99 protein-coding genes and 2 pseudogenes (1 of these 101 running past the window's edge) are annotated in these 115,343 nt (G+C 68.2%); 63 read left to right on the top strand and 38 right to left on the bottom strand.

Going from position 1 to position 115,343, the window contains the following annotated elements; genetic code table 11:
- From AB0M45_RS23760 to AB0M45_RS23745, 4 genes are all read right to left on the bottom strand, one after another.
- Positions 1 to 7,376 carry the 5' portion of an amino acid adenylation domain-containing protein gene (locus AB0M45_RS23760; RefSeq protein WP_364333079.1) on the bottom strand. The gene continues 5,923 nt to the left of window position 1, outside the view, so 7,376 of the gene's 13,299 nt are visible here — the first part of the coding sequence; it begins with the start codon at positions 7,374 to 7,376; its stop codon lies beyond the left edge, outside the window.
- A gap of 198 nt (positions 7,377 to 7,574) precedes the next feature.
- Positions 7,575 to 8,030, bottom strand: a complete 456-nt coding sequence (locus AB0M45_RS23755) for an AMP-binding protein (RefSeq protein WP_364333076.1) — start codon at positions 8,028 to 8,030, stop codon at positions 7,575 to 7,577.
- Positions 8,031 to 8,171: 141 nt separating this feature from the next.
- Entirely contained in the window at positions 8,172 to 9,263 is a 1,092-nt protein-coding gene (locus tag AB0M45_RS23750; protein WP_364333073.1) for an ABC transporter substrate-binding protein, read from the bottom strand.
- Positions 9,264 to 9,332: 69 nt separating this feature from the next.
- Positions 9,333 to 10,043 (bottom strand): VOC family protein, encoded by a 711-nt coding sequence (locus tag AB0M45_RS23745; RefSeq protein ID WP_364333070.1) that lies wholly within the window; start codon positions 10,041 to 10,043, stop codon positions 9,333 to 9,335.
- 186 nt (positions 10,044 to 10,229) lie between these two features.
- Here AB0M45_RS23745 and ctaD point away from each other — a divergent pair, with 186 nt between their 5' ends.
- The 9 genes from ctaD to AB0M45_RS23700 all read left to right on the top strand — a co-directional run bounded on the left by ctaD (position 10,230) and on the right by AB0M45_RS23700 (position 20,173).
- Positions 10,230 to 11,969 carry a cytochrome c oxidase subunit I gene (gene ctaD, locus AB0M45_RS23740; protein ID WP_364333067.1) on the top strand — a complete coding sequence of 580 codons (1,740 nt, stop codon included), beginning with the start codon at positions 10,230 to 10,232 and terminating at the stop codon, positions 11,967 to 11,969.
- A gap of 192 nt (positions 11,970 to 12,161) precedes the next feature.
- Entirely contained in the window at positions 12,162 to 13,424 is a 1,263-nt protein-coding gene (gene serB / locus AB0M45_RS23735) for a phosphoserine phosphatase SerB (protein ID WP_364333064.1), read from the top strand.
- Positions 13,425 to 13,701: 277 nt separating this feature from the next.
- Positions 13,702 to 14,127, top strand: a complete 426-nt coding sequence (locus AB0M45_RS23730) for a protease inhibitor I42 family protein (RefSeq protein ID WP_364333061.1) — start codon at positions 13,702 to 13,704, stop codon at positions 14,125 to 14,127.
- Positions 14,127 to 15,005, top strand: a complete 879-nt coding sequence (locus AB0M45_RS23725; RefSeq protein ID WP_364333058.1) for an aminoacyl-tRNA hydrolase — start codon at positions 14,127 to 14,129, stop codon at positions 15,003 to 15,005. The genes AB0M45_RS23730 and AB0M45_RS23725 overlap by 1 nt, the downstream gene beginning before the upstream one ends.
- A 204-nt stretch (positions 15,006 to 15,209) precedes the next feature.
- The gene (locus AB0M45_RS23720) at positions 15,210 to 16,043 is read left to right on the top strand and encodes an ABC transporter ATP-binding protein (protein WP_364333055.1); all 834 of its coding nucleotides are present in this window, start codon (positions 15,210 to 15,212) and stop codon (positions 16,041 to 16,043) included.
- A 113-nt stretch (positions 16,044 to 16,156) separates the two neighbouring features.
- Complete coding sequence (locus AB0M45_RS23715; RefSeq protein ID WP_364333101.1) at positions 16,157 to 16,927, top strand: NUDIX hydrolase; 771 nt, start codon at positions 16,157 to 16,159, stop codon at positions 16,925 to 16,927.
- Positions 16,928 to 16,961: 34 nt separating this feature from the next.
- Positions 16,962 to 17,738, top strand: a complete 777-nt coding sequence (locus AB0M45_RS23710; RefSeq protein WP_364333053.1) for an enoyl-CoA hydratase-related protein — start codon at positions 16,962 to 16,964, stop codon at positions 17,736 to 17,738.
- A gap of 37 nt (positions 17,739 to 17,775) precedes the next feature.
- Positions 17,776 to 18,753 (top strand): methyltransferase domain-containing protein, encoded by a 978-nt coding sequence (locus AB0M45_RS23705; protein ID WP_364333050.1) that lies wholly within the window; start codon positions 17,776 to 17,778, stop codon positions 18,751 to 18,753.
- 220 nt (positions 18,754 to 18,973) lie between these two features.
- Positions 18,974 to 20,173, top strand: coding sequence for a class I SAM-dependent methyltransferase (locus AB0M45_RS23700; RefSeq protein WP_364333047.1), 1,200 nt, complete (start codon positions 18,974 to 18,976; stop codon positions 20,171 to 20,173).
- Positions 20,174 to 20,254: 81 nt separating this feature from the next.
- Here the strand turns inward: AB0M45_RS23700 and AB0M45_RS23695 are convergent, their stop codons facing one another.
- Positions 20,255 to 21,592: a PQQ-binding-like beta-propeller repeat protein gene (locus AB0M45_RS23695; protein WP_364333044.1), complete on the bottom strand. Its 1,338-nt coding sequence runs from the start codon at positions 21,590 to 21,592 to the stop codon at positions 20,255 to 20,257.
- 253 nt (positions 21,593 to 21,845) lie between these two features.
- Here AB0M45_RS23695 and AB0M45_RS23690 point away from each other — a divergent pair, with 253 nt between their 5' ends.
- Together AB0M45_RS23690 and AB0M45_RS23685 are read left to right on the top strand one after the other, a co-directional pair.
- Positions 21,846 to 22,595, top strand: coding sequence for an acyltransferase (locus AB0M45_RS23690; RefSeq protein ID WP_364333041.1), 750 nt, complete (start codon positions 21,846 to 21,848; stop codon positions 22,593 to 22,595).
- A 53-nt stretch (positions 22,596 to 22,648) separates the two neighbouring features.
- Positions 22,649 to 23,194, top strand: coding sequence for a DUF1697 domain-containing protein (locus AB0M45_RS23685; RefSeq protein WP_364333038.1), 546 nt, complete (start codon positions 22,649 to 22,651; stop codon positions 23,192 to 23,194).
- A 6-nt stretch (positions 23,195 to 23,200) separates the two neighbouring features.
- On the opposite strand, the gene AB0M45_RS23680 is transcribed toward AB0M45_RS23685, so the two are convergent.
- Genes AB0M45_RS23680 through AB0M45_RS23670 form a run of 3 tightly spaced genes read right to left on the bottom strand, consistent with a single transcriptional unit; the run spans position 23,201 to position 26,933 of the window.
- On the bottom strand, positions 23,201 to 24,454 hold the full coding sequence (locus AB0M45_RS23680) for a glycosyltransferase family 4 protein (protein WP_364333035.1): 1,254 nt from the start codon (positions 24,452 to 24,454) through the stop codon (positions 23,201 to 23,203).
- Positions 24,451 to 26,118, bottom strand: a complete 1,668-nt coding sequence (locus tag AB0M45_RS23675) for a glycoside hydrolase family 57 protein (RefSeq protein ID WP_364333032.1) — start codon at positions 26,116 to 26,118, stop codon at positions 24,451 to 24,453. Before AB0M45_RS23675 ends, AB0M45_RS23680 begins: the two co-directional genes overlap by 4 nt.
- Positions 26,115 to 26,933 (bottom strand): class I SAM-dependent methyltransferase, encoded by an 819-nt coding sequence (locus tag AB0M45_RS23670; RefSeq protein ID WP_364333029.1) that lies wholly within the window; start codon positions 26,931 to 26,933, stop codon positions 26,115 to 26,117. The genes AB0M45_RS23675 and AB0M45_RS23670 overlap by 4 nt, the downstream gene beginning before the upstream one ends.
- 262 nt (positions 26,934 to 27,195) lie before the next feature.
- Between AB0M45_RS23670 and AB0M45_RS23665 the strand changes: the two genes are divergently transcribed.
- The 5 genes and pseudogenes from AB0M45_RS23665 to AB0M45_RS23645 all read left to right on the top strand — a co-directional run bounded on the left by AB0M45_RS23665 (position 27,196) and on the right by AB0M45_RS23645 (position 31,452).
- Entirely contained in the window at positions 27,196 to 27,981 is a 786-nt protein-coding gene (locus tag AB0M45_RS23665; RefSeq protein ID WP_364333026.1) for an electron transfer flavoprotein subunit beta/FixA family protein, read from the top strand.
- Positions 27,982 to 28,089: 108 nt separating this feature from the next.
- Entirely contained in the window at positions 28,090 to 29,046 is a 957-nt protein-coding gene (locus tag AB0M45_RS23660) for an electron transfer flavoprotein subunit alpha/FixB family protein (protein ID WP_364333023.1), read from the top strand.
- Positions 29,047 to 29,256: 210 nt separating this feature from the next.
- Positions 29,257 to 29,511 (top strand): annotated as a pseudogene (locus AB0M45_RS23655) (IPT/TIG domain-containing protein); the annotation flags it as partial.
- Between the two features lie 63 nt (positions 29,512 to 29,574).
- Positions 29,575 to 30,210: a hypothetical protein gene (locus tag AB0M45_RS23650; protein WP_364333107.1), complete on the top strand. Its 636-nt coding sequence runs from the start codon at positions 29,575 to 29,577 to the stop codon at positions 30,208 to 30,210.
- 186 nt (positions 30,211 to 30,396) lie between these two features.
- On the top strand, positions 30,397 to 31,452 hold the full coding sequence (locus AB0M45_RS23645) for a cobalamin-independent methionine synthase II family protein (RefSeq protein WP_364333020.1): 1,056 nt from the start codon (positions 30,397 to 30,399) through the stop codon (positions 31,450 to 31,452).
- A 12-nt stretch (positions 31,453 to 31,464) separates the two neighbouring features.
- Here AB0M45_RS23645 and AB0M45_RS23640 read toward each other — a convergent pair whose 3' ends face one another.
- On the bottom strand, positions 31,465 to 32,322 hold the full coding sequence (locus AB0M45_RS23640; protein WP_364333017.1) for a LysR family transcriptional regulator: 858 nt from the start codon (positions 32,320 to 32,322) through the stop codon (positions 31,465 to 31,467).
- 111 nt (positions 32,323 to 32,433) lie between these two features.
- Here AB0M45_RS23640 and AB0M45_RS23635 point away from each other — a divergent pair, with 111 nt between their 5' ends.
- From AB0M45_RS23635 to AB0M45_RS23625, 3 genes are all read left to right on the top strand, one after another.
- Complete coding sequence (locus AB0M45_RS23635; protein WP_364333014.1) at positions 32,434 to 33,729, top strand: NAD(P)/FAD-dependent oxidoreductase; 1,296 nt, start codon at positions 32,434 to 32,436, stop codon at positions 33,727 to 33,729.
- Between the two features lie 410 nt (positions 33,730 to 34,139).
- Complete coding sequence (locus AB0M45_RS23630) at positions 34,140 to 34,967, top strand: GNAT family N-acyltransferase (protein WP_364333012.1); 828 nt, start codon at positions 34,140 to 34,142, stop codon at positions 34,965 to 34,967.
- Positions 34,964 to 35,998, top strand: coding sequence for a lysophospholipid acyltransferase family protein (locus tag AB0M45_RS23625; RefSeq protein ID WP_364333009.1), 1,035 nt, complete (start codon positions 34,964 to 34,966; stop codon positions 35,996 to 35,998). The genes AB0M45_RS23630 and AB0M45_RS23625 overlap by 4 nt, the downstream gene beginning before the upstream one ends.
- Before the next feature lie 59 nt (positions 35,999 to 36,057).
- Here AB0M45_RS23625 and AB0M45_RS23620 read toward each other — a convergent pair whose 3' ends face one another.
- Complete coding sequence (locus AB0M45_RS23620; RefSeq protein ID WP_364333006.1) at positions 36,058 to 36,423, bottom strand: hypothetical protein; 366 nt, start codon at positions 36,421 to 36,423, stop codon at positions 36,058 to 36,060.
- 497 nt (positions 36,424 to 36,920) lie between these two features.
- On the opposite strand from AB0M45_RS23620, the gene AB0M45_RS23615 reads away from it, so the two are divergent.
- From AB0M45_RS23615 to AB0M45_RS23590, 6 genes are all read left to right on the top strand, one after another.
- Positions 36,921 to 38,147, top strand: a complete 1,227-nt coding sequence (locus AB0M45_RS23615; RefSeq protein WP_364333003.1) for a cysteine desulfurase family protein — start codon at positions 36,921 to 36,923, stop codon at positions 38,145 to 38,147.
- Entirely contained in the window at positions 38,147 to 39,262 is a 1,116-nt protein-coding gene (gene mnmA, locus AB0M45_RS23610) for a tRNA 2-thiouridine(34) synthase MnmA (RefSeq protein WP_364333000.1), read from the top strand. Before AB0M45_RS23615 ends, mnmA begins: the two co-directional genes overlap by 1 nt.
- A 193-nt stretch (positions 39,263 to 39,455) precedes the next feature.
- Entirely contained in the window at positions 39,456 to 40,490 is a 1,035-nt protein-coding gene (locus AB0M45_RS23605) for a methionine synthase (RefSeq protein WP_364332997.1), read from the top strand.
- A gap of 182 nt (positions 40,491 to 40,672) precedes the next feature.
- Positions 40,673 to 42,739: an NAD-dependent DNA ligase LigA gene (gene ligA / locus AB0M45_RS23600; RefSeq protein WP_364333098.1), complete on the top strand. Its 2,067-nt coding sequence runs from the start codon at positions 40,673 to 40,675 to the stop codon at positions 42,737 to 42,739.
- A 70-nt stretch (positions 42,740 to 42,809) separates the two neighbouring features.
- Positions 42,810 to 43,505, top strand: coding sequence for an SDR family NAD(P)-dependent oxidoreductase (locus AB0M45_RS23595; protein WP_364332994.1), 696 nt, complete (start codon positions 42,810 to 42,812; stop codon positions 43,503 to 43,505).
- Complete coding sequence (locus AB0M45_RS23590; protein WP_364332991.1) at positions 43,502 to 44,536, top strand: S-adenosylmethionine:tRNA ribosyltransferase-isomerase; 1,035 nt, start codon at positions 43,502 to 43,504, stop codon at positions 44,534 to 44,536. Before AB0M45_RS23595 ends, AB0M45_RS23590 begins: the two co-directional genes overlap by 4 nt.
- A gap of 1 nt (position 44,537) precedes the next feature.
- Here the strand turns inward: AB0M45_RS23590 and AB0M45_RS23585 are convergent, their stop codons facing one another.
- Together AB0M45_RS23585 and AB0M45_RS23580 are read right to left on the bottom strand one after the other, a co-directional pair.
- The gene (locus AB0M45_RS23585) at positions 44,538 to 44,849 is read right to left on the bottom strand and encodes a hypothetical protein (RefSeq protein WP_364332988.1); all 312 of its coding nucleotides are present in this window, start codon (positions 44,847 to 44,849) and stop codon (positions 44,538 to 44,540) included.
- A gap of 149 nt (positions 44,850 to 44,998) precedes the next feature.
- Positions 44,999 to 45,547: a Uma2 family endonuclease gene (locus AB0M45_RS23580; RefSeq protein WP_364332986.1), complete on the bottom strand. Its 549-nt coding sequence runs from the start codon at positions 45,545 to 45,547 to the stop codon at positions 44,999 to 45,001.
- Positions 45,548 to 45,770: 223 nt separating this feature from the next.
- Between AB0M45_RS23580 and AB0M45_RS23575 the strand changes: the two genes are divergently transcribed.
- The 3 genes from AB0M45_RS23575 (at position 45,771) to AB0M45_RS23565 (ending at position 47,993) form a co-directional block, all read left to right on the top strand.
- On the top strand, positions 45,771 to 47,015 hold the full coding sequence (locus AB0M45_RS23575) for an ATP-binding protein (protein WP_364332983.1): 1,245 nt from the start codon (positions 45,771 to 45,773) through the stop codon (positions 47,013 to 47,015).
- 20 nt (positions 47,016 to 47,035) lie between these two features.
- Positions 47,036 to 47,359, top strand: a complete 324-nt coding sequence (locus AB0M45_RS23570; RefSeq protein WP_364332980.1) for a hypothetical protein — start codon at positions 47,036 to 47,038, stop codon at positions 47,357 to 47,359.
- Positions 47,360 to 47,477: 118 nt separating this feature from the next.
- Positions 47,478 to 47,993 (top strand): GNAT family N-acetyltransferase, encoded by a 516-nt coding sequence (locus AB0M45_RS23565; protein WP_364332977.1) that lies wholly within the window; start codon positions 47,478 to 47,480, stop codon positions 47,991 to 47,993.
- A gap of 83 nt (positions 47,994 to 48,076) precedes the next feature.
- Here the strand turns inward: AB0M45_RS23565 and AB0M45_RS23560 are convergent, their stop codons facing one another.
- A complete protein-coding gene (locus tag AB0M45_RS23560) occupies positions 48,077 to 48,727 on the bottom strand; it encodes an amino acid-binding protein (protein ID WP_364332974.1) in 651 nt (216 codons plus the stop codon).
- A 411-nt stretch (positions 48,728 to 49,138) separates the two neighbouring features.
- Here AB0M45_RS23560 and gatC point away from each other — a divergent pair, with 411 nt between their 5' ends.
- Both gatC and gatA read left to right on the top strand, forming a co-directional pair.
- Complete coding sequence (gene gatC / locus AB0M45_RS23555) at positions 49,139 to 49,438, top strand: Asp-tRNA(Asn)/Glu-tRNA(Gln) amidotransferase subunit GatC (RefSeq protein ID WP_364332971.1); 300 nt, start codon at positions 49,139 to 49,141, stop codon at positions 49,436 to 49,438.
- Positions 49,435 to 50,961: an Asp-tRNA(Asn)/Glu-tRNA(Gln) amidotransferase subunit GatA gene (gene gatA / locus AB0M45_RS23550; RefSeq protein WP_364332968.1), complete on the top strand. Its 1,527-nt coding sequence runs from the start codon at positions 49,435 to 49,437 to the stop codon at positions 50,959 to 50,961. The genes gatC and gatA overlap by 4 nt, the downstream gene beginning before the upstream one ends.
- Before the next feature lie 85 nt (positions 50,962 to 51,046).
- Here gatA and AB0M45_RS23545 read toward each other — a convergent pair whose 3' ends face one another.
- Entirely contained in the window at positions 51,047 to 51,988 is a 942-nt protein-coding gene (locus AB0M45_RS23545; RefSeq protein ID WP_364332965.1) for an SDR family NAD(P)-dependent oxidoreductase, read from the bottom strand.
- Positions 51,989 to 52,097: 109 nt separating this feature from the next.
- Here AB0M45_RS23545 and AB0M45_RS23540 point away from each other — a divergent pair, with 109 nt between their 5' ends.
- Positions 52,098 to 52,685 (top strand): TetR/AcrR family transcriptional regulator, encoded by a 588-nt coding sequence (locus tag AB0M45_RS23540; protein WP_364332962.1) that lies wholly within the window; start codon positions 52,098 to 52,100, stop codon positions 52,683 to 52,685.
- Positions 52,686 to 52,761: 76 nt separating this feature from the next.
- Here the strand turns inward: AB0M45_RS23540 and AB0M45_RS23535 are convergent, their stop codons facing one another.
- The 3 genes from AB0M45_RS23535 to AB0M45_RS23525 are packed head-to-tail and all read right to left on the bottom strand — an operon-like array spanning position 52,762 to position 55,324.
- Positions 52,762 to 53,208 carry an SRPBCC domain-containing protein gene (locus tag AB0M45_RS23535; RefSeq protein ID WP_364332959.1) on the bottom strand — a complete coding sequence of 149 codons (447 nt, stop codon included), beginning with the start codon at positions 53,206 to 53,208 and terminating at the stop codon, positions 52,762 to 52,764.
- A gap of 59 nt (positions 53,209 to 53,267) precedes the next feature.
- Complete coding sequence (locus tag AB0M45_RS23530) at positions 53,268 to 54,647, bottom strand: alpha/beta-hydrolase family protein (RefSeq protein WP_364332956.1); 1,380 nt, start codon at positions 54,645 to 54,647, stop codon at positions 53,268 to 53,270.
- A complete protein-coding gene (locus tag AB0M45_RS23525) occupies positions 54,644 to 55,324 on the bottom strand; it encodes a hypothetical protein (protein WP_364332953.1) in 681 nt (226 codons plus the stop codon). The genes AB0M45_RS23530 and AB0M45_RS23525 overlap by 4 nt, the downstream gene beginning before the upstream one ends.
- A 348-nt stretch (positions 55,325 to 55,672) precedes the next feature.
- On the opposite strand from AB0M45_RS23525, the gene AB0M45_RS23520 reads away from it, so the two are divergent.
- Positions 55,673 to 56,893, top strand: a complete 1,221-nt coding sequence (locus tag AB0M45_RS23520; protein ID WP_364332950.1) for a histidine kinase — start codon at positions 55,673 to 55,675, stop codon at positions 56,891 to 56,893.
- 189 nt (positions 56,894 to 57,082) lie between these two features.
- Positions 57,083 to 57,748, top strand: coding sequence for a response regulator transcription factor (locus tag AB0M45_RS23515; protein WP_364332947.1), 666 nt, complete (start codon positions 57,083 to 57,085; stop codon positions 57,746 to 57,748).
- 7 nt (positions 57,749 to 57,755) lie between these two features.
- Here the strand turns inward: AB0M45_RS23515 and AB0M45_RS23510 are convergent, their stop codons facing one another.
- Complete coding sequence (locus AB0M45_RS23510; protein ID WP_364332945.1) at positions 57,756 to 58,649, bottom strand: hypothetical protein; 894 nt, start codon at positions 58,647 to 58,649, stop codon at positions 57,756 to 57,758.
- Between the two features lie 266 nt (positions 58,650 to 58,915).
- Here AB0M45_RS23510 and AB0M45_RS23505 point away from each other — a divergent pair, with 266 nt between their 5' ends.
- Positions 58,916 to 60,766: a protein kinase gene (locus AB0M45_RS23505; protein WP_364332943.1), complete on the top strand. Its 1,851-nt coding sequence runs from the start codon at positions 58,916 to 58,918 to the stop codon at positions 60,764 to 60,766.
- 9 nt (positions 60,767 to 60,775) lie between these two features.
- On the opposite strand, the gene AB0M45_RS23500 is transcribed toward AB0M45_RS23505, so the two are convergent.
- The 3 genes from AB0M45_RS23500 to AB0M45_RS23490 form a co-directional block, all read right to left on the bottom strand.
- Positions 60,776 to 63,268: an FtsX-like permease family protein gene (locus AB0M45_RS23500; protein ID WP_364332940.1), complete on the bottom strand. Its 2,493-nt coding sequence runs from the start codon at positions 63,266 to 63,268 to the stop codon at positions 60,776 to 60,778.
- Positions 63,269 to 63,416: 148 nt separating this feature from the next.
- Positions 63,417 to 64,124, bottom strand: coding sequence for an ABC transporter ATP-binding protein (locus AB0M45_RS23495; RefSeq protein ID WP_364332937.1), 708 nt, complete (start codon positions 64,122 to 64,124; stop codon positions 63,417 to 63,419).
- Positions 64,125 to 64,176: 52 nt separating this feature from the next.
- Positions 64,177 to 64,485, bottom strand: a complete 309-nt coding sequence (locus AB0M45_RS23490; protein ID WP_364332934.1) for a hypothetical protein — start codon at positions 64,483 to 64,485, stop codon at positions 64,177 to 64,179.
- Between the two features lie 159 nt (positions 64,486 to 64,644).
- On the opposite strand from AB0M45_RS23490, the gene AB0M45_RS23485 reads away from it, so the two are divergent.
- The 3 genes and pseudogenes from AB0M45_RS23485 to AB0M45_RS23475 all read left to right on the top strand — a co-directional run.
- Positions 64,645 to 65,958, top strand: coding sequence for a histidine kinase (locus AB0M45_RS23485; protein ID WP_364332931.1), 1,314 nt, complete (start codon positions 64,645 to 64,647; stop codon positions 65,956 to 65,958).
- 196 nt (positions 65,959 to 66,154) lie between these two features.
- Positions 66,155 to 66,808 (top strand): response regulator transcription factor, encoded by a 654-nt coding sequence (locus AB0M45_RS23480; RefSeq protein ID WP_364333095.1) that lies wholly within the window; start codon positions 66,155 to 66,157, stop codon positions 66,806 to 66,808.
- Positions 66,809 to 66,878: 70 nt separating this feature from the next.
- A pseudogene (locus AB0M45_RS23475) lies at positions 66,879 to 67,706 on the top strand (serine/threonine-protein kinase); the annotation flags it as partial.
- Between the two features lie 1,746 nt (positions 67,707 to 69,452).
- Here the strand turns inward: AB0M45_RS23475 and AB0M45_RS23470 are convergent.
- Both AB0M45_RS23470 and AB0M45_RS23465 read right to left on the bottom strand, forming a co-directional pair.
- The gene (locus tag AB0M45_RS23470) at positions 69,453 to 70,199 is read right to left on the bottom strand and encodes a TIGR03943 family protein (protein ID WP_364332928.1); all 747 of its coding nucleotides are present in this window, start codon (positions 70,197 to 70,199) and stop codon (positions 69,453 to 69,455) included.
- A complete protein-coding gene (locus AB0M45_RS23465; protein WP_364332926.1) occupies positions 70,196 to 71,197 on the bottom strand; it encodes a permease in 1,002 nt (333 codons plus the stop codon). The genes AB0M45_RS23470 and AB0M45_RS23465 overlap by 4 nt, the downstream gene beginning before the upstream one ends.
- Positions 71,198 to 71,395: 198 nt before the next feature.
- Between AB0M45_RS23465 and AB0M45_RS23460 the strand changes: the two genes are divergently transcribed.
- From AB0M45_RS23460 to AB0M45_RS23420, 9 genes are all read left to right on the top strand, one after another.
- On the top strand, positions 71,396 to 71,902 hold the full coding sequence (locus tag AB0M45_RS23460; RefSeq protein WP_364332923.1) for a MarR family transcriptional regulator: 507 nt from the start codon (positions 71,396 to 71,398) through the stop codon (positions 71,900 to 71,902).
- Positions 71,903 to 72,172: 270 nt separating this feature from the next.
- The gene (locus AB0M45_RS23455) at positions 72,173 to 73,210 is read left to right on the top strand and encodes a LacI family DNA-binding transcriptional regulator (RefSeq protein ID WP_364332920.1); all 1,038 of its coding nucleotides are present in this window, start codon (positions 72,173 to 72,175) and stop codon (positions 73,208 to 73,210) included.
- A gap of 366 nt (positions 73,211 to 73,576) precedes the next feature.
- Complete coding sequence (locus AB0M45_RS23450) at positions 73,577 to 74,743, top strand: acyl-CoA dehydrogenase family protein (RefSeq protein WP_364332917.1); 1,167 nt, start codon at positions 73,577 to 73,579, stop codon at positions 74,741 to 74,743.
- A gap of 105 nt (positions 74,744 to 74,848) precedes the next feature.
- The gene (locus AB0M45_RS23445) at positions 74,849 to 75,346 is read left to right on the top strand and encodes a flavin reductase family protein (RefSeq protein WP_364332914.1); all 498 of its coding nucleotides are present in this window, start codon (positions 74,849 to 74,851) and stop codon (positions 75,344 to 75,346) included.
- A 114-nt stretch (positions 75,347 to 75,460) separates the two neighbouring features.
- Positions 75,461 to 76,882, top strand: a complete 1,422-nt coding sequence (locus AB0M45_RS23440) for an MFS transporter (RefSeq protein ID WP_364332911.1) — start codon at positions 75,461 to 75,463, stop codon at positions 76,880 to 76,882.
- 43 nt (positions 76,883 to 76,925) lie between these two features.
- Positions 76,926 to 77,927 (top strand): VOC family protein, encoded by a 1,002-nt coding sequence (locus AB0M45_RS23435; protein ID WP_364332908.1) that lies wholly within the window; start codon positions 76,926 to 76,928, stop codon positions 77,925 to 77,927.
- Between the two features lie 27 nt (positions 77,928 to 77,954).
- Entirely contained in the window at positions 77,955 to 78,494 is a 540-nt protein-coding gene (locus tag AB0M45_RS23430) for a carboxymuconolactone decarboxylase family protein (RefSeq protein ID WP_364332905.1), read from the top strand.
- A 96-nt stretch (positions 78,495 to 78,590) separates the two neighbouring features.
- Positions 78,591 to 79,697 carry an alcohol dehydrogenase catalytic domain-containing protein gene (locus AB0M45_RS23425; protein WP_364332902.1) on the top strand — a complete coding sequence of 369 codons (1,107 nt, stop codon included), beginning with the start codon at positions 78,591 to 78,593 and terminating at the stop codon, positions 79,695 to 79,697.
- Positions 79,698 to 79,768: 71 nt separating this feature from the next.
- On the top strand, positions 79,769 to 80,944 hold the full coding sequence (locus tag AB0M45_RS23420; protein ID WP_364332899.1) for an acyl-CoA dehydrogenase family protein: 1,176 nt from the start codon (positions 79,769 to 79,771) through the stop codon (positions 80,942 to 80,944).
- A 187-nt stretch (positions 80,945 to 81,131) separates the two neighbouring features.
- Here the strand turns inward: AB0M45_RS23420 and AB0M45_RS23415 are convergent, their stop codons facing one another.
- The gene (locus AB0M45_RS23415) at positions 81,132 to 82,109 is read right to left on the bottom strand and encodes a GlxA family transcriptional regulator (protein WP_364332896.1); all 978 of its coding nucleotides are present in this window, start codon (positions 82,107 to 82,109) and stop codon (positions 81,132 to 81,134) included.
- A gap of 45 nt (positions 82,110 to 82,154) precedes the next feature.
- On the opposite strand from AB0M45_RS23415, the gene AB0M45_RS23410 reads away from it, so the two are divergent.
- Positions 82,155 to 82,856, top strand: coding sequence for an HD domain-containing protein (locus AB0M45_RS23410; RefSeq protein WP_364332893.1), 702 nt, complete (start codon positions 82,155 to 82,157; stop codon positions 82,854 to 82,856).
- A 362-nt stretch (positions 82,857 to 83,218) separates the two neighbouring features.
- On the opposite strand, the gene AB0M45_RS23405 is transcribed toward AB0M45_RS23410, so the two are convergent.
- The 4 genes from AB0M45_RS23405 to AB0M45_RS23390 form a co-directional block, all read right to left on the bottom strand.
- Positions 83,219 to 83,911: a hypothetical protein gene (locus AB0M45_RS23405; protein ID WP_364332890.1), complete on the bottom strand. Its 693-nt coding sequence runs from the start codon at positions 83,909 to 83,911 to the stop codon at positions 83,219 to 83,221.
- Between the two features lie 204 nt (positions 83,912 to 84,115).
- Positions 84,116 to 85,396, bottom strand: a complete 1,281-nt coding sequence (locus AB0M45_RS23400) for an MFS transporter (RefSeq protein WP_364332887.1) — start codon at positions 85,394 to 85,396, stop codon at positions 84,116 to 84,118.
- A gap of 1,021 nt (positions 85,397 to 86,417) precedes the next feature.
- A complete protein-coding gene (locus AB0M45_RS23395) occupies positions 86,418 to 87,500 on the bottom strand; it encodes a 3,4-dihydroxy-2-butanone-4-phosphate synthase (RefSeq protein WP_364332883.1) in 1,083 nt (360 codons plus the stop codon).
- A gap of 52 nt (positions 87,501 to 87,552) precedes the next feature.
- Positions 87,553 to 87,870 carry a cupin domain-containing protein gene (locus tag AB0M45_RS23390; RefSeq protein ID WP_364332880.1) on the bottom strand — a complete coding sequence of 106 codons (318 nt, stop codon included), beginning with the start codon at positions 87,868 to 87,870 and terminating at the stop codon, positions 87,553 to 87,555.
- Positions 87,871 to 88,229: 359 nt separating this feature from the next.
- Here AB0M45_RS23390 and AB0M45_RS23385 point away from each other — a divergent pair, with 359 nt between their 5' ends.
- Genes AB0M45_RS23385 through AB0M45_RS23355 form a run of 7 tightly spaced genes read left to right on the top strand, consistent with a single transcriptional unit; the run spans position 88,230 to position 95,613 of the window.
- On the top strand, positions 88,230 to 89,336 hold the full coding sequence (locus AB0M45_RS23385) for a fumarylacetoacetate hydrolase family protein (protein ID WP_364332877.1): 1,107 nt from the start codon (positions 88,230 to 88,232) through the stop codon (positions 89,334 to 89,336).
- Entirely contained in the window at positions 89,333 to 90,328 is a 996-nt protein-coding gene (locus AB0M45_RS23380; RefSeq protein WP_364332874.1) for a C-terminal binding protein, read from the top strand. Before AB0M45_RS23385 ends, AB0M45_RS23380 begins: the two co-directional genes overlap by 4 nt.
- Complete coding sequence (gene eno / locus AB0M45_RS23375) at positions 90,325 to 91,635, top strand: phosphopyruvate hydratase (RefSeq protein WP_364332871.1); 1,311 nt, start codon at positions 90,325 to 90,327, stop codon at positions 91,633 to 91,635. The genes AB0M45_RS23380 and eno overlap by 4 nt, the downstream gene beginning before the upstream one ends.
- A complete protein-coding gene (locus tag AB0M45_RS23370; RefSeq protein ID WP_364332868.1) occupies positions 91,632 to 92,660 on the top strand; it encodes an aminoglycoside phosphotransferase family protein in 1,029 nt (342 codons plus the stop codon). The genes eno and AB0M45_RS23370 overlap by 4 nt, the downstream gene beginning before the upstream one ends.
- A complete protein-coding gene (locus AB0M45_RS23365; protein WP_364332865.1) occupies positions 92,657 to 93,601 on the top strand; it encodes a fumarylacetoacetate hydrolase family protein in 945 nt (314 codons plus the stop codon). Before AB0M45_RS23370 ends, AB0M45_RS23365 begins: the two co-directional genes overlap by 4 nt.
- Positions 93,585 to 94,487 (top strand): 3-hydroxybutyryl-CoA dehydrogenase, encoded by a 903-nt coding sequence (locus AB0M45_RS23360; protein ID WP_364332862.1) that lies wholly within the window; start codon positions 93,585 to 93,587, stop codon positions 94,485 to 94,487. The genes AB0M45_RS23365 and AB0M45_RS23360 overlap by 17 nt, the downstream gene beginning before the upstream one ends.
- A 4-nt stretch (positions 94,488 to 94,491) precedes the next feature.
- Complete coding sequence (locus AB0M45_RS23355; protein ID WP_364332859.1) at positions 94,492 to 95,613, top strand: CoA transferase; 1,122 nt, start codon at positions 94,492 to 94,494, stop codon at positions 95,611 to 95,613.
- Positions 95,614 to 95,933: 320 nt separating this feature from the next.
- Here AB0M45_RS23355 and AB0M45_RS23350 read toward each other — a convergent pair whose 3' ends face one another.
- From AB0M45_RS23350 to AB0M45_RS23330, 5 genes are all read right to left on the bottom strand, one after another.
- Positions 95,934 to 96,116 carry a hypothetical protein gene (locus AB0M45_RS23350; protein WP_364332856.1) on the bottom strand — a complete coding sequence of 61 codons (183 nt, stop codon included), beginning with the start codon at positions 96,114 to 96,116 and terminating at the stop codon, positions 95,934 to 95,936.
- Between the two features lie 70 nt (positions 96,117 to 96,186).
- Complete coding sequence (locus tag AB0M45_RS23345) at positions 96,187 to 96,555, bottom strand: hypothetical protein (RefSeq protein ID WP_364332853.1); 369 nt, start codon at positions 96,553 to 96,555, stop codon at positions 96,187 to 96,189.
- Between the two features lie 177 nt (positions 96,556 to 96,732).
- Positions 96,733 to 97,224 (bottom strand): MarR family transcriptional regulator, encoded by a 492-nt coding sequence (locus AB0M45_RS23340; protein ID WP_364332850.1) that lies wholly within the window; start codon positions 97,222 to 97,224, stop codon positions 96,733 to 96,735.
- Between the two features lie 45 nt (positions 97,225 to 97,269).
- Positions 97,270 to 97,419 carry a hypothetical protein gene (locus AB0M45_RS23335; protein WP_364332847.1) on the bottom strand — a complete coding sequence of 50 codons (150 nt, stop codon included), beginning with the start codon at positions 97,417 to 97,419 and terminating at the stop codon, positions 97,270 to 97,272.
- A 56-nt stretch (positions 97,420 to 97,475) separates the two neighbouring features.
- Positions 97,476 to 98,093, bottom strand: a complete 618-nt coding sequence (locus AB0M45_RS23330) for a TetR/AcrR family transcriptional regulator (RefSeq protein ID WP_364332844.1) — start codon at positions 98,091 to 98,093, stop codon at positions 97,476 to 97,478.
- A gap of 74 nt (positions 98,094 to 98,167) precedes the next feature.
- On the opposite strand from AB0M45_RS23330, the gene AB0M45_RS23325 reads away from it, so the two are divergent.
- The 5 genes from AB0M45_RS23325 to gatB all read left to right on the top strand — a co-directional run bounded on the left by AB0M45_RS23325 (position 98,168) and on the right by gatB (position 105,192).
- Complete coding sequence (locus AB0M45_RS23325; protein WP_364332841.1) at positions 98,168 to 99,433, top strand: alpha/beta hydrolase; 1,266 nt, start codon at positions 98,168 to 98,170, stop codon at positions 99,431 to 99,433.
- A gap of 727 nt (positions 99,434 to 100,160) precedes the next feature.
- Complete coding sequence (locus AB0M45_RS23320) at positions 100,161 to 101,051, top strand: hypothetical protein (protein WP_364332838.1); 891 nt, start codon at positions 100,161 to 100,163, stop codon at positions 101,049 to 101,051.
- 92 nt (positions 101,052 to 101,143) lie between these two features.
- Complete coding sequence (locus AB0M45_RS23315) at positions 101,144 to 102,178, top strand: ATP-dependent 6-phosphofructokinase (RefSeq protein ID WP_364332835.1); 1,035 nt, start codon at positions 101,144 to 101,146, stop codon at positions 102,176 to 102,178.
- Positions 102,179 to 102,252: 74 nt separating this feature from the next.
- On the top strand, positions 102,253 to 103,629 hold the full coding sequence (locus tag AB0M45_RS23310) for an alpha/beta fold hydrolase (protein ID WP_364332832.1): 1,377 nt from the start codon (positions 102,253 to 102,255) through the stop codon (positions 103,627 to 103,629).
- 57 nt (positions 103,630 to 103,686) lie between these two features.
- Positions 103,687 to 105,192 carry an Asp-tRNA(Asn)/Glu-tRNA(Gln) amidotransferase subunit GatB gene (gene gatB, locus AB0M45_RS23305; RefSeq protein WP_364332829.1) on the top strand — a complete coding sequence of 502 codons (1,506 nt, stop codon included), beginning with the start codon at positions 103,687 to 103,689 and terminating at the stop codon, positions 105,190 to 105,192.
- A gap of 87 nt (positions 105,193 to 105,279) precedes the next feature.
- On the opposite strand, the gene AB0M45_RS23300 is transcribed toward gatB, so the two are convergent.
- Complete coding sequence (locus AB0M45_RS23300) at positions 105,280 to 106,386, bottom strand: PQQ-dependent sugar dehydrogenase (protein WP_364332826.1); 1,107 nt, start codon at positions 106,384 to 106,386, stop codon at positions 105,280 to 105,282.
- Positions 106,387 to 106,505: 119 nt separating this feature from the next.
- Here AB0M45_RS23300 and AB0M45_RS23295 point away from each other — a divergent pair, with 119 nt between their 5' ends.
- Complete coding sequence (locus AB0M45_RS23295; RefSeq protein WP_364332823.1) at positions 106,506 to 107,375, top strand: DoxX family protein; 870 nt, start codon at positions 106,506 to 106,508, stop codon at positions 107,373 to 107,375.
- 205 nt (positions 107,376 to 107,580) lie between these two features.
- On the opposite strand, the gene AB0M45_RS23290 is transcribed toward AB0M45_RS23295, so the two are convergent.
- From AB0M45_RS23290 to AB0M45_RS23280, 3 genes are all read right to left on the bottom strand, one after another.
- Positions 107,581 to 107,853, bottom strand: a complete 273-nt coding sequence (locus AB0M45_RS23290) for a hypothetical protein (RefSeq protein ID WP_364332820.1) — start codon at positions 107,851 to 107,853, stop codon at positions 107,581 to 107,583.
- 75 nt (positions 107,854 to 107,928) lie between these two features.
- Positions 107,929 to 109,770, bottom strand: coding sequence for a dihydroxy-acid dehydratase (gene ilvD, locus AB0M45_RS23285; protein ID WP_364332817.1), 1,842 nt, complete (start codon positions 109,768 to 109,770; stop codon positions 107,929 to 107,931).
- A 262-nt stretch (positions 109,771 to 110,032) separates the two neighbouring features.
- Entirely contained in the window at positions 110,033 to 110,611 is a 579-nt protein-coding gene (locus AB0M45_RS23280; protein WP_364332814.1) for a PH domain-containing protein, read from the bottom strand.
- 341 nt (positions 110,612 to 110,952) lie between these two features.
- Between AB0M45_RS23280 and AB0M45_RS23275 the strand changes: the two genes are divergently transcribed.
- The 3 genes from AB0M45_RS23275 (at position 110,953) to ilvC (ending at position 114,619) form a co-directional block, all read left to right on the top strand.
- Positions 110,953 to 112,875 (top strand): acetolactate synthase large subunit, encoded by a 1,923-nt coding sequence (locus AB0M45_RS23275; RefSeq protein WP_364332811.1) that lies wholly within the window; start codon positions 110,953 to 110,955, stop codon positions 112,873 to 112,875.
- Positions 112,876 to 112,882: 7 nt separating this feature from the next.
- Entirely contained in the window at positions 112,883 to 113,386 is a 504-nt protein-coding gene (gene ilvN / locus AB0M45_RS23270; RefSeq protein ID WP_039799659.1) for an acetolactate synthase small subunit, read from the top strand.
- A 231-nt stretch (positions 113,387 to 113,617) separates the two neighbouring features.
- Positions 113,618 to 114,619 carry a ketol-acid reductoisomerase gene (gene ilvC / locus AB0M45_RS23265; RefSeq protein ID WP_364333092.1) on the top strand — a complete coding sequence of 334 codons (1,002 nt, stop codon included), beginning with the start codon at positions 113,618 to 113,620 and terminating at the stop codon, positions 114,617 to 114,619.
- A 117-nt stretch (positions 114,620 to 114,736) separates the two neighbouring features.
- Here the strand turns inward: ilvC and AB0M45_RS23260 are convergent, their stop codons facing one another.
- On the bottom strand, positions 114,737 to 115,012 hold the full coding sequence (locus tag AB0M45_RS23260) for a hypothetical protein (RefSeq protein ID WP_364332807.1): 276 nt from the start codon (positions 115,010 to 115,012) through the stop codon (positions 114,737 to 114,739).
- Positions 115,013 to 115,343 lie beyond the last annotated feature (331 nt).

Here is a 115,343-nt window from a genome sequence, read left to right as displayed (position 1 = left end):
ACGATCAGGTACCCGGGCACCATGTACCCCGGTAGCTCGGCGGCCACTTGGGCGCGCAGCCGCTCGACGTCCAGCAGGACGCCCTCGGCGGGCAGCACGTACGACACCAGGACCGTGGTCCCGGCCGGGCCGGTGCGCCCGATGGTGACCGCGTACTCGACCTCCTCGTCCCGGGAGAGCACCGCGTCGATCTCGCCCAGCTCGATCCGCAAGCCACGGATCTTGACCTGGAAGTCGCTGCGGCCCAGATATTCCAGCTCGTAGCCGCCGTCCGGCCCGGTCACCCAGCGCACCATGTCGCCCGTGCGGTACATCCGCCCGCCGGATTCGCCGAACGGATCGGCGACGAAACGGCTCGCCGTCATCTCGAACCGGTTGAAGTAGCCGCGCGCGAGCGCTGGACCGGCCAGATAGAGCTCGCCGGGCACGCCCACCGGCACCGGCCGCAGCCAGGAGTCCAGCACCATGGTGGCGGCGCCGCGGATCGGTCCGCCGATCGTGATGGGCTCGCCGGGGACGAGTTCGCCGGGGCCCGTCGCCCAAATGCTGAACTCGGTGGGGCCGTACAGGTTCACCATGCGCCTGCCGGGTGCCCACCGCTCGATCAGCTCCGGCGTCGCCGCCTCGCCCGCGACCGCGAGCACGCGCAGCTGGTCCAGATCGGTGGGTTCCATGGTGGCCAGCGCGGACGGCGTGATCACCGCGTGGGTGACCCGCTGGGTGCGCAGCAGGTCTTCGAGTTCCGCGCCGCCGTAGACGTCCGGCGGCGACACCACCAGCCTGCCGCCGGCGCCGTGCGCGATCAGCAGCTCGAACACCGAGGCGTCGAAGCTGGGCGAGGCCACCTGCAGCGCGCTGGCGGTGTGGTCGAGATCGAGCGTCTCTCGTTGCGCAGCAACCAGATTCGCGATACCGCGGTGGCTGAGCAGCACCGCTTTCGGCTTGCCGGTGGAGCCGGAGGTGTAGATCAGGTACGCCGTCTGGTCGAGGTCGATGGGTCCGCCGCGCTCGTTGTCGGTGATCGGCGCGTCGGAGATGGTCATCACCCGGCGCATGGTGTTGAGATCGTCGAGCAGCAGCCAGTCGATGGTGCCGGGCAGCGTCTCGCCGGTCGCGGTGACGGTCACGCCGATCGGCGCCTTGGAGTCGGTGAGCATGTGCTCGATGCGCTCCACGGGGTAGTTCGGGTCCAGCGGAGCGAACGCCGCGCCGGTCTTGGCCAGCGCCCACACCGCGACCACCGATTCCAGCGACCGGGTGAGCGCGAGCACGACGAACACCTCGCGTCCGACTCCGCGGCGCAGCAGCACCCTGGCGTAACGGTTCGACCACGCGTCGAGTTCGCCATAGGAGATGGTGAGATTGCCCGCGGTGACCGCGATCGCATCGGGATTGATCCGCGCGCCCGCGGTCAACAGCTCGGGCAACGTGGCCGACCACGCCGATTCCGGGCCGCGCACCGGGAGCAGCGCGGCGCGTTCGGCGTCGTCGCAGTACTGCAGCTGGGACACCAGCGCGCGTGGGTTGTCGGCGAGCTGGGTGAGCAACCGGACGAACCGATCCAGCAGCGGCCGGGCCGACTCGGGCGGAAGCTGGCCGGTCAGGTATTTCAGCGTGATCCGCAGCGTGTCCTGCCCGTCGGCGCCGCGCAGCGGAATCACCATGAGGTTCAACGGATACGGCGTCGCGTCGGTGCCCTCCACGTCCAGCACGCGCATGCCCGCGATGTCCAGCGCCTGCGACAGCGCCTCGCGGTCGATCGGGTAGGACTCGAACACGGTCAGGGTGTCGAACAATTCGGCCAGGCCGACCGCTTGGTGGATGGCGGCCAAGCCGACGTGCTGATGGTCCAGCAGCCGCGCCTGTTCGGACTGCACGCGGGCGAGCAGGTCGGCCACCTTCTCTGCCGGATCCAGCCGCACCCGCACCGGCAGTGTGTTGATGAACAGGCCGACCATCTCCTCGACCCCGGACAGCTCCGGCGGCCGGCCCGAGACCGTGCCGCCGAACACCACGTCGGTGCGGCCGGTGAGCATGGCCAGCAGCATCGCCCACGCGGCCTGCACCAGGGTGTTCACCGTGGCGCCCGCTTCCCGGCCCGCGGTCTCGAGCTGAGCGACGGTGGCGCGGGACAGGTCGACCGAGAGCATGCCGGTTTCGGTCGATTCGATTCCGGCCAGGGTCGGCACCGCGCGGGTCGGGGTGTCCACGCCCGCCAGCGAATCCGTCCATGCCGCAAGCGATTCCGCGTCGTCCCTGGTCCGCAGCCAGGTCAGGAACTCGCGATAGGAGTGCGCGGGCGGCAATGTCGAGGCGTCGCCGTCGGTGACGTAGAGGGTGAGCAGCTCGCGCACCAGCAGTGGCGTCGACCAGCCGTCCAGCACCAAGTGGTGGTTGGTGAGCAGGAAGCGGTAGGTGTCGGGTGCGATCCGCAGGAGCGTGCAGCGCAGCAGTGGTGGACGGGTGAGCTCGAACCGGGTGCGCGCGTCCACCGCGATCAGCCGATCGACCTCGCGGGCGCGCTCGCCGGAGTCGGCGATGCCGGTGAGATCCGCCTCGTGCCATTCGATCTCGGCGTCGGCCAGGACCAGCTGGCGCGGGCCGTCCTCGGTCTCGGCGAACGCGACGCGCAGGTTCTCGTGCCGGGTTACCAAAGCCTGTGCGGCACGTCGCAATCGGGCCGAATCCACGGTGCCGGACAGGGTGAGCAGCGACTGCACGGTGTAGCCGTCGGCGGTGTCGGAGTCGTACAGCGCGTGGAAGAGCAAGCCGTACTGCAACGGCGAGAGCGGCCACACGTCGATGAGGTTCGGGTAGTCGCGTTCCCAGGTATCGATCTGCGCCTGGGTGACGGCGACCAGATCGAAGTCGGAGGGGGTGCGTCCGCCCGCCCCGGCGGATTCGGCGTGCTCGGCGAGGGCGCCGAGGGCCTGTGTCCACAGTGCGGCGAGTTCCGCGAGGTCGGCTTTCTCGAACAGCCGCGAGGCATAGGCCCAGGTCACTTCGAGGCCGGAATCGGTGTGGACGGCGTTGATGTCCACCGCCGCGGCCAGCGGGGCGCGATCGTCCTGGGTCGCGGCGAAGCGGCGCGGCAGCCAGGGCTCCGCCTCGCCGCCGGTGGTCGCGCGGCCGAGGTAGTTGAAGCTGATCTGCGGTGTGGGCGCGTCCGCGAGCGCCGCCGCCGTCTCGGGGACCAAGTAGCGCAGCATGCCGAACCCGATGCCCTTGTCCGGCAGGATACGCAGCTGTTCCTTGGTGGCCTTGATCGCGGCACCCGCCGCGGCTGCGCCCGCGTACGCGTCCGCTAGATCGATGCCGGCCAGGTCGACAGCGACAGGGTAGATGCTGGTGAACCAGCCCACCGTCCGCGCGATGTCGGCGCCGGGCAGGATGGACTCGGTGCGGCCGTGGCCTTCCAGGGTGAACAGCGCCGAGGTGCGTCCGCGCCAGCGGGCCACCGCCAGCGCGAGCGCGGTGAGCAGGACATCGTCGGCGCCGCAGTGGAATCGGTCGGGTGCGGTGGTGAGCACGGTCCGCGCGATCCCCGGCGGCACCACCGTGGTCAGGTGCGCCACGGTGGCCACCACATCGAGTTCGGGGTGCATCGGCATCGAGCCGAGTTCCGGATCGGGCGTGGCCAGAATGCGTTGCCACAGCGGCAGTTCCGCGGCCCGAGTGGCGGCGTGCTCGTGCTGCCCGTGCGCCCAGCGCCGGAACGAGGTCCCGACCGGCGCGAGTTCGCCGCCCACTGTCGCGGTGGCCAGATCCGGCAGCAGGATGCGCCAGGAGACGCCGTCGGTAACCAGATGGTGCAGCACCAGCCACAGCAGCGGCGCGGCGTCCGCACGTTCGATCCACACGAAGCGCGCGAGGACGCCGGACTCCGGGTCGAGCCGGTCGGCGGCGCGCTGCAACTCGCGTTCACAGGTCGCCTCGAGATCCGTGTCCGCGGTCACGACCTCGAGCAGTCCGTCGGCGTCGATCGAGCCGGGTTCGGCGACCACCCAGCTCCAGCCGTCGCCGGTGCGCCGCAGCGTCGAGCGCAGCAGGTCGTGCCGATCGAGCAGTGCTTGCACCGCGGCGACCAGCGGCGCGCGTTCGATTCCGGCCGGCAGTTCGATCAGCACGGCCTGGGCGAACCGTCGCCAGGTGTCGCCGTGCTCCAGCATCGCGTGCACGATCGGCGTGAGCTCCACGTCGCCGACGCCGCCGCCGGGCAGTTCGCGCACCTCCACGGTCGGTACGTCGGTGGCGACGGCGGCCAGTGCCGCGACGGTCTTGCGCTCGAAGACATCCCGCGCGCTGAACCCGATCCCGGCCGCCTTGGCGCGCGACACCAGCTGGATCGAGACGATGCTGTCGCCCCCGAGCGCGAAGAAGCTCTCGTCGACGCCTACCGCGTCCAGGCCGAGCACCTCCGCGAACAGCGCGGCGAGCGCCTTCTCGCGCGGTGTGGACGGCGGCCTGCTCGTGACCGTGCGTGCGCCGAAGTCGGGCGCGGGCAGCGCCTTGCGGTCCACCTTGCCGAGCGGGGTCAGCGGGAGGCGGTCGAGCACCATGACCACGGCGGGCACCATGTAGGCCGGAAGTGATTCTCCAGCAGCGGCTTTCAGGGCCTCGGGATGGGCCTCGGCGCCGGGCTTCGGCAGCACGTAGGACACGAGTGCGGTGGCGCCCGCCCCGGTTTCGACGCCGAGGGTGAGTGCGAAGTCGACGTCGGGATGCCGCTGCAGGGCGGCGTCGATCTCACCCAGTTCGACCCGGAAACCGCGCACCTTCACCTGGAAGTCGCTGCGGCCCTGGTACTCCAGTTCGATCCGGCCGTCGTGCTCGACCCAGCGCACCAGGTCGCCGGTGCGGTACATCCGCTCGCCCGTCGCGTAGGGGTTGGCGACGAAGCGGTCGGCGGTGAGTCCGTTGCGCCGGTGGTAGCCGCGCGCGACACCGGGACCGGCGAGGTAGAGCTCACCGGTGGTACCTGGGGGCAGCGGCCGCAGCCACGGGTCCAGCACCACGGCCGACACGTCGCGGGCGAGACCGCCGATGGTGACCGGCGCATCGGGAGTCAGCGGGGCGCTGAGCGTCACGGTCACCGTGGTCTCGGTGGGGCCGTAGCCATTCAACAGGGTGCGGCCGGACCACTTCGCGACGAGCTCGGGCGGGCAGGCGTCGCCGCCGACGATCACGGTACGCAGTTCGGGCAGGGTCGCCGGGTCCAGCGATCCCACGACGGCCGGGGTGACATTGAGGTGGCTGACGCGGTGCCCGCGCAGCACCTGGGCGAGTTCCTCACCCGCGTACGCCGACGGCGGCACCACGGCCAGGGTCGCGCCCGCGGCGAGCGTGACCAGGATTTCCTCCACCGAGATGTCGAAGCTGGGTGACACGGCATGGGCGACAACGGACTCCGCGTCGATGCCGAATCCCGCGCCGGAACTCGCGACCAGATTCGCCAACCCGCGATGCGTCACGAGCACGCCCTTGGGTAGCCCGGTGGAGCCGGAGGTGTAGATGACGTACGCGACCTGGTCCGGGTGCGTTGCCGCGGATCGCTCGGCCTCGATGAGCGCGGCGCTGTCCTGCTCGGCCACGGCGCGCTCGGTGCTCTCGTCATCGAGAATCAGCCAGGACACCCGGTCCGGCAACGACTTTCGCGCCGCCGCGACCGTGATCCCCGCGACGACCCCGCTGTCGCCGGCCATGTGCTCGATCCGGTCGGCCGGGTAAGTCGGGTCGATCGGCACGAACGCCGCGCCGGTCTTGGCCACCGCGATCGTCGCCAGCACCGACCGGATCGAACGCGGAATCGAGATCGCGACGGTGCGTTCCGGTCCGGCGCCCGCGGCGATCAGCACCCGGGCCAGGCGGTTGGTGTAGTCGTCGACCTCGCGGTAGGTCAGCGCGGTCGCGCCTTCGACCAGCGCCGTCGCCTGTGGATCGCGGGTAGCGCCCGAGGTGAGGATCGCGGGCAGCGTACGTGGTGCGACGCCCGCGCCGCCGCGGGCGGGGGCGTACCGGGCGAGTTCGTCGTCCGACAGCACCGAGATGGTCGTCAGCGGCGCATCCGGCCCGGCAGCGAGGAAGCGGTGCAGGAACGACAGGAATCGGCGGTGCTGTGCGGCCAGTTCGGTGTCGCTGTAGAGGTTGCCGTTGGCCTGGAAGTCGATGTGCGTGCTCTCGCCGCCGACGCCCGGATACAGGTTGACGAACAGGTCGTCGATCAACCCGGAGGTCAGCACGTGCAGCCGCCCGGTGACCCGGCCGAGCTGGATCCTGGTGTCGACCATCATCAGGTTCACCGAAGGACCGAAGGACCCGGCCTCGTCCATCGGCCAGCCCAGATCGCGGAAGATGTCCTCCTGGCGGTAGCGCTGCCGGCGCAGCGCACCGGTCAGCTCGCCTTGGGCGGCGCGGATCACATCGCCGACGGTCGTGGCCGGCTCCAGCCGCAGCCGCAGCGGGACGACGTTGGCGATCATGCCGCCGGAACGCCGCAGCGTCGCCGTGGTGCGCGCCGACACCGGAAGGCTCAGCACGACCTCCGCCGAGCCGGTCATCGCGGACAGGTACGCGCCGAAGGCCGCCACCACGGTGGGTGCGACGCCGGAGGACACCTGCTCGGCGACGGCGTCCAGCATCCGCGCGGTGTCGGCGGGCAGGTCGCCCTCGACTCGGATCGGGTGTCCGTCCACCCCCGCGGTGCGGCCCGCCAGGTTCACCGGGTCGGCCATGCCGTCCAGATGGGCGAGCCAGTGTTCCCGGTCGGCGAGGAACCGCTCCGAACTGCGGTAGGCCAGATCCGCCTCGACGATCTTGCGCAGATCCTCCGCTTTCGCGGGCGGCTGTTCGCGACCCTCGACGGCGGCGTTGTAGAGCTCCCCGGTGCGCTGCACCACGGTCAGCGCACCCATGCCGTCCAGCACGATGTGGTGGATCCGCGAATACCAGAACCAGCGCTCCGCGCCGACGCGCAGCATGGCGATGCGCACCAGCCGGTCGCGGGTCAGCTCCAGCGGGGCCTCGTACTCGGCCCGCATCCAGGCGTGGGCGGCGGCTTCCGGGTCGGGTTCCGTGCGGAAGTCGATGGTTTCCAGGCTGTCGTCGAGCGTGGTGTCGACGAATTGGAACGGATGCCCCTCCACCTCGACAAGGCGCAGGTACCCGGTGCCGAACTCGCGCCCGGCCTGACGCGCCGAACGCGCGAGCAGGTCGACGTCTATCGGTCCGTTCAGTTCGACGTACTGGGCGATGGATATCGGAGTGTCACCGGCGACATGCTGGGCGAACCAGATGCCGCGCTGTGCCGCCGACAGGGCGAATGCTCCGTCGGGAAGCACTGTGTCCGTATCTTTCGCCGAAAGGGAAGGCTGTTGCATGACGTGTCCTACGTTCTGACCGCGGTCGGGCTACCCAGGAATGACCGCCAGTAGCCACCGCGGTACCGGTAGTACCTGCCGCCGCACAGATCGCGGCAACTCAATTCTGAACCGGTGCGGTCGGCGCTGCGGGGGTATTGCGCACACTGCGCGACCCGAACATCACTGTTCGGGTCGCGGGGGGAGGGGTGGGCCCGGTCAGGCGGCTGCCGGAAGAAGATCCAGGTCGGCCGGGGTGAGCGGGGCGTCGGAACCGGCGAGGTAGCGCTGCAGGGTGGAGCGCTCGTCCAGCACCAGCCAGGCGATCCCGTCACTCGACTCGGGCCGCTGGTCCTTGGTGGTGATCCCGACCGTGGTGCCGAGGGCGAAGGAGCCGTCGCCGGTGACCGGGACCGTGACCGCTCCGATCTTGGTGGCGGCCCGCTCGGCCACGGTGGACTCGATCGGGTGGTCGATCGCCACCGCGACGCGGGCGCCCGGGCCGGCGCCGAGCTCGAGCAGCAGGCGAGCCATGCGGTTGGACCAGCGGTCCAGTTCAGCGTAGGTGAGGTCGCAATCGGCGGTGGACACCACGACCGCGCCTGGATCGACCTCGGCGACGGGCTGGGCCAGCGGCAGGACGTACAGGTTGTCGGAAGCGGTCATGGTGTGCATGTCGTGTCCTCGAGTGTCGAATGAGAGGTGTTTCGCGCACTTCTCAATCTCGTCCTCGAGCGGGCTTTCCGACACCAACCCCAGCGTTGGTCCGCGCACTCCCAGGGTGGGCAAAACCTCACCCAGGGTGGGGCGCGGAGCTCAGTCGTTCACGTAGCCGTTGAGCGTGGCGCGCAGATCGGTGAGCAGCGCGCGGGCGGCGGTGAGGCCGTCGCCGTGCCAGACGGTGTCCTCGACGGCGAACACCCGGCGATCGGTGGCGGCGCTGAGTTCCTTCCATTCGTCGGTTCGCATGACGGCTTCGCCGTGCTTCTTCCCCTCGGCGCCGGCGAGGATCACGTAGATCACGTCGCCCTCCACCTTGGTGGCGAACTCATCCTCGCCCACCTCGAACGAGGCGCCCCGCTGGGCGGCGGGACGCTGCACACCCACGTCGCCGAGGACTCGACCCGCGAAACTGTCGCCGCCCTGCACCTGGTCGGCGTCGGCGGTGAAGCGGAGGACCGACGCCTGGGTTTGCGCCGCCGCCAAGGCGGTACCGGTGTCGCTTGCCTCGGTGCGATAGTTCTGCAGCGCTGTCTCCCCGGCCTCGTGACGTCCCAAACCCGCTGCGAAGGCGGCGAATTCGGCCTGCCAGCCGGCGTTCGCGCTGACCAGCACGGTCGGGGCGATGGCCTGCAGCGCGGCGAAACCGGCCGCGCCGGTGGGGATTTCGCCGAGAATCAGATCGGGACGCAGATCGGCGATCCGGGCCGGATCCGGCTGCGCGGCGGTTCCGACACCGGGAATCTTCAGCACGCCGGTGCCGAGATAGGCGGGCTGCGGGCTCGGCCCCTCGATGGTCACCGTGCCCACCACCCGCTCCCAGAGACCGAGCGCGCAGACCGCGTCCAGCGCGGAGGTGGTCAGCACGACGATGCGCTGCGGGTCGGCGGGCACCACCGAGACGCCCGCGGCATGCGTGACGCTGCGAGTGGTCCCGCTCGCCGGGTCGGGCGCACTCGGCAGCGCGCACGCCCGGGTGGTGTCGCGCTCCAGCCCGACCACCCCGGCGCCCGCGATATTCGTGGTGGTGCGCACGATCGAGACGTCGTCGTCACTCTTCCCGCCACACCCCGCCGCGAGAACGGTCGCGCACAACGCGGCGACGGCGACCACCCGGCGGCCCGCCGAAGCGGCGTGTGCGGAAGAGGCTGTGCGGTTTCGGATGCGAACGAAGGCGCTCAGCGGCATGCCGGTGAGGGTACAGCGTTTGTTTTGCAGCGCCTGCGGCGCTGCGTGTTCGCGGCCCCCTTGGCGAGTTCAGGCTTTCTCGCCGCCGATGCTGAATCGGGCGCCTGTGGCGTCCACGACCGAGGCCATTCGGCCGTAGGGCGTGTCCTCGGCGGGTGACAGCACCGAGCCGCCCAGTGCGACGACCCGTTCGACGGTCTCGTCCACGTTGTCGGCACCGAAGTAGACGGTCCAGCCCGCGGGTGCGCCTTCGGGCAGGAAGGCCGAGGCGTCCATGACGCCGCCGAGCATCGGGCTCTGCGCGTGGATCGTGGTGTAGCGGAACTCCGGGACGTCGGAGATGGTGAAGACGTCCGACCAGCCGAAGACCTCCCGGTAGAAGGCCAGCGAGGCGTCGTAGGCGCGGGTGTGCAGCTCGAACCAGGACGGCGCGCCCGCGTGCTCGCGCCACTGCCCGCCGGACACCAGGCCCATCGTCTCGAACCCGGGGAACGTCCCGGCCTGCCAGATGCCGACCCCCGCACCGCCGACGTCGCCGAGCACGGCCATCGTGCCCAGCTCGCCGACCCGCATCACGGGCACGATCAGCGACGCTCCCGCGGCGACAGCCGCGTCCGCGGTCGCTTGCGCGTCGGGGCTGGCCAGATACACCGTCCACTGCTCGGGGCTGTCGGTGTCGCCCGGCATCCTGCCCATCGCGCCCGCTACCGCGCGGCCGTCCTTGCGGAAGGTGATGTAACCGCCGAACTCCCGTCTGTCACCGGTAGAGACGACCGCCACCCGGAGTTCTCATCGGTACGCGAGCGCACCGGGGAAATACGACAGAGAGTAGGACCCGTTCGGCTTGCCGGATAGGCACCGTTTACCATTCGATGAGCGCAAGCGAACTGTCGTCTGTCCCGCATCGGGGTGGATGCGATCAGCGGAGCCTGCGGAGCGACCTAAAGGCACCTTTCAGGAGGATCAGTGACTGCCGTAGAGCCCCAGCCAGTCCCTCAGTTGGAAGCGACTCGGCCTTATCCGGCTCGGACCGGGCCGAAGGGCTCGTTCATCTACAAGATGGTCACCACCACGGACCCCAAGGTCCTCGGTGTCATGTACCTGACCACGTCGATGGCCTTCTTCCTCATCGGTGGCCTGATGGCCCTGCTGATGCGCGGCGAGCTGGCGCGGCCCGGCCTGCAGTTCCTCTCGCCCGAGCAGTTCAACCAGCTGTTCACCATGCACGGCACGATCATGCTGCTGTTCTACGCGACCGCGATCGTGTTCGGCTTCGCCAACATCATCCTGCCGCTGCAGATCGGCGCGCCCGACGTCGCCTTCCCCCGACTGAACGCCTTCAGCTACTGGCTGTACGCGTTCGGCGCCAGCATGGCGACCGCGGGCTTCATCACCCCGGGCGGCGCCGCGGACTTCGGCTGGACGGCGTACGTGCCGCTGACCGACATCCTGCACTCGCCCGGCGTCGGCACCGACCTGTGGATCCTGGGTCTGGCGGTCTCCGGTCTGGGCACCATCCTCGGTGGCGTGAACATGCTGACCACCGTCGTCTGCCTGCGCGCGCCCGGCATGACCATGTTCCGGATGCCGATCTTCACCTGGAACATCGCCGTCACCAGCGTCCTCGTGTTGCTGGCCTTCCCGCTGCTGACCGCCGCGCTGTTCGGCCTGGCCTACGACCGGCACCTGGGCGGCCACATCTATGACCCCGCGACCGGCGGCATCCTGCTCTACCAGCACCTGTTCTGGTTCTTCGGCCACCCCGAGGTGTACATCATCGCGCTGCCGTTCTTCGGCATCGTCTCGGAGATCTTCCCGGTCTTCTCGCGCAAGCCGATCTTCGGTTACACCACGCTGGTCTACGCGACCCTGGGTATCGCGGCGCTGTCCATCGCGGTCTGGGCGCACCACATGTACGCCACCGGCGCGGTGCTGCTGCCGTACTTCTCGTTCATGACCTTCCTCATCGCGGTCCCGACCGGCGTGAAGTTCTTCAACTGGATCGGCACCATGTGGCGCGGTCAGCTGACCTTCGAATCGCCGATGCTGTTCTCCATCGGCTTCATCGTCACCTTCCTCTTCGGTGGCCTGTCCGGTGTCATCCTGGCCAGCCCGCCGCTGGACTTCCACGTCACCGACTCCTACTTCGTCGTGGCGCACTTCCACTACGTGCTGTTCGGCACCATCGTGTTCGCCACCTACGCGGGCATCTACTTCTGGTTCCCCAAGATGACCGGACGCATGCTCGACGAGCGCCTGGCCAAGTGGCACTTCTGGACCACCTTCATCGGCTTCCACACCACCTTCCTGGTGCAGCACTGGGTGGGCGCGGAGGGCATGCCGCGCCGCTACGCCGACTACCTGCCCAGCGACGGCTTCACCACGCTGAACACGATCTCCACGATCGGTGCCTTCGTGCTCGGCGCCTCGATGCTGCCGTTCCTGTGGAACGTCTTCAAGAGCTACCGCTATGGCGAGGTGGTCACCGTGGACGACCCGTGGGGCTACGGAAACTCGCTGGAGTGGGCCACCACTTGCCCGCCGCCGCGGCACAACTTCTACGAGCTGCCGCGCATCCGCTCCGAACGGCCCGCGTTCGAGCTGCACTACCCGCACATGATCGAGCGGATGCGCGCCGAGGCGCACGTCGGCTGGGGCTCGGGCAAGCACGCCGTCGAGGTCCACGAAACGGTCGGGGCGAAGTAGGCGGCTGCTTCGCCTGCGCTCGGCCCGGCGCGGGCTGTGGACGGACTTCGTCCGGCTGCGCCTTTTATGTCGCTGGCCGGGTTCGTCCGGCCACGCCGTAGGATTCAGCGCGACGGGTGTGCACCTGCTGGTGACCAGCGGGTGCACACTCATTTGTGCAGACCGACACGCACCGTGGCGTTTGCGACAACGATGTCCAGCACAGCGACGGCAAACACCGAACTTGGAGCTCATCAGTTGGCCGACACCACCGTCCTCGTCACCGTCACCGGGCCCGACCGCCCCGGTGTGACGTCCGTGCTGCTCGCGGCGATGTCGCGGCACCAGGTGAGCCTGCTGGACGTGGAGCAGGTCGTGATCCGGGGCAGGCTGACCCTTGGCGTCCTGGTCACCTGTCCGAACGACCCCGAGGCGTTGCAGGACGAACTCGAAGAGGCCATGAACACCGTCGGCATGCACGTCGACGTGGAAGTGGACGCGGCGATCGGCAGACAGCCGATGTCCACACACGCGGTGGTGATCCTCGGCAGCCCGGTCACGGCGCGCGCGTTCAGCGCGGTCTCGCGGCAACTGGCCGCTCTGGGCGCCAACATCGACACCATCCGCGGCATCGCCGACTACCCGGTGACCGGCATGGAGCTCATGGTCACCGCGATCGACTCCGGCCCCGATACGGATTCGCGGCTGCGCACCGCGCTCGCCGAGGTCGCGGTCACCGAGGAGGTCGACGTCGCGGTGGAGCGCGCCGGGCTGGCGCGCCGCGGCAAGCGCCTGATCGTGTTCGACGTCGACTCGACCCTGATCCAGGGCGAGGTCATCGAGATGCTCGCCGCCCACGCCGGTGTCGAGGACGAGGTCCGCAAGGTGACCGAGGCCGCCATGCGCGGGGAGATCGACTTCGCCGAATCGCTGCGGCAGCGGGTCGCGACGCTGGCCGGTCTCGACGAGTCGGTGATCGAGGCCGTGGCCGAGAAGATCGCGCTGACCCCCGGCGCGCGCACCACCATTCGCACGCTGCGCCGCATCGGCTTCCGCTGCGGCGTGGTTTCCGGCGGCTTCCGGCAGGTGATCGAACCGCTGGCGCACGAGTTGGAATTGGACTTCGTGCAGGCGAACACGCTGGAAGTGGTGGAAGGCAAGCTGACCGGCCGGGTCGTCGGTGAGATCGTGGACCGGGCGGCCAAGGCCACCGCACTGCGCAAGTTCGCGGCCGAGGCCGGGGTGCCGATGGAACAGACTGTCGCGGTCGGTGACGGCGCCAACGACATCGACATGCTCAACGCCGCCGGGCTCGGCATCGCGTTCAACGCCAAGCCCGCGCTGCGCGAGGTCGCCGACGCCGCGCTCTCGCATCCCTACCTGGACGCGGTGCTGTTCATTCTCGGGGTCACCCGCCACGAGGTGGAGGCCGCGGATGCCAGGGACGGCCTGCTGCGCCGCGTCCCACTGGGCTGAGCGTTCGCACCTGGTCCGCCGGGTAGCCGGGCGGTGAGCATGGCGCTCGGCTCGTCGTTCCCGCCCCGCCGACGGAAGGACCGCGCGGTTCCGGGACGCCGTGCTGGGTGTCGCGGGCCACTGGCTCGCCGACACGGCTTCGCCCATTCGGAACTCGCCCAAGTCGCGGCGCACCGGCTCGCCACCTATGTGCCCCGGATAGCCCACCGCTCGCCGATGTCTTTGAGCGCCGCTCGGTAGGCTCGCTGCGGTTGATCATTCGGCGATCGGAGGACGGGTGCGGAAGTCCCTGCTGGTGCTGCTTCTCGGGTTGGCGGTGGCGGGGTGCGGCGGCAACGACGTGTCCGGCGAGACCACTTCCGAGTCCGCGAATCCCGTTGTGCGCGCTGGCGCTGCCGACAACGGGCAGGAGCGGCGGTTGCGCGTCGGACAGCGGCTCATGGTCGCCCTGCCGTCCAACCCGTCGACCGGATATTCCTGGAGCATCGCGGAAGTGGACGCGGCCGTGGCGAAGCAGGACGGCGAGGCGGATTTCGAACCCGATCCGGCCGTGCCCGTCGCGCCGGGCGCGGGCGGCACCTCGGTGTGGAGCTTCGTGGGCGCGGCTGCCGGTGTGACGGCGCTGCGGATGGAGTACACACGGCCGTGGGAACACGGCTTGACACCAGCCGAAACGTTTTCGCTGACGATCAAGGTGGAGTGATGACGGGCATCCCGGAATGCGGCGCCGAGGTCCGCGGTGGCGAGACCGGCACGGCGGCAACCGCATCGGACATCGCGGGATTTCGCGTGCGGCATGCCGAGCTGGCGGGCGGGTACGGCGGCACCGGCGATCCGGACGACCCGGCCATGGTGCAGGCCATGCAGATGGTTCTGCACCTGCCCAAGACCGATCCGCCGCCGCGCAGCGCGCTGCTCGCCGCGGCGGCCGCGGCGGCAGTGGCACTGTGCTTGGACGAGCGGGTCGGTCCGGGCGGCGAGTGGGAAGCGCGATATCTGGCCTGGAAGCGCTCGCGCATTCGCAAGCTGGCCCGGCGCGCCCGCGGCGCCCAGTGGCGCGCGACCTGCGCGGTGGACGGCGTCACCGTCGAGATCGACGGCGCGCAAGCGCGCGCACTGGTCCCCGGCCCGGTGGGGGAGGTCGATCCGGTGATCAAACGCCTGCAGATCGGCGGAACCGATCTCGACCACGACGACCCCGGCCCGCCCGCCCCGGAGCTGCCGGTGCTGTGGGTGAACGCCGCACTCGGGATGACCCTGGGCAAAGCGGCGGCGCAGGTGGGGCACGCGAGCATGCTGCTGGCCGGTGCGCTGCCGGTCGAGCACGCGTTGCGCTGGGCGGAAATCGGCTTCCACTGCGCGGTGCGCGAAGCCGATCCCCAGCGCTGGGCGACCCTGTCCGCCCAGGTGGTCGAGGGCACCGCGGTCGCCGTGCGGGACGCGGGATTCACCGAAGTGGCACCGGGTTCTATGACGGTGATTGCGGTGCCCCGCCCACTCCTGGTGAGCGGGGGGGACGCCCTCGCCGCGGCGACGCGGTTTCGGGCGGGTGGCTCCGGGCGGCGCGGTGGGAGTGCCTGATGTGGTGTTCACGGAGGTTTGCGCCGGGTTCGATGACGGTAAGCGCGGTGCCCCCGGTCCTGGTGACCGCGCCGCGGCGGCACCTGGGTCCTCGGCGCGGTCTCGGACTTCCGGCGCGGCGGCGACAGCTGGGGAGGTGTCGATCAGACCAACTGGACCGTTTTCCCTCCCCGCGTTGGCGAGTGCCCCCGCTGGTGGGCCAAGATGGAGCGCGTGCCGCAACCGGATCCCGATCTGCTCATCGATTTCACCGACGTGACCGTCCGCCGTTCGGGGCATACCCTCGTCGGCCCGGTCACCTGGCAGGTCGAGCTCGACGAACGCTGGGTGGTCCTCGGCCCCAACGGCGCGGGCAAGACCTCGCTGCTGCGGATGGCCGCGGCCGAGGTACACCCCACCGCGGGCATCGCCCATCTACTCGGGGAACGGATCGGCAAGGTCGACGTCAGCGAGCTGCGTCCGCGTATCGGCCTGTCGTCGGCCGCGGTGGCCAGCCGGGTCCCGGTCGACGAGAAGGTCAGCGACCTGGTCGTGTCCGCCGGATACGCGGTGCTCGGCCGCTGGCGGGAGCGCTACGACGACATGGACACCGACCGCGCCATCGACATGCTGGAAAGCCTGGGCGCCGAACATCTCTCCGACCGCACCTACGGGACGCTGTCGGAGGGCGAGCGCAAGCGAGTGCTCATCGCTCGCGCGCTGATGACCGATCCCGAGCTGCTGCTGCTCGACGAGCCCGCCGCGGGCCTGGACCTGGGCGGCCGGGAGGAACTGGTGGAACGGCTCGGCGATCTCGCCGCCGACCCGGACGCGCCCGCGATCGTGCTGGTCACCCACCACGTGGAGGAGATCCCGCCCGGCTTCACCCACGGCCTGCTGCTCAACGAGGGCGAGGTGGTCGCGCAGGGCCTGCTGTCGGATGTGCTCACCGCGGAGAACCTCAGCGACGCCTTCCGGCAATCGATCGCGCTGGACCGGGTGGACGGCCGCTACTTCGCGCGGCGCGCTCGCCGCGCGGGCAAGCACCGCACCCGCTGACGCGGACGTCGTGACGGCGCTCACCAAGCGCGCGTTAGGGTGCAGGGGTGAGTGAGACAGCAGCGCAGGCCGACTCGCAGCAGCCCCCGTCACCCAAGGACGCGTCGACGGTGATGCTGGTGCGTGACGGCGCCGATGGACCTGAGATCTTCCTGCAGCGCCGGGTCGGCGCCATGGCGTTCGCCGCGGGCATGACCGTGTTCCCCGGCGGCGGTGTCGACCCATCCGACGGCACCGCGGACATCGCCTGGGCCGGTCCCGAGCCCGCCTGGTGGGCCGAGCGATTCGCGACCACCAAGGCCAGGGCGAAGGCGCTGGTCTGCGCGGCCGTGCGGGAGACGTTCGAGGAATGCGGCGTGCTGCTGGCCGGCCCCGCCGCCGACAGCGTGGTCTGCGACACGACCGGATACCGGGACGCCCGCGGCAGGCTGGAGCGCAGAGAGCTGTCGCTGGCGACGTTCCTCGCCGAAGAGAAGCTGGTGCTGCGCGCGGATCTGCTGCGGCCGTGGGCGAATTGGATCACCCCGGTGATCGAGCCGCGCCGCTACGACACCCGGTTCTTCGTCGCGGTGCTGCCGGAAGGCCAGCTGGCCGACGGCGCCACGTCCGAGGCGGCGGAGGTGCAGTGGAGCACTCCGGCCGAGGCGCTGGCCCGCTGGCGGTCGGGCACCGACGTGCTGTTGCCGCCGACCTGGTCGCAACTGGTCGCGCTCGGCGAATTCGGTTCCACCGCCGAGATCCTGGCCGCGCGTCGCGCGATCGACCCGATCCTGCCGGTGCTGGCCGACGTGGACGGCAAGCACATGCTGTCCTTCCCGGACAACGAGCGCTACTTCGCCGATCTCCCGGACGCCGGACGCCTCAAGGGCTCCGTGCGGCCGTGAGGATTCCCGGGGCTACCCGGTAGCGTGGCCTCCCATGGCCGAATTCGTGACCCTGGATCTGCCCGAGAGCGCCGCCGAGCGGCGCGTGGCCGTACTCCGGATCGCTCGCCCGCCGATGAACCTGTTGAACGTGCAACTGGCGCGGGAGCTGGCCGAGGCGGCGGACGCCGTGGCCGCGGATCCGGGCGTGGCCGCGGTGGTCGTGTATGGCGACGAGCGGGTGTTCTCGGCGGGCGACGACGTGGCCGAGCTGTCCGGGCTCGGGGTGGATCAGGCCGGTGCCATGGCGGCCGATATGCAGCGCGCCCTCGGCTGCCTGGCCAGAATCCCGCAGCCCACCGTGGCGGCGATCAGTGGTTACTGCCTCGGCGGCGGGCTGGAACTGGCACTCGGCGCCGACCGCCGCGTCATCGGTGACAACGTCAAGCTGGGTCTGCCGCAGATCAAGGCGGGCTTGATCCCGCTCGCGGGCATCCGGCGGCTGTCCCTGCTGATCGGACCGGGTCCGGCCAAGGACCTGGTCTACACCGGTCGTTTCGTCGAGCCGGACGAGGCGAAGGCGCTCGGCCTGGTCGACGAGGTGGTCGCGCCGGACGATGTCTACACCGCCGCGATGCGCTGGGCGCGGCAGTTCGAGGACGGCCCCGCCCGCGCGCTGGCCGCCGCGAAAGCGGTCTTCGAAGCCGGTCCGCACGGCCTCGATCGGGCACGCACCGAATGGTCCGCGCTGTTCACGACGGAAGATCGCCTGATCGGAACAGGTTCTTATCTGGCCAACGGTCCAGGGTCAGCCGAATTCGTGGGCCGATAGCAGGCGTCAACTGGGGATTTGGGTAGGCTTGCCGACCATGACGGTACGTCCCGACGACCCCGCGCCGAACCCGCACGCCACCGAGGCGGAGGTCGAAGCAGCGCTCGAGGATACGAAGCTGGCCCAGGTGCTCTACCACGATTGGGAAGCCGAGACCTATGACGACAAATGGTCCATCTCGTATGACGAGCGCTGTATCGAATACGCCCGCGGGCGCTTCGACGCCGCGGTCGGTCCCGCCCCGCTGCCCTACGACAAGGCGCTGGAACTGGGCTGCGGCACCGGCTTTTTCCTGCTGAACCTGATGCAGGCGGGCGTGGCGAAGTCCGGTTCGGTCACCGACCTGTCGCCGGGCATGGTGAAGGTCGCCCTGCGCAACGCGGAGAACCTCGGACTGGACGTGGACGGCCGGGTCGCCGACGCGGAGACCATCCCCTACGAGGACGACACCTTCGATCTGGTGGTGGGCCATGCGGTGCTGCATCACATCCCCGACGTCGAGCTGGCGCTGAAGGAGTGCCTGCGCGTGCTCAAGCCGGGCGGCCGCTTCGTGTTCGCCGGCGAGCCGACGACGGTGGGCAACTTCTACGCCCGCTGGTTGGGCCGGATCACCTGGAAGGCCACCACCACGGTCACCAAGCTGCCCCTACTGAGCGACTGGCGGCGTCCGCAGGAGGATCTGGACGAGTCCTCGCGCGCCGCGGCCCTGGAGGCGGTGGTCGACCTGCACACCTTCGATCCGAGCCGGCTGGAGGCGATGGCGCGCTCGGCGGGCGCCGTCGACGTGTCCGCCAAGACCGAGGAATTCGCCGCCGCGCTGTGGGGCTGGCCGGTGCGCACCTTCGAGGCGGCCGTGCCCGCCGAAAAGCTCACCTGGCGCTACCGGATGGCGATGTACCGCGCGTGGCTGGGGCTGAGCTGGGTGGACGAGAACGTCATGCGCCGCGTGGTTCCGCGCCAGTTCTTCTACAACGCCATGATCACCGGCGTGAAGCCGAGCGCCGCCGGAAAGTAATGGTTCGCGATCCCTCTCGCGATCGCATCGTCCATCTCGGTGGCACGGCCGGTGCTGCCGCGGTGGGCGGGTGCGGGCCCAGGTCGCCGTTTCGGAATCCGGAGACGGAACGCTGCGGAAACGGTGACCGGGCGAAGGCTTGCGGGATCGCTACCGGCACGATCGCGATTGCCGGAATCGGGCGAGCCGACTCGGTCCGCGAGCCTGTAGGAGATCGGTAGTGGGCTATCACTTCTCCCGCGATGACGTCGGTTACCTGGGTAGTCCGGCCGGTCGGACCGCGCTGGCCGAGGTGGATCGACTGGCGCTGACCCCGGCATCCCTGCTGAAGGATCTCGAGCAGGTGCGCCGCGCCCACGGTGACCAGGCCGCGGCTCTGGTCGAGACGGTCCGGCTGCGCCGCCGCGCCGCGGCCAAACTCACCGCCGCGGGGGAGTGGCTGTTCACCGACGACGCCCTGCAGCAGGCAACCCCCACCGCCGTCGCCCGGCATCGGGCCGCGCGACTGGCCGGTCGGGCGGTGCACGACGTAACCTGCTCCATCGGCGCCGAACTCGTCGAGCTGGCCCGGGTGTGCCCGGCTGTGGTGGGCAGCGATCTGGACGACGTGCGGCTCGCCATCGCCGCGCACAATCTGGGACAGTGCTGGTTTCCGGTAGGGGAATCGGGTGCGTCGCCAGCGCGGAATGTGGTGCTGGCCAAGGCGGACGCGCTGCGCCCGAGCACCAGCGACACCGTGGCCATCGCCGATCCAGCGCGCCGTGCCGACGGTCGGCGTACCCACGATCCTGCGAAGTTGCAGCCGCCGCTGCCGGACCTGCTGACGGCCTACGCGGACCGCGATCTCGCCGTGAAATGCGCTCCGGGATTGGATTTCGACCGCCTGGGCTGGTCGGGCGAGATCGAGGTCGTTTCCCTGGACGGCGCGGTGCGGGAGGCCTGCCTGTGGTCTCCAGGGCTGACCGAACCCGGCATCACTCGTCGTGCCACGGTGCTCTCGTCCACCGGCGCCGCCCGGACCATCACCGATGCCGAACCCGACGATATCGATGAGCGCACGCCCGGGGAATGGATCATCGACCCCGACGGCGCCATTGTGCGCGCCGGTCTCGTCCGTCATTACGCCGCGAAACACGGCCTGTGGCAACTGGATCCGCGCATCGCCTACCTCACCGGCGACACCGTCCCCGAGGGCGTGCGCGGCTTCCGCATCCTCGACCGCATGGACTTCCGGGAGAAGTCCCTGCGCGCCGAACTCCATCGCCGCGACTGCGGCCCTCTCGAAATCCTCACGCGCGGCGTCGACATCGACCCCGATGCCTTGCGTGCGCGCATGAAACTCCGCGGCACCCTGCCTCACACTCTCGTCATCACCCGCATAGGCCGCACCGCCACCGCCTTTCTCTGTGCCACCCCCTGACCCACCGGACCGGAAGGTGGTAAGTCGCCCGTAAGCTGACCTGCCCTAGCGCCGCGGCTGCACTGCTGCGCCAGCGGGTGGCTATTCCGGCTTGAAGGCGAAGATTTCGCCGATGCGGGTGGCGACCACGACCTCACCCTTGGCGCCGACCGACGTGCCCGTGGTGGGGCCCTGTGCGCCGGGGAGGACATCGGAATCAATGGTGGCGCCGGTCTGGGTGTCGAACGTGACGAGGCGCAGGCCCTCGCCGATCGCCGCGGTGGTGTAGCCGGTATCGCCCGCCGTCTGCACCGCGGTTCCGTGCGACGCGAGATCCTTACGCTCCCAGACGGTTTCGACGGCATCGCCCTTGTCGCGCAGCGCGAGCAGGTAGCCGTCGTCGCCGGACGGGATGATCAAACCGTCGCTGGAGACCGAGATACCGCCGCGCGGCGTCCAGTCCAGCCGCTGGACCCACTTGGTCCGCCCGTCGGCGGTGTCCAGCGCGATCAGGCGGTCGCTGTTGTCGCCGACGTAGAGGGTGGAGCCGTCCGCGGACAGGGCCGGGCTGGTCGCGCTACCGCGTTCCAGCAGGTCGGCGCTCCATTCCCGCTTGATCTCGCCATCGCCGTAGCGCAGCGCGACCAGTGCCGCGACGGGCTTGCCCGGCTGCCACAACGTCACGTAGAAGCGGCCGCTCGAGGCGTCGATGGGGGAGATGTTCGCGACCGGGCACTGCGGTCCCCCGGTCGCGCAGTCGTCCAGCCCCTGGCCGGCGGCGGGCCAGGTGAGACCGGCGTTCGCCAGGAAATCCGGCTGGCCGAGCAGCTGCACCGTCGGCACGAGGCGCTCGCCGGTCTGCCGCGACAACACGTCGACCTGACCGGACTGGGTGACCGTCACCAGCTTTCCGTCACCGGTGAACTGCACCGAGACCGGCGTCCCGGCGACCGGCGTGCTCCACCGGGGCTGCCCCAGGTAGTTGAACGCGTTCACCTTGCTGTCGTCGCCGACGTAGACGTTGGTCATGCCGTCGACGGCCGAGGGCGCGGAGATCGCGCTCGGGCCGAGCGCGTTGCAGAACCGCTTGCGCCCGGTGGCCATCTGGAAGGAGAAGATCGAGCAGTTCGGCAGGCGCGTGGTGACGAATATCTGGCCGTCGGGACCGAGCGTGGCCGGCTGAGCGATCGGTCCGCCGATGGGGCGCGACCAGCTCAGCGCCAGTTTCCGCGAGCCGGTGACCGGACTGGTGCCGCTGTTGCGGCCGTCGTGGTAGGCGGCGGTCCAGCCTTTGCCCGAACCGACGGTGATGTCGTCGACATCGGTTCCGCAGCCGGTCAAGGCCAGCGCGGCGACCGCGGCCAGCACGGCCGCGGCACGTTTCCGGGACGGTCGCCACATGGAAGTAGCCAGTACCCCGCCGCTTCGCACCTGCCGCACTCCTGTCATCGTTGGCTCGCACGAGACCGTTGAGATCCTCGAACCGCGCCCTGCGGAACGGTCTTCGCACCGGCGGGTTCGCAGTCGCCGTCGTCGACGCACGAGTCACTGTACGGGAGGCCCGTGCGAGGGTGAACGAGTCCCGCCGTTGTCGTCGCGGGTGCTCGTCTCGGTGCTCGCCGGGAGCGATAGGCTCTATCCGTCGCCGCCGAGGTGGGCGACAGCCGGAAGGACCACGACAGGAGAACCGTTCGTGACGAGCATGTGGGGCGCACCGTTGCGCTCGCGCTGGCGGGGTTCGCGCCGCCGGGATCCGCGGCAGGCGCGATTTCTGACGCTGGCGTCGCTGCGCTGGGTGCTCGCGAACCGGGCGTACACGCCCTGGTATCTGGTGCGCTACTACCGACTGTTCAAGTTCCGCCTGGCCAACCCGCATATCGTGCTGCGCGGCATGGTGTTCCTCGGCCGCCGGGTGGAGATCCACGCGACGCCGGAGCTGGCCCGGATGGAGATCGGGCGCTGGGTGCACATCGGCGACGGCAACGCGATCCGCTGTCACGAGGGTTCGCTGCGCATCGGCGACAAGGTGGTGTTCGGCAAGGACAACGTCGTCAACACCTACCTCGACATCGAGATCGGCGAATCGACCCTGGTCGCCGACTGGTGCTATATCTGCGACTTCGACCACAGGATGGACGACATCAACGTGCCGATCAAGGATCAGGGCATCGTGAAGAGCCCGGTCCGCATCGGACCCGACACCTGGATCGCCGCCAAGGTGACCGTGCTGCGCGAGACCCGCGTCGGCCGCGGCTGCGTGCTCGGCGCGCACGCCGTGGTCAAGGGCGAGATCCCGGACTACAGCATCGCTGTCGGCGCACCGGCCAAGGTGGTCAAGAACCGCAAGGCCGCCTGGGAGGCGGGCGCCGAAGAACGCGCCAAATACTTTGCGGCGCTGGAGGACATCGCCCGCAAGAAGAACGGCGCCACCCAGACCGCGTAATCGCGCCCACCGAGTTCGGTCGGCTGTCGGCGTCGGCGAGTAGGTTCGGCGGTATGAACGCCTACGCCGCACTGTTGCGCGGGATCATGCCGAGCAATCCGAACATGAGCAACGAGAAATTGCGGGCGGTGTTCGAATCACTCGGATTCGATCGCGTGGGATCGGTGCTGGCCAGCGGCAACATCGTGTTCCACAGCGCCGACACCGACGTGCCCGCGCTGGAGGAGCGCATCCAGCAGGCGCTGATCACCGAGCTCGGGATCGGTGGCGGCACGATCATCCGCAGCCACGAGGAATTGCGCGCGTTAGTGGACAGCGACCCTTTCGAGGGAGCGACCCACGGCCGCGGGACCTATCTGATCGCGACGTTCCTCAAGGACGCGGCCGCCGCCACGGTTACGCTGCCCGAACAACCCGATCCGCTCACCCGGATCGTCGGCTACGACAAGGCCGCGCGTGCTTTCCTCGCGGTGATCGACAACAGCGATCCGGGCAAGACGCCGAACTTCATGGCCTGGCTGGACAAGACGTACGGCAAGGACATCACCACCCGCACCTGGCTCACCATCGAGCGCATCGTCAAGAAGCTCGAAAAGTGACCCCACCTACGCCGGATCGCGTTCCGGCAGCGGGCGATCGACGATGGTCGGGCGGCCCAGCGGATTGCGCACCCGACGCTTGGCCGAGTGGTACACCTGGGCGGTCTCCGCGGCCACCACGTCCCACGCGAAATCGGCCGTGAGCCGTTCCCGGGCGGCGTAGGCCCGCTGTTGCGCGGCGGCCGGGTCGTCGAGGGTGGCACGGACCGCCTCGACCAAGCCCTCGACGTCCGCGGGAGCGAAGGAGGCACCGGTGACGCCGTCGATCACGGCCTCGCCCAGCCCACCCGCCGTCGACGTGACCAACGGGGTGCCCGCCGCGGCCGCCTCCAAAGCGACGATGCCGAAGGGCTCATACCGGCTCGGCAGCACGATCGCGTCCGCCCCGTGCAGCCAGCCGAGCAGTTCCTCGTGGTCGAGTTGTCCGGCGAAGTTCACCGCGCGGGCGACCCGGTGTACTCGGGCGCGTTCGCGCAGCCACTCGAACTGGGTGCCGACACCGGCGATGGTGAGTGTGGTGCCGGGATGGGCGCGGCGGATGCGCGGCAGCGCCGCGATCGCGTCTTGCACGCCCTTCTCGTACTCCAGCCTGCCCACGTACAGCAGCCGTGGCGGACCGCTGCGCGGCGAGCGCGGACGGAAGGTCCAGGCGCCCACGTCGATTCCGTTGCGGATCACCGTCATCGGGATCCGTTCCGGACCGTAGAGCCGCTCGACTTCGTCCTGCATGGACGTCGAGCAGGTGATCAGTGCGTCGGATTCGTTGGCCAGCCACCATTCGACCGAATGCACCTGCTTGTTGACCTTGCCCGCGACCCAGCCGCTGTGCCGCCCGGCCTCGGTGGCGTGCATGGTCGACACCAGCGGCACGTCGTAGTACTCGGCCAGCGCGATGCCGGGGTGGGCGACCAGCCAGTCGTGCGCGTGCACCACGTCGGGCGTCCAGCCGTCGCCGATGCCCGGCTTGCCGAGGGCGACGCCCGCGCGCACCATCGCGTGGCCCATGGCCAGCGTCCAGGCGAGCATGTCCTGGCCGAAGTCGAACACCGGCGGGTCTTCGGCGACGGCGACCACCAGCACGCCTTCGGCGATGAACGAGTGCGTGGGATGGGTCGAGGAGTCGGTGCCGGAGGGCCGCCGGGACAGGACGACCACCTCGTGGCCCGCGCGGGCCAGTTCGACAGCGAGGTGATGCACGTGTCTGCCGAGCCCGCCGACCACGACCGGCGGGTACTCCCACGACACCATCAAAATCTTCATGCACGTCCTTCTGCGGCGAGGCCCGGTTCCGCTGGGTCGGGGCTCTGGTCCGCGGTGGCGTGGCCCGTTCCCGGCGTGGTGGCGGATGCTGGCCCGGTGGTGCCGGGTACGGACCCCGCGGAGGTCAGTCGTCGCGCGTCCACGGCGGGGAAGAGTCCGTCAGCCGCCCCCCATCCTGCCGCCAACTGCCGTGCTTTGGCGACTTGGCCCGCCCCGACGGCCGCGGCGATTTCCCGCACCGCGTGCGCGTGCCGGTGCGCGCGGTCGCGCGCGTAGCCCGCCGCGGAATCCTTGCTGACCATGAACGCCCAGTCGCTCGACACGGTCAGGATCGCCTCGCGCAGTAGTTGATCGGCAACCTGATCACGCAAGCCCGGCGCGCCGCCCTGGGCCGCGCGCATCTTGTCGATGGTGTCCAGCGTGAGCCGCACGATGTCGTCGTCGAGTTCGACCAGGTCGCGCACCTGCTCGCCCGCCCACACCCGCCAGTCCTTGCCCGAACCCCAGGACGAGTCGGCCAGCGGCACCGGTTCGCCCAGGTAGCCGCGGTCGCGCGCGTCGGCAAGCGTGCCAACGGTGACGCCCGCCTCCGGCAGCGCGCGCAGCACCTGGGCCAGCCATTGCGGGCCCTCGTGCCACCAGTGGCCGAACAGTTCGGTGTCGAACGCGGCGACGACCAGCGCGGGCCGCCCGATCCGCGCGGACTCGGCGATCAACCGCTCGCGCACGGTTTGAACGAAATCGTCCACGTCGCGTGCGACCGCCGCGGCGGCCAGCTGCGGGTCGTAGGGCGCCTTGTCCGGCCCGGCGACGGTTTTGCCGGTGACCCGGGCGGGTTTGAGACCCGTCGCGTGGTCATAGTGATGAAAGTCACGATAGGCGCCGTGGCCCGGATAGCCCGATTTCGGCGACCACACCCGGTAACTCACCTGCAGATCGCGGCCGAAGGCGATCACGTCGGAATCGTGCACCGGCCGACCGACCGTCGTGTCGCCGCGCAGCGCCGGTCCGTCGACCATGAAATGCGTCACACCGGCGGCGGCGTAGCCGATCTCCATGCCGGGGGTGTAGCCGCACTCCGGTGCCCAGATCCCGGTGGGCGTATGGCCCCAGCGCCGCCGCGCGTCGGCGAGGCCCTCGGTGAGCTGGAACTGCCGCAGCCGCGGATCCAGGAGCGGCTGGAACGGGTGCGCCAGCGGCCCGCCGAGCAGCTCGATGGTCTCGGCGTCGACCAGTTCGCGCCAGACCGGCGCCGCGCCGTGCCGCCAGCGCTGCTCGAATTCGGCCAGCGCCGCGGCGGCCAGACGGTGTTCGTGCCTGCCGAGCGCGACGTTGCCCGCCATGGCGGCCTCATCCGCGCGCAGCTGCCAGTTGCCCAGCCAGTGATGCATGCCCGCCAGGCAGTGCGGGTCGTCCAGCTGGGCCGCGAGCACCGGCGTGATGCCCAGGCTCATCAGGTGCGAACGGCCTTCGGCGGCAAGGGTTCTCAGGACCTCGACGACCGGCAGATAGGAGGCGGCCCAGGACTGGTAGAGCCATTCCTCGCCGACCGGCCAGCGACCGTGGTTGGCCAGCCAGGGAAGGTGGGAGTGCAGGACCAAGGTGAACTGGCCCGGCACCGGACTTGCGGAGTGCCCGCCGGGCACGGCACTGCGTTCGGTCAAGGCTTCACCGCGATGGCGACCAGATCCAGGCTCGCGTCGATGTCCTCGGCGACCAGCGCGAAGTCGTCGACCGTGACGCTCGCGACGTCCGCGGTCAGGTCGTCGGGCCACGGCTCGCCGGCCAGCGCCCGTTCGATCTGCGCGTCGATGAACGACCCGCCGTGCTTGGCGTCCAGCGCCTGGAGGCCGGGCCCGTGGTGCACGCCGATCATCCGTGCCACCTCGAAACCCGCGTCGACCAACAGCTCGGTCAGCTCGGCGGCGTTCAGTTCCCGGGTGTGGAACGGGTTGAGCGGGGTGTCGCGGCCGGCGGAGAAGGTGATCCGGTTGGGTGTGCTGATCAGCAGCTCACCGCCGGGACGCAACACGCGCAGGCACTCCCGCAGGAACTGGGACTGGTCCCAAAGATGCTCGATCACTTGGAAGTTCACCACGACGTCGACCGTGGCGTCCTCCAGCGGCAGCGCGGCGAGGTTGCCCTGGATCATCTCCACGCGCGGGTAGCGTGCGCGCACGTGCTCGACGGCGGTGGTGTCGTAGTCCACTCCGATAACTTTGGTGGCCACGTCGGCGATCATGTCGGCGCCGTAGCCTTCCCCCGAACCGGCCTCGAGCACGGTCTTTCCGGCGCAGCGGTCGAGCAGGCGAGCGTAGGCGATCTCGTGCCTGCGGAACCAGTAGTTCTCCTCGGCGATGCCAGGAACGGTGCGCTCGCCGGTCAGCGGCAGCGGTTCGACGGCGCCGACGCTCGTCTCGGGGTCCGCGGCAGCGCCCGTGGGGTCGCCCACTGCGGCAGGGATCACAGCCTCGCTCATCACTCCGACGTTACTGGCACGGTATCGGCGCGGGACACCCGCACCCGGTCGGATTCCTCGCGCGGGTTTCGCCGTTATGGGGACCTCTGATCCGGCGCACTTTATCCCCCGGGGCTGGGCAGTGAGAGAGAAGGCACTAAGTTACCCACGGGTAACTTAACGTAAGGTAATGTCACGGCCTGAGCCACTCACTACGGACGTACGGCCCAGCTCGTGCGACCACCACATACGTGTAACCAGAACAGGAGGTCGACGAAGACCGATGCCGAACATCGTCGTACTCATCAAGCAGGTTCCCGACACCTGGTCCGAGCGCAAGCTGACCGACGGTGACTTCACCCTCGATCGCGAGGCCGCCGACGCCGTTCTCGACGAGATCAACGAGCGCGCCGTCGAAGAGGCGCTGCTGATCAAGGAGGCCCAGGGTGGCGAGGTCACCGTGCTGGCCGCCGGTCCGGACCGCGCCACCGAGGCCATCCGCAAGGCGCTGTCCATGGGCGCCGACAAGGCAATCCACATCAACGACCCGGCCATCCACGGCTCCGACGCCGTGCAGACCGCGTGGGTGCTGGCGAGTGCGCTCGGTCAGGTCGAGGGTGTCGAGCTGGTCATCGCGGGCAACGAGGCGACCGACGGCCGCGCCGGCGCCGTCCCGGCGATCATCGCCGAGTACCTGGGCCTGCCGCAGCTGACGCACCTGCGCAAGCTGACCGTCGACGGTGACAAGATCACCGGCGAGCGCGAGACCGACGAAGGCGTGTTCAAGCTGGAGGCGACGCTTCCGGCCATCGTGAGCGTCACCGAGAAGATCAACGAGCCGCGCTTCCCGTCCTTCAAGGGCATCATGGCCGCGAAGAAGAAGGAAGTGCAGACCTTCACGCTCGCCGATCTGGGCGTCGACCCGTCGACCGTCGGTGTCGCGAACGCCGGCACCGCCGTTACCGCGGCCACCCCGAAGCCTCCGCGCACCGCGGGCGAGAAGATCGCGGACGAGGGCGACGGCGGCACCAAGATCGCCCAGTACCTGATCGGCCAGAAGATCATCTGATCTCGGCAGCGCTGCGGGACACCCGCACCCGGTCGGGCGGAACGAGCCGCTTCGCGATTGTCGCTCGTCCCGCCCTCCAGGACTGAGACTTCTTAGGAGAGAACACAAATGGCAGAAGTACTTGTGCTCGTCGAGCACGCCGACGGTGCGATCAAGAAGGTCAGCACCGAACTGCTCACCGCGGCGCGCACCCTGGGCGAGCCCGCGGCCGTCGTGCTCGGCACGGCGGGCACCGGTGAGAAGCTGGCCGGCGCGCTGGCCGCCGCCGGCGCGGAGAAGATCTACATCGCCGAGTCCGACGATGTGGAGAACTACCTGGTGACCCCGAAGGTGGACGTGCTGGCCGGCCTGACCGAGTCGGCCTCCCCGGCCGCGGTCATCGTCGCCGCCACCGCCGAGGGCAAGGAGGTGTCGGGTCGCCTGGCCGCCCGCATCGGCTCCGGCCTGCTGGTCGACGTCATCGAGGTGAAGGCGGACGGCAGCGCGGTGCACTCCATCTTCGGTGGCGCGTTCACCGTCGAGGCCAAGGCCACCGGCGACGTGCCGGTGATCTCGGTCCGCCCTGGCGCCGTCGAGGCGTCGGCGCAGGCCGGTGCGGGCGAGAAGGTCACCGTCGAGGTGCCCGCGCAGGAAGAGGGCGTGGTGAAGGTGACCTCGCGCGAGCCGGTCGTCGCCGGTGACCGTCCGGAGCTCACCGAGGCCGGCATCGTGGTCTCCGGTGGCCGCGGCGTCGGTTCCGCCGACAACTTCGCGGTGGTCGAGGCGCTGGCCGACTCGCTCGGCGCGGCCGTCGGCGCTTCCCGCGCCGCCGTCGACTCGGGCTACTACCCGGGCCAGTTCCAGGTCGGCCAGACCGGCAAGACCGTCTCGCCGCAGCTGTACATCGCCCTCGGCATCTCCGGCGCGATCCAGCACCGCGCGGGCATGCAGACCTCGAAGACCATCGTCGCGGTCAACAAGGACGAAGAGGCGCCGATCTTCGAGATCGCCGACTACGGCATCGTGGGCGACCTGTTCAACGTCGCGCCGCAGCTGACCGAAGCGGTCAAGTCGCACAAGGGCTGACGCACCGCGTCGAATGGAAGACGGTGGCTCTGACTGGAAAACAGTCGGGGCCATCGTTTTTCGTTGAGGTCGTCTGAAAACGGACGAAAACGGATCGAGATACCCATTGCCCGGAACCCGGTATAGGGGCCTTACTGAATTGAGCCAGGACCAAGCGAATCGGCCACCTGGTGTAGCGGAACCCTCTCACCGCGGTCAGGAGGCAGCACAATGCCTAGCAGTACTTCCCTGTCTGCGGTTCCAACTCTGGTCTCGGCGAGCCCAGGTTCGGGACCGATCATCGGTGGAACCACGGTCACGTTGATCGGGACGAATCTGACTGGAGCTACAGCGGTCCGATTCGGAGCCACTCCAGCGACCTCGTTCACGATCGACTCTGCAACGCAGATCACCGCTATCTCTCCTGCAGTAACGGGAGTCGTGCTGGTCACGGTCACCACGCCGCGGGGGGTCAGTAATGGAGTCTCGTTCAGCTATGTGGGCACGCCTCCGCCATCCGGGGTGAACTTCGGTCCGGGAACGTCGATCATGTCCGATGGCGGACCGCCCCGCGGAAGTTGGGGGACGGTCGCGGCTGTCGGATATGACGAACTCGGCAATCTGGTGGCTCTCACGGCCGGGCACCTGATGACTCGGGACACCGGAACTCAGGAGGTATTCCTGACGGGGAATCGCGAACTGGGTCCGATCGGGTACTACGCCACGTGGACCACGAATTGGCCCGGGTTTCCCTCGATGCATTATCCGGTTGATTCGTCCAAGGATTACGCGGTCATCAAGCTGGACGAAACGAAGATCAATCCGGTCAACACGACGCCGAACGGGACCGTGATCAGCAAGATCGGTGCGCGTCCTGTTCCGCTCTCGGACATCATCTGCAAGTACGGCCAGGTGTCCAGAACGACATGCGGTCTCGTGATCGAGTGCAAGGACAACGTCATCAGTTCGTGGGCTGCGATCATTCCGGGCGATAGCGGTGGCCCGGTGACCACGCCGAGCGGTTTGGTCGGGATCAGCTCCGCAATCAATCCGCTCAACCCGTGGGCGCCGTTCCAGTTCACCGGTATTCACGGAATTCTCGACGACATCGCAGCGCAGGGACCGAGCACGATCGGGATCGGATTCACTCCGCTTCGAGGCCGTCGTTTTTCGCTGGCAGGATGATCGGCGGAGAGGTCCACGGCCGCAACGACGTCGGCGGTCGGTCCGGCACGGGCATTGTGACCGTTCCCGAAATATCGGGACGGATGTTGTGCGGGTTGCTCCAACCGCGTTGCAGGGAACTCATACCTTTTCCGCCGCAGTCGATTTCGCGTCGAACCGACCAGTGCCGGACGTACACTCGGCCCCGTGAGCCTCCCCACGGAACCGATCGGTAGCCTGCCCCGACCGCACGACCTCCTGGCCGCCATGGCCGATGATTCCGGCGACGCCGCCGCGCTCGCCGAACTCCAGCAGCGCGCGGTCGCCGAGACCATCCGCCGCTTGGAGGAACTCGGCTCTCCCGTCGTCACCGACGGTGAGCAGACCAAGCCGAGCTTCGCCACCTATCCGATCGCAGGTCTGGACAATCTGGCTCCGGACGGCGCGATCATCCCGTTCGCCGACGGCCACCAGCGGCAGCTGCCCCGGCTGACCTCGGGGCCGTTCCGTTACGCCGCGCACGCGGTGGACTACTTGCGCGCCGCGAAGCAGCACGCTTCCGTGCCCGTGAAGCAGGCGATCATCGCGCCGTCGGCGCTGAGCCTGCTCTACCCGGCCGACGGCATCGCGGAGTATCCGCGCGAGCGGTTCCTCGCCGATCTGGCCGACGCGGCCGAAGCCGATATCCGCGGCTGCTTGGACGAAGGCGCACACCTGGTGCAGCTCGACTTCACCGAGGGGCGGCTCTCGCTGAAGCTGGATCCCAGCGGCGACGTGCTCGATCAGTTCATCGAGCTCAACAACCTTGTGCTGGGTCGTTTCTCGGACCAGGAGCGTGCCAGGATCGGCGTGCACACCTGCCCGGGCGGCGATCGGGACTCCACACACAGCTTGGACGTGGACTACACCGCGCTGCTGCCCAAGCTGCTGCAGTTGCGGGTCGGCGCGTTCTACCTCCAGTTCGCCAGTGAACCGGAGCCGGAGAAGGTGCTCGCCGCGGTCGCCGAGCACTTGCCCGCCCAGGCGCGGGTGTTCATCGGTGTCACCGATCCGATCGACCCGGTTGTCGAGACTCCCGAGCAGGTGCGCGACCGGGTCCTGCTGGCCGCTCGCTACCTGCCTGTCGAGCGCTTGGGTACCTGTGACGACTGCGGATTCTCGCCGTTCGCCGACGACACCTCCACCTCGCGCGACACCGCGTTCGCCAAGATCCGGGCGCGCGTCGAAGGAACGGCGCTGGCGGCAACGGAACTGGGCGTCTGACCCGCGGTTGTCTCAGCAGCGGTGCAGCGCGGACAGCAGGGTGGTCAGGATCGCTGAACGCTTGGCGTCGGCGCGCAGTACCGCCGAAACCGGAATGCGCAGCTTGTGTTCGGCCAGCGGCAGCACCACCAGTCCCTCGGTGGTGCTCTCGGCATAGAGCACCGTCCACGCGTCCGGCCGGTTGATCAACTCCATCGTCGCGGTGTGGTCCGGCGGGATCGGCGGCCCGAAGGTGGGACCGCTGGGCAGCTCGGCGAACGCGTTGCGAATCACGGTGTGCAGTAGGACCTGTTCCTGTTCCGGCGGCAGCAGCAGCGGATACGAGCTCAGATCCACCAGGGTCACTACGTCTTCGACGGCCAGTGGATGCGCGCTGGAGGTGGCGATCACCAGATCCTCGACCCAGAGCTGTTCCACCACCAGCCCCGGCTGATCGACGCTGCCGCGGATCAGCGCGAGATCGCAGTCCCCGTCCGTGACCGCGGCGATGCGCTGGCGAAACGGCTTGATCACGAACTCGATTTCGGCTTCCGGGTGCGCGGCGCGCGCGCCCGCGATGGCCGACAGCGAGCGGGTGGCGAAGGACATGTTCGCGGCCAACCGGATCCGCGGCCCCACCGTGCGCACCGCCGCGCGAATCGCCGACTCCAAGCTCAGCATTTGTTTCGCCAGGGGAAGTAGCCGAGCGGTGGCGTCGGTGGGCACGACCGAGCGCGTCGAGCGTTCGAACAGTTGCACGCCGAGATCGCGCTCGAGCCGGGAGATCTGGTGACTGATCGCCGACTGCGAGATGAAACAGCGCGCGGCGGCGCCGCTGAAGCTCAGCTCCTCGCACACCGCGACGAAGTAGGTGAGCTGCCGAAGTTCCACAGCGCCTCCAATTAATTACGGATCCAGATAAGAGTCATCTAAATTATGCGCCCTGACACCTGAAATATCTGCCCTCTGGATCACGGTTCGTAATGAGAGAAGGAGGCTGTCATGCAGTACGTGGATGCGGGAATCGAAACCGCGGGTGTCGTCATTGTCGGATCGGGGTTCGGCGGGCTCGCCGCCGCCAAGCAGCTGGCCAAGTCGGGGGTGGACTTCGTGCTGATCTCCAGCACGCCCGAGCACTTGTTCCAGCCGCTGTTGTACCAGGTAGCGACCGGTGTGCTCACATCGGACGAGATCGCACCGCCGATCGCGGGCGTCCTGCGCCGCCACCGCGAGGCCGATGTGCGCCTCGGCACGGTGGTCGCCATCGACCCCGACCAGGCCATCGTCACCTACGAGAACAACGAGGGCATGCGGCACCGGATCCGCTACGGCTCGTTGATCGCCGCGACCGGCGCGAGCCAGTCCTACTTCGGCCGGGACGATTTCGCCGAGAAGACCTTCTCGCTCAAGACCATCGACGACGCGCGGCGGCTGCGCCGGCAGATCGAACGCGTCTTCGCCGAAGCCGCGAAAGCCGATGAGCAGGCCAGGCGCAGGCTGCTGAGCTTCGTCGTGGTCGGGGCGGGCGCGACCGGCGTCGAAGTGGCCGGTCAGCTGAAGGAGCTGGCGAAACGGCACTACCGGCAGGAGATTTCGGTCACACTCGTCGAGGGTGCGGGCGAGGTGCTTCCACCGTTCGGCGGCGGTCTGTCGGAATACGCGAAGAAGTCGTTGACCTGCAGCGGCGTCGATGTGCTGCTCGGCACATTCGTCACCGATATCGAGCGCGGCAAGGTCACCGTCAAAGGCAAGGACGGGGTGGAGCACAGCATCGCGGCGGAGACCGTGGTGTGGTCGGCGGGTGTGCAGGCGGGCGGATTCGCGAAGATTCTGGCCGAGGCCACCGGCGTCGAGACCGACCGGGCGGGCCGCTTGCTGATCAATCCGGATCTCACCGTCGGCGGTTATGCCGACATCTACGCCATCGGCGATATGACCTCGCTCAACGGCTATCCCGGGCAGTCGCCGGTGGCCATGCAGGAGGGCAGGCACGCCGCCGACATCATCCGCCGCAAGAAGCAGCCCGGCGCCCCCTTCAAGTACTGGGACAAGGGCAGCATGGCGGTGATCAGCCGGTTCAGCGCGGTGGTGAAACTCAACGAGCACATCACCTTCCGCGGCGTGATCGCCTGGTTGATGTGGCTGGCCGTGCATCTGCTGTACCTGGTCGGCTTCCGCAACCGCTTCGCCGCGGTCGCCTCGTGGTTGGTCGCGTTCATCGGCACCGGACGCCCCGGCTTCGACGAGGAGGAGGTACCGGTGACGACGGTAGGCGCTCCGGAACGCTACGTTGCCTGAGCTGCGTTGATTTGCAGCGCCTGCGCGCTGCGTGTTCGCGGCCCCCTTGTGGCTCGCGTCCGAGTGACCGCCGCTTGCGACTTCGTGCGCGTCGGCCGCTCGGACGCGAGCCGGGCCGCGAACGGGGAATGTTCGGTCTCGGTTGGCTCGAAAACAGGGGCCGGGCCCGATGTTTGGCAGGGGGCGGAATCGCCGTCTTCCAGCCTGGCACACGCGCGACGAGTCGAGATGGCCGAAACGGCTAGTCGCAGATAAACCGCATGTCGGATGCGGTTGTGAAGCGGATGGACGAACGCGGTGGAACCGTTCGGTGAACGGTTGGTGTGACTGCCGTCTCGTTCACCGAACCGGCATCGACGCGACACTTCGAGGTTGCTGAGGCGCATTGTCGGGCTGGCTTCATCATGGATATGACTATTTCGTCCGTGTTGACCGCCCCGGCTGGACCGTCGGGCTCCGGGGAGGAACGGTCGCGCTACTCGCTGGTGGTCTCCTCCGACCTCGAGCACCGGGTCGCCGCGCAGCGGCTGCGTTACGGCGTGTTCGCCAACGAGCCGGGTTTCCAGATCCCGGACACCGGAACCGGACTCGACGCCGACCGTTTCGACGAGCACTGCGACCACATGTTGGTGCGGGACGACGCCAGTGGCGAGTTCGTCGGCTGCTACCGAATGCTGCCGCCGGACAAGGTCACCGCCGCGGGCGGGTACTACACGGCGACGGAATTCGATCTGGCCCAGTTGGATCCGGAGGGCATGCGGATCGTCGAAATGGGCCGCGCCTGCGTGGTGCCCGACCACCGTAACGGATCGGTGCTCACCCTCATGTGGGCGGGCATCCTGCACTACATCCAGCTCACCGGCTACGAATGGGTGATGGGCTGCGTGTCGGTGCCGATGCGGGACACCCCGGCCGACCCGCCCGGCGTGAACGTGCGCGGCGTGCGCGACATGCTTCTGGGCCGCCACGCCTCCGACCCGGAGCGCCGGGTGCGTCCGTACAACCCGGTGATCGTCGACGGGAAGACCCTCGATGACCTCACCCCGCCGTCGCGCCCGAAGCTTCCGCCGCTGGTGCGCGGTTACCTGCGGCTGGGCGCGGAGGTCTGTGGCGAGCCCGCGCACGACCCCGATTTCGCGGTCGCGGATTTCGTCGTCCTGCTCGGCCTGGACACCATCAACACCCGCTACCTCAACCGGCTACGGGAGGCCGCGGCCACCTTCGACGGGGGACGGTGACAACCGTGGTCTTCGACGCGCCACCTGCCGTGTCCACCGCGCACGCGTGGATGCCCTCCAGCCCCTGCGGTCCCGGCTGCCTGGATTCGATCGACAAGGCCGGCGCGAAGCGGGTGGCCGCCCGGCTGGCCGGGGTCGCCGGACTACTGCTCAGCTATCCGTTCGCGCACGTGATGACGCCGCGCGGCCGGCGCGAACGGATGCAGCGGGGCTACGCGCGCCTGCTGCTCGGCTGCCTCGGCATGCGATTGCGCATCGTCGACAACCGGGCGGCCGCGGACGAGCACGGCGTCGCCGATGAGGGCGGCGCCGCCCTCGTGCCGGTTCGTTACGGTGTGCCCGACCGCGGCGTGCTGGTCGTCACCGGGCACATCGGCTGGACCGATATCGTCGCGCTGGCCTCGGTGCAGCCGCTCGGCTTCGTGGCCCGCGCGGACATGCTGGACTGGCCGCTGATCGGCAAACTCGCGAAGCTGATGCGGGTCATCCCGATCGAGCGGGAACGCCTGCGGGAATTGCCCGGCGTGGTGACCGCGGTGGGCGCGCGGCTGGCCGCGGGGGAGCGGATCGGCCTCTTCCCGGAGGGCACCACATGGTGTGGCCGCGCCTACGGCACCATGCGTCCCGCGCTGTTCCAAGCGGCGGTGAACACCGGCGCCGCGGTGCAGCCGGTGCGGTTGCGTTATCTGGACCGGCACGGCGTGCCGTGCACGGTGCCCGGTTTCGTCGGCGTGGACACCTTCGCCTCGTCCGCGCGGCGGGTACTGCGCTCGCGCGGGATGATCGCCGAGGTGGTGCTCGAACCGGTGCAACAGCCCGGTTCGGACCGGCGTGAGCTGGCGCGGCGCTGTGAGGCGGCCGTGCGCGGCGCGGAACGATCACGCCACGGCGCGCTGGACGACACGGTGTGGATCGAGGCGGGGCACACCCGGGTGCAGGACCCATCCGTCACAGCGGACGCGCCGGAGGTGCGCAGGCCGCGACGCCTCCCGTCGCTGCGCGGTCGCCGCAGCGCCGCCGTCGCGCGGTAGCCGGGCCGGAGACCGGAGCGAGCCCCGAACGTTCGGCCCGCTCCGGAACGGGGACGGGCTCAGAACCCGCTTCCGGTGGGCGGCCGGAAACCGTGGTGCCATCCGGGCCTGCCGTGGTCCCAGTCGTCGTGGCGGTGGCGTCCGCGGTTCCAGTCGTCGTGACGTCCCCGGTCCCAGTCGTTGTGGCGTCCGTGGAACCAGTCGTCGTGGCGACCCCGGTTCCAGCTGTCGTGGCCGTGCCGACCGTGGCCGTGGCCGGGGCGGCCGTGCGCCGCGTCGAGGTCCTCGGCGGGCTCGAGCACGATCGGGTCGGCAAGTGCGGGCACGGCGACGGCGGTGATCGGCATCAGGGCCAGCATCGACGCCGCGGCGCCGCGTGCCAGCACACGTCGCGTCCGTCCGGGCCGGCGGGTGCTTGGGTACATCGGAACTTCCTCTGTCGTTCGACGGATGACCGCTTGCTTCTCCCCGCTCGATAGCCGTTTTCCGCATCTACCCGGGAAGCGATCAATACGTCGACCAACGTACCGCTATATAACGGTTCATTCAATAGGTGTGGATGGATCAATCGGGCGCATGGGGATCCAGCGGGTGTGTCGGGGTGATCGCGCGGATGCGCAGGAGGATGTCGAACCAGTCGCCGAGTCCGGCGCCGGCGGCTTCGGCGGCGGTGTCGTGGCGGCCCGAGGCGAAGGTGGCGCCACGATCTTCGGGGCCGGATCGCGATGATGCGGCCGGTCGATGCCGCTGTTGCTGCACCGCTCGGTCGCCCGCGCCAAGACGTTGCGGCCACTGGCGGCTCCACGGCCAGTGCCCGGGAATACCGGAAGCCGGTCAGTGGGTTGCGAATCGTGAGTAGATCGAAGCGGGCTGAAGGACGCCCCAAGGTACGCAGGTCAGGGTGGGATAGGCTTTATCGGTCATGAAGTCGGCTTTTTCGGGTCCGGTCAACGGTGCGGCGCCCCAGACGGTCTACCTCGATCACGCGGCCACCACACCGATGCTGCCCGCGGCCATCGAGGCGATGACGGCTGCCCTGCATACGACGGGCAACGCGTCATCGCTGCACGGCTCGGGCCGCGCCGCCCGCAGGGTGCTGGAGGAGGCGCGCGAATCGATCGCCGCCGATCTGGGCGCCCGGCCTTCGGAGGTCATCTTCACCTCCGGCGGCACCGAGAGCGACAACCTCGCGGTCAAGGGCATCTTCTGGGCGCGCCGCGCCGAGTCGGGCCGCAACCGGATCATCGCCAGCGCGATCGAGCACCACGCGGTGATCGATGCCGTGGAGTGGTTGCGGCAGCACGAGGGCGCGGAGGTCACCTGGCTGCCGGTGGACGCCGAGGGCGTGGTCGCCCCCGCCGTCCTGCGCGCCACGCTCGCCGCGAACCCGGACGACGTCGCGCTGGTCACCATCATGTGGGCGAACAACGAGGTCGGCACCATCCAGCCGATCGGCGAACTCGCCGCCGTCGCCCAGGAATTCGGGGTGCCCATGCACAGCGACGCGGTCCAGGCGGCCGCGCAGCTTCCGATCGATTTCGGCGCCAGCGGCTTGTCCGCGGCGAGCTTCGCCGGGCACAAGGTCGGCGGCCCGCATGGCGTGGGCGTGCTGCTGCTGGGCAGGAATGTGCCGTGTGTGCCGCTGCTGCACGGCGGCGGGCACGAGCGCGACCTGCGCTCCGGGACCTCGGACACGGCCACTGCCGTCGGCCTGGCCGCCGCGCTGCGCCAGACGGCTGTCGAATTGCCCACGCGCACAGTCGAATTGGCGGCGCTGCGGGACGCGCTGATCGAGGGTATCCGCGCTGCGGCCCTGGAGATGGTGCTCAACGGACCCGTCGGCGAGCGGCGCCTGCCCGGCAACGTGCACGTGACTTTCCCCGGCTGCGAAGGGGATTCGCTGCTGATGCTGCTGGACGCGGCCGGGATCGAATGCTCGACCGGTTCGGCGTGCAACGCGGGCGTGGCCGAGCCGAGCCACGTACTGATCGCCATGGGCGTGGAGCCGTGGCAGGCGCGCGGGTCGCTGCGCTTCTCGTTGGGGCACACCTCGACCCGCGCCGACGTCGACGCATTGCTGCAAGTACTGCCGCAGGTGGTGGAGCGGGCCAAGGCCGCGGGTCTGGCCGGTGCGAAAGGAGGTGTTTGATGCGGGTACTCGCCGCGATGAGCGGTGGTGTGGATTCGGCCGTCGCGGCCGCGCGTGCCGTCGACGCCGGTCACGAGGTGGTCGGCGTGCATCTGGCGCTGTCGGCGACACCGGGCACGTTGCGCACCGGGTCGCGCGGCTGCTGCTCGAAGGAGGACGCCGGTGACGCCAGGCGCGCCGCCGACGTGCTCGGCATCCCGTTCTACGTCTGGGATTTCGCCGACCGCTTCAAGGACGACGTGATCGACGATTTCGTGGCCGCCTACGCGGCGGGCGAAACGCCGAATCCGTGCCTGCGCTGCAACGAGAAGATCAAATTCTCCGCACTGGCCGATCGTGCGGTGGCACTCGGCTTCGACGCGGTGGTCACCGGCCATTACGCGCGTCTGGACAACGGCGTGCTGCGCCGCGCTGTCGACGCCGACAAGGACCAGTCCTACGTGTTGGCGGTGCTGACCGCGCAGCAGCTCTCCCGCGCGATGTTCCCCGTTGGCGACACCCCCAAGCCGCAGATCCGCGCCGAGGCCGCCGAACGCGGGCTCGCCGTCGCGAACAAGCCCGACAGCCACGACATCTGCTTCATCCCTTCCGGCGACACCCGTGCCTTCCTCGGCGCGAAGATCGGCATCCGGCCGGGTGCGGTAGTCGACGCCGACGGGCAGGTGCTCGGGCAGCACGAGGGCGTGCACGGGTTCACCATCGGCCAGCGCAAGGGTCTCGGTTTGCCCGGCCCCGCGGCCGACGGCAAACCGCGGTACGTGACCGGCATCGACCCCGATTCCGGCACCGTCCACGTCGGTTCGGCCGATGAGCTGCGTGTCTGGACGGTCGAGGCGGAGCGCGCCATCTGGACCTCGGGCTCGGCGCCCGCGGGCCCGATCGACTGCGTGGCGCAGGTGCGGGCGCACGGCGGCACCGCGCCCGCGGTGGCCGAGCCGGTGGGCGACGGGCTGGTCGCGCGGCTGCGTGAGCCGCTGACCGGAGTCGCACGAGGCCAGGCCGTGGTGCTCTACCGTCCGGATCCGGCGGGCGACGAGGTGATCGGCAGCGGGACCATCTCCGCAACGGCGCGCGAGCGAGTCACGAGCGAAGCGGGGTCCGAGGCGGCGCGGTGATCCGTACCCGGCCGCTGTGCGGCGGGCCTCCGGCGCCGCCGTTCGACCTGTCCGGCGGTACGGTGGCGGGGAACGCGGAGTCCGGTGGCACCGCCGCGGTCGGCGGAGTCCGGTAATGGCGGAATCGAACGGACGGAGTACGGCAGCGGTGCACGAGACCGGCACGGATGGTGTAGCGCAAGAAGGCAGCGCGGTGACCGAGCCCCTACGCATACGGGGCGGAATCGCCACCGGAGTCGGCTCTTGGCCGGGTGTCGATCCGCGGGAAGCCGCCGCCACCATCGTCGGCGAACTCGGAGACCTGCCGCACCTGGTGGAACTGCCGGATCGCGGCGCGGGCGCGGACCTCATCGGGCGCGCCTCCGCGCTGCTGGTCGACCTTCGTTTCGACACCACGCCGCGGGGCTACCGGCTCGCGCCGCGCCCGGGCGCGGTCTCGCGGCGGGCCCGCGACCTGCTGCGCGCCGACCTGGACGCGCTCGAGGAAGCGTGGGAGAACGCCGGACTGTCCGGCCGCGACCGCGTGGTCAAGGTGCAGGCGGCGGGCCCGCTGACCTTGGCCGCCCAGGTGGAGTTGCCCGGCGGCCACCGCCTGCTCACCGATTCCGGCGCGGTGCGCGACCTCTCGGAGTCGTTGGCCGAAGGGCTTGCCCAGCATGTCGCGCAGGTGCGCACGCGGCTCGGCGCGCAGGTCGTCCTGCAACTGGACGAACCATCCTCGACCGCGGTGCTCGACGGCTCGCTGCGCGGCGTGAGCGTGCTGAACACCGTGCGCGCCCTGCCCGAGCCGGAAGCGCTCGCCGTGCTGGATACCGTGATCACCGGCCAATCCGCCCCGGTGCTCGTGCACACCTGCGCCGAGCCGCCCGCGCTGGGCTTGCTGCGCCGCAGCGCCGCCGCCGCGATCGGCTTCGACCTGAACACGATCGGCACCGGTGAACTCGACGAAATCGGGGAAACCCTCGAAGCCGGCAAGCAACTGGTGCTCGGCGTCGTTCCTACTCACACACCGGCCACCCGCGTCACCTGGCGCGAGTACGCCGAGCCGGGTGTCCGGCTGATCGACCGGCTCGGCTTCGCCCGTCGCACGCTCGCGCAGCGGGTGGCGGTCAGTCCCGCCTGCGGTTTGGCGGGCGGCTCGCTGGAGTGGGGTCGCCGCGCTCTCCGTCTCACCAGTGAGGTTGCGCGGGCGTATGCCGAGGAACCGGAAGAGCTTTCGTTCTCCTGATCCCAGCGGCCACGGACGCTGCGTCCACCGCGCTCTCGCGACGAAACGAACCGTTCGGATCTCCTGCTGTCGAGGGCGGCGACGTGCGGGAACACGGCGGTGTCCTGTCGGTGGGCTCGGCTAATGTGCGATGCGTGAGTGACAGCGACAGTGCGGCGGCCCCGGCGACGCCGCAGCAGCGGGTGGAGTGGCAGCGGCTCGCGGACGAGGTGCGCGAGCACCAGTTCCGCTACTACGTGCGGGATGCGCCGATCATCTCCGACGGCGAGTTCGACGCGTTGTTGCGGCGGTTGGAGGCGATGGAGGACGAGCATCCCGACCTGCGTACGCCCGATTCGCCGACCCAGCTCGTCGGCGGTGGGTTCGCGACCGATTTCGCCGCGGTCGACCATCTCGAGCGGATGCTGTCGCTGGACAATGTGTTCGATCTCGACGCGCTGCGTGCCTGGGCCGCCCGGGTGGAGGCGGAGACCGGGCCGGAGCTGCATTACCTCTGCGAGGTCAAGATCGACGGCGTCGCGTTGAACCTCGTCTACCAGCACGGGCGCCTGGTCCGCGGCGCCACCCGCGGCGACGGGCGCACCGGCGAGGACGTGACGCTGAACGCCCGCACCATCGACGACATCCCCGGCGAGCTGACGCCGAGCGACGAGTTCCCCATCCCGGAGCTGCTGGAGGTCCGCGGCGAGGTGTATTTCCGGCTGGAGGATTTCGAGACGCTCAACGCCGCCATCGTGGCCGAGGGCAAGCCGCCGTACGCGAACCCGCGCAATACCGCCGCCGGTTCGCTGCGGCAGAAGGACCCGTCGGTCACCGCGCGGCGCAGGCTGCGGATGATCTGCCACGGCTTCGGCCGCATGGAGGGCTACACGCCGACCTCGCAATACGACGCGTACCGCGCGCTCGCCGCGTGGGGCTTGCCGGTGTCCGAGCACACCAGGCTGGTGCAGGGCATCGACGCGGTGATCGAGCGGGTGGCCTACTGGGGCGAGCACCGCCACGACATCGAGCACGAGATCGACGGCCAGGTGATCAAGGTCGACGAGACCGCGTTGCAGCGCCGTCTCGGCTCCACCTCGCGTGCTCCGCGCTGGGCGATCGCCTACAAATACCCGCCCGAAGAGGCGACGACCAAGCTGCTGGACATTCAGGTGAACGTCGGCCGCACCGGCCGGGTGACGCCGTTCGCGGTGATGGAACCGGTGTCCGTCGCGGGATCCACGGTCGCGATGGCCACCCTGCACAATGCCGCCGAGGTCAAGCGCAAGGGTGTGCTGATCGGTGACACGGTCACCATCCGCAAGGCGGGCGATGTGATCCCCGAGGTGCTCGGCCCGGTGGTGGACGCGCGCCCCGAGGACGCACGCGAGTTCGTCATGCCGACGCACTGTCCCGAATGCGGCACCGAACTGCGGCCCGAGAAGGAGGCCGACGCCGACATCCGCTGCCCGAACCAGCAGTACTGCCCGGCGCAGCTGCGGGAGCGCGTCTACCACGTGGCAGGCCGCGGCGCTTTCGACATCGAGGCGCTCGGTTACGAGGGCGCGATCGATCTGCTCAAGTCCGGTGCGATCACCGACGAGGGCGACCTGTTCGATCTGGACGAGGCGACACTGCTCACCACCTCTCTCTACGCCAACAAGAACGGCAGCCTGTCCGCCAACGGCAAACGTCTGCTGGAGAATCTGGCCGCCGCAAAGGACCGGCCGCTGTGGCGGGTTCTGGTCGGCCTCTCGATCCGGCATGTCGGCCCCACCGCGGCGCGTGCGCTGGCCGGCGAGTTCGGCAGTCTGGATCGCATCCAGCAGGCTTCGGTCGAGGAGTTGGCCGCCGCCGACGGTGTCGGCCCGACCATCGCGGCGGCCGTGTCGGAATGGTTCACCGTCGACTGGCATCGCGCGGTGGTGGCGAAGTGGCGGACCGCGGGCGTGCGGATGGAGGACGAGCGCGACGCATCCATCGAACGCACGCTGGAGGGCCTGTCCATCGTGGTGACCGGCTCGCTGCAGGGCTTCACCCGCGACGGCGCGAAGGAGGCGATCCTGTTGCGCGGCGGCAAGGCCGCGGGCTCGGTGTCGAAGAAGACCGCGTTCGTGGTGGTCGGCGATGCGCCGGGATCGAAAGCCGCCAAGGCGGAGGAACTCGGGGTACCGATCCTCGACGAGGACGGGTTCCGGCGGCTGCTGGAAGGTGGCCCCGAGGCGGTAGCGCCGGAAACGGTCGCGGAAGACGCCGCGGCCGAGGAGTGACCGGCACTTGACCTGAAGATAAGTTGAGGTATGAGGATCGACCGGTAGGACGAACTACCAGGAGGTCATCATGTCTCGTCCGACCGCTCTGATCACTGGCGCATCGGCAGGATTCGGCTCGGCGCTCGCGCGGGCGCTGATCGGGCGGGGATGGCGAGTGCTCGGCACCGCGCGTCGCGCCGACCGGTTGGCGACCGTGGCCGCCGAGCTGGAATCGGCGTTCGTTGCTGTTCCCGGTGACGTCACCGACCCGGCCCACCGTGCGCGGCTGGCCGACACGGCGCGTGGTGTGGGCGGACTCGCTCTGGTGGTGAACAACGCCAGCAGGCTCGGCCCGAGTCCGCTGCCGCGCCTCGCGGACTATCCGCTCGACGAGCTCGAGCGCGTGTTCCGCACGAATGTCATTGCGCCGCTGGCGATCCTCCAATTCGCGCTGCCGCTGCTGAACCACGGCGGCGTCGTGGTGAACATCAGTTCCGACGCAGCTCTGGAGCCCTACCCCGAGTGGGGCGGATACGGTTCGTCGAAGGCCGCGCTCGATCAACTCACGGCGATCCTGGCGGCGGAGCATCCGCAGCTGTCGATCTACGCGTTCGATCCCGGCGATATGCGCACCGCGATGCATCAGGCGGCGTTCCCCGGCGTCGACATCTCGGATCGGCCGGAGCCGGAGACGGTGGTCCCCGCTCTGCTGCGGCTGCTGGCGGAGAAACCCAGGAGCGGGCGGTACGCGGCAGCGGATTTCGCGGCCGGGCGAGTGTCATGACGGTGCAGGCCGACCGGCTGTCCTTCGTTCTGCCCCGAGAGCGGGACGCCGCCGCCCCGCCCGAGGCGCGGGGCCTGGCGCGGGACGAAGTCCGGCTGCTCGTCGCGGACTCCGGGCTGACCCACGCCCGGTTCCGGGAACTGCCGGATCACTTGCGACCGGGCGACCTGGTGGTGGTGAACAATTCGGCCACCATGTCGTCGGCGGTCGATGCCACGCTGGACGGCGAGCCGGTCGTGCTGCACTTCTCCACCTGGCTCGACGACGGCCGCTGGGTCGTGGAGCTGCGCACCACGCAGCGCACTCCGTATCCGGCGGAGAGACTCGTGCCAGGGGGCGTGCTACGGCTTCCGGGCGCCGAGGCAAGCCTGTGCGCGCCGTGGTTACCGGGTGCGCGAAGGCTCTGGATCGCGGAAATCAACGCCGACGTTGCCCGATTGCTGGCCGCGCACGGGCGTCCGATCACGTACTCGTATGTGTCGCAGCGGTGGTCGGCGTCCTACTACTCGACGGTGTTCGGCAGGGTCCCGGGTAGCGCGGAAATGCCCAGTGCGGCACGTCCGTTCACCGAGCGTCTGGTGCTGGATCTGATCGCCGCGGGCGTCGTGCTCACGCCGGTCACCCTGCACACGGGCGTTTCGTCACCGGAGTCAGGGGAGCCGCCGAGCCCGGAACGGCTCGTCGTCCCCGCCTCCACGGCGAGACTGGTGAACGCCACCAAGGCCGCTGGTGGACGCGTTGTCGCGGTGGGCACGACGGTGACACGCGCGCTGGAGACCGTCGCGGACCCATCCGGTCTGGTGCGTGCGGCCAGCGGTTGGACCGAGTTCGTGCTCGGGGCGGATCGCCAGGCTCGGGTGATCGACGGACTGATCACCGGATGGCACGCTCCCGGCGCGTCACACCTGGATCTTCTGGTCGCCGTGGCGGGCGAGCAAACCGTCACCGCGGCCTATGACCTTGCGGTGGATACCGGCTATCTGTGGCATGAGTTCGGCGACAGCGCTTTGCTGTTCGCCGCGGGCAGGTAGCTCAGCTGACCGTGACCGTGGCACCCAGCTGACCTGCGATGTCGAACCGTCCGCAGCGGCCACTGCTCAGGTCGAGCTTCTGGGTGATCAGCTTTCCCCGGCGATTCTTGAACGTGGCCTCGGCGGTCACGTCGGCGGTCGCCGTCGAGCACACCTTCGACACCGCGCCGGGCGGGTCGTAGCTGACCGTCCCTCCGCCCTGGCAGGTGTTCGTGCTGTTGGCCAGGAACACGCGCGCGGTGCCGTCCGGACACGGCGCGTCGGCCACCGCGTCCGGCGCCACGACCAGCGTGCCCAGCGCGAGCGCGGCCACGACAGAGCTTCCAACCACAAGACGACGAACCGTCGGTTGCATCGTTACCCTCATCCCATCGAACAACTTCGGCAGTACGCCGCAAAAGACCGCAGCGTGCAGGCATGCTAACCCGCTATCACGGAAGTTGTCCTGGCGACAGGTGCGCGCTACTGGGAGGACAGCAGGTCGTCCACGGCGAGCTCGGTGCCCGCGTAGTGCACCGGAATGTGGTCGCCGGGCCGGTACTCTTTCCGCGTCCGGTACCCGGTGGCTGTCGGTTCGGTGTGCTCGTAGATGACTGTCTTGGTGACTACCCAGTAAGCCGAGTATCCAGCGCGGCCATACAGTTTCGCCTTGACGCTCAGGTCCTGCATCACCGTCTCGTCGGAGATTTCGATGACCAGGAGTACGTCGGACGGATCCCACACGGCGATCTTCGAACCGATCGAATCGACTTGATCCGCGTCGGCGCGCAGGACCCAGCAGTCAGGGTCCGGCAGGGACTGGGCGGTGGGTAACGTCTCACTGGTCACCTCGACACCGTCGGTCGGAAGCTTCCGCGCGATGCGGAACACTGCTCGGCCGTGCCAAGAACCGATTACCACCGGCCATACCTCCCCCTCGACGAGTTCGACGCGATGGTCGAACGCGCCCGCCTCCCACGCGCGCAGGAACTCGCTGCGCGTCCAGCGGTAGGCGATCGAAGCCCCGGTCATGCGCTTCAGGGTACCGTGCCGCCGAGTGCCGAGCCATCGGTCGCAGACTTGTCCGGCCAGGTTGCGGTCATGATCAGCCCTCGTGGTCCGGGATGTGTCCGTGCGTTGGCGAATCGATGTGCGTTGCCGCCGCGCGTGCAATCGCGAGTCGTGATCGCCGACCAATCGCGGGTACCACCAGCCTGATGTCGCCGCGTCGGGGCGCAGAAGGAAGTATGGCGGCATGCTGCGCAACTTTCAGGTGACCAATCACAGATCGCTGGCCAACAAGCAGGAGTTGCGGCTCACCAAGGGGAGCGGGCCCGTGGCCGTACCGGTGACCGCCATTCACGGCGGCGCCGCGGCGGGCAAGACGAACCTGATCGATGCGCTGGCGCAGATGCGGGACGCGGTCTTGCGCTCGGTCACCGGCTGGGACCCGTACGCGGGGCCGGTGCGGGCGCCGCATCTCGGATTCCCGGATCGGCCTTCGGAATTCGTGGCCGCGTTCGTCGCCGAGGGCGTGCCCTACACCTACGGCTTCCGGCTGGACAACGCCGACGTGAGCGCGGAATGGCTGCACACCCACCCGCGCTCGCGTAAGCGAATCGTGTTCGAGCGCAACGGGGAACAGATCAAGATCGGCCCGATGTTCGAGTCGGCGCGCTACGGCATCGCCGCGCTGGTGCCGCTGGTCCGTCCGAACGCCTTGCTGCTGAGCCTGGCCGGGCAGATGTACTCCGACGCGCTCGTGCCCGCGTACCGATGGTTCGAATCCATGCTCGAGGTCCAGCACGGCCCGGCCGAGCCGGACGCCATCGCGCACCGGCTGGGCAGTCACCTGTCCCGATCGCCGGAGAACGCGGCCCGGCTGCTGATGCTGCTGCGCACCGCCGAGCTCGGCATCACCGATCTGCTCATCGCCGAGAACGACCCGATGTACGCCGACTACCTGCGCGAACTGGACGCGGACATTGCGGGCCTGGCCAAGCAGATCGAGCTGTGTGCCACCTCGCCCGGCTACGCCGACCAGTTACTGCGCGACAACGGCCTCACCGGCGTGCTGCTCGAACGTGAGCTGACCAACCTGAAGGCCGCGCGCGACGCCCTGTACGCACGGATGGTGGCCCGGCGCGGCGTCGGCCTCGGCCTGGTCCACGACGGCATCCCGAACCCGTTCGAGATCGGCGACGAATCGTCGGCGACGCTGGCGCTGCTGCGGGTGCTACCGGCCATGCTCGACGCGCTGGACGCGGGCCGCGTCCTCGCCATCGACGACATCGGCGCGTGCCTGCCCGCCGAGGAGACCGACCGGCTGATCCAGCTGTTCCAGAATCCGGAGACCAATTCCCGTGGCGGACAGTTGATCTTCACCACCAGCGACCGCGTGCTCATCGATCGGGGCAACGGGCGCTCGCAACGTACCCGAACCTCGGTCTGGCAGGTTCGTCGCACCGGTCACGGCACCAGTGGGCTCGCGCCGGTGTAGCACCCACCTAGCATGGGGGCATGCTGGAGTTCGCCTCGCTGGTAATCCTGATCGCGGTGCTGGCGTCGATGATCGTGTTCGCCCTGCGCGGTCGCTCGGGCGTCCGGCCGACGAACCCGGAGGAGGGGACGCTGTACATCACGGGAGTGAGCCCGCGCCCCGACCTCCCGGGCGAGCAGTACGTGACCATCACGGGCAACCTCACCGGCCCCTCGGTGCCGGGCACAGTCGTCTACGGCCGCTTCACCTGGGACACCAGCTCGTGGCCGGAAATCGGCGACCTGCTCACCGTCATCTATCCCGCGGGCAAACCCGAACGGTGGCAGATCTCTCAACCCGGCTGAGTGAAGGCCGGGCCCTTGGCGGGCACCAGGTCGGCGTGGAGCGATAGCCGTGCGGAGCCGAGTCGGGTCGAGGGATGCGGCCGGACGTGACGTAGCCCCCGCTATGGCCGGTGGCATCATGCCGGGTATGGATCTGCGAGAGACCGTCGTCGTCCGGACGGCGACGCCGGAGGAATACGACGCCGTCGGCGAGCTGACGGTGGAGGTCTACGTCGGCGAGGGTTATGTCCGCGCGAGCAGCCCTTATGTGGAGGAGTTGGCCGATCCGGCCCGCCGCGCGGGTTCCACCCGGATCCTCGTAGCCACCCACGCCGACCGGATCGTCGGGTCCCTCACCGTCGCACGTCCCGGCACTCCCTATGCCGAGACCGCGTTGCCCGGGGAGTTGGAGTTCCGCATGCTCGCCGTCGCCAGGTCGGCGCGCGGTCTCGGCGCCGCAACGTCGTTGGTGCGCACTGTGATCCAGCTGGCCCGTGCGGAAGGATTCGCCGCCGTGGCGCTGACGACCATGCCCGCCATGATCGAAGCTCGCCGAATCTATGACCGCCTCGGCTTCCTCCCCGTCCCCAGCCGGGACTGGAACACCACTCTCGGCGACCCCCTCCACGTCCTACGGCTACCCCTCCCGGCGTGACGACGAGTGGCACACCACGGAGGGACCTTCTCGCGCTTTGCCTCAGCGATGTGCCACTCGTTGCACGGGGCGGTTGGTGGGGGTTAGCCGAGGACGGTTGCGACGATTCCGGCGAGGTAGCCGAGACGGGCGACCTCGGAGGGGCGGAAGTCGGGGCCGCCTGGCCGGCCGAGCAGGAGTACCTTGCCGGAATTGCCGAGCGGGGCGGCGGCCAGTTTGGTGTCCATATCGCGCCAGATCTGCGGCACCCAGTCGGCCTCGGGATCGAGCACGGTGGGCTTCTCCAGCGGCATCCACGGTGCCGAACCCGCTTGTGTCTGCGGTGCACTCGGGCTTCCGACCACCCGGTAGGCGCCGTGCGGGCCGACGTCGATGATCGTGCTCCAGCCGACCCGCAGCACCCGTGGCACCCCGTCGACCAGCACCTGCAAGCGGTCGTCGCGGGCGCTGGCCACATGATCTATGAGTTCGAGTTCGCGGTGGGTGTCGAGCACGCCGGAATAGGGGCGGATCGAATCCACGTGCACGTCGCCGATCGATTCGGCGGCGGTGATCAGGGTGTCGGGCAGTGCGCCCGCGGGCACCTCGACGACCAGATCATCGACGGCGTAGCCGGCGCCGCGCTCCACCACATCCAGCGACAGGATATCGGCTCCGACGGAGCCGAGTGCGAGGGCGAGTGCGCCGAGGCTTCCCGGTCGATCCGGAAGTTGCACGCGGAGTAGATACGACACGTGCGTTCCTTTCCTTGGGCGGCCGAGGTTCTGAACGGATACCCGGGTAACGCAATAATTACACCCCTACGGTCCGGTTATCGAGTCGAAGTGCGTCCAGTGACACACGCCACGGGGAAGATTCGAGCGCAAGCGGCGTGTCGGGCTATTTGGGACATTCGTGTCGCGATGCCGGTGTGGTTGCCAGGTGCCTGCTCGGCGCGGATGGCCCGCCCGGACACATGAAGCACCGGCGCCGGAGGGGTCGGTCGTCGCCGACGATCAGGCGGATGTCTCGCCTTGGCTCGGCCCCGGCAGGGCTGCGACGGAGGACGTCCGGCTGCTCCCACTAAGCTATGACCATGTTAAACGCCGTCCGCTGCGAGCAGAGCCGGTGTGACCTGTTGAACCGAAGCCGAAAGGGGTCCCGCGGTGCCCGCCATCTCCCGTGACGAGGTAGCACACCTCGCCCGGCTGTCCCGGCTCGCCCTGTCCGACGCCGAGCTGGATCAGTTCGCCGGACAGCTGGATTCGATCCTGAGCCACGTGCGGACCATCTCCGAGGTCGCCGCCGCCGACGTCCCGGCCACCGCGTCACCGAATCCGGCGACCAACGTGACCCGGCCCGACGAGGTGGTGCCCGGCCTGACCCCGCAGGAGGCGCTGTCCGGCGCGCCCGCGGTGGACGAGCAGCGGTTCATGGTGCCGCAGATCCTGGGAGAAGGCGAATGAGCGCAGCATCGCGTAGCGAATCGATGGGGGGCGGCGGCCGGGAGACGGGTGGGCCGGACCTGACTGCCCTGTCGGCGGCCGAGCTGGCCGACAAGATCCACGGCGGGGAACTGTCCTCGGTGGAGGTCACCCAGGCGCATCTGGATCGGATCGCCGCGGTCGACGGTGAATACCACGCCTTCCTGCACGTCGCACCGGAGCGGGCGCTGGCGGCCGCGGCGGAGGTGGACGCCGCGATCGCGTCGGGCGCCGCGCCCGCCTCGCCGCTGGCCGGAGTTCCCTTGGCGCTCAAGGACGTATTCACCACCACGGACATGCCGACCACGTGCGCGTCGAAGATCCTCGAGGGCTGGGTGTCGCCGTACGACGCCACGGTCACCAGGAAGCTGCGCGCCGCGGGCATCCCGATCCTTGGCAAGACCAATATGGACGAGTTCGCGATGGGCTCCTCCACCGAGAACTCGGCCTACGGCCCGACCCGCAACCCGTGGGACACCACCCGTATCCCGGGCGGCTCGGGCGGCGGTTCCGCGGCGGCGCTGGCCTCGAACCAGGCGCCGCTGGCCATCGGCACCGACACCGGCGGGTCGATCCGCCAGCCCGCCGCCGTCACCGCGACCGTCGGCGCCAAGCCGACCTACGGCACGGTATCCCGCTTCGGCCTGGTCGCCTGCGCGTCGTCGCTGGACCAGGGCGGTCCGTGCGGCCGGACGGTGCTGGACACCGCGCTGCTGCACGAGGTGATCGCCGGCTACGACCCGCGCGATTCCACGTCCCGCGATGTGCCGGTGCCGCCGGTGGTGGCCGCCGCACGTGCGGGGGCGCAGGGCGATCTGCGCGGGGTGAAGATCGGTGTGGTGAAGGAACTGCACTCCGACAGCTATCAGCCCGGCGTGCTCGCCTCGTTCGACGCCGCGGTGGCGGTGCTGAAGGATCTCGGCGCCGAGGTGGTCGAAGTGTCCTGTCCGCACTTCGAATACGGGCTGGCGTCCTACTACCTGGTGATGCCGTCGGAGGTGTCGTCGAACCTGGCACGGTTCGACGCCATGCGCTACGGCTTGCGCGTGGCCGACGACGGGCAGCACAGCGCCGAGCAGGTCATGGCGGCGACGCGCGCGGCCGGGTTCGGCCCGGAAGTCAAGCGGCGCATCATGATCGGCACCTACGCGCTGTCGGCGGGGTACTACGACGCCTACTACGGCCAGGCGCTCAAGGTGCGTACGCTCATCGCCCGCGACTTCGACAAGGCCTATGAGCAGGTCGACGTGCTCGTCTCGCCGACGAGCCCGTTCACTCCGTGGAAGCTGGGCGAGAAGGTCGACGACCCGCTGGCCATGTACCTCTCGGACCTGTGCACCCTGCCCACCAACCTGGCCGGGCACCCGGCCATGTCGGTCCCGTCCGGCCTGAGCCAGGACGACGGCATGCCCGTCGGCCTCCAGATCATGGCCCCGGCCCTCGCCGACGACCGCCTCTACCGGGTGGGCGCCGCCTACGAAGCCGCGCGCGGTCCCATCGCCTGACGCCCCGGTCCTCGCAGAGCCGCTTGGTTCCTCGCACATAGCGGGGATGCACCGAGCAGCTCTGCGGGGCTGAGCGCAGCCGCACCTATGCGGGCCAGGTGAATTCGGGGTCGGTCGCGTAGTCCTGGCGTCGTTGGTCCAGCGCGATCGATACCATCTGGTGCGCGCCTGGGCCGATGATCTTGCGAAGCGGGGGATTCGGCATCTTCACGAGCGCGATCAGTTCCGCGGCGCCGACTTCCGGTGGTGCCTCGATCCACGCGGATTCGGTGCCAGGCACGTCGGCATCCGCCGCCGATTCGTCTCGGGGAGCGGCGGATTCTCCCGGATCGTCTGCCGGGCCGGGTCCGCTGTGCGCGGACGCGGTCGGCGAGACGTCGGCGGCGGGTGTGCCCGTCGGATAGTCGGGCCTGCCGAGGATCGTGGTGCGCAGGTCCGCGTAGGCCGGAACGCCGGTGGCGAACCGCATGCTCGACGTAGCCCAGTCGGTGTCGAAGCCGCCCAGCTGGGCGAGGGTGACCCGGATGCCGAACGGACGCAGTTCGTCGGCGAGTGCGGCGCTGAAACCTTCCAACGCCCATTTGCTGGCGTTGTAGATGCCGAACAGCGGCAGGCTGCCCACGGCGCCGACCGTGGAGATCTGCACGATGTGCCCGGAGCCCTGGGCGCGCAGATGTGGTGCGGCCGCTCGCGAAACCCAGAGGGCACCGTAGAAATTGGTGTCCATCTGATCGCGGATCTGGGCTTCGGTCAGTTCCTCGACGGCGCCGACCAGACCGTAGCCCGCGTTGTTCACGATCACGTCGATCGTGCCCGTCAGCGCGAACGCCTCGTCCACCGTGGCGGTAACGCGCTCGCGGTCGCGAACGTCCAAGGGCAGCACGGTGAGTCGGTCGTCGGCCAGCGCGGTCATGGCCTCCGGGTTCCGCGCGGTCGCGACGACACGGTCGCCCTCGGCGAGCGCGGCTCTCGTGAATGCCCGGCCGAGTCCGCGGTTGGCGCCGGTGATGAGCCAGGTTCTGGTCACGGAAGATCCTTTCGTCGCGAGACGCTCCGTCTCGTTTGCGACTATGCCGAGCGGAACGGCGTCTTGTCAAGACGAGACGTTTCGTCTCGTTGACTGCTATGGTGACGGCATGCCCGACACCCCCACCGCCGCGCGGCGCAGCGAGCGGGCCCGCGCCGCGATTCTCGCCGCTGCCGCCGAGCTGATCCGCGAGCTGCCCTACGCGAAACTGGGCATCGAAGCCATCGCGGCCCGTGCGGGTGTCGGCAAGCAGACCATCTACCGCTGGTGGCCGTCGAAGGGGGCGGTCGTCTTCGACGCCATGCTCGAATCCGACTCCGGCCCAGCGGGTCTCGCCTTGCCGGACACCGGCGACGTCGCGGCCGATCTGCGCGCATTGCTGCGCGGCTCGATCGCCGCGCTGACCGCCCCGGGATACGAATCCTTCCTTCGCGCCATGTACATCGAGATTCAGCAGGATCCGGAGCTGGCCGCCACCTACCGTGAACGCCTGTTGCTGCCGCAGCGCTGCGCCATCGCCGACCGGCTCGCCGCCGCCGTCGACGCGGGTGAACTCCGCGCGGGACTGGACCTGGAACTCGCGATCGATCTGCTGCTCGGCCCCATTCAAATGCGGTGGTCACTGGGGCTCGGCGGGCTCACCGAGTCCTATGCGGACGCGGCCCTCGATGCTGCGCTGGCATATCTGCGCGCGTGAATCTCTCTTATCGCGCACTCCGGCGCCCGTGGCCGGCGCGCCGAAGCGCACGTGCGCGGGCGGATTCGGAGCCCTGTCAGGAGGTTCGCAGCGACTCGGCTTGCTTCCGGATGCCTTCGGTCATGCCCTCGAAGCCGCGTCGCAGATTCTTGCCGAGCAGCGCGACGACCACGGGATGCAACCATCCCCCGAGTGTGAAGTGCGACTCGTATCGGGTGCGGTCGTCCGCGAGGGGCGTCACGGTGTGTGAACGCAGGCTGTGCAGCGCGCCCGGGGGCACCGGCTTCATCGCGTAGCTGAGTTCGCGGCCGGGCGTGTGGGAGCGGATCCATTCGCGCTGCTTGCGCGGGCTGGAACCGGAGACGTGGACGAGCATGTCGATCGGCTCGCCGGGAATCAGGGAACTGCGGCACTCCGAGACGAACGGATTCCATTCGCCGTAGCTGGGGAAGTCGGTGATCACCTGCCAGACCAGTTCGGCGGGGGCGTCGATGTCGACGGCAAGGTCGATGACAAAGGCCATGGATAAATTAGAACATGTTCTATGACGGACGGATGGGTGGATGTGCCGAGGCGAACGGATCAGCAATCGCCCATGGCGGTGCCCTGGTCGGCCCCATAGCGGTGGCCGTGACCGGGTGGAGCGTCGAGCGCGGTGAGCAGGTCGGCCGTGGTCTGCGCGAAGCTGATCAGCGGAAGCCACTGTGGGACCGGGGCGTCGACCCGGGCGCCGGTGAGGTCCGGCGCGCGCCACAGCTGTGTGGGCGACCAGTGGATCACCGGGTCGGAGGTGTTGGCCAGCACGGTCGCGCCGCCGTGGTGAATGTGGTTGGCCGGGGGTCCGGCCCACAGCACCGCGCAGGTTCGGTTGTCCTGTTCGGCGTCGTCGGCGAAGACGGCGTTGCCGCCCAGCGCGCCCAGGCTCTGGCCGTACACATACAGCTTCGGCTTGTGCGTCAGGCCCTGAAGGTGGTTCTCCACGGCGGTGAACAGGCTGCGCGCGGCGGTCACCGCGGCGTCGCGGCCGAACACGAACGTCGCCCAGCTCGGCAGATACGAGTACTGCAGGCCGACCAGCGCCACGTCACCGTCGAAGCGTTGGTCGAATCCCGCGACGGCGTTCGCGTCGATCCATCCCGACCCGGTCGGCACCGTGATGACCAGATGCGAGCGCGTGAAGCCGCCCGAACGCGCCAGTTCCCGAATCGCCAAGGTGACGCGGCTGTCCAGATCCGGCGCCGAGGCCACCCCGATGTAGACCCGCACGGCTCGCACCGGCGCGTCGCTGACGAACTTGCGTCCCTCGGCGCCCAGCGACGACCAGCTCACCGCGGATGCGCCGCTACCCGAGCCGTTGTGCGAAACCGGCTGCACCAGAGCGGGATCCAGCTCGGCATTGGCGCTGGCATACACCGAATCCCGCCACCCGGCGACAGCGGGCGCGCCGACGAGATACAGCAGAATCGCCACGACCGCGGTCAGCGAAACTCCCCGCGCCCAGCCCAGCCTGCGCAGTGCCCAGGCGATCGTGCGGGTCGCGCCGACGAGCAGCCCGATGATCAGCGCCGCGCCGAGTGTGCACCGCAGCCAGTAGTCCATTCCGATCCGCGGTGTTCCCATCGCTGCGCGCAGCCGGTTCTGCCAGTGGCCCGCGTTCGCCGCCGCACCCGCGACCAGTACCGACGTCGCGATCAGCAGGGGCAGCCGCACCCACCCCTGGCGCTGGTTGATGTCGAAACCGAACCGTCGCCCGGCAACGCGCAGCACTCCGGCGACGCCGAGTGTGAGCGCCGCGAAAAGCCCGGTCAGCACGGCTTGGGCGCTGGGCGTACGGGGCAGCAGCCCGGGCGCCAATGATGCCAGGACGCCGATCCCGGTCCCGAGTGTCGTGCCGATCCGTGGCGGCAGGACCCGGCGGGCGGCCTGGCGCAGTGTGGCAGCCCGGCGGAAGGGAGCGGTCATCTCCGGACCCCGGAGACTCCAGTGGTATTCGCCGAACCGACCGCGAAGCCGCGCTGCCGGTTGCGCACGGTGAGAACGGCGCCGAGCCCGGCGATTCCGGCACCGAGCACTCCGAGCAGCTTCCAGCTCGCCGTCGAATCGGAATCCGCGGCTCCGAGCAGGTGCTCGACCACCGGTGCGCCGTAGTCCTGGCGACGGGAGTTCAAATCGACGGCGGTGTTCGCGATCGACGCCATCGCGTCGCAGCGGGCACGGGAGAACGGATCCACCCGGGTCGCGCAGGCCTGATGCATCTGCCGGTCCAGCGTGGCGTCCAGGGCTTGCCGCGCCCACGGCCCCAGCGGCTCGCCCCGCTGGTCGGCGTAGCGCAGCAGGTCGTAGCCGAGGTCGTGGGCCTTGCATGCGGTATCGAACTCGGTGGGCAGGGTCACCGGCGAGGAACAGTCACCCCGTGGATTCACGACGAGGCCGTTCACGGCGCTCGGACGGTAGCCGAACGACGCGACGAAGTCCGCCGGGATGGTGCCGAGCGCGCCGGGGTCGCCCGCGGTCAGTTCGGCGACAGCGGCGCTCACCTGCGTGCTCTCGACCGGCGCGGCCGCCGCGGCGGCTCGGGGCGCGGGGGCGAGGAACACCGTCGCCGCCACGGTGGTCAACGCCGTCGCCGTCAGCGCCACGTAGCGTCGCGTCTGCCCGGAAGCGGAAGATGTTGTGGCGGAACGAGTTCGGGCTCCTACGGCCGATGCGGACCGAGTCACGGGCCCTGCGCTGGTCGGTGTGCTCATGGCGAAGACGTTAGGGAACCGGTTCGTGCGGGCGCCTCACGCCCGGGAAGGTTTCCCGAGCCGTGCCGCCAGGGGAGCCGCCGCACCGAGTCGCACCGGGGTACCGCACCGAAATCACCCCTGCGTATGAGGCCGCGGTCGCTGGAGGGTTTCTAGTGTCATAGGCATGAGCAGTCAGGCCCGGAGGCGGCAGCGGAGTGTAACCACGCAGGGCCCTGCGCATGCCGAAAGGAACACAGCATGAATCAATCGAGTCGTGCCTGGGCGCGGCGACTGGACGCACGCACCTGGTTCGACCTTGGCACGCTGCTGGTCGCGCTGATCTGGTACTCGGTGGCCTGGCCGACCTTGCATCTGACCCACGCGGTGCCCGCCGCCGCGCAGCCGTTCATCGCGGCGCTGGCCGCCTTCCCGGTGCTGCTCGCGCGGATCAATCCGGCCTTGGGGTGGGCGATCTCGGCGGGCTCGGCGCTGGTGATCGCGCTGGCCATTCCGCATCAGCCGAACAACGAGCTGCCGTTCCAGGTCGTGCAGGTGCTGTGCTTGCTGGTGCTGCTGTTCGCGGTGGCGCTGCGCGCGCAGGGGCAGATCGTCGTGGTTGCTTGGGCGGCCACGGCGCTGTTGTTCGCGACGACCATGCCCGGCGAAGGGGAGGCGTTCGCGAACGCCGCGTGGGGCTGGCCGATCGCACTCGCGGCGCTGGTGCTGTTCGGCCTGCTCATCCGCTGGCTGGTGCTGTCGCGGCGGGAGTTGGTGCGCCAGGAGGAGGAGAACGAACTCGAGCGGGCCCGCCGGGCCATCCTGGAGGAGAAGGCTCGCATCGCTCGGGACCTGCATGACGTGGTCGCCCACCACATGTCCCTGGTCGTAGTGCAGGCGCAGACCGCGCCCTACCGGGTCGAGGGTGTCACCCCGGCCGCTCACGCCGAGTTCGAATCGATCGGCGCCACGGCGCGCGAGGCACTCAACGAGATCCGCGGCATGCTCGGGGTTCTGCGCAGCGACGGCGAGCTGCCCGAGCACGCGCCGCAACCGAAGGCCGCCGACGTGATCGGCCTGTTCGAGGGCGCGCGGCGCGCGGGAGTCGACGTCACCTGGACGGTCGAGGGTGCCCTGGACACGATCCCCGAGACCATCGGACTTGCTCTCTATCGCATCGCCCAGGAGTCGCTGTCCAACGCCTCCCGGCACGCTCCAGGCGCCGCGGTCCAGGTGTGCATTGTGCGCGGCGCGGACCTGCTGTTCACGGTCGGCAATGGACCGGGAGCCACGCCCGCCCGCCCGGTAGGCAACGGTGGCCACGGCATCGCGGGCATGCAAGCGCGCGCGGTGGCTGTCGGCGGCGATGTCTCGGCCGGTCCTCGCCCCGACGGCGGCTTCGAAGTCCGGGCCCGCCTGCCGCTCGCGCTACCGACCATCGGCGCCGGCACCACACCTGCGCAGGCAGCATCAGAACGGTGAACGCTCGAATGCGGCCATGAACATCTGGCGCATTGGGATCCGAGCACGGCGGCGGCGAGCCCACACCGCGATGTTCCGACGGCCGATCAGCATTCGTGGGGTCGCGCTCGTCTCTCGGGTGCGGAAGCGTGCGGTCCAGCGGGTGAACGGGGCAGCGCGGGTGCGCGGGCGGCAATTAGGGTGGGCGGGGTGGCAATTACCGTGTTGATCGCCGATGACCAGGCCATGGTGCGGCAGGGGTTCGGAGCGCTGCTCGCGGCTCAGCCGGACATCAGTGTCGTGGGCGACGCGGCGGACGGGAAGGTCGCGGTGGCCGAGGCCAAGCGGCTGCGCCCGGACGTCGTCCTGATGGATGTGCGCATGCCGGAGATGAACGGACTGGACGCGGCCCGCGCCATCCTGGCCGCCGGATTCGATCCGCCGGTGCGCGTGCTGATGCTCACCACCTTCGACATCGATGACTACGTCTACGAGGCGCTGAGCCTCGGCGCCAGCGGATTCCTGCTGAAGGACGCGCCCGCCGAGGAACTGGTCCGCGCGGTGCGAGTGGTCGCCGACGGTCAGGCACTGCTCGCGCCGACCGTCACTCGCAGGCTCATCGCCGATGTCACCCGCCGCCGCACTATCGCGCGGGCGAAGCCGGCACCGGAGCTGACCGCGCTCACTCCGCGCGAGCGGGAGGTGCTGGAGCTGATCGCCAAGGGCATGTCGAACGCCGAGATCGCCGAGACCCTCTTCGTCGCCGAGCAGACCGTGAAAACCCATGTGTCCAAGGTGTTTTCGAAGCTGAACCTGCGAGACCGCGCCCAGGCCGTCGTCCTGGCCTACGAGACCGGCCTCGTCACGCCGGGCTGACCCGTGCTCACAGCGGCGGGCAGGACCCGCCGCGCACCTCGTCGAGATGACGTCCGAGCAGCAGCGCCATCCGGCTGAGGATGGTGGTGGCGTCGTCGAACGTGCCGGAATCGGCCTGCGCCGCGAACGCGACCGCGATCATGCCGGACCGTACCGGTACCAGGCCGAACTGGCGGACGGTGTAGACGCCGGTCACGTCGTCCGGCCCCCACCCGCCCTTGAACGCCGTGCCCTCCAGCACGCCGAGACCCCACGACTGTTCGGGTGTGATCTCCGTCATCAGCTCGGTGACGTGGAACGTCTCGGGTAGGCACGGCAGCCGGGACGCGAAGCGGGCCTGGTTGGCCAGCGTCCACTCGGTCCCGCCGAAGGAGGTGTAGTCGAGCGTGGTGCGCGGGCCCGCGACACCGGTGGTCGCGTCGCCCGCTTCGTCGATCACGTCCTGCACCGCCTTGGCGGCTTCCAGCCCGTCGCCGAGCGACCGCCACAGCGCATCGGCGGCGCCGTTGTCCGACCAGGTGATGGCCGCCTCCACCTCGTGCAGAATCCCTTCCTGCCGGTCGTGCCGCAGCGCCGCGATCGCGAGCGGGACCTTGATGGTCGACCACGCGATGCCGCTGACCCAGTCGCCGAAGATGGTCATCCGGCCGCCGCCAACGGGCATGATCGCCATGCCGACCTGTCCGGCCAGCTGCGGCTGCAGCTGGGTGAAGTCGGCGGCCAGCGAGTCGGGCACGGAGACCGCGAGGTTCGGCCGCCACGTCCCGGCAGTATCGACGACGACGGGGGGCGGTTCGGCGGCCGGCCCCTCGCCGGAAAACAGAGCGCACGAGGTCAGCGTGAGCAGCACCACCATCGCCGAAGCGCGCAGCACCGAACCATATCCGGTCGACCTCACCACCGAGTCCTCCCCACCACCACGTGCGCGTGCTCGCTGTTCATCGGCGGTGCAAAATAGCTGATCGGGCCCGTCCGGGCAGGTGACCGGGCGGGAGACATCGTCACGCGACACGCGACAGCGTCGCGAGAACGATATCTCGGGACATAGTTTCGCCGATTTTCGCGGAGAATTCGAAACTCCGTGGCCACGGCGATACCCGGTAGGCTCCAGGATCTGTACGGAGCGCCCGGACGTCCACGTCCGGCCGTGGGTCACCTGAAGGGGGCGTGTTGCTCAACAGCGGTGCGGTGTTCGCCGGGTACACCATCGAGAAGCTGCTCGGCCAGGGCGGGATGGGATCGGTGTATCTGGCCCGTCACCCGCGGCTGCCTCGGCAGACGGCGCTCAAGCTGCTCAACCGCGAGCTGTTCGCCGATAAAGAGGTCAGGGCGCGGTTCGAGCGGGAGGCGGACCTGGCCGCGCAGCTGGATCATCCGAACATCGTCGCGGTGTACGACCGCGGCACCGAGGACGAGCAGCTGTGGATCTCCATGCAGTACGTCGACGGCGCGGACGCGGCGACGGTGAATCCGCAGAGCCTGCCGCCGGAGCGGGCCGTGCAGATCATCGAAGGCGTCGCCGCCGCATTGGATTACGCACACGGAATGGGCGTGCTGCACCGGGATGTCAAGCCGGCGAACATCATGCTGGCCCGCGCGGTGGGCGGGCACGGGGAACGCGTCTTCCTCACCGACTTCGGCATCGCCCGGCTGCGTGAGGATTCCACTCACCTCACGCAGACCGGCATGTTCACCGCGACGCTCGCCTACGCCTCGCCGGAACAGATGACCGGCGCGCACCTGGACCACCGCTCCGATCAGTACTCGCTGGCGTGCGCGCTGTACTGGTTGCTGACCGGCGTCGCTCCCTTCGACGCGCCCGCCCCGGCCGAGATCATCCGCGGCCATCTCCAGCTGCCGCCGCCCTCGGTCGCGGCCGTGCGCGCCGGACTCCCGGCCGCGCTCGACGCGGTGATCGGGAAGGCGATGGCCAAGCGGCCCGACGATCGGTACGCGTCCTGCGTCGAGTTCGCCACGGCCGCACGGCAAGCGCTGACCGCGCCCGCACCGACGATCGTGGCGTCGCAGTACCAGCCGCAACCGGCGCCCACCGTCATCGCGCAGCCGTCGATTCCGGCCTACCCCGGGCCGGAGGCCAGTGCGCCGACGTACGTCGCCGCCGGGTCCGGCCCTGGCTACACCGCGCCGCCGCAGTACGCCCCGAATTCGACCGCCGGACAGCACATCCCGGTGTCCGAAGCATCCGCGGTGGCGCCGCCGAGTTACGCTGCGATGCCGCAGCAATCCGCTTATCCGGCTGCGTCGCCGAGCTATCCTGCGGCACAGTCTCTTCCGCCGAATATGCCGTTGCCGATGGGCTACTCACCCCATCAGCCACCCGGCTATCCGCCCGAACGCCGTTCCCATACCGGTGTGATCGTGATGGTCGTGCTGATCGTGGTGGCATTGCTCGGTGCCGTGGGCATCGTCGCCGCCAAGGTCGGATTCTCCAATTCCGACTCCGCGTCTCCGCTCGATCTCGGCACCAAGGCACCCACGGGAGCGGCTGACGCCGGGACGCTCGCCAAGGCGTTCCCGAACTTGCTGCCGCAAGGTGTGGAGACGAAGTACAACGTCGGCTCCGGCCCGGGATACCGGGGTAAAAACTGCTTTCTCAAAACGGCCGATCCAGGTGACAAAGTGTCCGCGGCCGACGGTGTGCCCGACTTCCCGAACTGGGCAACGGCCTGGAATTGCTGGGGCACACCGATCAACGAGCCCGATTACGTCCTCATCGCCTTCAAGTCGCCACAGGACGCGCAGGCGGCGGTACGCGACCTGCCGTCCAACACCGCCGCGACCGAACGCAACAACGGCAAGTCCTATTCGACCTACCGGTGGCAGCAGTCCGACAGTGGCTTGCCGGACGGGTTCCTGGTCGTCGGTTTCCAGGATGATCCGGCTCGAGCCAGCTATCTGCTGTTCGCCACGGTGACGCTCACCGACCGCGTCCCGACCTCGGGATTCGGCATGCCCGCCGCCGAATTCAAGGGCTGGTTCGCCGACCTGCCGCTGTAGTCCACCGAGTCAGTCGACGGCGAGCGCCTCCACGATGGGCAGCCGGGCGGCCCGCAATGCGGGCGGAATCGACCCGAGCAGCGCCAGCGCCAGCGCGATCGTGCCGTAGACCAGCACCATCGGGCTCGGCTGATAGGCGACGTCGATGGTCAGGGCGTGTCCCATCGCGACCGACGCCAGATACTGCACCAAGGCGCCGAGAAGCAGACCCAATACCGCGCCGACGATTCCGATGCCCGCGGCCTCGGCGAGCACCGAACGCATCAGGAATTTGCGTCCGCTTCCCATGGCGCGCAACACCCCGAGTTCCCTGCGGCGGTCCAGCACCGAGAGCATCAATGTGTTGAGCAGCGCCACCGTGGCCACCAGCACCACGATCCAGAGGATGGCATTGCTCATCACCATTCCTTGCCGAATGCTCGACGAGGCGGCGACCACAGTATTCGCGCCGGTGTCGACGTTCAGTTCCGGTGGCACCACTTGGCGGATTGCCGCGAGCACCGCCGCGCGATCGGCGCCGGGTTCGATGTCGACCGCGATCACCGTCTCGCCGGGCCGCTCGTACCAGGCGCGCATCAGGTCCAGGTCCATCATCACCACGCCCGCGATCGCCGAGAAGTACGGGATCACTTGCAGCACTCGCACGGTGCGCGGGCCGGTCGGCGTCGGCAGGGTGAGCTCCGCGCCCGCGCTCACGCCCAGCGAGCGCGCCACGTCACGGGAGATCGCCACACCCTCCCCGGCGGACAGCCGGGCGACGTTCTCGTCGGTGAGCATCCGCATGCGGGTTTCCCGGGCATCGGGCGGAAATCCTTGCAGCATCACACGACTGCTGCCGAGCGTGGCGAACGCCATTTGCGCCGGGCTCAGATGCGCGACGCCGGGCACGGCGGCGAGCTTGTCCGGCAGACCGGCGGGCAGCAGCGGGCCGGTGGGGAATTGCGCCATCGATGCCGGGCTGACGTAGACGTCGTTCTTGGCCAGATCCTTGAATGTCACGGTGGCCGAATCGATCATGTTGCTGGAGGCGCCACCCATGCCGACGGTCGCTGCGACGCCGATCATCACCGTCATAGCCGTAGCCCAGACGCGGCGCGGCGCGCGTTCCAGTGTGGTCGCGCCGAGCGTGCCGGGGGCGCGGAACCAGCGTGCGATCCCGGCGGCGGCCCGCACGATCGGACCGGTGGCGCCGAAACACAGCAGGATGGCGGCGATGAACGAGATCGAGATGGCGGTCAGCGAATAGCGGCCGAGATCGCTGCCCGCGACCAGTACCGCGGCGCCGACCAGTCCGGCGCCCAGCGCCACGGCGAGCCAGCGCAGCAGCGGGCTCGCCGTATCCGTTCGGCCCACTCCCACCGGAGCCAGCGCCTCGATGGGCTGGACCTTGTACACCTGGCGCGCGGCGAGAGACGCCGCGAGCACACTGGTGAACACGCACGCCGCGACCGCGAACGGAATGACGTACCAGGGCACCTGATACTCGGTGCGCGCCTCCACCGACTGCACGATCGCGGTGGGCAGGGCGCCGATCGCGATCCGGCCCATGAACACGCCCAGCACCGCGCCGACCGCGCCGCCGAGCACGCCGAGCAGCGCCGCTTCGCCCAGCAGATCACGCACCATCGGCCCACGTCTGCCGCCGATGGCGCGCAACAGCGAGAGCATCGGCCTGCGCTGGGCGATCGCCATGCTCATCGCGTTGTAAATAAGGAATGCCGAGACGATCAGCGCGGCGGCGGAGGCCATCGTGGTGGAATACCGGACGATCTGCACCACCCCGCCCGCCTGTGCGGTGCGCAGGCTCGGTTCGGCCACCACCGCGCGACCGTCCACCGCGGCGGTCACCGCCGCGCGCAGCTGCCCGATGTCGGCGCCGTCGGCGGGAATGATCTGCACCGAATCCAGCCGCCCGGCCCGGTCGGTGATCTTCTGCGCGAGCCCGAGCGGAGCGGCGATGAGGTGCCCGCCGTTGAGATTCCCGGACGTCTGCTCGTCGAGGACGCCCGCGACCGTGACCGTCGTGGCGCCCAGCGTGAACCGCTCGCCCTCGGAGCGACCGAGCGCCGCGCCGACCAGCACCCCGTTCGGTACCGACAGCAGCTTTCCGGCGAAAGCGCTCATCGGAGTGGTCAATTCGCTGCCCAGCGCGCTGATGGTCGAGTCGGCGCCGATCAGCAGCGCACGATCCGCGCCGGTGCCGAGCTGCATCCGCAACATCGGCACTGCCACCGCCACACCGGGAGCGGTCGCGATCTGACGCAGTAACTGCTGGTCGAAACCCGCGTCGGTGACTCCGGTGACCTCCAGCTGCGCCTTGCCGCCGAGGCCGCGGGTCAGCTTGTCCACCGAACCGGTCACCGACCCGGAGATGCTCAGCACCGCGACCAGCAGCGACGCCGAAACACCCATCACGACCAGCGACATCAGGGTGCGGCCGCGATGGGCGAGCAGCTCGCCGATATTGAACAGCCGCAGGCGATCCCACGCCGCGCCGATCATGCGGTGTCCTTTCTCGCGTGAGCGGGGCCCTGCGTGGTCACGCTCCGCTGCCGCCTCCAGCCCTGACCCCTCATGACTGCGCCTCGCTGACGCTCGGCTCCGTCATGCGGGGTGCCCGCTGTGTCGATGATTCGCTCGCGGCGCTCGCTCATGCGTTGACCGTCCGCTCGACCCTGTCGTTGGAGCCGATCCGGCCGTCGCGCAGGGTGATCACTCGATCGCAGTAGGTCACCGCGCCCATGTCGTGGGTCACCATCACCACCGAATTGCCCGATTCGGCGATCTCGCCGAGCAGCTCCAGGATGGCGGCGCCGGTCTTGGAATCCAGGTTTCCGGTGGGCTCGTCGGCCAGGATCAGCGGCGGGTTCATGATCAGCGCCCGCGCCACCGCGACACGCTGCATCTGACCGCCGGACAACTCGGCGGGCCGGTGTTCGGCTCGCTCGGCGAGGCCGACCCGGTCGAGCAGCTCCAGCGCGCGCGGCTTGGCCTTACGCAAACCGGTGCCGTCCAGTAGTTTCGGGATCGCCACGTTCTCCCATGCGGACAGTGTGGGCAGCAGGTTGAAGAACTGGAAGACGAAACCGACCTGATGGCGCCGGAAGCGCGACTGCTGCTCCTCGTCGAGCGCGCCGATCTCCTCGCCCCGGAACCGGATCGAGCCCGCGTCGGGCGTGTCCAGCGCACCGAGCAGGTGCAGCAGGGTGCTCTTGCCGGAACCGGACGGCCCGATGATCGAGGTGAATTCACCAGCCTCGATCCGCAAGCCGACCTCGTCGAGGGCGCGGACGGCCTGACCGCCGACCCGATACTCCTTCGTCACGCCCGATAATTCCAGCATCGCCGGATCAGACATCGTTGTCCCCCGTTTCGTTTCGGTCGATCAACAGTTCTTCGTTCCTTGCGCGCTACCGCGCCATGGCCTCCGACGCGTGGTTGCGGCGACCATACTGTGCATCGAGCACCGCGCGCAGCACCGGCTGTTCGGTGGTCAGCTCGAGGTACGCCTCGACCTCGGTGAGTCCCTGCTCGAGTTTCGCGTCGAAATGGATGTTCCACCGATAGCGGAGCGTGAGCAGCAGCCCTTCCGCGCCACCGAACAGCCGCTCCAGGTCGGGGATCCCCGCGAACAAGTCGGGACTGGCGGGATCGGTCGCCGCGCGGGTGAGCACGGTGTGCACGATGTCGGTTCGAGCGTGCTGATCTGTCCAGGACATGGCCTTCGCCTTCCGTCGGTGAACTACCGCTCACGGTACGGACGCGAAGGTCCCGTTGTCGTCGTGCCAGGGACCCGAATACGTCTCCGACCACGGTAGGAGTGGCGGCCCGCTCGCGGGACGATGTACCGCCGCGCCGGCGGCGGCTAGCCTTGCAGAATGGGTGTGACCGGCGTCTCCGAAGCACCGCCCGATGCGCCGCGAACCGGGCGGGTGCGCGCTGCGCTGCTGCGCACCAGGCAGCGGTGCGCCGAGTTCGGGCGCCATCCGGTGGCTGCGTTCCGGCGCAATGTCGAGCAGTTGCCGTTCGACTACCCGCCATCGGTCATCATCAGCATCGATCTCGCCGTCCTCGTTGTCGCGGTGGCGGCCGCGGTGCAGCGGCACGAGTACTTCCCGACCGTGCTTCCGATCATCGCGGTGCTGCTGACCTATGCCTTCGGGCCGCTGTACGCGTTTTTCGGCGTCATGCCCCGCCCGTTGCTGCTCGGTGTGCTGGCCATGGCCGCGGAAGCGCTTTTCCTCGCCCAACCCGTCAGCGCCGACTTCGCACCGTTCGTGCTGGTGGCTGCCGCGGGTGAGATCGCGGCGATCGCGCCCAAACGGGTGAGCATTCCGGTCACGGTGGCGATGATGCTGCAGTTGGTCGCGTTCGACGCGATCGGCCACCTGTGGGAGGGGCTGCCGACCTACCTGGTCGGTATCGCGTTCGGCTGGATGGCCGGGCTGATGATGCAGTACCAGCGCCGATTCCTCTACCAGGAACGTGGCTACCAGGACATTCGCGCGGCGCAGGCCGCCGACGAGGAGCGGCACCGGATCGCCCGCGAAGTGCACGACGTGATCGCGCACTCGCTGAGCGTGACCCTGCTGCATCTCACCGCCGCACGGCACGCGCTGCAGACCGACCGTGACGTGGACGAGGCCGTGGCGGCGCTGACCGACGCCGAGCGACTCGGCAGGCAGGCCATGGCCGATATCCGCCGCACGGTCGGCCTGCTCGACGCGCGGCCGTGGAAACAGGTCGCGGAACCGAGCGTGGAGGACGTCGAGGACTTGGTCGGCGATTTCGTGCGCGCCGGGTTGGACGTGCGCTACGAATGCGAGGGCGACCTCGGTGCGGTGTCGCCCGCCGTCGGGCTGGCGCTGTACCGGATCAGTCAGGAGTCGCTGGCGAACGTCGTCAAACACGCGCCTGGTGCGTCTGCCTCGGTACGGATCGCGGTGGACGCGACCATGGTGACGCTGTCGGTGGACAACACCCTGCCTGCCGGGGTGCTGCCACAACGCGGCACGGGAATGGGCGTCTCCGGCATGCGGCAGCGCGCCGAATTGCTCGGCGGCCGGATGACGGTCGGCCCGAACGACCACGGCTGGTCGGTGCGCGCAGGGATTCCGCTCGCGCCCGGTCGCGGTGGATTCTCGTGTTCGATACTGCCGGGCATCATGACGACACCACGGGAGGGTGTGTGAGGCAGCGTCCGCTCGAGCCCAGGACACGGCGCGCTGTGGCGCACGATGGAGCCGACTGCCGGCGGGGCGGTGTCGTGCGGGAGCGTCATCGAGTGAACCGAGGACATGGCGTGCTGTGGCACACGTCGGAGCCGAGTGCCTGCGAGGCACAGTCGTGAGCCTCACATCGCCCGCGAGTGGCGAATCCGCTGTGACCGTGCTGGTGGTGGACGATCAGGAACTCGTGCGCGGCGGCCTGCGGCGCATCCTGCGCCGGCGCGATGGATTCGTGGTGACCGAATGCGCCGATGGGGACGAGGTGCCCGCCGCCGTCGCGGAGTTCCATCCCGACGTCGTGCTCATGGATCTGCGCATGAAGCGTGTGGGCGGCATCGATGCCACCCGGATGCTGCGCGGCCGCGACGGTGCCCCGCCGGTGCTGGTGCTCACCACCTTCGACGACGACCAGCTGCTGTCCGGCGCGCTGCGAGCCGGTGCCGCCGGATTCATCCTCAAGGACTCACCCGCCGAGGACCTCATCCGCGCGGTGCGGACGGTCGCGGGCGGCGGAGCCTGGCTCGACCCGTCGGTCACCGGTCGCGTGCTGTCGGCCTACCGCACGGTGCGGCCGGTGAACACCCGATCCGACGCTCGCCTGTCCGAACTGACCGCCCGTGAGTACGAGGTGCTCGAACTGATCGGTCGCGGCCGGGTGAACGCGGAAATCGCTCGCGAGCTCGGCATCTCGGAAGTGACCGTGAAAAGCCATGTCGGACATATTTTCGGTAAGCTCGAACTCCGGGATCGGGCCGCGGCGATCGTGTTCGCGTTTGACCACGGAGTGGTGACACCCGGAGAATCCACTCGTTGACGGGTGGGCTCCGGTCGCGGATCGCGTGATCCTGGTGTGCGATCCCTGCTCGGGATGTGGAGGATGACGGGTGCAGGAGTCCGGGCCGAGAACCGGCACGCGGTTCGGGCCGTATGAACTGCGGTCGTTGCTGGGCAAAGGGGGAATGGGCGAGGTCTATGAGGCCTACGACACGCTGAAGGACCGGTTGGTCGCGGTCAAGCTGCTGTCGGAAGAACTCGCCAAAGACCCGATGTACCAAGTGCGTTTCCGGCGCGAGTCGCAGGCCGCCGCTCGGCTGGATGAGCCGCACGTCATCCCGATCCACGATTGGGGCGTGATCGACGGTGTCTTGTTCATCGACATGCGGCTGGTGCGTGGCGTCGACCTGCGTACTCTGCTGCGCGGCCAGGGGCCGCTGACTCCCGCTCGCGCGGTGGGCATCGTCGAACAGATCGCCTCGGCACTGGACGCCGCGCACGCGGCCAACTTGGTGCACCGCGACGTGAAGCCGGCGAACATCCTGGTCACGGACGAGGATTTCGCGTATCTCGCCGATTTCGGGATCGCGCACACCGAGGGCGACAGCGCGGTGACCCTGGTCGGCATGGCGGTCGGCTCGTATATCTACATGGCCCCGGAGCGTTTCGACGTCGGGCCGGTAACGGGCCGCGCCGACGTCTACTCGCTGGCATGTGTGCTGCATGAATGCCTGACCGGAGCAACGCCGTTCCCGGCGAACAGCATGAATGTGCTGATCAAGTCGCATATTTCCGATCCGCCGCCACGACCGAGCGCGCAAGCGCGCGGGATTCCGCCCGCGTTGGACGAGGTGATCACCCGCGGCATGGCCAAGGACCCGGCCGACCGCTTCCCGGCCGCGACCGCATTGGCCGCGGCCGCCCGAGCCGCTCTCGCTCCTGCGCCGTCCACCGGTCCGATGCTCGTGGTCCGCGCGCCCGACCGAGCGCAGCGACCAGGTGAGCCGACCGCGAGTGGTGCGGCGGTTTCGCCGGAATCGACGGGTGAGCTGTCGGTCGCCGCCGTGATCCACCCCAGTGCGCCGACGGTCGTGCGGCCGACGGAAACCCAGTTCACGCCGCTTCCATCGGCGGACGAACCGCCTCCGGTGCCGTTGGTGGCGAGCGCGCCGTCCCCGCCCAAGGGGGGACTGCCTCCGATGCGTCCCTTCCCGGACGCGCACTTGTATCCCGAGACCGAGGCATATCTGGAGTCGGCGGGATATGCGCGGGCGCAGGGCTATTCGCCGCCTGCGCCGCAGGGGTATCCGGGCAGTTACGCAGGTTACGCACCGCATGAACCCGCCACGCAGGCGTATGCGAAGTACTCATCGGCGGAGATCCCGGCTCCAGGCGTAGCGACGCACCCTGAGGCCACGCAGCCGTACCCGGAAACGACCACGGTTCAGGCGTATTCCGAGATGTCCTCGCAGGCACCGGCCTTTTCCGCGTTCGCCGAAACTCCTCCGCATCCGGGAGCCGAGAACTATCCGGAGACCGGGCAGTATCCGGATCACGGTCTCCCGACCGGCCCGCGCGACTTGGAAGACGCATCCGGATATCCAGTCGCACCGGACCCCGCGGCACCGACCCGATACCTGGCACCAGCCCAAGCCAGGCCGGACGGTCACGCGACCCGTACCGACTATCCGCCGCAGGGCGACTATCCGGCCCGTGCCGACTACCCGCCGATGGGTGACCGTTCCGCGCGTGGTGATCACCTGCCGCCGGGCGACTATCCAGCAGCGCGTGCCGACTACCCGGAAGGGGTCGACTTTCCGCCGAATGCCGACTATCCGGCGCAGGGCGATTATCCGGCACGCTCCGGCGGCCAGCCGCAAGGCGACGACCAGCCGCAGGCGGACTACACATCACACGATGACTATCCGACTCGTGCCGACTACCCGTCGCGCCGCGACGACCCAGGGTACGGTCCCTACGACTACGACGACGCCGATTACTCTTCGCGTTCCGGACGTTCCATCGCGCTGCCTATCATGGTCGCGGTGCTCGCCATCGTGGCGGTGACCGTCGGCGGTGCGATCGCCTGGCAGTCGCTCGGCTCCGGTGGTGTCGAGACGACCTCCGCGGGACGACAGTCCGGCACGCCGACTCCAGGGGTGAGCCCCACCCGGTCGCCGGGCGGCCCGTCGACCTCGTCCGCCGCGTCCAGTTCGGCCAAGCCGACACCGGTCACGCTGCCCGCGGCCGCGAAGCCCTGCGGCCAAGGCCAAGCCGTCGCCGGGACGTTCACCCAGTCAGCGGCGGGTACCGCCGTAACCAGCTGCGCGTTCGCCGAAGAGGTGCGCAGGTCCTATGCCGAACTCGGCACCGCGCAGAACGCGGCCCGCGACGCCCCGCGCACAGTGATCGCGACCAGTCCGGTCACCGGCCGGGCCTACACGATGAACTGCCAGTCCGAAGGCCAGGTCGTCACGTGCAGTGGCGGCGAAAACGCGGTGGTGTACATCTATTGATCGAGCACGGGAAGCAGGCTGACGCGGTGGCTTCGCAGGCGTCGGCCAGAGCGGCCGAGGCTCGGCCTGCGCCTGAGCCCCAGCCGATCCGGCGATAGCGCGGAAGGCGTACGCCCAGGAAGCTGTACGTTTCCGAGCCGCTCGGACGGTTGCCGATGGACCTAGCTCTCACCGGGAGTGCTCGTATCGGCGATCAGGGGCAGGGATCGCGCGGAAATCGGTGACGACCAAGGTCGGTGTCTGGGCGGGGTCGTGGTGCGCGCTGCCCGGGGTGACGACGCCGCGAACCTCTAGCCAGGTGTCGTTCTCGATCGGTTCCGCAATCCCGGACAGGTGGACATAGATGTATCGGGCGTCGGCCACGCAGCAGGTGATCAGGACGCGCGCCAGGTCGAGATCGATGCCGGGCGGTCGCGGTTGTCCGCTGTCCTCGACACCGAGGGTGAAGCCGCTGATGGTCACCTCGCGGCCGTCGAGTGAATGGTTGGAGTCGAGCAATGCCCGATTCACTAGCTCATAGATCGTCAGGGTCGGTGCGGGCTCGTCAGGAAGCGGCGGGAACGGACGGACTTTCGGCTCGTCCGCCGCGGTCTGCGACACCACTCGGACCGGGGACGCGGTGGTCGCGGCACCGGCGCCCAGCGCCGGTGGGGCGATGAGCAGCAGCGCCGCGGCCGGTGCCAGCAGCAACCACTGTGCTCGGCCGGTGCCGTGCTCATGGTCGGCGGACTCCTCGCCGAGCCGGAGATCGCGAACGATCGCGATGAGCCCGAGCAGGAGGTAGCCCACGCCGCTGATCACCAAGAAGGGAAACAAACCGGGTTTCACATAACGCAGGTAACTGCCGTCGAGCGCGGTCCACAGCACCGCGCCACCGATCAACAGCAGCAGCAGGTTCTGCGTCTCTCGATTCATCGCGCACCCCCGAGAAAAAGGTACCCGGCGACCGTACCGCACACGATGGCAACTCCAAAGGTCAATGGCGAGAATCGGATTGCGAACCGCCGTCCGAAACTCCCGGCCTGCATGGCGAACAGCTTCACATCGACCGCCGGGCCGACGACGAGGAACACCACCCGCGGCAGCAGCGGCAAGCTCGACATGCTCGCGGCGACGAACGCGTCGGCCTCCGAGCACAGGGCGAGCACGAGGGCCAGCACCGCCAGCACCACGATCGCGATCACCATCTGCCCGGCCAACCGCTCGTACCAGACGGGAGGGACCAGCACCCGGAGTGCTGCCGCCGCCGCGGCGCCGAGCACGAGAAACGCGCTCGCCTGCAACAGATCATGCCGCGCCGCCTCGGTGAAGACCTCCCAGCGGCTTCGGCCGGTCACACAGTGATCGTGCCCGCCGTGCGGCAGCATCCAGCCCGGCCGCCCGATCCGCGACCACAGCAGACCCATCACGACAGCGGTCGCAAGCGAGCCGGTGAATCGCGCTCCGACCATTCCCGGCTCACCGGGAAACGCCACCGCCGTGGCGACCAGCACGACCGGGTTGATCGCCGGTGCCGACAGCAGAAACGCAACCGCCACCGAACTCGGCGCACCCTGATCGATCAGCCGGCGAGCCACCGGCACCACACCGCACTCACAACCGGGCAGCGCCATCCCGGCCAACCCCGCCACACCAATCGCCGCAGGCTCATTGCGCGGTAGCACCTTCCGCAGTAGAGCGGGCGAGACGAACGCCGCGATACACCCGCTGACCACGACCCCGAGCACCAGGAAAGGCACCGCCTGGACGAAGACACCGACGAACACCGTCATCGCGGTCTGCAGACGCGCCGACGCGCCGACCACCCGGACCAGCTGCGACTGAACGATGACACCCAGGACCACCAATGCGGCCAGGACATAGGTCGAGGACATGGTGACCCGCGGTGAGCGTCGAATGCTCTGATCGGCCATCACCACATCCTGCCAGGAACCTTGGTCCGCAACTGCTTCCGCTGTTGCAGCGCGTGCGGTTCCGACTGCGGTCCAGGCCCGGCTCGGCCGGGTGCGGAAGCGGCGAGCCGATGCCGGGTTCACCTGGTGAATGCCAGCGAACTCTCAGCCCGTGGTAGTTAGCTATTTATTAATAGCTATGATTTTGAAAGTAGTATGATGGCGTTCGTGGGAGACGATCCAGGTCGCCGGGGCCGGCGGCGCGTGTCGAAGGCATCGGCGGATCAGTGGGCCGACTTCGCTGATCTGGTGTTCGCCATCTCGCGGGAGATCAAGTTCTCCGCCTACGTCAACCCGGAGGCGGTGTCGTTGACGCCGTCGGAGGGCACGGTGATGCGTTATCTGCATCGTCACCCGGGAACCACGCCGAGCCGGGTCGCGCACGCGTCGGGTTTGCAGCGCACCAATCTGAGCACGGTGCTGCGTAGTTTGGAGGGCAAGGGGCTGGTCGAGCGGCGTAGCAGTGCTGCGGACGGCCGTGAGGTGGAGATCTATCCGACCGCCCAGGGGACGAGTAATTACGCGCTGGTGCGCAAGCTGTGGTCCGAATGCGTCTACGCGGCCACCGGCGACACCGCGGACCTCGACTCGACCGTTGCTCTGCTCCGCAAGGTGGAGGCAGGGCTCGTCCAACTCCGCCAAGGCGGCGAGCAGGCACCCATGTAGCCACGATTCCGATCGTCAGCGCGATCGGACAGTCGGCTATCGTTAGCACTGTCGTCGTCGCGAATCGGACCGCCCGAAATCAGATCACGGCAGCACGGGTGGAGTGCAGCACCTGAGCCGCATATCGATGTGGTCGCGAGTCGCGATTTCGGCTGCGACAGCCACCGACTGCGCGTGCTGGTCCGATAGGTCGCGTTGCTGCGGTCATCGGCTCCGTTGGTGCGTCGCCGACAACAAAACTTTGTGCAACTCGGGAGGATCGGGCAGCGAGTGGTCACCACCAAAGATATTGCCGAACGCCTCGACCTTTCCGTCTCGACGGTGGGCCGGGCGCTCGCCGATGACCACCGCATCAGCGAGCAGACGAAATTCCGAGTCCGCCAGGCCGCCGCCGAGATGGGATACGTGGCCAATCGTGCCGCACGGATGATGCGAGGAGCCTCCAGCAAAGTGGTGGGGCTGGTGATCCCCGACATCCGCAACAGTTTCTATTCCACCATCGCCCACGAGCTGTCGAAGAACCTGGAATCGCAGGGCTTCCAGCTCATGCTGTCGGAAACCGATGACGACCGAATGGTCGAGCTGCGGCACCTACGTGAGCTATCGGCCAGCCGGGCGTCCGGCGTTGTCATCGTGCCGACCGCGCGCCCGCACAGCGAATCGGCCAAGCTGCTTCAGGGCATCCCGCACGTTCAGCTGCTGCGCAAGCATTCGTCGCTCGGGCCACAGTGGTTCGGTGTGGATGATTTCGAGGTCCTGCGTCAGGCCACTATGCACCTCGTCGAGCAAGGTCACACCCGGATCGGCTACATCGGCGGTCCGGCCGAGCTGCACACCGGCGCGGAGCGCCTGAGGGGGTTCCGCAGTGCTCTCTCCGAGGGCAAGCTTCCGGCTCGGGCCGCCCGAATCGAATTGGGGCCGCCGTCCTCGATCGAACACGGGCGGCAGGCGGTGCGCCGCCTACTGGCGGAGCCGACAGCCCCGACCGGGATCGTGCTCGGATCGATTCAGCTTACTCGCGGCGTCCTGGAGGAACTGTCCCGAACAAGCGTTGTGGTGCCGAAAGATGTGTCCGTAGTCGGCTTCGGCGACGAGCCGGGTTTTTCCTGGTGGGGACCCGGGCTCACTACGATGGGCCTGCCTATCCAGGCTATGGCTGTGGGTTGTGGGCTCTGGCTCATGCGCCGACTGAAGACCGAGCCGGACGACGACACTCCCTACACCTCGGTGTCACCGGGGTCCCTGATCGTACGAGGCAGCACCGCGCCGCCGGCCGACATGCGCCGACCGGCGCGCCGGAGGCGATAGCAGAAGGCCGGGGCGCCGCACGCTGCTCGAATTGCCCGGCCTACCTGTTTGTGGCGGCAGCCACAGTTTTCTCTTGACGACTATGTGATCATAGTTATAGTCTCATAATCATTCGGGTATGCACCCCGGGTGGTCGAGCAATCGGAGACGCGGCGACCGCGAGTCTCGGCAAATGATCGGGAGTCAAGTGTGACCTCTAGAATCGGCCCCCGCCGTGCTATCGATAGCATAGCGCGTCCTTCCGCCCAGCGCGTTCGCCTGACCGACGCGACACGCAGACGTCTCATCCATACAAGTCCTCGACACGAAGAAGCCGGATCGCCACCGAGCAGGGACAACCTGCCAGATCCAGTTAAGGAGCCCATCGTGACCACATTATTGGACCCCGCCACGCAGCAGGAGACCTCCGACACCGTGCTCGGCCGCGTCCGCGCACTTGTTCCCGATATCGTGGCGCGCGCCGCCGAAGGTGAGGCGGCCCAAGCTGTGCCGCCGGAAATCATCACGGCCCTGCGAGAGGCCGGTGCGTTCCGGATGACCCTGCCCAAGGCGTGGGGCGGTGAGCAACTCGGGCTGGTGGAGAGCGCGAACGTAGTGCGCGAGATCGCCCGGGCAGACTGCTCGGTCGGCTGGACTGTTCAGGCGGCCTCGATGGCCTGGTTCTTCCTCAGGGGACTGCCCCGTACAACGCTCGAGAACGCGGTGTTCGCCAACGGCGCCGACCTGATGCTCCGAGGCGCGGTCGCTCCGAAGGGCCGCGCGACCCCCGTGCCGGGCGGTTATCGCATCACCGGCCGATGGCCGCTGGCCAGCGGACCCTTCACCCCGGACTGGATGCTGGCCGGCTTCATGATCGAGGGTGCGGCCCCGGCACCGGACGGCCGCCCGGATATGCGGGTTGCGCTCATCTATCCCGAGCAGGTCACGTTCCTCGACACATGGGATGCGGTGGGCCTGCGGGCGACTCAGAGCACCGACTTCACGATGGAGGGCGTGTTCGTTCCCGAGCACCACACAGGCTCCCTGTTCGGCCCGAACAATATCCCCGCTCCGATCTACGACCTTCCGTACACACCCACCGGCGCCTCGCACGACGCGGTCATTCTCGGCGCCCTGGATGGCGCACTCGACGATCTCGCCGAACTGGCCGCCAGCAAACGTCCCGCGTTCAACCCGAGGATGCTGCTCGGTGCGGACCCGGTATTCCAGGAGAAGTTCGCCGAACTGCAGTTGCGCGCGGCGGCACTGGCGGCCCTGTCGCAGCGGACCACCGCGACGGTGACGAGCCGGGCACTTGCCGGGGAGGAGCCCACTCCGTCGGAGTGGTTCAGCTATACCGGCGGCACCCAGCACATCCACCACGAAGGCATCCGGATCCTCAACGAGATCATGACGTTGTCCGGTAGTTCGGGGCTCTACAACACGAATTCGCTGCAGCGTCGCTGGCGGGACATTCGCTGCGTCTCCCAGCACGTGGTCGGCAACAACGGCGCGATGCGGACGCTGGGCGCGGTCCTGTCCGGCCAGAACTGACCGGCAATTGTCTGCCCTACAGGAAACCGTAATGCGCATGCTACTAACGCTCGCCTCGCCAACTTGCGATCGATTCGCACTGCTCCACCGAGGTGGTGATCCGCAATGAACCGACTCGACGAAACACCAACGGATCCGCTCGATCTCCGTCGGGCGCTGGCCTGCATCCCCTCCGGGGTGGCAGCCGTCTGTGCGCTCGATTCCGGTGCCCCGGTGGGCATGGCGGCGAGCACGTTCACCCCGGTCTCGCTGGCACCTTCGCTGGTGTCGGTGTGCGTGCAGGAAATGTCGCGGACTTGGCCGAGAATGCGCGGGCTGCGACGCCTGGGCGTGAGCGTGCTCGCTGAGGGACAGGACGTGATCTGCCGGTCGCTGGGCAGCAAGGAGGGCGATCGCTTCGCGAACGTCGACTGGTCCGCCGAGGCGGACGACAGCGTCTACATCCACGGTGCCGGCCTCTGGCTGAACTGCTCGATATACGCCGAACTCCCTGGTGGCGACCACACGATCGTTCTCCTGCGGATCCACGGTCTGAAGGTCGAACCCGACCGAGCGCCACTGGTATTCCATGGCAGCCGGTTCCGGCGCTTGGCCGTTACGTGAGTCCGGCGCCGTGTTCCCTCGCTACACCGCGCCACCGAACACCTGCCGCTCCCGGGCCCGTCACACATGGACATCCCTCGCGCGACATCCAGTCACACCGATGTGAGGCACACTATGCACAACACCGACGCGGTCCGGGACGCCAACCGAACCGGCGCCCGCAAACTCATCCGCGGAATCTCCCCGTACGCATGGTCGTCCCTGCTGCTCCTCTGGTTGGTCTACGCCCTCAACGCGAACTCCCGGCAGCTGATCTTCTACGTGCTGCCGCCGATCACCGACGAGTTCCACACCAGCCCCGCCGAGATGGGTCTGATCACCGGCGCGGTCACCGCCGCGACCGGGCTCATAGCCATCCCGGCGATGCTGTGGGCCGACCGCGGAGGTCGCGGGTGGAAACGCAAATACCGGCACCTGCCGTTGGTAATCGGGTACGTGCTGTTCACCTTTCTGACCGGGTTCGACATGCTCACGATCACGCTGGGCGGACTGCTGGTCCTGCAGTTGATCTCGCACGCGATCGCCGGCGCGGCTGAGGCCGTCGAAGTCACGTCCGCAGCGGAGTGGTGGTCGCGCGAGCGCCGCGGGTTCGCACTCGGACTGCACCACACCGGGTTTCCCTGGGGAACACTGATCGGCGGCTTCATCGTCGCCGGGCTGCTGGGCGCCTACGGTGCGTCGAACTGGCGGCTACCATTCCTGCTCTTCCCCATCCCGGTCATCGTGGTGTTCGCCATCTACTGGCGATTCGCCACCAAGCAGCGGTACAGTGCGGTCGTCGATCACCTCGACGCGGTCGGCGAGACCAGGCCGGTCGACACCGAACTGACCGAGCACACCGCCGCGAACGCGGGCGCGCTGATGCAGTGCCTGCGCAACCCGAACATCAGCCTGGTCGCCGTAATCGGGCTGTTCGCCACCGTCGGCTACATCGGACTGAGTTTCTGGTTGCCGCAGTACCTCGCCTTCGTGGCCGAGTACGACTTCGCGCGAGCAGCCGCGTTCAGTGTCGTGTTCACGGTGACGGGCGGCCTCGGCATGATCGCGTGGGGATGGATCTCCGACCGGCTCGGGCGCAAGCTGTCGATGATCATCGTATTCCTTTGGCTGGCAGTGGGTTTCTGCCTGTTCTCGAACTCCTCGTCGAGTGTGGGATGGCTCATCGGCGTGCAGTTGTTCACCGGCTTGGCGATCAATGCTCCCTACACCTTGGTCTATGCGGTCGCGATCGACTCCACCAGGCCGAGCGCGACCGGGGTGGCCAGCTCGATCGTCGGCGGCGGTCTCGCGATCGGCGGTGGTGCTGGTCCCCTCCTGGTCGGACTGCTCGTAGACCTCGGTGGCGGTTTTACCAGCGTGGGCGGCTATCACGTGGCTCTCTACGTCCTCGCCGCGATGATGCTGCTGGCTGCCGTGCTTGCCGCGCTGTTCACCCGCGAAACGACAGGGTGGTTCCGAAGTCGCGACCGCGCCCTCGTCACCGCCCGATCCTGTATCCCCTCCGACCAGGCGGCCGTCGCCACCTCGGCCCACTGACCCAGGGCCACAAGCCCCGAAATACCGATTGGAGTACCACCCGATGTTGCCTCCCGTAAACCTCCGGCCCGCGTTCAATGTCACCCGGGCCAGTCATATCCGGTTGACCGTGTCCGATCTGGCCGAGAGCCGGAACTTCTACGTGAACGTGTTGGGCCTCGTCGTCACCGAAGAAGACGATTCCGTGTGTTACCTGCGTGGTCTGCAGGAAGCGTGCCACCACAGCCTCGTACTCGAACAGGTACAAGAGGGTGGGACGTGCCGGCGGATCGGCTTCCGAGTGTTCTTCGATGAGGATCTCGACCTCGCGTATGACTACTTCCGCGAGCGCGATCTTCCGGCCGAATGGATCGAGGCGCCGTATCAGGGCCGGACGCTGCATGTGCGCGACCCGAGCGGAACGCCGCTGGAGTTGTGCGCGACCATGCAGACGCAGTCGCGGATGCACATCGAGTTCGAGGCGTTCAAGGGCGCTCACGCCCAGCGGCTCGACCACTTCCAGATCCTCGCGCCGGACATCCCCCAGGTGTGTGCTTTCTATAGTGAACTGGGATTCCGGAGTTCGGAGTACCTGGCCCACGGCGACGATCTGCTGGGGTCCTTCATGTATCGCAAGGGCACCTGCCTCGATCTGGCTGTTTTCCCCGGTGCGGGCCCCCGAATGCATCACTTCGCCTACACGGTCTCCGAAAGCCGTGACCTCTTCGCCGCGTGCGACATCGCTGGAAACCTCGGCTACGGCGATTCGGTGGAACGCGGTCCCGGACGGCATGGTCCGGGCGGAATGCTCTTCGTCTACCTCCGCGACCCCGACGGGCACCGGGTCGAGGTGTTCAACAGTCATTACCAGACCATCGACATCGAGACCGAGCCGGTGCGCTGGGATGCCGCGTCCCTGAGCACCAACGCCCGCTGGGGCCTTCCCGCACTAGAGGCGTGGTACGTCGAGGCATCGCCCTTCGACGGCGTCGTGCAGCAGGCGCCCCAGACTCCACCGAACCCGATGACGCTCGAACGATTCCTGCAGTCGCAGCTCTCGGACTGACCGCTCACAAATTCAGGAGAAACCACCATGGCACGAGTCCCGTACCTCGCCCGCACCGAAGCCTCGGCAGACACCGAAGCGCTCTGGGATCGGCTCGAGGCGGAACGGAAAATGCCGACCGCCAACATCTTCCGCGCTTTGGCGAACGCGCCGGTGCTGCTTGATGCCTTCCTGTCCTACGCCAACGCGCTCAGGGACGGTTCCGAACTCAGTCCGAAACTTCGGGAACTCGCGATCCTGACCGTGGGGCATGCCACCCGGTCCCGGTACGAGATCGCCCATCACCAGTCGCATGCCCGCAAAGCGGGCGTCACGCCGGAGCAGTTGTCCGCCATCGGCGACTTCGAGAACTCCGACGTCTTCGATGACGTCGAGCGCGCGGTGATGCGGCTGGCCGAGGAGTCCACCACCGCAGTCGAGGTGACCGACAAGCGTTGGGCCGAGGTGGCCGCGCATCTCGATGAAAAGCAGATGGTCGAGCTCGCACTGACCATCGCTTGGTACAACTCCGGCGTTCGCATCATGGGGTTGCTCGATATCGACCTCGAAGACAGTTACCTGCGCTAACGCGCATTCCCATCGGCAGGGCTTGCGTCATGGTGCGGCGATCACATTCCGCGAGCCCACCATTCCAGAACTCCAGTAAATAAAGGAGCACCACCAATGGCGTTGATGCGCGCAGCTCGGCTGCACGAGATCGGCAAACCGATGTCGATCGATGAGATCGAAGTGCCCACCCCCCGGCCCACGGATGTCCTCGTCCGGGTGAAGGCCTGCGGGATCGTGCCGAACATGGCCAACGTGATCAGCAATTGGCCGACCTGGTTCCCCCAGCAGCCGCTGGCCAAGTTCCCCGCGATCTTCGGGCTGGACGCCACAGGCGTCGTAGAAGAGGTCGGCGAAGCCGTGATCAGGACCAGGCCCGGCGACCGGGTATACGTCAATCCGCTGCGCTCCTGCGGCAGCTGCTACTCCTGTCGAGGCGGCCAGCTCAGCCGGTGCCGTTACTTCACCCTCAATGGCTACTTCAGCACCTCGCCCGACGGCCAGAAGATCTTCGACCTCTACCCTTACGGCGGTTTCGCCGAATTCATGACCGCCCCCCAGCATTCGCTGGTGAAGCTGCCGGACAACATCTCGTTCGAGCAGGCCGGCCGGTTCGGCTACATCGGCACCTCCTACGGTGCCCTGCGGATGGCCGACGCCGGACCCGGCACCGTGGGCCTCATCGACGGCATCACCGGAACCCTCGGCGTCGCCTCGACGATGCTCGCCCTGGCCATGGGTGTGGCGAGGGTGCTCGGCACCGGCCGCAACGAGGAGTTGTTGCAGCGTGTCAAGTTCTTGGCGCCGGACCGTATCGAGGTCCTGAAGCTCGGTGACAAGCCCTCGGGCGAGTGGGCGAAGGCGCTGACCGACGGCGAAGGCGCCGATTTCGTGATCAGCGCGCTCGGCGCCCGGGCCTCGGCGGAGACAATGCTGGACTCGATGTACGGCGTCCGGCGCGGTGGAAAAGTGGTCAACGTCGGCGGAGTGGCCGACCGGGTACCGGTCGACATGAAATGGCTGATGGACGAGCAGGTCCAGCTCATCGGCTCGAACTGGTTCAGCACCGCGCAGGGCCAGGAACTGGCGCACATGGTCGAGACCGGCACGCTCGATCTCTCCTACCTCGAACACGAACGCTTCCCGCTCACCGAGGTCAACCACGCCATCTCCGGGCTGAAGGACCGCCGTGGCGGATTCAGCAACTACGTCGTCATCCCCTGAACAGACCCGCAGCGGGGACCGTGCCGGACCCTGGGCACGGTCTTCTGCTGCGAAACACCGAAAGGACTTTCATGGCCATCACCCCCGTTACCCCGTTAGAGCTGTTCGACACCGAGTCGTTGCCGACCGACGAAGAACGTGAGATCGCCTCGACCGTGCGCCGGTTCGTCGACGAGCGCCTGCGGCCCGACATCGCCGGGTGGTTCGAGTCCGCAACGTTGGCACAGGAAATCGCCGTCGAGGCCGGCTCACTGGGACTGCTCGGCATGCACCTGCAGGGCTACGACTGCGCCGGTACCAGCGCGGTCGCATACGGTCTCGCCTGCATGGAGCTCGAGGCCGGCGACAGCGGCCTGCGCAGCCTGGTCTCGGTGCAGGGCTCGCTGTCGATGTATTCGATCTACCGGTGGGGATCGGAGGAACAGAAACAGCACTGGCTGCCGCGCCTGGCGTCGGGCCGGGCCATTGGCTGCTTCGGCCTCACCGAGCCCGACTTCGGCTCCAACCCCGCCGGGATGCGCACTACCGCCAAACGTGACGGCAGCGACTGGATTCTGAATGGCACCAAGATGTGGATCACCAATGGTTCCATCGCCGACGTCGCTACCATCTGGGCACAAACCGATGAGGGGATCCGCGGATTCCTCGTCCCCACCGGCACACCCGGTTTCACGGCCAACACCATCCACCGCAAACTGTCACTGCGCGTCTCTGTGACGTCCGAACTGGTCCTGGACAACGTGCGCCTCCCCGGGTCGGCACTGCTGCCCGAGGCACGCGGCCTGTCCGGGCCGCTGTCCTGCCTCAACGAAGCACGGTTCGGTATCGCGTTCGGCGCCCTCGGCGCAGCCCGCGACTGCCTCGAACAGACCATCGCCTACGTCCGGGAACGGGAAGTGTTCGATCGGCCCTTGGCGGCATACCAACTCACTCAGCAAAAACTCGCCGACATGACCCTCGAACTGGGCAAAGGCATGCTCCTGGCGCTGCACCTCGGACGAAAGAAAGACGCAGGTACCCTCACCCATCAGCAAGTGAGCCTCGGCAAACTCAACAATGTTCGGGAAGCCCTGGCGATCGCACGTGAATGCCGCACCCTGCTCGGCGCAAGTGGCATCACCCTCGAGTATTCCCCGATGCGGCACGCTATCAACCTCGAAACGGTGCTGACCTACGAGGGCACCAGCGAGATGCACACCCTGGTCATCGGTGAACAACTCACCGGCATCGCCGCCTTCCGCGGCTGACCACGGACAGCGCCAAAGGCACTGACCTCGAGCGCGACTCACAAGCAATGCCCGCAAGGGGAGGCCGCCACAGCTACCGCACATCGCCGTGCGCTGTGTCGAGCGGGTATCAGCGTGGACGCGCATCGGCCCCGGCTCTCGTCCGAGTGGCCGCGAGGTCAGCGCCGAGGTCGCATCGACATGGCGGTCAGCCGGAGAAGCGCTCACGGTAGACGGCAGGGGCCACGCCGAAGTGTTGCTTGAAGACTCGGTGCAGTGTCTCGATGGATCCGAAGCCGACAGACTGGGCGATAGAACGCAGCCCATCGCCGGTGTGCACGAGCCGGCGTGCTGCCGCATCGACCCGGATCGACTCCACATAGTGCGCCGGTGCGGCCCCCACCTGCTCGCGGAATACTCGTGAGAAGTGACGAACGCTGAGGCCGACGCGGCGTGCCAGCGCGGAGTTGGAAAGGTTCTCGGTGAGATTGTCCGGCATCCACGCCTGCAGACGTGCGATCTGGGCGTCGGTGGCCGTGGAGCGCACCAAGAGTTCACTGAATTGGCTCTGGCCACCCGGCCGCCGCAAATACATCACCAGCCAGCGTGCGACGCGGCGGGCCAACTCGGCATCGTGGTCGGCGGCGACCAACGCGAGAGCCAAGTCTATTCCCGCGGATACCCCCGCCGATGTCCAGACGTGTTCGTCCCGGACGAAGATGGAGTCGGGTTCGACCAGGACGTCGGGATGCTCGGCGACCAACTGGGACGTAGTCGACCAGTGCGTTGTCGCGCGTCGCCCATCGAGGAGACCCGCCGCTGCCAAGGTATGGGCTCCCGCGCAGACCGATGCGATCCGTGGCGTCCGGTGGGCTTGCACTGCCAGCCAGTCGATGAGCGCATCGTCCACCAGCACCTTCGGTGCCGTCCCGTCCAACGACAGGCCACCGGGCACGATCAGGGTGTCGATCTGCTGAGCTACTTCGTCCCAGGATGACTCGGCGACGACGCATGTGCCCCCAGCACATCGGACGACACCCTTCTCCGGTCCCGCGACCAGCGTCCGATAGCCGGGAGCATCCGCGTGGACGAGGCGGCTGGCCGTTGTGAACACTTGGATCGGCCCAGCGACGTCGAGAAGCTCTACTCCGTCGAAGGCGGCGATCACAACAAGATGCGGCGTCACCGGCACAGTCTTCTGGATTGCGATCAGGTCCGCAAGGACGGGAACATGTCAGATTCGGACGGGAAGGAATGGCTCAATCTGACACAACAATGTCCTTGCAGCCATCTACGGGGCGGGTTGACGATCGTGATTGTCCATTTACCCGTCCTCCAGGAGTTCTCGATGGTCCCCCTGATTCCCGATTCGCCGACCGCCCATGCGGCAGCCGACCTCGCCGCCGAGGCGGCGCCCACATACCTGTTCAATCACAGCTACCGTACCTACCTGTTCGGTCGTTGCATCGTCACCGACCGGGACATCGACGACGAAGCAGCCTTCGTCGCCGCGATGATCCACGACCTCGGGCTCACCGACACCCACCGCGGTGCCGATGAATTCGGTCAGGTAGGAGCAGACCTCGCCTGCCGATTCCTGCAGATGCGTGGGTGGGATTCCGATCGAATCCGCCTGGTGGAGGAGGCGATTCTGCGGCACACCAACCTCATCGCCGAGCAAGTTCCCCTGTACAGGGTGATTCAGGCCGGCGCAGCCGTCGATGTAGCGGGACTCGGTCATGAAGAAATCTCGCGGGACGATCTTTCCAGGATTCTCGGTACATATCCTCGCCTCGACTTCGACTCGCGGATGCGCGACAGCTTCCTCGACGAAGCGCGCCGTCACCCGCAGGGTGCCTTCGCCGACCTCGAACGCACTGTGGCCCTATCCAGTCGGTTCGGTACCAATCCAATTGACCGACCCGCCGCGTAATCCCGTTGCGCGACCGGGGCGGTTGCAGCTGATACCTCGGTGGCTCGCGAGCGAAACCGCGGACTCTGCCGCGACCGCTGAACTTTCACGCTGGCTGCCGCGGGGTGTCGTCAGCCCGTTGTTGCGGATGGGTTAGGTCGCACGCCTGAATTGTGCGGCAGCAGTGCCGGTTCTCGCGTCAGCTCGTTCCCTCCGGGGCGTGCCACCGAGTGCGAGTAATCCACCGTGACGCACATACGACTGTGCCCGAGGGAGCTGATCAGTCCCTCGAGCACGTCCCCTCGATGTAATAGGCGCTAAATCACACCAAAACGCAAACCTCCAAGTCATTCTCGGCCGCCCACCTGTTTCACCAGGTCAGATCATTTCGCCCCCATTGGGGCATTGATCGTGGAGAAGTACTGGATGGCCGCGCCGATTGCGATCGGCGCGGTGACCAGCAGTTGGCCGACGACCGTACCGAGGGCGCCGACGGCGATGATGCCGCCGAGGCAGCCGATGGCAGCGGCCGGGATGAACGGGCCGAACAGGCCGACGATTGTCGCGGAGGCGACGGTCGCGCCGGCGATGCCGCCGAGCACGCAGCCGACCGCGGCGCCGCCGAGGCCGCCGACCAGGGTGCCGAGCGTGGCGCCCATCAGGATGGTGCTGGTCAGCCGGGTCCAGGCGGCCTGCTCCCGGTCGTATTCGGTCTTCCAGGGCGCCTTGTCTTCGAACGGCAGGGCGACCGGCTTGTAGGTCGCGTGTGCCATGTCGAACTGCGGGGTCAGGGTCGCCGTGCGACCGGCGATGTCGGCCGCGATCGGGAATTCGAAGTCGTCGACCCGGAACTTCAGCGGCATGCCGGTGAGCACCGTGCCGTTGACGGCTTTGACCTTGAACACGCCGTCTTCGACGACCATCGAGCCGGCGTCGGTGGTGACGATGGACTGGGTGTCGGTGGCGTAGGCGGTGAAGTCGACCGCGTCCTCGGTCTCGGGCTGCGCACCGGCCGCGCCGGACGCGATCCCGACCGCGGCGACCAGACCTGCGGCCACCGCAACGATTTTCCTCATGTTGTTTCTTCCTCTCAGATCTTTTCTCTTGGGGCTTGGTGCGCCGAACGCGCGGCATGCCTGCCGCGGAGTGCGGTCGGCAGATCAGAATGCGTCTTCGTGTTCTTCCGCATCCGGGTGCACGGTGATTACCGCGACATGATTTGAGCCAACCGGCCATTGGTTTCCAATTGGTCGGCGAGAATGCCTCCGTGACGGACGGCGTCAGTGCATGGGTTGCCGGGCTGCGTTGTTGAATTGGGCGGTTCGGACGAAAACCAATGCGAGGACAGCGACCAGCGGCAGTACCGTGACTTGCCACAAACCCGCCTGACGCCAGCCGAAACTCGCTACGAGAGCGGCGAAGAGCAGACCGGAGAATGCGGCGGTCCCGTAATAGCTGGTGACGAACAGTCCGGCAGCGCGCCCGACCTGGTTCGGCCGCACCGCCCGCTGGATCGCACTGTTGCTGTTGGGGAACATGAAACCGGTACCGAAGACACCCATCAAGAAGGCGAACACGCACTGCCAACCGAGTGTGCCCTGCACCTGATAGATGAGAATGCCGATCAACGAGAGCGCCAAGTGGCTGCCGATCAGCAGTTTGCGCTGATCGACCCGGTCGCCGAGCCAGCCACCCAGCAGACCAGCGGCGCCACCGAAGCCCACAAAGCTCAGAGCAAGCGCGGACTGGGCGGTGGTGAGATGCAGTTGTTTGACCAAAAACGTCGGGTATAGACCGAGAAAACCGTAGAGGACCACGCCACCGACCGCCGAGCTGATCGCCAGCGCGAACGTATTGCGGTTGTACGGAGACGCGGGCATGTAGTCGAAGTTTCCGGTACTGATCGTCTTTTCGACCGCCCGTTCGGTCATCCGGCGGCTGACCGTGAAGGCGGCGATCAGCGCAATGACCAGTCCACACAAACCGAACACCACGAAGGGAGCCCGCCATGTGCCATACGTGGTCGCCAAGCGGACGCCGAGGAGCGGGCCGAGGAACACCCCACCCCCGAAAGCGACGGTGATCGCGCCGAGAGCGAGCCCACGCCTGTGGTTGAAGTACGCGCCGACCGCTGCGAACAGAGCCGCGGCCTGCATGCCCTCGCCGAACCCGGACAAGATCCGGTAGGCCAACATGTCGCCCCAACCGGATGCCAGAGGGGTGATCAGTGTGCCGACAGAGTAGATCACGATGCTGACCAGCAGGACGGTCTTGCGGGAAAAGCGATCCATCAGGTATCCAGCAGGCAGTCCGGCCAACGCCATACCCATGGTGAAACCGGTGGCGAGCAGCCCACCTGACGCCAGCGAGAACCCGTACTCCGTGCGAATGGTCGGCAGCAGCGGGGCGAACACCTGCCGGTCCATGGCGTTGACCATGAACGACACCGCCATCACCAGGAAACCCGTCGCCACCACAAGTTTGGGGACGAGGAGCTGGTGGGGGTCCTCCATGTCGCGGGCAGGAACACTGCCTCCGTCGACGGTTGCCGTATTGATCATGTGAATTTCTCCTGTCGGAAAAGGCCGCGGCGGACCACGGCAGACCTGATGAATTGAGCGAGAACGACCGAGGAACGGCACACGGCAACCCGGCCGCAATCGGATGGGGTTTGCTCGATAAGCGGGAGGACGGGCCCGCGGTGCAGTCAACGGTCTGCCGCCCGGTCGTGGATGGCAGTCAGCATGAACTGTTACGCGCGTCACGTCAAGATGTAGGACGGAATTAATTGCTGGCGCTCGGAAAGCGGCTCGGCAATACGCACACAGTGGCTGATTCCCCGTTGCGGAACCGTTGACCGAGCGAGCGAATGTGCTATCGTTAGCACAAGTCCGGTCATCATCGTCGAGACGGGAAGGGGTCTATTCAGGACGCGCAGCAGCCGCGTGGGGTTCGGCGCGTCCCGGCCGAAGCAATGAGTGGCGCGGCCGTGTATATCGGTGCGCTGAGCACCCCAATCTTTCCCTTGCCCCCTGGGTGAGCCACATTTTATGTGGTGCGCCCGAGTTAAGGATCTCGCCTATCGCAGCATCGAGCTCAACGGCAGGGCGAGCAGTCAGCCCCGCCTCTGATGGCTTCTTATCGTGCGATCGCTAGCATGAAACCTCCGCATAAACTTCGGAGAGTCGGACAGTCAGCGATAACGAACAAAGCTATTGCTGAATGCTTGCAGATGCCCGCGTCGACCACGGGGCGGGCGCTCGGCGGAGCTGCGCCGACGCTGACACGCCCTGCGATTCGATGTCGCCTGGGCACTGATCCTGGGGGCGTTGCCAGACCAGTGCACCGGCGGTCGCACCGGAAAGGCTTGCGAGTAAAGGCCGCGTTGCACACCGGCAGCTACTCCAGACTTTGCTGCGGAGCGTGACTTTCCGCGCCAAGTGCAAGCGCTGAACTACAATCCCGAAGGTCGCGGACAAAAGCTCCAAAACTGCCAGCAGCAACTTTTGCCGCTTGGTGGTGCGGCATTGTTCCAGAACCCGCCGCTATCGGCAGAAGACACGCCGATCGACGCCCGATCAATCAGGCGGACGTCCAGTCGCGAACTTCGGTCATTGCGTCGTGACCAGCAGCTCCTGCAGTGGAGGTGAGGTCGAGGTCATCGAGGATGTGGGCGACCACGGTCCGTGTGATCACCGCGTCCACCTCGTTCTGGCGGTCGGGCGCCGCGGCTGGTTGCTCGAGGTAGACGAATAGCGTGTCGCCAACGGCGCCGTCGAGATTCGAGAGATTGTCGTGTATGTCGAAAAGCGCTGTGGCGGTATGGCTGCGCAAACTCGCGACATGTATGTCCACCGCTGCTGCGGGGGCGAGGTCTGCTGTGACGATGGCGAGGTGCTCGTGATCGCCGGGTCGGCCGGTATACCCGATCGTGTCGAAATCGCCCTTTTCGGTGTGGATGCGCCTGTGTGCGGTCCGTTCGAGGCGGTAGTCGATGTGCATGCGACTCACGCGGATGTCGGTGATGTCGACAAGGGGTATCCGATGGATGCGAGCGAACTCGGCGAGTTCGGATCGACTCGCTGTTCTGGTGGGATCACCGAGACCTATCAGCGTGCCGAGCACGCCGGCGGGTCGGAGCCCGGCGGACCGCAGGAGATCCACGACCGCTTCAGCGACCCCGGGCGAATCGAGTTCTCCGGTGTCGCGGGCCCGTATCGGAACGAGATGGCCCGGCCGAGTGAAGTCGATCCCGCGTGATTCGGGGTGGGCCAGAAGCGCTGCTGTGTGCGCACGGTCGGCGGCTGAAATGCCCGTACCGGTACCTGCCGCGGCATCGACGGTCACGGTGTAATCAGGTGTGTGACTGCGCTTTTCGTTCCACATGCGGGGTAGGTCGAGTCGGTCGCAGGTCTCGCCGTCGAGCGCGACGCAGACGAACCCAGAGGTGTGCTGGATTGTCTTGGCCATCGACCCGGCCGTTGCGAACTGGGCCGCGTGGACGAGGTGCCCCTCGGTGCCCGCGGGGTTGTCGTCCACCAAGACGATCGACTCTCCGGCGGCGAGAGCGGCGTGCGCGCGGCGAACCCGGTCGAGCGAGCACATCGACCGCATGAATTCCCCGAATAGCCCCTCATTGGCGTATTGGCCGGAGGATGTGCTCATCGTGGTCGATCCATCGGCTCGGGTGGCGGGCACTGCGCATGATGCGTGCACGTCATCTGCTCACCCCGGTCAGGATGAAAGCGACTGTCGCCGGCCGCTCCGACTTGTTCCGCCAAGCATGCCGCGCCGCGATCTGGACGATGGTGTCGCCGCGGGTGAGCCGGGTCTGCGCGCCGTCGTCCAGTTCGAGCCAGATCTCGCCGTCGAGCACCACTCCGTAGTCGACGCTCGGCGTGCGGTGCATGCCCGGCTCGGTGGGATCCGAGGCCGCGGCGATGTCCGGTGCGTACTCGGCAAACTCGGCGTTGGCGCCCTCGGCGTCGAAGTTCGGGTCGGCGACCACCGAATCGGGTGCATACTGCACGATCACAAAGCTGGCTCCACCTGTGCCGGGAACGACCGGACCTGTATTACTCGTCGGCTCGGTTCCTGGCGGTGTGGACGGCGATGGACCGTTGCTGAACCATACGCGGGTCTGCGTCTGACCGGGCATGTACTCGAAGTCGTGACTGTGCGGAACAGCCCCATCCGATAGGAAGACCGACTTTCCGTCGGCATCGTTTCCGGTAACCACGCGTCGAACCTTCATTGGCTCTACCCTTCTCCTGCTATCGATAGCACATCAGTCTGGCGAGTGTAAGTCAATGGCCTACGGGAACCGACCGGGTCGTCTACGGTGCGCGTGGCGATGGCGAGCGAAGAGGGGTTTCGCTGTGCTATCGTTAGCACATGCACGCGGACCAAGAGATGAGCAGCGCCGAACCGCTGGATCGCGGCGGGTTCGGCTCGGGCGGCGACGCCGCCCCGGCGGGCGTCGTTCTCGCGCAGGCGAGCCGGGGCTCCGGCGAGTCACTGCCATGGCTGGTCGCGGATGGACGTGCACTGCCGCTGCGCGAATGGGCCGACGAGTGGCCCCTTGGTCGAGTTGGATCACTCACCGAACTGGTCGCGCGGTGGTCGGACCACGAATCCGGCCTCCGCGTGCTGACCAGCCGCCCGGATGTTCGGCAGGTCATCCATTCGCGCGGCACGGACGTCGGCGCGCTGCGCGTGCAGGCACCGCTGGAGCCTCGGCAGACGTTCTGCACGATCGGCAACTACCGCCGCCAGATGGTGGAAGCCGCACTGGACGCCGACGACGGCGCCGACGGGCCAGGCGCCCCCGCACGCCAGGCGGCCGCACTCGAAGCGTTGGACCGCCGCAGCCGCACCGGCGAACCGTATGTTTGCCTGACCAGCTCCGAGCGGATCGGCACACCTATCGGCAACCTGGCGATCTCACCCGACGTCGTGACACTCGACTGGGAAGTCGAGATCGCGGTCGTGATCGGCGCGACCGCCCACGAGGTCGCCGCGGGGGACGCGGCGAGCGTCGTCGCCGGCTACTGTGTGGCGAACGACCTCACCGTCCGTTCCCGGGTGATGCGCGCGGATCTTCCGGCCCTGGGCAGCGACTGGGTCCAGAGCAAGGGCATGCCGGGTTCGTTGCCTCTCGGGCCGTGGTTCGTTCCTGCGTGGCAGGTCCCCGACCCTTCCCGGCTGCGCCTCCGGTTGTCCGTCAACGGCACCGTGATGCAGGACGACACTGCCGAAGACATGCTGTTCGCCATCAAGCACCAGGTTTCCTACCTGTCCCGGCATACCCGACTGCGGCCGGGCGATGTCCTGTGCACCGGTTCGCCTGCCGGGTTCGGCGTCCACCACGGACGGTTCCTCCGTGCCGACGATGTGGTTACCGCGCAGGTGACCGGGCTCGGCGAGCAACATCTGCGCTGCGTCGCGACCGAGGACCCATCCGCCGCACTGCGCGAAAAAGAGAAAGAGCTGATGCGATGACCAAGGAACAGCACACCGTGCTGCTCACCGACCGGGCGTGGCCCGACGACACGGTCGAGCGAGCCACGATCGAATCCGCCGGTTTCAAATTCGTCAGCGGTCCTCCGGATCCGGCGCCCGCGGGCGTTATCGAGGCGCTGGTGGCGGAACACCAGCCATCGGCGATCCTCACCTGCTGGGCGCGGGTGTCCGCCACCGCCATCGCCAGCTCCCCGGCGCTGCGGATCGTTGCCCGTCTGGGTGTCGGTCTGGACAATATCGCCGTACCAGCCGCGACCGCCCTCGGCGTGCTGGTGACCAACGTTCCCGACTACTGCGTCGAAGAAGTGTCCGATCACGCCGTTGGGCTTGTGCTGGCCTGGACACGGGGACTGGTGGTCGCCGACCGCGAGGTACGGGCCGGGCGCTGGAACCCGGCAAGCGCACGCTTACGCCGGCTCTCCGCACTGACCTGCGGAGTGGTGGGGTTCGGGCGAATCGGCAGTGCGACTGCGATGAAACTGCGCGCGCTCGGCGCACACGTCGTGACCAGCACCCCTCTGCCCCCTTCGGACACGGGTGGCGTGCCGGTGGTCGAGATGGGCCAGCTGCTGGCCTGCAGCGACGTCGTAATCCTGCACGCACCGCTCACGAGCGAGACGCACCACCTCATCGGTGCCCGCGAACTCGCGCTGATGCCGCCCGGAGCACTGCTGGTCAACGTCAGTCGCGGCGGGCTGGTCGACACCGACGCGGTCATGGCGTCGCTGCGCGCAGGCCACCTCGGTGGCGCGGGCCTCGACGTCCTCGAAGAAGAACCGGCCGTGCCCGCCGAGCTACTGGAGCACCCGTCGGTGGTGGTCACCCCGCATATCGCGTTCTCGTCGGACGCGTCGGTCGTCGACCTTCGCCGCGGCGCGGCGGAAGAAGTCGTCCGAGTCCTGCGCGGCGAAACCCCGCGGTATCCCTGCAACCACCCTGCACAGAAGACAAAGAACGGAGTGTCTATATGAGCGTGATCGGCAGCGTGCACGGCCGCCAGGTGCTGGACTCGCGTGGACGGCCCACGGTGGAAGTCGAGCTGGTTCTGGAATGCGGCATCGTCGCCCGTGCTTCCGTGCCTTCCGGTGCATCGACCGGCACGTATGAAGCGCATGAGCTTCGCGACGGTGACGACGCGTTTTTCAACGGCCTCGGCGTGCTGTCCGCTGTCGACCACGTCAACGGGGAGATCGCCGCCGCCCTGCGCGGACTCGACGTGATGGATCAGAGCGGCTGCGATCGCCTGCTGCGCGAACTCGACGGCACCCCCGGATTGTCCCGGCTCGGCGCCAACGCGGTGCTGGGTACGTCGCTGGCGCTCTGCCGGGCCTCGGCCGAGGTGACCGGCCAGCCGCTGTATCGGCGCATCGCCGATCTCGCCGGTGTCACCGAACCGGTACTGCCCATGCCGATGGTGAACATCCTCTCCGGCGGATTGCACGCTGGACGCGGAATGGACGTGCAGGACTTTCTCGCCGTGCCGATCGCGGCGACATCGATGCTGGAGGCGATCCAGCTCACCGCGCGGGTCCGTGACGCGGCGACGGTCGTATGTATCGAACGCGGGCTGCCGGTATTGCTCGCTGACGAGGGTGGGCTGAGTCCTGGGTGCCGCACCGGGCGGGAGGCGCTCGAGTTGCTCGTTACCTCGATCGAACGGGCCGGGCTGGTGCCCGGCGTGGACATCGCAATTGCGATCGATGTCGCCGCCGCGTCCCTGTACGACACCACTACCGGCGACTACCGGTTGCGTCGGGAGGAGCGCCGGGTGGGCACCGAGGAAATGATCGAGATGATGTCGTCATGGGTGGACGACTTCCCGATTGTGTCTATCGAGGACGCGCTCGACGAGGAAGACTGGGACGGGTGGGAGACGCTGACCGCACGGCTCGGAGATCGGGTGCGACTCATCGGCGATGATCTGTTCACGACCAATCCGAAACGCCTGGCTCAGGGGATCGCGCGGAAATGCGCTAACGGTGTCCTCGTGAAGGTCAATCAGAACGGAACGCTGACCGGCACTCTCGAGGTTGTTGCCGCAGCCGCCGACGCGGATTATGTTTCCGTGGTTTCGGCGCGTTCCGGTGAGACCGAGGACAGTTTCCTCGCCGATCTTGCGGTCGGCACGGCCGCGGGGCAGATCAAGGTCGGGTCGGTACGTTCGTCGGAACGACTGGCCAAATACAACCAGCTGATCCGCATCGCGGAGGACGCAAGTCTGCCGTTCCGCGAGTTCCCCATGCCCAGTTCCGTTCCCGCGGCAGGTCCGATCCGGTGACCACGCCGGACCTCCGCGCAGATGTGCAAGCGTTCCTGCGCAGGCAGGGATTGCTCGGCCCGGGGGAGCATGCGTCACTGATTCCGTTGGCCGGCGGTGTGTCTTCGGATCTGTGGAAAGTGGAACTTCCGACCGGCACCGTGTGCGTCAAGGGGGCACTGGCCCAGCTCAAGGTCGCGCACGAGTGGCGCGCACCCCTCTCGCGAAACCGGGTCGAGTACGACTGGCTACAGTTCGCTGCTTCGCTATGTCCGGGCCAGGTGCCTCAGGTAATCGCCTACGACGACGAGGGCGGCCTGTTCGCGATGGAATTCCTGCCACCGGAGCGCTATCCGGTGTGGAAGGCGCAATTGCTCGCGGGCCGGGTGGATGTCGCGGCAGCCCGAGCGGTCGGAGATCTCGTCGGCAGGCTGCACTCGGCGAGCGCCGCCGATCCGCGCAGTCCGCTTCGATTCGCCACCGACGAGAACTTCGACGCCTTGCGCATCGAACCGTTCCTGCGGGTCACCGCGAACGCCCATCGGGACCTGCGGCATCGGTTCGCCGAACTGGCTCGGACGACGGCAGCCACAGACCTCGCTGTCGTGCACGGTGACGTCAGTCCGAAGAATATCCTGCTCGGACCCGACGGCCCGGTCCTCCTGGACGCGGAGTGCGCGTGGTTCGGCGACCCCGCGTTCGATATCGCGTTCTGCGTCAACCACCTACTCATCAAGTCGGTCAAGCTGCCGGGACAGGCCGCCGAATTGCGCTCGGCCGCACAAGCGCTGGCCGACGGGCACGCACGCCACATCGACTGGGAACCACCGGACGCGCTCGCCCGGCGAGTAGCGGCGCTGCTACCCGCGCTCGCACTGGCACGCGTAGATGGCGCTTCCCCGGTCGAATACCTGGACGAGGCTCAGCGAGACGAGATCCGCAAGATCGGCCGGGTACTGCTTCGCGATCCCGCATCGACAGTCGGCCGATTGCTCGACCGGTGGGCGGCGCTCTCGCGTGGCGATGTCGGTAAGGACCTACCGTGACCTTTTCCCTCGCGACGATCCGTGTCGACGGCTTGCCGACCCCGGTGCTCAGCACAGCGGGTAGGCATTACCGAATCGCCGACCTCGCCCCGGAAGTCCTCGCACCGGACCCCTCCGCCGGGCTGATGACAGTGTTCGCGCACTGGGCCGAAGCCGAACCCGTGCTGTCGCGGGCTGCTCGCGACCTCACCGGGGGGGTGCTGACCTGCACCGAAGTCGATGCGCCCAGGCGGCTCGAGGACTGGCTGACACCGTTGCGTTATCCCAACAAGGTCGTGTGCACCGGCGCGAACTACTACGACCACCTGACGCAGGACGGCGGCCACGCCGACTTCACGAAGGAAGACAACATCCCGGTCTTCTTCCTGAAACCGCCCACCACAACACTCGTCGGCCAGGGCAAGTGTGTGCGTTATCCCGTCCAGTCGAACAAGTTCGACTACGAACTCGAGCTGGCGTTCGTGATCGGCAAGCGCGGCAGACGGATTGCGGTCGAAGAGGCTCGTGACTACGTCGCCGGCTATACGATCGGCCTCGATCTGTCGGCGCGCGACTGGCAGCGTCATCCGCGGCATCTCGCCAAGTTCGACCTGTTCGGCGGCAAGGCGTTCGACGACAGCTGCCCTCTGGGACCGGGCATCGTGCCCGCGCGGTTCGTCGACGACGGAAACCTGGAGCTGCGCTTCCGCCTCAACGGTGTGCTCCGGCAGGAAGCCAACACCAAGGACATGATCTGGCCGGTGCCGGAGCTCGTCTCCCGGATCAGCGAGCACATCACGCTCGAGCCGGGCGATGTAGTGCTCACCGGTACCCCGGCCGGTGTCGGGCTCAGCACCGGCGTGTGGACCAAGGTCGGCGATCACCTCGACGCCGAGATCACCGGCCTGGGTTCACTGCATGTAGAGATAGTCGAGGACGGTTCGGATGCCGGTAGCGAGTGAGGAATCGTTGGCCGCGACCACAGTTGGCGTCGTCGGCTGCGGCTTGATGGGATCGGGCATCGCGGAAGTGTTCGCGCGTGCCGGACACGCCGTGATCGTGCACGAGGTCGACGCGGCTGCCGCCGCTCGTGGGCGACGCCGCGTGGAGCGCTCGCTGGCAAAGGCGGCAGCCTCGGGCAAGCTCACCGACGGGGACGTCGAGGCCGCACTCGATCGGATCACTTTCGGCAGTGATCTCGACGCGCTCGGCCCGGTGGAATTGTGCATCGAAGCAGCCAGTGAAGACGCGACATTGAAGTTGGAGCTGTTCCAGAGGCTGGACGCAATCATCAAAGATGAGGACGCCATCCTGGCGTCGAACACCTCATCGGTGCCCATTACGAGATTGGGTACCGCTACCCGGCGTCCCGCGCAGGTCATCGGCGTGCATTTCTTCAATCCGGCGCCAGTGCTTCCACTCGTCGAGGTAGTGCCGGGCCTGCTGACGTCGCCCGACGTCGTACGCCGGGTACGGGAACTGGCCGAGCGCGACCTCGGCAAGACGGTCATCCTGTCGAAGGACCGGGCCGGCTTCGTCGTCAACGCTCTTCTGGTGCCCTACCTCTTGTCCGCCGTTCGTATGGTCGAGGCGGGGTTCGCCACGCCAAGCGACATCGACGCCGGAATGCGCGGCGGTTGCGCCCATCCGATGGGGCCGTTGCGTCTGGCCGACCTCATCGGCATCGACACCGTGGTGGCCATCGCGACCTCGATGTTCGCCGAGTTCAAAGAACCGCTGTACGCGCCGCCGCCAATGTTGTCGCGCATGGTCGACGCCGGCCTGCTCGGTCGCAAGAGTGGGCGCGGGTTTTACGACTATCCACTGTCCGACATCGAAGAAAACTGAGGTGATGTCCGTGTCCGGAGCTCTCGACAACGTGCGGGTTCTCGACTTCACCCGAATCCTGGCCGGGCCCTTCGCGACGATGCAGCTCGCCGATTTCGGTGCCCAGGTCACCAAGGTCGAACGCCCCGGCACCGGTGACGACACCCGCGGCTGGGGCCCGCCCTACGACGCGCATGGGCAGGCGACCTACTTCCAGGCGGTCAATCGCAACAAGGACAGCATCGTCCTGGACCTGACCGATGAGCGCGACCGTGCGCGCGCCCGGGCGCTCGCCGTCGACGTCGATATCGTAGTCGAGAATTTCCGCCCGGGTTTGATGGCCGAGTTCGGTCTCGACTACGACCAGCTCCGGCCGGCCAACCCCGGACTTGTCTACTGCTCTATCACCGGTTTCGGCCGTGGCGCCGGAGCTGCCCTACCTGGATACGACCTGCTGATCCAGGCACTCGGTGGTTTGATGAGTATCACCGGCAGCGCGGACGGCGAGCCGCAGAAGGTCGGGGTTGCCCTGGTCGATGTCCTCGCTGGTCTGTTCGCCACCACCGGCATCCTGACCGCACTCCACCACCGGCAGATCACCGGTGCGGGGCAGCGAGTCGACATCGACCTGCTGAGTTGTCTGCTCGCGGCGCTGGTCAACCAGGCAAGCGCCTACACCGCCGCCGGGGTGGTACCTACCCGGATGGGCAACCAGCACCCCAGCATCGCCCCCTACGAGCTGCTGTCCTGCGCCGACGGCGACCTCGTGCTCGCCGTCGGCAACGACCGCCAGTTCGCTACGCTGTGCGACGAACTCGGAGCACCGCACCTCCCCGTCGACCCACAGTTCGCCACCAACACCGCACGCGTCCAGCACCGGGACAAGCTGCGCGCCGAACTCGAAAACCGGCTCGCGACAAAGTCGGCCGCCGACTGGGCAGCCGCGCTGGCGCGGGTGCGGGTCCCCGCAGGTACCGTCAACGACATCGCCGGCGCCTTCGAACTCGCGGCTCAACTCGGCCTGGATCCCATTGTGGAACTCACCCGCAGCGACAGCAGTAAGGTCTCGTTGTGCCGCAACCCCATCAACCTCTCGGCAACCCCGGCCAGCTACCGATCCGCACCACCACCACTGGGGCTGCCCTGAAAATGTGGGCATCCGAGATAGCGGGTAGCCGAGGCATTTTGCCTCGGCGCCGTTCCCTGTGGTTCCGGCTCGGAACTCGGGCGGCGGCAGCACCCTTGGGTTCCTACGCACCCCCGGCCGTCGGTGGAATGGCACCGAGATTCGGCCTCAGCCAAGGTGTCAGCGCCGACGGATCGGCTTCGGTCAGGTGTTCCAGCGGGCCAAGGCCTTGCCACGGTGTCGATGTCGTGGAGATGTTGCGTCATGCGCCTGGAATACGCCGATCGTTTTCGCGTGACATGAGTGTTGGGCAGGCCGGATCGGGATGCGCGCTGCACAGCTCATGATTCGATCCATTTCGTCTCAGCCGTGTCGAGGAAGTCGATCCGGTTCACGTCGGTTCGGCCGAGTAGCTGGTTGGCTAGGAACATAGCGCGGTACGGGTTGCTGGCGCGGATCCACTGGGACTGATGCTCCAGGCCGTTGCCGTTGCGATAGTGCACCCGATATTCGTACGTACTCATCTCTATTGCCTTCTTGTTCTACCTTCCCGGTTTCCGAGCGGCGGCGAAATCGACAGCGGCGCCAGCGCGGTCATGTCGGCAATTCCACCAGGTGCGCATGGCCGCGAGACGCGAGGAAATCCAGGAGGCACATCCGCGAAATCGCCATCCCGGACATGTGCCCGGCCAGGGTTACAACAACACCCGCTTCTGCGCGGCGACACTCGTGAACAAGGTCGGCAAACGCCTGCGGGACCGCGCAAGTCTGCGGTGACGACTCGCGGAACACCGCGCCGAACTCATAGCCGTGCTCACCTGCGAACGTCTCCAGCTGGGCCTCGCACAGGGATACGTCCGCGCCCGTCAACAAGTCCAAGCGAAGATAGCCATACATCAGTGGCCGAACCGTCGGGTCACTGGACCGCAGGACATCCCCTGAATCGCCGTTCTGTTTGCTCATGATGTGCCAACTGGGTCGATATGGACGGTGGAATGGGTCGCTCATTTCTGTCGAGCCCGAATGATGATGAGGTTATAACTATGCCTACATAGCAGTCAAGGAAAAATGTGGCTGCCGCCACAAAATAGGTTGATCAGGCTGCGGCACTGCGAGGCTGTCGTTGTGGACCGATGCGGCTCAGGGTGCCTGCTCGCCGCCTTGGCGGAGTTGGACGAGCCCTGCCTCCACCTTGCGGAGCAGAGCAACGGTCGAGTCGAGGTCCGCGGTGTCGCCGGTGGCCGCGTAGACGCATTCGGACCACAGCTTGCGCACCAGCGCGTAATTACTCGTCCCCTGGGCGGTCGGATAGATCTCCACCTCACGGCCGTCCGCGGCACTGCTACGCCGCTCGACCAGCCCCTTGCCCTCCAAACTACGCAGCACCGTGCTCAGATTGGTGCGCTGCAAACCCGACGCGTGCGCGACCCGGCTCGGCGTGGTTCCCGGGTGACGATGCAGATAACGCATCACCGTGCCCTCCGACGGCGTCAACGACACCGCCTCCGGGTTGACGTAGGCGGGGAACTTGATCTCCCGCGAGATGGCGAACACCAGATCAGCGAAGTCGGCCCACTGATCCGCCGATGCCTTCGACACGCGCCGGACCCGGCGACCTGCATCATCTCCCACGAACGCCATCGTACTACTTAGCAAGACATAGTTATTGATCCATAGCTAATCGCCAAATGAATCGGTAGTAGCGAACGCGCCGACCATCGAGACCAGCTGTGACTGCACGATTACACCCGAGCCCACCAGCGCGGCCAGGACATGGGTCGAGGAAATCTTGATCCGCGGCGAGCGGCGCAGGCCCTGATCGGCCATCGCCACATCCTGCCAGGAGCCGTTGGGCCGCAACTCTTCCCGTAGGTGGCAGGGGCCTACGGGTTTGCGGGACCGCTCGTGCGGCTTGCGAAAGCGCGTAAGGCCCGCTCGACGCACCTGTCGATGAAGCAGTCGTCGACCGGCTCGCCGGTCACCAGGATGCGCAGATAGACCGGTGCGATCGCCATCTCGTTGAACTCCAGCGGATCGGTGTCGTCCGGGAGTTCGCCACGCGCGATCGCGCGCTCGACGATGGCGGCCGTGCCCTCGAAACGCGCCGTCCAGAACCGGCGACTCGCTATCCGTATCTGCGCGGAGTCGGCCAGCGCGACCTGGGTCCGCAGCAGCGCGAGCAGCGGCGGCCGGGCGAGCACCGCTACGACCTCGTTCACCAGTTGGACCAGGTCGGCGCGCAGTGAGCCGGTATCCGGGATGGGGATTTGATCGCCCATATGCGTCAGCGCGGCGTCGGCGACCAGATCCTGTTTGTCCGGCCAGCGGCGGCGAATCGTCGTGGGATGGACACCGGCGAGCCGAGCGACATCGGGAATTTCGAAGCCGTCGTAGCCCTGTCGCAGCAGCAGATCGAGGGTCGCCTGCCGCACGGCCGCGACGACGCGTGCGCTGCGTCCGCCCGGCCGCGGCCGTCGTTCCACCTTTTCGCGCTGGCCCACGACCACAGCTTGACATCCGGCATGCCCACCGCCAAACTCGCTTAAAGCACTTCTGAGTGCGTTAAGGAGATTCGATGAGCAGCCGCCCGATGCATCCACGATCCACATTCGGCCGAAGGCGATTTCTGGTGAGCGGCGCGGTGGCCGCAGGTGCGCTGGCCCTTGCCACGCCGATGCCGGCCGGCGCCGAACCCGCTGTCCCTCGCTGGCTTGACCGCCTGTTCTTCGACTTCCAATTGCGCAGGCTGCTCGGTGAGGCGCCGCTGGGAGGCGCGAACGTAGCGGAGGTGGTGGCTGCAGTCCAGGAAATCGGGCCGTCCCCGAGCGCCCAGGCGTGGGTACGCGCGTTCGCGGCGCTGGGGCGTGATTTGGCGCGACAGTCTGCCGACATGATCGCGAGCGATCCGAACGGCGCCGCCGCGACCGCGCTGCGTGCCGCCAATTACCTCCGCGCGGCCGAATTCTTCGTCGAACCCCTCGGTTCCTCGCTGGATACGAAGATCGCGCTGTATCGCGAGATGCGCCAGTCTTTCGCGATCGGCACGCGGGGGCAGCGGATCGAGGCGGTCCAGATTCCCTACGAAAACACTGTGCTCGACGCCTATTACGTCCGTCCGGACGGCGTGGCCGACGCAACCCATCCGGCCGTGGTCTTCTTCGGTGGCCTCGATAGCGTCGGCGAGGAGCTCTACCTCTGGGCCGGAAAAGAATTGGCGCGCAATGGTATCGGCGCTCTCCTTGTGGATGGTCCCGGAAACGGCGCTTCGCTGCGGTTTCGGGGCATCCTGTCGCGGTACGACTACGAGGCCGCCACCGCCGCGGCCGTCGATTTTCTCGGCCGCGATCCGAAAGTCGATCCGGACCGGATCGGCCTGATCGGAATCAGCCTCGGCGGTTATTACGCGGCCCGGTCAGCGGCCTTCGAGCATCGTGTGCGGGCAACCGTGGTGTGGGGTGCCATCTGGGACGAGTCCGAAATCCTTGCCAGCCGAAGTGATATCGAGACGAAATTCTTCCTTGCCCAGTACGGGACCTGGGTGTTCGGCGGCGGCAACCCCGTCCGGGCTTTCATCGACGCGCGCCGGTTCACCATCGCCCCGGTAGCCCATCTGATCCGCAATCCGATCCTCATCATCCACGGCGCCGACGACGCTCTGGTGCCGGTGTCGCAAGCCCAGCAGCTCTACGATGCCGTCCAAGCGCCCAAGGCCCTGCATCAAGCGCCCAAGGCCCTGCATGTCGTCCCTTCCGGTCGGCCGGGCTCGGCCCATTGTCAGGCCGACCACATCCCCGCCGCCTGGGAAGTCATGATTCCGTGGCTCTTGGACCAGCTGACGTGAGCGTTCAGCGCCACGGCGAACCTGTGGCACAAGTTGGCGAAGGTTGGCGCCGACTGCGCAACGGGTGTAGAGACTGACAAATCCTGCGGTGATGTGTCAAAGCTATTGAGAATGTGCAGGTGTAATTGATTTGCTAGACAGTCGCTGTCGCGGATGTGGATTCTCTTCGGTGTATTCGGAAAAGTGGGGTGCGGTCAATTCATCTAGTACGTTCTCTGGGATAACGAGAAGCGGTTCTCGGGAGAGGGTGGCGTCCGGCAGTGCTCGGCCGCCTGTGCTGATCCCGGCCGCCCGGCGCTGCCGGGCGGATAGGTGGAGGTGTCCATGCTCGTCGACCACGCCGTCGTCACCTGGCTGGGAGGCAAGGATCAACTGATCGTGTGTGCGGATCTACTGGCCGGTAGGCCGACCCGGCGCGTTCGGCACGGTTTCGTCGATGGCTCATCCTCCGGCGTCGACCGCGCGGATCCCATGGATCGTGCCGGGCGGGTGCGGTCCGGCTGCCGACGCCGGCAGTGGGGTGGGATGCGCGGGAATCCGCTGGTCGTGGCAGGTGAAGCCCACCGAAAGTCGGGCGACGCGCGAAATCAGAACTCCCGGTACGTCATTACCCATGGCGCCCTCCCTGTCGATGGAGGAGGCAGTCTGCGAGATGACCCGGCACGGTGCCGGGACGCCGTACCGATACACAGACCTGGGGGAGTTCACAACGAGAATGTGTCGAAGAATGTTTATTGATCAATTCCGCAAGGCTCGAAAAGTCCTGGGCTGCGCGGCGCTTGTCGCATGTGTTGTCGCCGGGTGCGGGACCGGCCGCTCCGAGGATCCGGCGGCGAGCGAGCCGACCATCACCGAGGCCGCCGCGCGGACCGATCAAAAGGGCCTGTCCCTCATCGTGCCCGGCACGTTGGCCGCGAGTTTCGCCGACCTGGCGGCAGGCGTGCGCGGGAAGCTCGGGATGGCGGTCATGCCGGTCGGCGGCACTCAGCCGGTGACCTTCGGCGACTGGACCAGCGGTCCGGCGTGGTCGACGATGAAGGTGCCGCTGACCATCGCCGCGTTGCGCCGCAATCCGGGCACCTCGAACTACGCCGCGTCCGCGGCGATCACCGCCTCCGACAACTCTGCCGCCGAGACGCTGTGGCAATCGCTCGGCAGCCCGCAGGAGGCGGCCCAGGCCGTGCAGGCGGTGCTGCGCGAAGGGGGCGACACCAAGACCGCCGTGCCCGCTACCCGTTCCCGTCCTGAGCATTCGGCCTTCGGGCAAGCGGACTGGTCGCTGGTCGACCAGGTGCGGTTCGCCTCGCGGCTGCCTTGTCTGTCGGAGGCCAGCCGCGTGACCGCGCTGATGGAACAGGTCGTCGTCAGCCAGCGCTGGGGTCTCGGCGAGTTCAGCGGAGCCGAATTCAAGGGCGGGTGGGGGCCGGAACCCTCGGGCGTTTACTTGGTGCGCCAGTTCGGGCTCATCACCGCTCCTTCCGGGCAAATCGCCATCGCGGTGGCGGTGCAGCCGGATTCGGGGACGTTCAGCGACGGCATGAACGTTCTGGACCGGCTTGCCGCGGTCGTCTCCCAGCATCTCGACGAATTGCCCGGTGGTCGCTGCCCGGCGGGGTGAGGACATCCGTCCAGGTCACCAAGTAAATGTTACTCATCGTTCACGGGGGGTCGGGGCTGCCGAGATCGGACATGAGGGGCAAGATAGCGGCCATGCGCATCGGAGTCTTGACCGGAGGCGGAGACTGCCCAGGACTGAACGCGGTCATCCGGGCCGTCGTTCGCACCGCGAACGGCCGCTACGGCGACGCGATCGTCGGCTTCGAGGATGGCTGGCGTGGCCTATTGGAAGACCGGAAGATCCAGATCCAGAACGACGACCGCACCGACCGTATCCTGGCCAAGGGCGGCACCATCCTCGGCACCGCGCGCACCAACCCCGAAGTGCTGCGCGCCGGTCTCGGCCGGATCAAGCAGACCCTGGACGACAACGGCATCGAGGCGCTCATCCCGATCGGCGGCGAGGGCACGCTCACCGCCGCGAGCTGGCTGGCCGACGAAGGCGTTTCGGTGGTCGGCGTCCCCAAGACCATCGACAACGACATCGATTGCACCGACGTCACTTTCGGTCACGACACGGCGCTGAGCATCGCCAGCGAGGCGATCGACCGGCTGCACACCACCGCAGAGTCGCATCAGCGCGTCATGCTCATCGAGGTGATGGGCCGCCATGCGGGCTGGATCGCGATCCACGCGGGCATGGCCGCGGGTGCGCACCTGACCCTGGTGCCGGAGGTCCCGTTCGACGTGGCCGAGGTGTGCACCATGATCAAGCGCCGGTTCCAGCGCGGCGACAAGCATTTCATCTGCGTCGTCGCCGAAGGCTCGCATCCGGCCCCGGATTCTGGATTCACCTTGCGTGAGGGCGGTATCGACGAGTTCGGCCATGAGCGTTTCACCGGTGTCGCCCAGCAGCTCGGTGTCGAGATCGAACGGCGCATCGGCAAGGAGGTCCGCACCACCGTGCTCGGCCACGTCCAGCGCGGCGGCAGCCCCACCCCTTACGACCGGGTATTGGCCACCCGTTTCGGCCTGCACGCAGCCGAGGCTGTGCACGCGGGCCGGTTCGGCCAGATGGTCGCACTGCACGGCACTACCATCGATCTCGTTCCGCTCTCGGAGGCAACCAAGCAGCTCAAGCGCGTCCCTCCGGAGCGCTACCGCGAGGCAGAGGCGTTCTTCGGCTGAGTAGGCCGATTCGGCGGCGCGGTACGCGCGGCGAATAGCCCGAGCCGGTCCGGATCGTCGGTACTGTGAATCGCATGCGCAGTGGGCGACTGATCGCGTTGGCTCTGTTCGTGATCGCCGCACTGGTGGCCGGGTGTTCGGAGTCGAATCCGCCCGAGCCGACCATCGGCGACTGGCACGGCTCCATCGAGGTACCCGGTCAGCCGATCCAGGTTGGGGTCAGCTTCCGCGATGACGGGACGGCCACGATCGACATCCCGGCGCAGGGCGCGACCGACGTGCAGTTGAAGGACGTCAGCTCCGATCACAACGGAGTGTCGTTCGCGATTCCGGATATCCCGGGCGACCCGGTGTTCCGCGGCCGGTACGAGTCCGGATCCGACGAGATCACCGGCGATTTCACGCAGGGGGGCCAAAGCTTCCGGCTCGTGCTGAGCCGAGGCGAGGTCGAACCACTGGCCCGGCCGCAGGAGCCGAAGCCGCCGTTCCCGTACAAGTCCGAGGACGTCACCTACCGCAACGGCGACATCACCATCGCGGGCACGCTGACCGAGCCGCAGGGTCCGGGCCCGTTCCCCGCCATTTTCATGATCACCGGAAGTGGTCCGCAGGACCGCAACGAAGAACTCATGGGCCACAAGCCCTTCCTGCTGCTGGCCGACACCTTCACCCGCGCGGGCTACGCCGTGCTGCGCACCGACGACCGCGGCGTGGGCGCCACCACCGGCAAGCTGGACGACGCGAACTACACCGACCTGGCCGAGGACGCCGCGGCGGGCGTCCGATTCCTCCGCGCCCGCCCCGAGATCGATCCGGCCCGCGTCGGGCTCTTCGGCCACAGCGAGGGCGGTTACCTCGCGCCGCTGGTCGCCACGCGCCCGGACAGCGGCGTCGCGTTCGCCGTGCTGATGGCGGGGCCGGGCGTGCCGGGTTCGGACATCCTCGTCGAACAGACCCGCCTGATCGCGACCGCGAACGGCACACCCGCTGACCAGGTGGACACCCGCGTGCGCGAAATCAGCGAGCTGGCCGCTCTGCTGAAAGCGGGCGACTTGGCGGGCGCCAAGGACCTGGCGCGCCGCCAGAACCAGGCGTTGCCCGCCGATCAACGCGTGCCCGACGAGCAGGCGGCCGCGGGTATCACGCCCTATCTGGCCGCTCTGGTCGCCTACAACCCCGCGCCCGCCCTCGCCGCCCTGCGCATTCCGGTGCTGGCGTTCTTCGGCGGCAAGGATCTCCAGGTTCCCGCCGCCCAGAGCGAGCAGCCCATGCGCGACCACTTGGCCGCCGACCCGGACGCGACCGTCCACGTCTTCCCCGGGCTCAACCACCTGATGCAGCCCACCGAGACGGGCCGTCCCAGCGAGTACAGCTCCATCCCCACGACCATCGCGCCCGAGGTGCTCGATTACGTCACCGGCTGGCTGCGGCAGCGGGTCCCGGCGAAGTAGCAGCGCGCCGCGAGAGCCGCTGCGCTGCGACGGGAACGCTTACTTAGACTTATGGCCATGAGCGCACCCACGGTCGACCTGATGGATTACTCGGATGTCATCGCCCGGTTCGAGCCGGTGCTCGGCATGGAGGTCCACGTCGAGCTGTCCACCGCGACGAAGATGTTCTGCGGTTGCCCGACCGAGTTCGGCGCCCAGCCGAACACCCAGGTGTGCCCGGTGTGCCTTGGTCTGCCCGGCTCGCTTCCGGTGGTGAATCAGCAGGCCGTCGAGTCGGCGATCCGGATCGGGCTGGCGCTGAACTGCACGATCACGCCGTGGGGCCGGTTCGCGCGCAAGAACTACTTCTACCCCGACCAGCCGAAGAACTACCAGATCAGCCAGTACGACGAGCCGATCGCCACGAACGGTCACCTGGACGTGCTGCTCGACGACGGCAGCACCTTCCGGGTGGAGATCGAACGCGCGCACATGGAGGAGGACACCGGCAAGTCGGTGCACATCGGCGGCGCGACCGGCCGGATCCACGGCGCGAGCCACTCCTTGCTGGACTACAACCGGGCAGGCGTTCCGCTGATCGAGATCGTCACCAAGCCGATCACCGGCGCGGGGGAGCGTGCGCCGGAGGTGGCGCGGGCGTACGTGACGGCGCTGCGCGATCTGCTGAAGTCGCTCGACGTCTCCGACGTGAAGATGGAGCAGGGCTCGCTGCGCTGCGACGCGAACGTCTCGCTGATGCCCATCGGCGCAACCGAGTTCGGCACCCGCACGGAGACCAAGAACGTCAACTCGCTGCGCAGCGTCGAGGTCGCGGTGCGTTTCGAGATGCGCAGGCAGGCCGCCATCCTTGCGGACGGCGGCACCATCGTGCAGGAGACCCGCCACTTCCACGAGACCGACGGCACCACCTCACCCGGCCGCCGCAAGGAGACCGCCGAGGACTACCGCTACTTTCCCGAACCCGATCTGGAGCCCGTCGCGCCCGACGCCGAATGGGTCGAGCGGCTGCGCGGCACCATCCCCGAGTACCCCTGGCTGCGCCGCGCGCGCATCCAGTCCGATTGGGGCCTGTCCGACGAGGTGATGCGCGACCTGGTCAACGCGGGTGCGCTCGACCTGATCATCGCCACCGTCGACGCGGGCGCCCCGGCCAACGAGGCGCGCTCCTGGTGGGTCGCCTACCTCACCGAGAAGGCCAAGGAGCGCGAGGTCCAGCTCGACGAGCTGCCGATCACCCCCGCCCAGGTGGCCGAGGTGATCAAGCTGGTCGACGCGAAGACCATCAACAACAAGGTCGCCAAGCAGGTCGTCGACTACGTGCTGGCGGGTGAGGGCGACCCGGCGCAGATCGTCGAGGCCAAGGGCCTGGGCATGGTCAGCGACGACAGTGCACTGCAGGCGGAGGTGGAGAAAGCGCTCGCCGCCAACCCCGACATCGCCGACAAGATCCGCTCCGGCAAGGTCCAGGCCGCGGGCAAGATCGTCGGTGACGTCATGAAGGCCACCCGCGGCCAAGCCGACGCGGCGCGCGTGCGCGAGCTGGTGCTCGCCGCCTGTAGCTGAGAGCTCGTCGCTTCCCGCGACCAGCGTGCGGCCTGAGATGGCTCGAAGGGGCCGGCTCCACGGAGCCGGCCCCTTCGTCGTCCCGGATCAGTCCGGTCCGCCGCCTCCGGGCTGCGGCGGTGGGATGCGGACGACGCGGTCGTCGAACGGGCCCGGCTGTCCGTCGGTCTTGTTCACCGTTGTTACCCAAATGGTGCCGTCGGCGCCGATCGCGGCGCCGCCGAGCTGGCCGTACCTGTCCTGGGCGACCAGTGTCGGCGCCGCGGTGACCGCGTGGGTGTTCGGGTCGGCGGCCGTGATGGCGACCGCCTTCGCGCGGGTCAGCGAGATCGCGACACCGTCGACGGCCGCGGCGCAACCGGCGACGCCGGGGCGGTCGGGCCAGGTCCACGCGGTCGTGACCACGCCGTCGCCGCTGACGCGCTGCAACCGGTCTTCGGCGGCGGTGCGGTCGGTGATCCAGATGCTGTCCTTGGTGTCCCGGCAGACGTCCCCCGCGGTGCCGATGCCCGAGACGGCGATTTCCGGCGGCGACGTGCGGCCGGGCACCAGCGAGTTCACCCGCAGCAGCTTGCCGGCGAGCGAGCCGGCGGAGGCCGCCGCGGAGGGGTTGCCCGCGTCGCCGGTCAATACGAGCATCTGATCGGGGGAGGCGAAATCGATCGCGCCGCGATTTCCGCTGGGGCCCTTGGGGATTCCGGTGAGGATGTCCTTCGGCGCGCCGCCCTCGGCGATGCGGACCACCCGGTTGTCGCTGGAGGTGGTGATGTAGGCGTACATCAGGCCGTCTTCGCGGTAGGTCGGGGACAGCGCGATGTCACTCAGACCCCCGTCGGTGGAGCCGTCCACGTCCAGCCGCGCGATCTCGACCGGCGGCTGTTCCGGGGCCACCTCGAGGATCCGTCCGGTGCGGCGCTCGGCGACCAGCGCGCCGTCGCCGAGCGTGACCAGCCCGCCGGTCGTGTCCAGACAGGTCGCGACCACCGCCGGGTCCGGATCGATGCAGGGCCCGCTCGGCCGCGTGGTCGAGGTGGGCGGCTGGTTCGGTTTCTTCGGGTCGATGTTGGCTCCGCGCAGGGTCGGTTCCGGGGTGAACGGACTGGACGCCGAATCATCGAACCGGGCGCAACCGGCCAGCAGCGCGGCACCGAGCGCCAAGCTCGCCGCGACCCGGCCAACGACAACCAAACTCATAGCTCAGACGTTACGGAAATACCGTCGCGCGCGCCCCCTCCGGGTGGGTGTTGTGCCCAGACTGACACGCCGTACCGCTTACTCGCACGCGATAGCGCGGCGCGGCTTAGGGTAGGGCCGTGACCGACAAGACGAAAGACACGCCCGAACCCCCGAGAGTGGCGGACTCCGCGCCGTCCACGGCCGTGCAGTCGGCGGTGTCGTCCACCGGTCGAGGAGTGAGCAGCCCGTTCGACTCGCCCACCAAGCAGTTCGATCGAGTGGATCCGTCCGGGCGCCCACCGCTGGGCAAGGACGTCCCCCGTACCGACGACGAACTCGGGCTCGACCCGGAGGTTCCGTCCACCGCGGAGACCAAGGCCGTGCCCACCTACGATTACGCGAGCATCCCGCCCGCGGCGGCCCCGCCGTCCGACACCGGCCCGCTGCGCCGCCGCCGCACCGCCGAGAACCGCCGCGGCACACTCGATCTCGGCCTGCTGCTGCTGCGCCTGGTCGTCGGCGGCACGTTCCTCTACCACGGGTTGCAGAAGCTCACCGGATGGTTCCACGGACCCGGCCTGGACGGCACCCGCGAGATGATGGAGAGCGGCGGCTGGGACCATCCCACGTTGTCCACCATCCTGGTCACCGCTGGCGAGGTCGGCGGTGGCACGCTGCTGATCCTCGGCCTGGCCACCCCGTTGGCGGCGGGCGCGGTGCTCGCGGTCATCCTGGACGCCTGGGCCTGGAAGCAGGGGATGGCCCCGGGCTTCCAGTACAAGGCAGGACCAGGCGCGGTCGAGTTGGAGAGCATCCTTGCCGGTGCGGCCACCGCCATCATCCTGACCGGCCCGGGCCGCTATTCCTTCGACGTCAAGCGAGGCTGGGCCACCCGGCCGCACATGGGGTCCTTCACCGTCCTTCTGCTCGCCATCGCCGCCGCGGTCGGCACCTACTGGTACCTACACGGTGGCAACCCGTTCACCGGGATAGGCCCGTTCGACTAACGCCGGTCGGCACCGAACCCGGTGGTGCTCTCCACTACACGGAAGTTCGCCGCCCCTACCGTCCAACGAGACCCTGATCGAGAACTGGCGCCGTGCCGACGGCGTCAGTTCCCGCTCGATCCGCACGGAACTGATGTGGTGCGCCGGAAACGGTGGCCCACATCAGGACGGGAGGGCACCGTTGTGTTGACGGGTGACGTCGCGGTCACGCTACTCGTGGATTCACCCGGCAGTTGGTGTGGAGGTATCCAGCGCTGCCGTTCGTGAAGTCGTAGATCGCGGCCGTCTGGGTGCCTTCCAGTGCATCCGAGGGCGGCATCAGGAAATGCGTCTCGCTCACCGGGAGCAGCTCATATCTGATGCGGTCCGGCTTCTGGAGGAATTCCGCCTGCATCGGGTCGAGGACCAAGGTCAGGTATAGCTGTCCGCGTTCGGCTGATACCTCGTGTCCCTGGTCAACGGCAGTTCGCCCGGTCAACTGAACAGCGCCGCTCGGTGACGGCCGCCGATGCGGGCGCAGGCCGATACGAGACCGCCCTGCGCCGCAGGGGGGCTACGGCACGTGGCGCACGGCGCCCTTGTCGGCCGACGTGGCCATCGCGGCGTATGCACGCAGAGCGGTTGTGACCGGACGATCGCGGTTGACCGGCTGCCACGGACGCTCGGAGGCCTCCATCTTCGCGCGGCGCTCGGTGAGCGCGGCGTCGTCGACGAGCACCTCGAGGGTGCGGGTGGCGACATCGATGCGGATCTGGTCGCCGTTCTCGACCAGGCCGATGACACCGCCGCTGGCGGCCTCGGGGGAGATGTGCCCGATCGACAGACCCGAGGTGCCGCCGGAGAACCGGCCGTCGGTGATCAGCGCGCACTGTTTGCCGAGCCCCGAGCCCTTCAGGAAGGCGGTGGGGTGCAGCATCTCCTGCATGCCGGGACCACCGGCCGGGCCCTCGTAGCGGACCACGATGACGTCGCCGGGCTTGATCTTCTTGCCCAGGATGACCGACACGGCCTCCTCCTGCGAGTCCACCACCACGGCGGGACCCTGGAAGGAGAACAGATCCTCGTCGATGCCCGCGGTCTTCAGCACCGCGCCGTCGGGCGCGATGTTGCCGCGCAGTACGACCAGGCCGCCCTCCTTGGTGTAGGCGTGCTCCAGATCGCGGATGCAGCCGCCCTCGGCGTCGGTGTCCAGGGACGACCAGCGGTTCTCGGTGGAGAACGGCTCGGTGGTGCGCACCCCGCCCGGCGCCGCGTGGAACAGTTCGATGGCTTCCTCGGATGCCTTGCCGGAGCGAATGTCCCAGGTGTCGAGCCACTCGTCGAGGGTCTCGGTGTGCACCGTGGTGACGTCGGTCTCCAGCAGACCGGCGCGGCGCAGCTCGCCAAGGATGGCGGGGATGCCGCCGGCGCGGTGCACGTCTTCCATGTGGTAGTCGGAGTTGGGCGACACCTTCGACAGTGTGGGCACCCGGCGGCTGGTCTCCTCGATGGTGTGCAGATCGAAGTCGATCTCACCCTCCTGCGCCGCCGCCAGCGTGTGCAGCACGGTATTGGTCGAGCCGCCCATCGCGACATCCAGTGCCATCGCGTTGCGGAAAGCATTGGCGTTGGCGACGTTGCGCGGCAGCACGGACGCGTCGTCCTCGCGGTACCAGCGGTTGGCGATGTCCACCACCACCGTGCCCGCCTTCTCGAACAGGGCCCGCCGCGCGGCGTGCGTGGCAAGGGTGGAACCGTTGCCGGGCAGCGCGAGACCCAGCGCCTCGGTGAGGCAGTTCATCGAGTTGGCGGTGAACATGCCCGAGCACGAGCCGCAGGTCGGGCACGCGGACCGCTCGACCTCGGCCAAACCCTCTTCCGACACGGCCTGATTCGCGCTCGCGGAGATCGCGGTGATCAGATCGGTCGGTGCCTGCGCGACGCCGCCGACGACCACGGCCTTGCCCGCCTCCATGGGCCCGCCGGAGACGAACACGGCCGGAATGTTCAGCCGCATGGCGGCATTCAGCATGCCCGGGGTGATCTTGTCGCAGTTGGAGATGCAGACCAGCGCGTCGGCGGTGTGCGCGTTGACCATGTACTCGACCGAGTCGGCGATGATCTCGCGCGAGGGCAGCGAGTAGAGCATGCCGCCGTGTCCCATGGCGATGCCGTCGTCCACGGCGATGGTGTGGAATTCGCGCGGCACGCCACCGGCGGCGCGCACCGCGTCGGCCACGATCTCGCCGACGTTCTTCAGATGCACGTGCCCGGGCACGAACTGGGTGTAGGAGTTCGCGATGGCGACGATCGGCTTGCCGAAGTCGGAGTCGGTCATGCCGGTGGCGCGCCAGAGTGCGCGGGCGCCTGCGGCATTGCGGCCGATGGTCGTGGTTCGTGAACGAAGCGGTGGCATTTCGATGGTCCTCGGGTCGCGGGGGCTGACGTGCGACGGCGCAGAGCTCGCTCGGCGGCGGCTTTACGTTACTCCCGCCGCTGGGTGCCCCCGACATGTCGGTCATGGTCGGCGCTGGGTGTCAGTCCGTGTGTTTCGGTCTCGGCTTGTTCGGTTCGTCGCCGCCAGTGGTGTGGTCGACGCCGACGGTGTTGCCGGAGGTGCCGGACCGTCGAGAGTGATGGGGGCGCAGGGGATCGGTGCTCCCGGCTAAATCATCCCATCACTTAGTGTCGTCGGCTTCGCCGGTCTTGGGGACACCGTTGGTGCGCGAGGCGTCGTCGGCGGGTTGCGTCTCTCCGTCGCCGTCCGCGGTCTCATTGGAGGCGTCGTCCGCGGCGGCTTCCTCCGGCACCGCGAACGGATCCGGGATCCGCCCGTTGGACGCCGTCGCCAGATCGCGCAGCCGGTCGTAGCTCACCGCGGGCAACTTCGCCTCGGTGCCGTCGGTCAGGTCGGCGCGCACGTATCCGCGTTTCGGAATCCGCACGCCCTTCACCCGTGCCCAGTCCAGATGACGCGAGCCGAACAGCGTCCGCAGGTCCAGTCCGGCATCCGACACCGTGGTCTGCGTCCGCAGCACCCACGCGAGCACCACGACCGGGATGAGCAGCAGCCACCACAGTCCGGCCGGCCAGCCGACGAACGGGAAGAACACGCACATCAGCAGGATGAATACGCCGAGGAAGGCCAGTCGTGGGATGCGGATCACATGGGCGTTCGCGGCGCTACCCGTATCCGTCGTCCCGGCGGACGTATGGGACGATTCAGAAGGTGGCACGGACTGATGCGGTGATGACACACCTCCATCCTCGCATCCTGGTGAACGGACACAAGCAACCGCACTGTCCCACATAATGGGACACCAGAAGTCATCTGTTTGACTCCTCGGTTCACATCCGCTTAACGTCGTGCGCGTGAATCGAAACGAGTTGCTCGTACTCGGCCGGCGCGTCCAGCGTTGAGCCTGACCCACTGAGTCGAATACGTCAGCTCGCGTTGCGACGCGCCACCCTCGATCAGCCCTGTGCTGTCGGGGGCTTTTTTATGTTCGGACTAATGTCAGGGCGGATGCTCGTCCGGGCCAATGCCTCGAGGCACACAATCCGGGGTCGGAACGACAACCAGTAAGGAACGAAGACGGTGAGCGCACCTACCGCACGGCCCGGGCCCTCGGCCCGCAGGCCAGCGCCTTCGGCGAATCAGCAGGCAACGCCCGCTGCCAACGCGACGCCCGCGGCCAACCGCCGCCAGGTCCCGCCCGAGCGGGTCACCGGCGCGCAGTCGGTCGTACGTTCGCTCGAGGAGCTCGGCGTCGATACCGTGTTCGGCATTCCGGGCGGTGCGATCCTCCCCGTCTACGACCCGCTGTTCGACTCCACCAAGGTGCGCCACGTCCTCGTCCGGCACGAGCAGGGCGCGGGTCATGCGGCGACCGGGTACGCGCAGGCCACCGGCAAGGTCGGTGTGTGCATGGCCACATCCGGCCCCGGCGCCACCAACCTGGTCACCCCGATCGCCGACGCCCAGATGGATTCGGTCCCGATCGTGGCCATCACCGGCCAGGTCGGCCGCGGCCTGATCGGCACGGACGCGTTCCAGGAAGCCGACATCTCCGGCATCACCATGCCGATCACCAAGCACAACTTCCTGATCACCGACGGCGTCGACATCCCGCGCATCATCGCGGAGGCGTTCTACCTCGCCGCCTCCGGCCGCCCGGGTGCCGTGCTGGTCGACATCCCCAAGGACGTGCTCCAAGCCCAGACCTCCTTCAGCTGGCCGCCGGAGATGCGCCTGCCCGGCTACCGTCCGGTCACCAAGCCGCACGGCAAGCAGGTGCGCGAGGCCGCCAGGATGATCATGGAAGCCAAGGCGCCGGTGCTGTACGTCGGCGGCGGCGTCATCAAGGCCGAGGCCTCGGCCGAGCTGCTGCAACTGGCCGAGCTGACCGGCATTCCCGTGGTCACCACGCTGATGGCACGCGGCGCGTTCCCCGACAGCCACCAGCTGAACATGGGCATGCCCGGCATGCACGGCACCGTTGGCGCCGTGGGCGCGCTGCAGAAGTCGGACCTGCTGATCACCCTCGGCGCGCGCTTCGACGACCGCGTCACCGGTCAGCTGGATTCCTTCGCGCCCGGCGCCAAGGTCATCCACGCCGACATCGACCCGGCCGAGATCGGTAAGAACCGGCACGCCGACGTCCCGATCGTCGGCGACTGCCGCGAGGTGATCGTCGAACTCATCGAGACGCTGAAGGCCGACCCGGCCGCGGGCGACGCTCTGCCGCTGGCGCTCGGCGAATGGTGGACCTACCTCGACGGCATCCGCAAGGCCTACCCGCTGGGCTGGACCCCGCCCGCGGACGGGTCGCTGTCGCCGGAGTTCGTCATCGACGCGCTCGGCCGCCTGGCTGGACCGGACGCGATCTACTGCGCCGGCGTCGGTCAGCACCAGATGTGGGCCGCGCAGTTCATCAAGTACGAGAAGCCGCGCACCTGGCTGAACTCCGGTGGTCTCGGCACCATGGGCTACGCCGTCCCGGCCGCGATGGGCGCCAAGATGGGCGCGCCGGACAAAGAGGTGTGGGCGGTCGACGGTGACGGCTGCTTCCAGATGACCAATCAGGAGCTGGCCACCTGCGCCATCGAGGGCGTGCCGATCAAGGTCGCGCTGATCAACAACGGCAACCTGGGCATGGTCCGCCAGTGGCAGACGCTGTTCTACCAGGAGCGTTACTCCAATACCGAGCTGGGCACGCACTCGCTGCGCATCCCCGACTTCGTCAAGCTCGCCGAAGCCCTCGGCTGCCACGGCATCCGGGTCGAGCGCGAAGAGGACGTGGAGGCCGCCATCCGCGAGGCACAGTCGATCAACGACCGCCCCGTGGTGATCGACTTCATCGTCGGCAAGGACGCCCAGGTGTGGCCGATGGTCGCCGCGGGCACCAGTAACGACGAGATCATGGCCGCCCGCGGCATCCGCCCGCTGTTCGACGAGGACGAGCAGGCCGCCGAGCCGGCTGTCATCCACGAGGCGATGTCGCATGAACAGACAAGGTGAACCACGGATGAGTACCACCCACACCCTCAGCGTTCTCGTCGAGGACAAGCCGGGCGTGCTGGCGCGGGTCGCTGCGCTGTTCTCCCGCCGCGGCTTCAATATCGAGTCGCTGGCGGTCGGCGGCACCGAGCTGCCCGAGATCTCGCGCATGACCATCGTCGTCACCGTCGAGGACCTGCCGCTCGAGCAGGTCACCAAGCAGCTCAACAAGCTGGTGAACGTCATCAAAATCGTGGAGCAGGACTCCGACAGCTCCGTCGCCCGCGAACTGATCCTGGTGAAGGTCCGCGCGGACGCCAGCGTGCGGACCCAGGTGATCGAGGCCGTCGGGCTCTTCCGCGCCAAGGTCATCGACGTCTCCCCGGACGCGCTCACCGTCGAGGCGACCGGAACCCGGTCCAAGCTCGACGCGCTGCTGCGGATGCTGGAACCGTATGGCATCCGCGAGATCGTGCAGTCCGGCGTCGTCGCGGTGGGACGTGGACCCAAGTCCATCACCGCCACCCGGTGACGCGGCGGGGCGGCGCACACCGATGGGGCCGCCCGGCCAGTGGCGGCCACACGCTAACCTTTCTCCGATCGACGGTTGGCGTGCCGCCCTCCCCGCGCGAGCGGGAATGATCGTCTCCCGCATACGCGGGGGTGATCCGATCCAGAAACTTGTAAACCGACACCGGCGCAAGCACGGTGTGCCCCGCCTCGCGCGGGGATGACCTCGGAAGGAACCACAGTGGCAGTCGAGATGTTCTACGACGACGATGCCGACCTGTCGATCATCCAGGGCCGCAAGGTCGCTGTCATCGGCTACGGCAGCCAGGGCCACGCGCACTCGCTGAGCCTGCGCGACTCGGGCGTCGAGGTGCGCGTCGGCCTCGCGGAGGGCTCGAAGTCGCGTCCGAAGGCCGAGGAGGCGGGCCTGACCGTCGGCACTCCGGCCGAGGTCTCGGCCTGGGCCGACGTCATCATGGTGCTCGCGCCCGACACCGCGCAGGCGTCGATCTTCACCAATGACATCGAGCCGAACCTGAAGGACGGCGACGCGCTGTTCTTCGGCCACGGGCTCAACATCCACTTCGGCCTGATCAAGCCCCCGGCCAACGTGACCATCGGCATGGTCGCGCCGAAGGGCCCGGGCCACCTTGTTCGTCGTCAGTTCGTCGACGGCAAGGGCGTTCCGGCGCTGATCGCCGTCGAGCAGGACCCGAAGGGTGAGGGCCAGGCCCTGGCGCTGTCCTACGCCAAGGGCATCGGTGGCACCCGCGCGGGCGTCATCAAGACCACCTTCAAGGAAGAGACCGAGACCGACCTGTTCGGTGAGCAGGCCGTGCTCTGCGGTGGCACCGAGGAACTGGTCAAGACCGGTTTCGAGGTCATGGTCGAGGCCGGCTACGCGCCGGAGATGGCCTACTTCGAGGTGCTGCACGAGCTGAAGCTGATCGTCGACCTGATGTACGAGGGCGGCATCGCGCGGATGAACTACTCGGTGTCCGACACCGCCGAGTTCGGCGGCTACCTGTCCGGCCCGCGGGTCATCGACGCCGACACCAAGAAGCGCATGCAGGCGATCCTCAAGGACATCCAGGACGGCAGCTTCGTCAAGCGCCTCGTCGCCAACGTCGAGGGCGGCAACAAGGAGCTCGAGGCGCTGCGCAAGCAGAACGCCGAGCACCCGATCGAGGTCACCGGCGCCAAGCTGCGCGGCCTGATGAGCTGGGTCGACCGGCCGATCACCGAAACCGCCTGAGTTCCAGGCTGATTCGCGCGGTGGCCCGCTCCGGTTCCGGAGCGGGCCACCGGCGTCTTCGCCGGTCGGCGCACGACAACGGCCCGGCACCTCGCGAGCGCCGAGCCGTTTCGGTTTCTAGCTGCTGCCGAACAGGCCGGGTGGCCGGCCGTGATCACCCGGGCCGCCGCCCCACCAGCCGAAGAACGGGTTGTTGTTGCAGCTCCAGTTCTGGAACGGGCCGAAGTCGCAGTTATGGCCGGGGTAATGGCGGTTGTGCCTGACCTCGGTGACCCCAGGGGAGGTGTCCGCGGAGGCGGGCACGGCCAAGGCGGTTAATGGAACCGCGGCGATCGCACCGGCCACGACCACCCGGGCCAGGCGGCGGCGTGCGGTGCTGGTTGTCGAGAACAACGTGGATCCTTCTTTCACTCTGCGGTGAGCGGTTCGCCCACCATCCCCCCGTTGCGGGTTTGTCCGCGGCCTAGCCACACGGATAGGTCGGGATCAACTGGGTCGCCGCTGCTTCGCGGACGCGTTCACCGACGGGGCAGCGACTGCACGTCTCCACTCTTGCGCACTTGTCCAGAAAGGTCACGGGGGTTGGCTCCCCAGCGGGCAAAATCAAACTGCGGTATTAGGGGCTTCCCCCTAGCCACTGTTTTGAAAGTGGGTGAGGGTGGGCAGTTGCCCGCTCTCACCCGTGTCGGAGCCATTGGTTGATGGCAGCGATGCGGATGGTGGC

The organism is Nocardia sp. NPDC051787, assembly GCF_040681325.1.
Lineage (GTDB): Bacteria > Actinomycetota > Actinomycetes > Mycobacteriales > Mycobacteriaceae > Nocardia.
This window is presented reverse-complemented; position numbering and strand designations above follow the sequence as displayed.

What these genes read in the sequence shown, in the direction of transcription:
- AB0M45_RS23470 (WP_364332928.1), bottom strand. Translation starts at nt 70,199, where the DNA reads ATGAATCGAGAGACGCAGAACCTGCTGCTGCTGTTGATCGGTGGCGCG.
- AB0M45_RS23440 (WP_364332911.1), top strand. Translation starts at nt 75,461, where the DNA reads ATGCACAACACCGACGCGGTCCGGGACGCCAACCGAACCGGCGCCCGC.
- AB0M45_RS23430 (WP_364332905.1), top strand. Translation starts at nt 77,955, where the DNA reads ATGGCACGAGTCCCGTACCTCGCCCGCACCGAAGCCTCGGCAGACACC.
- AB0M45_RS23540 (WP_364332962.1), top strand. Translation starts at nt 52,098, where the DNA reads ATGCCCGACACCCCCACCGCCGCGCGGCGCAGCGAGCGGGCCCGCGCC.
- AB0M45_RS23355 (WP_364332859.1), top strand. Translation starts at nt 94,492, where the DNA reads ATGTCCGTGTCCGGAGCTCTCGACAACGTGCGGGTTCTCGACTTCACC.
- AB0M45_RS23595 (WP_364332994.1), top strand. Translation starts at nt 42,810, where the DNA reads ATGTCTCGTCCGACCGCTCTGATCACTGGCGCATCGGCAGGATTCGGC.
- AB0M45_RS23500 (WP_364332940.1), bottom strand. Translation starts at nt 63,268, where the DNA reads ATGATCGGCGCGGCGTGGGATCGCCTGCGGCTGTTCAATATCGGCGAG.
- AB0M45_RS23385 (WP_364332877.1), top strand. Translation starts at nt 88,230, where the DNA reads ATGCACGCGGACCAAGAGATGAGCAGCGCCGAACCGCTGGATCGCGGC.
- AB0M45_RS23360 (WP_364332862.1), top strand. Translation starts at nt 93,585, where the DNA reads ATGCCGGTAGCGAGTGAGGAATCGTTGGCCGCGACCACAGTTGGCGTC.
- AB0M45_RS23630 (WP_364333012.1), top strand. Translation starts at nt 34,140, where the DNA reads ATGACTATTTCGTCCGTGTTGACCGCCCCGGCTGGACCGTCGGGCTCC.
- AB0M45_RS23680 (WP_364333035.1), bottom strand. Translation starts at nt 24,454, where the DNA reads ATGAAGATTTTGATGGTGTCGTGGGAGTACCCGCCGGTCGTGGTCGGC.
- AB0M45_RS23755 (WP_364333076.1), bottom strand. Translation starts at nt 8,030, where the DNA reads ATGCACACCATGACCGCTTCCGACAACCTGTACGTCCTGCCGCTGGCC.
- AB0M45_RS23405 (WP_364332890.1), bottom strand. Translation starts at nt 83,911, where the DNA reads ATGAGGAAAATCGTTGCGGTGGCCGCAGGTCTGGTCGCCGCGGTCGGG.
- AB0M45_RS23670 (WP_364333029.1), bottom strand. Translation starts at nt 26,933, where the DNA reads ATGAGCGAGGCTGTGATCCCTGCCGCAGTGGGCGACCCCACGGGCGCT.
- AB0M45_RS23495 (WP_364332937.1), bottom strand. Translation starts at nt 64,124, where the DNA reads ATGTCTGATCCGGCGATGCTGGAATTATCGGGCGTGACGAAGGAGTAT.
- AB0M45_RS23565 (WP_364332977.1), top strand. Translation starts at nt 47,478, where the DNA reads ATGCCGGGTATGGATCTGCGAGAGACCGTCGTCGTCCGGACGGCGACG.
- gatB (WP_364332829.1), top strand. Translation starts at nt 103,687, where the DNA reads ATGAGCGCACCCACGGTCGACCTGATGGATTACTCGGATGTCATCGCC.
- gatA (WP_364332968.1), top strand. Translation starts at nt 49,435, where the DNA reads ATGAGCGCAGCATCGCGTAGCGAATCGATGGGGGGCGGCGGCCGGGAG.
- AB0M45_RS23535 (WP_364332959.1), bottom strand. Translation starts at nt 53,208, where the DNA reads ATGGCCTTTGTCATCGACCTTGCCGTCGACATCGACGCCCCCGCCGAA.
- AB0M45_RS23485 (WP_364332931.1), top strand. Translation starts at nt 64,645, where the DNA reads ATGGGTGTGACCGGCGTCTCCGAAGCACCGCCCGATGCGCCGCGAACC.
- ilvC (WP_364333092.1), top strand. Translation starts at nt 113,618, where the DNA reads ATGTTCTACGACGACGATGCCGACCTGTCGATCATCCAGGGCCGCAAG.
- AB0M45_RS23325 (WP_364332841.1), top strand. Translation starts at nt 98,168, where the DNA reads ATGAGCAGCCGCCCGATGCATCCACGATCCACATTCGGCCGAAGGCGA.
- AB0M45_RS23665 (WP_364333026.1), top strand. Translation starts at nt 27,196, where the DNA reads ATGCCGAACATCGTCGTACTCATCAAGCAGGTTCCCGACACCTGGTCC.
- AB0M45_RS23490 (WP_364332934.1), bottom strand. Translation starts at nt 64,485, where the DNA reads ATGTCCTGGACAGATCAGCACGCTCGAACCGACATCGTGCACACCGTG.
- AB0M45_RS23660 (WP_364333023.1), top strand. Translation starts at nt 28,090, where the DNA reads ATGGCAGAAGTACTTGTGCTCGTCGAGCACGCCGACGGTGCGATCAAG.
- AB0M45_RS23380 (WP_364332874.1), top strand. Translation starts at nt 89,333, where the DNA reads ATGACCAAGGAACAGCACACCGTGCTGCTCACCGACCGGGCGTGGCCC.
- AB0M45_RS23750 (WP_364333073.1), bottom strand. Translation starts at nt 9,263, where the DNA reads ATGCCGCTGAGCGCCTTCGTTCGCATCCGAAACCGCACAGCCTCTTCC.
- AB0M45_RS23720 (WP_364333055.1), top strand. Translation starts at nt 15,210, where the DNA reads ATGGAGCGCGTGCCGCAACCGGATCCCGATCTGCTCATCGATTTCACC.
- AB0M45_RS23580 (WP_364332986.1), bottom strand. Translation starts at nt 45,547, where the DNA reads ATGACCGGGGCTTCGATCGCCTACCGCTGGACGCGCAGCGAGTTCCTG.
- AB0M45_RS23570 (WP_364332980.1), top strand. Translation starts at nt 47,036, where the DNA reads ATGCTGGAGTTCGCCTCGCTGGTAATCCTGATCGCGGTGCTGGCGTCG.
- AB0M45_RS23715 (WP_364333101.1), top strand. Translation starts at nt 16,157, where the DNA reads ATGCTGGTGCGTGACGGCGCCGATGGACCTGAGATCTTCCTGCAGCGC.
- AB0M45_RS23345 (WP_364332853.1), bottom strand. Translation starts at nt 96,555, where the DNA reads ATGAGCAAACAGAACGGCGATTCAGGGGATGTCCTGCGGTCCAGTGAC.
- AB0M45_RS23520 (WP_364332950.1), top strand. Translation starts at nt 55,673, where the DNA reads ATGAATCAATCGAGTCGTGCCTGGGCGCGGCGACTGGACGCACGCACC.
- AB0M45_RS23410 (WP_364332893.1), top strand. Translation starts at nt 82,155, where the DNA reads ATGTCAGATTCGGACGGGAAGGAATGGCTCAATCTGACACAACAATGT.
- AB0M45_RS23435 (WP_364332908.1), top strand. Translation starts at nt 76,926, where the DNA reads ATGTTGCCTCCCGTAAACCTCCGGCCCGCGTTCAATGTCACCCGGGCC.
- ilvD (WP_364332817.1), bottom strand. Translation starts at nt 109,770, where the DNA reads ATGCCACCGCTTCGTTCACGAACCACGACCATCGGCCGCAATGCCGCA.
- AB0M45_RS23725 (WP_364333058.1), top strand. Translation starts at nt 14,127, where the DNA reads ATGACGGGCATCCCGGAATGCGGCGCCGAGGTCCGCGGTGGCGAGACC.
- AB0M45_RS23575 (WP_364332983.1), top strand. Translation starts at nt 45,771, where the DNA reads ATGCTGCGCAACTTTCAGGTGACCAATCACAGATCGCTGGCCAACAAG.
- AB0M45_RS23425 (WP_364332902.1), top strand. Translation starts at nt 78,591, where the DNA reads ATGGCGTTGATGCGCGCAGCTCGGCTGCACGAGATCGGCAAACCGATG.
- AB0M45_RS23310 (WP_364332832.1), top strand. Translation starts at nt 102,253, where the DNA reads ATGCGCAGTGGGCGACTGATCGCGTTGGCTCTGTTCGTGATCGCCGCA.
- AB0M45_RS23710 (WP_364333053.1), top strand. Translation starts at nt 16,962, where the DNA reads ATGGCCGAATTCGTGACCCTGGATCTGCCCGAGAGCGCCGCCGAGCGG.
- AB0M45_RS23615 (WP_364333003.1), top strand. Translation starts at nt 36,921, where the DNA reads ATGAAGTCGGCTTTTTCGGGTCCGGTCAACGGTGCGGCGCCCCAGACG.
- AB0M45_RS23465 (WP_364332926.1), bottom strand. Translation starts at nt 71,197, where the DNA reads ATGGCCGATCAGAGCATTCGACGCTCACCGCGGGTCACCATGTCCTCG.
- AB0M45_RS23335 (WP_364332847.1), bottom strand. Translation starts at nt 97,419, where the DNA reads ATGGCCGATCAGGGCCTGCGCCGCTCGCCGCGGATCAAGATTTCCTCG.
- AB0M45_RS23350 (WP_364332856.1), bottom strand. Translation starts at nt 96,116, where the DNA reads ATGAGTACGTACGAATATCGGGTGCACTATCGCAACGGCAACGGCCTG.
- AB0M45_RS23620 (WP_364333006.1), bottom strand. Translation starts at nt 36,423, where the DNA reads ATGTACCCAAGCACCCGCCGGCCCGGACGGACGCGACGTGTGCTGGCA.
- AB0M45_RS23395 (WP_364332883.1), bottom strand. Translation starts at nt 87,500, where the DNA reads ATGAGCACATCCTCCGGCCAATACGCCAATGAGGGGCTATTCGGGGAA.
- AB0M45_RS23460 (WP_364332923.1), top strand. Translation starts at nt 71,396, where the DNA reads ATGGCGTTCGTGGGAGACGATCCAGGTCGCCGGGGCCGGCGGCGCGTG.
- AB0M45_RS23635 (WP_364333014.1), top strand. Translation starts at nt 32,434, where the DNA reads ATGCAGTACGTGGATGCGGGAATCGAAACCGCGGGTGTCGTCATTGTC.
- AB0M45_RS23320 (WP_364332838.1), top strand. Translation starts at nt 100,161, where the DNA reads ATGTTTATTGATCAATTCCGCAAGGCTCGAAAAGTCCTGGGCTGCGCG.
- AB0M45_RS23685 (WP_364333038.1), top strand. Translation starts at nt 22,649, where the DNA reads ATGAACGCCTACGCCGCACTGTTGCGCGGGATCATGCCGAGCAATCCG.
- AB0M45_RS23445 (WP_364332914.1), top strand. Translation starts at nt 74,849, where the DNA reads ATGAACCGACTCGACGAAACACCAACGGATCCGCTCGATCTCCGTCGG.
- AB0M45_RS23705 (WP_364333050.1), top strand. Translation starts at nt 17,776, where the DNA reads ATGACGGTACGTCCCGACGACCCCGCGCCGAACCCGCACGCCACCGAG.
- AB0M45_RS23590 (WP_364332991.1), top strand. Translation starts at nt 43,502, where the DNA reads ATGACGGTGCAGGCCGACCGGCTGTCCTTCGTTCTGCCCCGAGAGCGG.
- AB0M45_RS23530 (WP_364332956.1), bottom strand. Translation starts at nt 54,647, where the DNA reads ATGACCGCTCCCTTCCGCCGGGCTGCCACACTGCGCCAGGCCGCCCGC.
- serB (WP_364333064.1), top strand. Translation starts at nt 12,162, where the DNA reads ATGTCCAGCACAGCGACGGCAAACACCGAACTTGGAGCTCATCAGTTG.
- mnmA (WP_364333000.1), top strand. Translation starts at nt 38,147, where the DNA reads ATGCGGGTACTCGCCGCGATGAGCGGTGGTGTGGATTCGGCCGTCGCG.
- ilvN (WP_039799659.1), top strand. Translation starts at nt 112,883, where the DNA reads ATGAGTACCACCCACACCCTCAGCGTTCTCGTCGAGGACAAGCCGGGC.
- eno (WP_364332871.1), top strand. Translation starts at nt 90,325, where the DNA reads ATGAGCGTGATCGGCAGCGTGCACGGCCGCCAGGTGCTGGACTCGCGT.
- AB0M45_RS23400 (WP_364332887.1), bottom strand. Translation starts at nt 85,396, where the DNA reads ATGATCAATACGGCAACCGTCGACGGAGGCAGTGTTCCTGCCCGCGAC.
- AB0M45_RS23420 (WP_364332899.1), top strand. Translation starts at nt 79,769, where the DNA reads ATGGCCATCACCCCCGTTACCCCGTTAGAGCTGTTCGACACCGAGTCG.
- AB0M45_RS23300 (WP_364332826.1), bottom strand. Translation starts at nt 106,386, where the DNA reads ATGAGTTTGGTTGTCGTTGGCCGGGTCGCGGCGAGCTTGGCGCTCGGT.
- AB0M45_RS23315 (WP_364332835.1), top strand. Translation starts at nt 101,144, where the DNA reads ATGCGCATCGGAGTCTTGACCGGAGGCGGAGACTGCCCAGGACTGAAC.
- AB0M45_RS23650 (WP_364333107.1), top strand. Translation starts at nt 29,575, where the DNA reads ATGTCCGATGGCGGACCGCCCCGCGGAAGTTGGGGGACGGTCGCGGCT.